Source organism: Candidatus Nitrospira nitrosa, from assembly GCF_001458735.1.
GTDB classification, from domain to species: Bacteria; Nitrospirota; Nitrospiria; order Nitrospirales; family Nitrospiraceae; genus Nitrospira_D; species Nitrospira_D nitrosa.
On record NZ_CZQA01000009.1, the window covers coordinates 288356 to 403698 of the forward strand.

Genomic DNA, 115343 nt, shown 5'->3' on the forward strand with positions numbered 1-115343 from the left:
TGTCCGCCAGACAACCGATCGGCACAGGAACGTGGAGCCCCTGTGGCTGATGGTTGTTTCACAAGAGCCTCATGGGTGGAACGCAGGGGCACCGGGACCAAACAGTTCCGGATGAATCGCCCGGACGAGCTGCTCCAGCCCCTCAATGACACGAGGCCCAGGACGATTCAGAAGACTTGACGAGACTTCATGAAATCTCTTTTGTTTGACCGCTGAGAGGGAATACCACCGCCGCCACTGCTGCTGCTCGCTTCGCGGTACCGTTTCGACCTCGCCGCTCGGGAAAATCAGCACCTCCGGATCCTCCTTGAGCACCGTCTCCATACTCAGTCGTGGATAGGCCACACCCGCCTGAGCAGCGATATTGACTCCCCCTGCGAGGCCGATCATCTGGTGGATGAAACTTCCCGGCCCAACGCTGATCAACGGTTGGCTATTTAAGACATACAAGACTCGCTTCACCGGGAGAGTCTCCACTTTGAGCTTGAGCTCGGCCATCCGCTGGCGCATGCGCTGAGTGACGTCGTTCGCGACCGAGGTTTTCTCAAACATCGTCCCCAAGGTGTGGATCTGAAGTGGGATATCCTCTAAGGTTTTGGCATCGAGCACGAACAGCGGAATTTTTAACTGTTCGAGTTTTGCGAGAACATCAGGACGGAGAAAGTCTTTGGGTGCGAGCACCATGTCCGACCGCAAGGCAATAATGGTTTCCACATTGGGATTCGCATAGCCCACCTTGGCCTTCGATTGTGCACCAGCCGGATAATCACAAAACTCCGTGACTCCGACGATCTGATCCGCCAAACCAAGCGAAAACAGCATCTCCGTGATACTCGGCGCCAGCGACACCACACGGGCCGGCGGCTTGGCCAGATAGATGCGTCGCCCGACATCATCGACAAATGCACGGGACGAGACGTGGGCCATGAACGGCATGCCGGTCAGGATGCCCTGTTGCCGTCGCTTCATCACACCAACATCTCCTTCGCCACTTTCACCGGACCATGAAACCACAAGCGTGAGTGCGGCCAGAATCAACGCCGTAAGAATCGGATGTGGTTGGCTCCATCGCGTCAATAGAAAAAATCCCCAAGGCCCGACCAGACCTTGAGGATTGCACCCGCGTCTTCATCCTCACCCGTTCCCCAGCCTCGAGGGAACGACGGTCATCTCTTCGAGCAGGTCTTCTGGCTCATGGTTCCCCCTACTCCCCGTGCCTTCCCAGCATGCACATGAAACATATCTCGTGAATCGTATCTCGCGTCATAACACGAGCGCTTCACGAAACAACGCTTCACAGCCACGCAAGTGGCATCAACGGGTTTCGTCCCCATTCACAGCGGCGGGACCGCGAGGGCTTCGACCCTCTTCCCTTACTCGAAGGCTCCTTCACCGAAGCAGGATAGGAGAGGGCTAAAGAGGTTGTCAAGATCGAGCCGCTTGTGCCTCCATCCCACGATGTATCATGAGAAGAATCAGACGCTTGTGAGCGTTCATCCGGCTATGGTACTATCCCAACGTTCAACTGAATTTCACTTCAGCGAGAAGGAGTACGATCGTGGCGCTTATGTGTGAACTGTGCCTCAAGAAGCCGGTCTCTGGGAATAACGTCAGCCATGCGAACAATAAGACCCGGCGGGTGTTCAACCCCAACATTCAAACTGTGCGAGCTGTGGTCGGCAAGAGCCACAAGCGAATCCGCGTCTGCACGCGCTGCTTACGTTCAGGATTAGTCAAGAAAGCCGTCTAGTTCTTTCCTAACGGTTTAGGGTGCACTCCACAGAATCCGGCCTCCTCGCTCGACTAACTTGATGATTAATGGATCGTCAGGCGACAGGGTGAGGGTCCGGCTTCCGTCCTTACTCCGAAGCACAAGTCCTATCTCACCGTTTGCATCCAAGCCAAGACCGGCGCGTGCCTTGCCTTTCGCATCCAGCAATAGAAATTCCTCCGCATGGACTCCGTTGGGATTCTGCGCTTCAACCAACTGCGGGAAGAACACCTGAGTGCTAAGCATGCCTCCGACTATTCCGCCAAGAAATGCCGCAGAGCCAAGCGCAAGCATCTGTTTGAGCATCATCATTATCCTTTCGTAATATCCAGAAAAACAGGCAGAGGCACGCAGCCAAGAATGAGCAGCATGCCATATTCTCCGCGGTATGTGATCCCTTCATCTCGTAACCACCTTACTCAACCGATCTGGTTTGCCGGACAGTCGCTGTATATCTCCATCGACTCTTATTCGTCCTCACCCGGACTCTACCGTTACTAATCTTGAATTTCCGGCTAGGATGTACTCAATGGGCGTATCAGCGACCGATGGATCCGAGGGAATTTGTGAAAGGGTGGAAAGCCATCCAACCCCCATAGCGACGTCTGCCTTGGTCGCGGATGTCACTCCCGGATGGAGTTGAAGAAATGTGAGTATCGGTTCAAGCTCTGCTTGCGGTCCTTCTTTGGTTACCTTTCGTCTTAATTATCTATGATGGTTATGAAGTGGAGAACGGATCCCTACCAAGCAAGCGTCATTCTGATACTCGGATTTGTGAGCGATAACTTAGCGGGAGGGCTCGAGCTCAGCCGCATATTGCACACCGTCCTCCATGATTCCGATAAAGCGCATCATGCGTGAACCATTCGATACAAACAAAGAGCCGGTGGCAGTGCCTCGTTCGGTTGTCACGGTCAGCTTCCCATCGGCCAACGTGAAGTGCCCTTGCCCGCTGAACACTCCTATGGTCCGATAGCTGGAAAACTCATAGCGTCCGTCATTATCGATCGACAAGCGAATCCAGTCGTCCTTGCGCACTTTTGGAGCCCGCACCAGAAGACCTGCCCACTTGCCGGCAACCAAACCGAATGAATCGATAGGTTCTGGGCTCCACTGTTGCGCGGGCGCGTGACCAACCGATTGACACCCCGGGGCCGCCAGAGTCAATAGGGGCAAGCAGATCAGCAGCGCCACCATTCGAAGAGTTCGACTCATACTCACTGGATCCTCCCTGAGTTGTCTTTGTGTTATACCTTGAGCACCTGGTTGAAACTCACCCGCCTGCGGAGGCCGACCAGTATAAGGTGGTGATGCAATGCGGCGACTGAGAGACTACAAGCCTCTTCCTCGTCACATCAATAACTGCAGCGGTCTGAAATCGCATCACAAAGAGTCTACTTGAATTTCACAGGAATCTTGTACTGTAACGCAGGCCATACGGCCACCCCGATGGCTTGTTGATGGGCACTCTCCATTCCGGCACCGGGTGTGAGTTCGCGAGCCTAGACTCCCAAAATCATCTCACCGCCGCCGGTAATCCCCGCAACATTTCCCGTGCCACTAAGAATCGTACATGGTCCACGATAGCTCTCAAAAATATCACCAGAGCAGAAATACCGTGCAAAGACTCGATTCCCATCTGCGTCTGTGATTGTGCAGCGGCGTTCTCCCCTTCTGCATCCCTTGGCAAGGTTCACATCGAGAGTTTCCTGGCAAACGACCGAAGCCGCTTCCAGTGAGCCTTTGCCTCCATTAACAAACATCACCCCTGCGTAGACGCCAACCATATAGGACTGATCCTCTAGGGAAGGAGTCGAGTTCGCGCAAGCCATTCCAGCGAGCAAACGACCAGCAGGAGAATTCCGCGAGCGAGAGAACGATCAAATCTCCAATCTTTCGTTACGGCAACAGCTGGCCGAACTCGTCGAACGTTGCACCTCCAGGCGTCGTCCGGCGGCAGTTGTTGCTCAGCCATCACCAACAAAAGTATACGTCATGAACTGGTTCGATAGCAAAAAGTTAGGTAGCGGCACGAGTGTACTGGTGAAACAGAGAGAGGTCATGGAATTTGGATAGTATGGCAAGTGAGAGCCTAGCTTCAACGATGCTACCGGGTCGTGGCGAACGAAATGAACAAGACCATGAAGAGAACGAGACTGAACCACGGAGCGACCTTCTCGGCCCAGGTGCCATTGCTCGCCGCTAAAGAGGATATGAAAAAGTTTCGGAGGAAGAAGCTGTGAAGAAATAGTAACGAGACTCGCGGTCCAGCTCCAGATCAAACCTTACCGAGAAAACTTATCTGGAGGCAAGGGCGAAGAGCGGCTGTGCTAAACGAAGCGACGAGTTACACGAAGTGTGATTTTGGTTTGGAGCGGGCGATGGGATTTGAACCCACGACAACTTGCTTGGGAAGCAAGGACTCTACCACTGAGCTACGCCCGCTCACTGGAGATCTTATACAGGAACACCGGCTGACTGTCCAGCCACAGATAGGGATTTGATTTTTCGAGACATCTTTCCATCCATCGCTATTCAACCCGTTCCACCGTCGCAAACTTTCGTCGCCCGATTTTCAAACGATGCTGTTTGCCCTGGACAACCTCAAGCGTGGCATTGGCATCACTCTGTTTCTGTCCGTCGAGTTCGAGGCCACCTTGAATGATCAACCGGCGGGCCTCGCTCTTGCTGGGGACCAGTCCTGTCTTGGCTACGAGATCAACCAACCCAATGGCCTTTCCATCTCGCAGATCGTTTGCAGTCAGCTGCACTCGCACATCCGGTTCATCGGGAAACTCTTGTTTCTGGAACTTCTGCGCAAACTCCCCTCTTGCCTGCTTCCCAGCCTCTGCTCCGTGATACTGCGCCACAATCAACTCGGCAAGCGTCTGTTTGGCTTCCATCGGATGCAGTGACCGGGCATGATTGAGATCTTCCGTTGTCAGCAGCTCATAATATCGATACATCAGGGTGTCGCTGATCGACATGACCTTGCCGAACATCTCACCCGGCTTGTCTTCGAGTGCAATGTAGTTCCCGACGCTCTTGCTCATCTTCTTCACGCCGTCCGTGCCTTCGAGCAACGGCATGGTAATGACGACCTGTGACTCCTGACCGTAGTCTCGCTGCAACTCGCGTCCGACCAGAAGATTGAACTTCTGATCTGTCCCGCCCAGTTCCACATCCGCTTTCAGGGCAACGGAGTCATATCCCTGCACGAGCGGGTAGAGAAACTCATGGACACTGATGGGCTTCTGCTCATGGTACCGTTTGTGAAAATCGTCGCGTTCCATCATTCTGGCAACGCGATAATGCGCGGCCAGTTGGATCAATCCATCGGCAGTCATCGTTCCCATCCAGCGGCTATTGAATTCAATAGTGGTCTTCTCAGGATCGAGAATCTTGAAGATCTGACGTTGATAGGTCTTGGCATTCTCCTGAACCTGCTCCTTGGTGAGCGCCTTACGCGTCTCGGAGACGCCGGTCGGATCACCGATCATCCCCGTGAAATCCCCGATCAGGAAGATCACGTTATGCCCAAGATCTTGAAAGTGTTTCAATTTATGGATGAGGACGGTGTGCCCCAGATGCAGATCGGGCGCCGTCGGATCGAAGCCCGCCTTAATGCGTAACGGTCGTTTCTCCGAGAGGGATCGCTTCAGCTTGGCCTCGAGCTCGGTCTGCTGAATGACCTCGACCGCACCACGGAGAATGAGGTCGAGTTGTTGGGCTACATCTTTCATGACGTGAATCGCTCCGTCTCTCGTTGCGTCTCCCTGGTGGAGACCGTGACCAATGACTTGAGGCGATCAAATTTCTTGGCGCCGATCCCTTTGACGCTACGAAGATCTTCGACAGTCCGAAATCGTCCTGCCGATTCTCGATACGCAATCACCCGCTGCGCCAGCACGGCACCAATACCTGGCAACGCTTCCAGCTCATCGGCAGTCGCTTGATTGAGGTCGACCACCATCCGATCGTGCTGGCTGACCACCTTGACCGCTGCTACACGCTTCTCGCCACCTGCATGGTGACTGGAACTGTTCACTAGCTCCGTAGTTCGCTCCTGCGTAGAGGCAGCAAGCGATTGAATAGGCACATGACGCACCCATCCCAGCCACAATACCACTCCAATCGTGACGGCCAACATTCCCAATTTGAGGAGGAGAGACTTGATCATCCCTTCCCTGTCTTTCTCAGTTGATGAATGGCGGCCCCATCAAGATCTTCCATTGATTCCATCACACCTTCAGCCAGCGTGGGGTGGGCGTGGATGAGACGAGCGACTTGCGTAGCCGTCGCCCCAACCTGCATCGCCAACGCCGGTTCATGAATGAGGTCTGCTGCATGGGCCCCAAGCATATGCATACCGAGAATCCGATCAGTCTCGGCATCAGCAATGACTTTGTAGAATCCGGTCGTCTCGCCTGTCGCTTGAGCCTTCCCCAGAGCCCCATACCGAAACCGTCCGACCTTCACCGCCTGATTCGGATCCTTTCCGTTTTCCTCCGCACGTGCTCTGGCCTGTTGCTCGGTCAATCCCACACGTCCAATCTCCGGAAGTGTGAAGATACCGGCTGGGATGACGCTATAATCGATCGCCCGTTGGTGCCCCAAGATATTCTCAACTGCCACCAGCCCCTGCGCTGACGCGACATGGGCCAACATCGCCTTGCCGGTCACATCACCGATCGCATAGATGCCGGGAACATTCGTCTGCATGAACTCATCAACCAGCACTTCGCCACGACGCCCAAGCGCGACACCGACCTGTTCCAATCCAATCCCTTGGGAGTTGAATCCGCGTCCGACCGAGACCAAGAGCTTTTCGGTTGCTATCGTCGTCCCGTCTTTCAACGACAGCGCCAGCGACTCCGATGATCGCGCTGCCTTCTCCACCGTCGTGCCAGTCATCACTGTCACGCCCCGCTTTTTCAACTCACGCTCGATCGTGGACGAAATCTCCTCATCCTCCAATGGCAAGAGTCGCGGCATGAGTTCAAGAATGGTGACCTCTGTACCAAGACCACTGTACAACGCGGCAAACTCGCAACCCTCCACCCCACCACCAAGAATGGCAAGGCTGGCCGGGACTTGTGTCAAGTCCAGCATCTGCTGGCTGGTCACGATCTGCCGTCCATCGATGGGAAATTGGGGAAGATTCGGCCAAGAAGACCCGGTGGCAATCACCAGCGCATCCGCGTGAATCTCACGCTGCGCTCCATCCGGTAGTGTCACGGCTAAGGTGCCTGCATCTTTGATAGCCCCCAGCCCGACAACCTGTTCGATCCCCCAGCCTTTGAACAGCGTCGCGATCCCCTTCACCAGCGTGGCCACGACTTTATCTTTCCGAGCCACCATACGGGCAAGATCATAGGCCGCCGGTGCCTGGAGCATCAGCCCCAGATCCTCCGCTTTTTTGAGCTTGTCACCGAGCTCCACGACAGAGAGGAGCGACTTGCTGGGAATACAGCCCCAGTTGAGGCAGACCCCGCCGAGTTTTTCTCGCTCAATGACCGTAACCCGTGCCCCGAGCTGAGCCGCACGGATGGCTGCGACATAGCCGCCAGGGCCGGCACCAAGAATCGCGATGTGGGGTGAGGAGGTCATGGGATCAGATGCTTATCGTTGAGTGAGGCATCCCGATCCGGTCGGTCACCGTGCGCACCGATCCAGTTAGAAAACGGAGAAGAATCTGCCACCACACGACTAGTCACCAATGAATCAATCACACAATGATGCGGCGATCAAACGGACCAGCGGGTCAATGCTTCTGGCTGGCGAGAAAAGCCTCGTATTGCGCGGCCGTCATCAGTTGTTCAACTTCTCCGGGATTGCTCAGCTCAATGACAGCCATCCATCCCTTGCCATAGGGGTCCGAATTCACCACCTCAGGACGATCTTTCAGGTCCTGGTTGATCTTGGTGACCGTCCCGCTCACCGGCGTGTAGATCGTTGAAGTCGTTTTGGTCGACTCCACTTCCCCAATCTGTTGCCCAACTTTCACGATCGCCCCGACCTTCGGAAGGTCCAGAAAGACGATGTCGCCCAAGGCATCCTGCGCAAAATGGCTGATCCCCACCGTCGCCTGTTTGCCGTCAACTCGAACCCATTCATGTTCTTGGTGATACCGCAAATCGGATGGAATCATGTCGGCTCCATTCTTGAGATTCAGTATGAGAGGCTGAGGTTCAGACGAGGATACGCAACCGACTACTCAACCTCAACCTTGGCCTGGTCAATTCTTCAGGATGGTAGTGGGAGCGGCTGGCATTGTCAAGAAACGGGCCAGCCGTTATTGTATGGCCGGCCCGATCGTGATCTCTACTATCCGAAAATCTCCATACCGGGGAAGAAATACCCAACCTCAAACTGAGCGGTTTCCGGTGAGTCGGAACCATGCACGGCGTTGAATTCGATATTCGCCCCATGGGCTTTGCGAATGGTGCCTGCCTCGGCCTTGGCCGGATCCGTCGCGCCCATCAGCTCCCGGTTCCTCTTAATGGCATTCTCACCTTGCAGCACGATCACCACAGCCGGACCAGAAGACATGAAGGCACAGAGACTGCCGAAAAACGGCCGCGCCTTGTGCACCGCATAAAACCCTTCCGCCACGGCCTGAGACATGTGAATCATCTTGATGGCGATCGGCTTCAACCCTGCTTGTTCGTATCGGTGAATGATATCTCCGATGACATTCTTCTTGACGGCATCCGGCTTGACAATGGCCAACGTTCGTTCGTTCATGTTCGCTCAGACTCCTCCAAATTGTTAACAGATCCAATGAAATAGCGGGCACATTATAGGTGGGGGCTCTTCCGGCTTGCAAGCATGTTGCGCCTCGCAGGATGCTGAAATAGTCTGTCAACGGCGATCTCGCATCGCTCAGAGGCTCACCATATGCGGAGGGGGTACTGGTCGTACCTCATCGCATTCTCATACGGACTTGAGGCGACCGAATCCGTAGACCACCATCTTGAGCAACAACCATCCCTGCGCCGCACGTCGGATCGTGGCACTGCCGAAGGTCCGCGCTTCATATCGAACGGGAATCTCCACAATCTGCAGATTGAGTTTCGATGCCCCGAACAAGAGATCAAAATCCCCGAGGGGGTCGAACTCACCGAAGTATGGCCGATTGGCAGCCAGGCGCTCGTAGTCGCGGAGGAACAACACCTTTGTCCCACAAAGTGTGTCCTTGATTCGCTGATTGAGCAGCCAAGAGAACGCCACGCCAAACATCTTGTTCCCGAACAGCGTCAACAGGCGCATCGCCTGCCCCTCCTGGGGATAGATCAGCCGACAGCCGACGATACACTCGCCTTTTCCACTGGCGATGGCTTCATAGAACTTCGGAAGCGCTTCCGGCGGCATCGTCGCGTCGGCGTCCAAGATCATCAGAATATCGCCCATCGCATGGGCAAACCCCTTGCGGATCGCATCCCCCTTCCCTTGCCCATCCTGTACCAAGAGCTTGATGCTCCGACCGGGATAAAACGCCGCGACACGTGCGATCTCATCTTTGGTCCCGTCGGTCGAATGCCCGTCGATAAACAGAATCTCTTGGCGGCCTCCGAACTGCGGAATCCGTCTGAGTACTGCATCGATGTTGCCTTGTTCATTCCGGCACGGAATGACGATGGTCGTCGAATAGGGCCGCTCCGGCCTCCGGAGCCTTGCGCGAGCGATCACATAGTGCGACAGACAGAGCCCGCGCAACCCTGGAAGATAGGCCAGCAATCGGTTGCATAAGGGAGCAAGGAACGGAATGCGCAGGGGCAGCAACAATCGTCGTTCGACCTTCACCACATCAAAGTCGGCGAGGTACAACAGATTCGTGAGATCCGCCGGCGAGAGCCAGCTGTATTCACGCTGCCGCATCTTGAGCCCGAGCTGCTCACACAACCGGAGTATTGGTTCCCACACATGGTTGTGAGAGGAGACCACCACCCGCGTCTGGGGAGTACAGAGACGGCGCAGCCGCTTGAACGCCGTCTGAACATCGAGGAGATGGCCAACCACATCCGCGAGAATGATGATATCGAAGGTCTCGTCGAGTTGCAGCGTTTCAACATCTCCGACCCGAAACTCCAAGGTCGGATGCCGCCTGCTCGCCTCGCTCACCATCGCAGGACTCAGGTCGATCCCAAGCCCACGTGATGGCTTCAACGCGGCAAGCAGATTGCCGATTCCTGACCCGATTTCTAAGACTCGTAATCCCTCAGGCACGAGAAATCTCAGATATCGAGTCTGATCCTCATAGTAGGCTCTAGCCTTCTGCTCCCACGACAGACGACGCGCGGCGCAGGCATCAAAGTAATCCCGAATGGCTTTTTTCTTGGCGGCAGTCTGGAATCGCCCCTCAGGGTGAAAGGGATCGGTCGATTGGTCGAGGTCTGTCTCGTCCCAATCCGGAGAGGGAAAGAGTTTGAAGAGTCTCGCTGGCCCCATGGAGATCCATGCACAGATGGCAGTGGATCCACAGTATCACCGGCAAGCTATTTTGGCACGAGTTCCGAGAGAATCAGCAGAACGCCCTGCGAATCAGACCTCAGGCGCGCAGGAGACTCAGGATAGCCTTGGTCATCGGTCACACTCCAGGCCATATTGCTTCTGAATCTTTTGGGCCACCTCTGGTGATTCTTTGGTCAAGAGCGCACAGGTGGTGAAGTTTCCAACGACCTTTTTTTTGCCCTTATCGACGTACGTCCAGTCGACGATCTCCGTCTTTGCGAACGAATAAGTCTGGCCCTTCTTCAACGATCGAACCACCGGCACATTCTCGATCCGTCCCGACCAGAGATCGCCTTGGCCTTTCAAGTCAGCAATCCAGAGATACTCAAGACTCTCGCCTTCGCTGACCCGCACCTTCACTGAATAGTGACCGGTATCGGACGGCGGCGATCCTGCTTTTTTCAGAAACCCGTCCAGTCCGGCACGCGCACGCGCCATGGCCTTTTGCATGGCCGGATCCTCATCGCTGACCTCGACCGTACTGTCGTTCTTCGCCTTGTCTGTAAATGATTCGGAGAATACCGGTGGCGACGTCAGCATCACGATGAGCCCAACAGTCAGAGCAACTAGTCGTCGCATAGATCTCCTCCAACAAACTTGCAGCACTTCCCCCCAACTTAGGCGGCCATCTTGAGCCTTCTCGCAACTGTAATGCAAGATTGTTGATCGGCTCCACATCTCCCACCATTGTCTCACGAAAACTCTCGGACGCCCCCGTTGACAGAACGAGTTCATCTGGTCATTGTTACCCCGACACCATGCCGCGTCGTCACGGTGCCCCTCACACCCCATCCCGCCACCCACGTTCGAAGCATCCCCTGATGCGCCTTGCTCGGGGGAGCTGGCATGTCCTGACCGCATTCCTGCGTGCCATTCGAAAGGCTCCGCCGACCATACAAGTATGGAGTACGGTGGCCATCCTGATTACCGCGGCCTTAACGACCAACTGGGTCTATCACGCCTACTATAAGCCAACGGAACTGTTCTTTCCCGTGGAACCGGCCTTTCACAAGAGCCCCCGTGAAACCTGGAGAGAGTATGGGAAACTGTTCGAAGTCCATTCGACGGCCATCATCACACCCGAGCTCCTGGCGGCCCTCGCCCAAGCCGAAGGCTCCGGCAATCCCGTCGCCCGCACCTATTGGAAATGGCGCGTGACCGCACAGAATCCGCTGGAGTGGTATCGACCGGCCTCATCGGCCGTCGGAATGTTTCAGATCACCGACGGGACGTTTCAAGAAGCGAAACGCTATTGCATCCACAACCATGTCGTCGTCGAACAGGGGCCATGGAATAATTTCAATTCCTGTTGGTTCAACAGCCTCTATAGCCGAGTTATTCCTGGTCATGCCATGGAGATGACCTCCGCGTTACTCGACCGATACGTCACTCGGCTGGCAGGGGATCGAGGGGCCACGTTCGAGCAGAAACAGGAGTTGGCCGCCGTCATTCATCTCTGCGGCGCCGGGGCCGGCCGTAATTATGTCATACGCAACTATCGCCTGACCCCGCACCAGCAGTGTGGCGCCCACGATCTCCGCAGCTACCTGCTCAAAATTTCGGCGTTAAAGCAGCAATTCACGTTGCTCAAGGGACAGTGAGAACACGGTCTGAGTGCCCGGTGCTGAGGGTTACACGCTGCAAAGGACCCAGGGAAGTAAGTACGAGCGGAAGAGTCAGCAGGGATTGACGGCTGCAAGCGTGATCAACGAAGACTCTATGTCCGTCAGAATCTGTGTCCGGCTGGGCTCTGCCGTCAGGTACCCGATGAAACTATGCCCACCGGAATACGCAGGAGAGAAGAGTAACGGACTGATTCCCCAATTTGTGTTGGCGTCTAACGTGGCGGGCAAGACAAAGCGAATCCCGCTGATCAAGACGTCCGTGCTTGACGTTCGATGGAGTCCCTTGCCCCCCACCCTATCCGCCGGTGTGGCGACTCCGACAATCTTCAGTGTGCCTAGCGGCGGCGGCAGTGCCTGGCTAAATACTGAGTCGAACGACGCGTTACTGTACAGATTCCCCTGAGAATGTGGGACGATGAGCACGCGGCGACAGGATGGGAAGGCAATCTGTTCCCGATAGGCCGTCGCATGACGAGTGATCGTGGCCTGATCGATTTGATCGGCACTACTGATGGGACGCTGCAACACCTGCGCAATCACACCCGATGTCGCCAGGCCAACCCCTTCCAATCCTTGCCAGAAGGTCGTCGACGTGAACCCGAGCCGTTGTTGACCTGCCTCAAGAAAATCTTTGACGGCTCCAGACGTCGGATTGATGTTCAGAAAGAACAGATGACACATCGCTTGGACGACCGGTGCCATGGTTGGAAGCTTGCTCAGAAACTCCAGCTCCAGCTTCCCGCCGTTCAACCTTGCTTCATCGAGCGTTGTCGTGACCCCATTCACAAAATAGATTGCCGTGCGAGGAGCCGTTGCACTCTGGCAAGCTGATTGAGGTTGCACTTGGGCGTCCGCATCCGGAAGCCATCCCGCTCCTAGGAGAACGCTGAACGAAAGCACAAGGAACCTTCCTGAGGTCAAGACTGACATGCCGTCATCCATTGATCTGCCGGCAACAAAGGGAGGTTCGCTGTCTTCACCTGATCATCGGCCTTCAGATAGGCCTCAGAACGGCTCGGCGTATTTAACAGTTGCGCGCGGACATCGACAAAAATTACATGGAACTCACGAGGTCGCCTCGCCATGAGGCACTCTAAGGCTCGAAAGCGTTCCGTCGCATGGGTGAGAGACTGTGTTTGACTGTCAGCATGAACCAGTGATGACTGAACGGCCCTCGCATACTGACGCACGGCCCTGTTGAGATCCTCGCTGGCCTGGTCGGCATAGGTCGTATCGATATATCGGTCGACATCATCACGCACCCCGTTCGCATCAGCATCCACTCCGACGAGACTCTCCGTCTGGTTCAGAGATGAGGATGGTGCATTCTCTCCACTACAGGACACCAACAGACCACTCAACACTGCCCCTCTCAGAAGGAGAGAACCGGTCTCTCTGCACCACCATCGCATCGCGTGTCCCTCATGATGAAGACAGGCACCCGGCTACTCTACTGATCGCGCCACTGAAAACACAACCCACGTACGAAATCAGCCTGTTCGTGGTATGGTGGGCACTCGACCACACCGTGATGAACGATTCCACCTCCAAAGTCCAAGACAGCCCCCGGACACTTCGCACAACCGTCCTAGCTGGTGCCATCGGCAATGTCCTTGAATGGTATGACTTTGCACTCTTCGGATACTTTGCCCCGATCTTATCCGTCCTGTTTTTCCCGGCTTCAGACCCTTCTCTGTCGCTGATCGCCACATTCAGCGTATTTGCCGTGGGCTTTCTGGCAAGACCGCTGGGTGCACTCTGCTTCGGCTATTGGGGGGATACGAGAGGACGCCGATCAGCCCTGTCGTGGTCGGTGATCTTGATGGCAATTCCCACTTGCCTGCTCGGCCTGCTGCCGACCTATGAGCAGATCGGTCTTGCCGCTCCGATAGCACTGACCCTGTTACGGTTTATTCAAGGTTTCTCAGTCGGTGGAGAGTTTACCGGATCGGTCACCTTCCTGATCGAACATGCCGCACGGAACGAGCGAGGCTATATCGGCAGTTGGGCCGGCTTCAGCGCACAAATCGGCGCGTTATTGGGATCCGGGGTCGGCGCCGTGGCCGGCGCGAGTTTCACGCAGGAGACTCTGCATGATTGGGGCTGGCGCATTCCGTTCTTGGCAGGAAGCGTCATCGCGGTGGTCGGCTGGTATCTCCGCCAACATCTTCCTGAGTCACCCGCCTTTCAACGACTCCAACAGCGCGGTGTGGTCTCATCGACGCCGATTCGTGACTTTGCACGTCAGAACCGGGCACCGCTGCTTCAAGTCATCGGGCTCGTCCTGCTGCATGGCGTGGGATTCTACATCTTCTTTGTCTATCTCCCCACCTATCTGACGAAGGTGAGCGATCTCCCGATGCGGACGGCCCTCACCATCAATACGGTCTGTATGGCGGTGATGGCGATACTGATCCCGATCATGGGCAAGTTAGCCGATCGAGTTGGGCCTCGATGGGTCCTCGCTGGCGGCGCGATGAGCCTTGCGCTCGGTACGGTCCCGTTCTTCTCCTGGTTCAGCAGCGGAGACGTCGTGTCTGTAGCCATGGCGCAATTGGCCGTGACCATCTTCGTCGCCGCCTACATGGGCCCCTTCTTTGCCATCGTCGCGATACTCTTTCCGGTTGCACACCGATATACGGGGCTGTCCATTTCATACAATATGGCATCGGCATTGTTCGGCGGAACAGCCCCATTGGTCGCCACCATGATCTTTGAACGGAGCGGAAGCCCCCTTGCACCGGGATGGTACGTTACGGGGTGCGCGGTCATCTCGTTGCTGGTCCTCATGACGATTCGTGACGAAGCGCAAGTCCCGGCTACGATTCATTCCAGTCTCCGTTGACAGTCATGCCCCTCCATGCTGTAGTTCCACGTGAGAGCTATTGCCCATGACTGATCAACACACTCCAAGTGCTCCGACTCCCGGACCGCCGGTCTCTCGCTGGTGGGGCTGCTCCCCTGAGCTCCGACGGGATACCCTCGGATTTCTGTTGCAGTGCCAAACCTATGGCGACGTCGTTAAGCTCCCCATGGGACTGGTCGTTGAACTGCTTTTGCAGAAACCCGATGCCGCCATGTATCTATTGAATCATCCGGCTGACGTGAAACATGTCTTGGTGACGAACCAAGACAATTATCGCAAGGGACCGGTTCCTCCTGTCGAATCCCGAATCTTTGGGCAAGGTGTCCTGCACACAGAAGGCGCCACCCATCACGCTCAACGGCGTCTGTTTCTGCCGTTTTTTCACGGAAACCATGTGACGGCCTACAGCAGCCTCATCACCGATACTGCTCGAGCCCGAGTGGCCCAGTGGCACGATGGCATGACGATCGACATCGGACAGGACATGGCGCATCTCACCCTCTCGGTCATTTGGCGCCTGCTCTTTGGAGAAGACCTGCGGTCTGATGCGGGTCTGATCCGTGCCTCCATTTCAGCGGGCCAGCGTCTCATCAAACTTCAGTATGATTCGCTCCTGGCAAGCCTGATCCCGCTTTGGGTTCCCATTTCCCGGCATCGCCGGTTCACCCGCGGCTTCAACCTGATCGAAGACACACTGATTCAATTGATTCGTGACCGGCGACGCAGTGCAGAGCACCGTGATGATGTGCTCTCACTCTTACTGGCCGCTCAGGATGACAATGGTCACCCACTGAAGGAGAGAGAGATTCGTGATGAGCTCGTGACATTCTTGCTGGCCGGTCATGAAACCACCGCCAATGCCCTGACCTGGACTTGGCTCCTGTTGTCACAGGATCAATCGGTTTGGGACCGGTTGGTCTACGAGTTGAATGAGGTGCTCGGCGATCGACCGCCTAACGCTGCCGATCTGCCTCGCCTCCGCTACCTGAAGATGATCTGGGACGAGTCGCTTCGCCTCTATCCTCCAGCCTGGAGCTTACACACCCGACTGGCACAGAGAGAGGATCGACTTCCATCTGGAGCGATGCTTCCGCCCGGTTCGTGGGCCTTCATCAGCCCATGGAATCTTCACCGCAATCCGCGCTGGTTTCCTGCCCCCTCGCGTTTTGACCCTGAGCGGTTTTCTGACGAAGCGACCAGGGCCCGTCCAACCTATACCTACATTCCCTTTGGCGCTGGTGGACGCCGCTGCTTGGGCGAGTCGTTCGCGGAGCTCGAAGGCCTCTTGATTCTGGCAACGATCGCGTCGACTGTTCGGCTCAGCCTCGTGAGTGGGCAGACCATTCACCCAAAGCCTGGTATGACCTTACACCCCACAGGTCCGGTCCAGATGACGGTCCATCAAGTCGGTCTCCGGAAGTCGCATCCCATCGTCACATAACTCGACTTCTTCCAGCTGCTACCCTTCTGCCTATTGATATGGTACAACTCGTATCTACGTATAGACGACGCTCGAATAGCCGACCACTGACGATGGACGACCGAATATCCGCTGTGCCTGGCATTGTCCTGACGTTCTTCGGTCTTTTGTTGCTCTCCGGCTGCCTCTCGCCGGTCACCTTGACTCGAGCTGTGATCGCTTACGACGACGCCATCACCGAATCGCAATCCAAGCAGCTGCTCGTCAATATCGCCAGAGCACAGCACCACCAGCCGATTCACTTCACCGGTGTCTCCAACGTCGCGGCAACATTCGATTTTCGTTTTACCGCCGGTGCCACACCGGCCTTGACCGGTGATGCGAGCCGAACGATTTTACCCGTCATCGGTGGAAGTGTGGCAGAGAACCCAACCATCAGTATCGCGCCGATTGAAGGAGAAGAATTTACGAAGCGCCTTCTCACGCCATTTCACGAATCCAAATTGACATTGCTCTTGCGACAGGGGGTCGATGTCGATCTACTCCTTCGATTGATGGCTCAAGAACTTCGGCTGAAACAGCAGGCTAAAACCGTTGCCTATTGGAACTATCCCACCAATACGGCTGGCTATGAAATGTTCCGGCGTGTGGTCCTCCATCTTTCAGCCATTCAAGATCACAATAGCCTCTACGTTGAACCGCTGAGCATCAAACGACACTGGACGATTCCGGCCGAGTCGGTCACGGCAGAAGGATTCAAAGCGCTCGAACAGGAATATCAGGTCACCTACAACCATCAAGATAAAACCATCACGTTGCGGAAGCAGGCCGAAGGGGGCATGCTGATTACAAACTATGATCTCGACACACTCTCGCAGGAAGAGCGGATCCGGCTAGTAGAGGAGTATGAACAGAGACGCTCGAACGACGTGACCTTTGATATTCGCCCTGGGTATTTTGGCGGAGACTGGCCGCTCACGGGGAACTTTCGTTTGCGAAGCTTCAACGCCATGCTGAACTTTCTTGGAGCTTCCATCGCTGAAGAGCCGGAGTACCATGTCGATAAAGACAGCCGTACCCCTGACGTGGTCGAAAATCCCGTCAAGACATTGGATCTTGTGGTATCGGAGTCGTCTCCATCCGGCCTAGACCTCGCCATGAAGTCTCATGGACGTTACTATGCCGTCAATACGACCGGGCCACAGGCTCGCTGGAACCGTGAAGCGTTCAAACTCTTGTCGCAGCTCTTTCAGATGACCGTCACAGAGGTCTCGCGAGCCGGCGTCCCAAGCATCACCATCGCGAAATAGCAGAATGTTTCAGCTGTCGCTATTCGTGTTCACTGAACAGTCACAGGGTGCACAACAAGACTGTCCGGCAAGACCATGGAAAGCGAAGAAGTGCGGGTGGACATACCAACCTTTACCTGACCCGCTCGCTTCGATCACATGCAAGCGGAGAGGAACTTTGCCTCCAGTAGGCTCTAATACGTTGAGTCTCTGAGGGACATAAGAGCACCGCTGTTGGTCTTCCTGCTACGCGTCGACTCGATCGAGATTGGGCTTCGGTGGGCGGCGACCAATCAGATAAATAATGCCAGGGAAGAGCATGGTCGTGCCAGGGAAAATAATCCGATTTCCCCACCAAGGTAGTTCCCACCCGGGGAATTTCATCCTCAGAAGTCCCAAGGCATAGGTGAGCGCGACCGACGCCAGGATTCCATAGACATAGGCAGGCACCAGCGTCGTCGACTGATCTTCACTTCGTTGTCGTGAAGCAGCAGTTACGCCTTTGAAGAGAAGATACATGGAAAGGATGAGACAGGCAGCCCCGTAATACGCCGCATATTCTTGCATAACACCGACCTCGTTTATGCCGTTGTACACCGCTCTACTGTTAATTTATAGCGTATCAGTGTCAAACTTGTCGAGCTAGGCCTACACCGTCTACAGACCTCAGTCCCTCGCTGATGCTATCGACGTCGCCGCTTCATCTTGTATTTTTGAATCGCTCCCACGACAATGACATCATCATAACGGATGACCGTGTCCTTCACCAACCCCTCGCCCATGCTCAGGAGTGGCTCGTATGAAAATGTTGGTCATCGTGTTCCGTGAATCGCTCATAGAACAGATACACGCGTTGCTGAATGATTACGACGTGGCCGCCTACAGCGAGCTACACAATGTCACTGGAAAGGGCGCAACAGGACTCACCAGTCAATTCTTCCTCGCCCCTGCCACCAACCGCATGATTTTGACAGCCGTCTCCGATCAGTTGGCCTACCGGCTGATCGAGGTGTTCGCGCGTTTCCGGTTGGAACAAGAAGCGGCGCAAGGTGACAACATCATCCCACTTCATGTGTTCGTCTTGGCTTGCGAGCAAGCGGTGTAACGCAATCCGATGCCGCGTACCATCGTCGAGGAAAAGCAGTCCCACGAGCTTCGGCGACAATAGACACGACGGCCTCCTGGAGCTGTGCTCCAGGAGGCCGTCTGAGAGAGCCTATTTCAACACCATGACGTTGAACCGGTTCGTCTAATAGGAGCTTGGCTGCAGTGATTCGACAGATTCCTCCGCATGCTTCTTAGCCTTAGATTTCTTGGCCTTTGCCGCTTTCTTCATCTCCTTCCTCTCGGCCTTCAACGCGTCTCTTTTCTCCTTCATTTCCGATCTCATCTGTTCTCGCTTGGCCTTCATGTCGGCTTGCATCTGCTCTCGTTTCGACTTGAGGCTCTCCTTCATCTGTTCCTGTTCGCCCTTCACCTCCCCCTTGGCTTCGCTGGCCACGGAGCCCATTTCACCCTTCAATTCAGAACCGAGATTCGTCAGCTCATCTGCCATCGCCAAGGCGCTGGACCCGGCGATTAATGCGGACAGGATCGTGGACATCATGATAACGCGCATGAACAGCCTCCTTTGAAATATCGGTTGTCTCAACAGGACCGGAGCCAGAATCCGGCACCCAGTCTAGGGCTATACTGAGACGAGATTTCTGGCAACTGATTTCAGGGTTTCCGACAAGCTCGTACCAGCCCGCATGATTCATGGCGATTCGACGAGAAATCGCCAAGCCCTGTCGTGAGACCGTCGCACGGAGCCCGGAGGAGCCGAGTTGCGAGCCCATAGGCCATCGGCCTGTCACAAGAGCGGATCGGCGATTGCAGCAGACCTGTTCATGAATCATGCGGGCTAGAGGAAAAACTGGAAAACCCGATTACGAAAGGACCACAATGACCACGGCCTCCAGCAGGTAATCCCCTGGAGGCCGTGAAAGAGCATGCCTTCAATCAAGCGCGCTCGCTGCTGTCACCTTAAAAGGCGCGCTACGGCCTGATCTGCCACAGCAAATACACTAATCCGACAACCAATGCCGACACCACGACGAGATGCATGAACGGCCTCCCTTACCAAAATGTTGGATTGTATCCGGCGCCGGAAACCAGCGCTTGGTCTAGGGGTATCGCGAGATGGGTTTTCAGGCAACGTATTTCAAGATTTTCGACGCTAGGTATACGAGGAAAGACAAATCCAGCGATCTCTTACAGACGGCTGGTGAGTATTACACGACGTGGGTGTTGCTATGCCTCCGACTGAAGACATCCCCGTCGAACTGTTTGGGTGTCACGGCATGACGCGGAATCGGTCGGATCGATCCCCGTCATGGTAGACCAAGGGACATCCGACCATGTCCTCGGGCCACTCAATTAGGCGGTCTGACACTTAGGCGCCAAGGAGAGGCCGACAAGAAACGGTATACAAATGATCAAAAGAACTTTCCGGGCAGATCAGGTGTTCCATACATTGGATGACTTAGCTTGCTATCCATAGTGCGTTGGGGCTAATGTTGAGCATACTCCGGTGATAAGGCTCCATGGGTCTATCAGCCATTCATGCATTACATGTATTACTGACCCCATGAGTTCCTTAAACCAATGCAGATTGGGCTGGTGAAGGATTCGCTGACGCTGAAATTAATTATGTTCATTCATGAAATACGCGAACAACGGAACAAAGAAATCACGAGCAGACAAGTTGCAGCGCTGGGCAGAAGAGCCAACAAGACGATTCCAAACTTCTGAGATGGGCAATAGAGCTTCTACAAACAGAATACGTGCTGTCCCTGCCGGTATGATTGGGCCATACGAAAAACGTGGCGGTGGTCAGGCCTCATCCTACTTTAGGCAAGTATTCGCTCTATTGTCGGTCAAAATACCTTACAGGGGCGGCTGAGAGCAGAGGCAGACTATGGTTGACTTTCGCTTTCTCTATTTAATTTATATCCCCGCAGGAATTGGATTCCTCATTATACTTGTTCTCTGGTGGCTGATTGAATCCTTCAGAGATTGAGATTCTGGGTCAATCCTCTATCGTATAAGGACGATATGCGTCGGACCGCGCTCCGTCTCATGATCATACTGATCACTGGCTTCCCAAGCCTACCGCTCGCAATGGGGGAAGAACCGCCTCAACAACCCAATGCGAAGGACCGGTTGCAGCAAGTGCTCGACGCAGAAGGTGGAACAACCGTCTACAAGGATGCCGCCGGCAATGTACATAGCACGACCGACCTCCCGAACGGTGATCGCATCGTGACCGTGCAGCCTCCACAAATTCCCGGGCTCAATCTCGGTCCACCGCTGCAATTAAATAACCGCCCCCTTCAACTTCCGCCGCCCCCTCCTGCGTCCGCCCAACCACCTCCACCAGAGTACCCACAGAGGGCTCGGTAGGATTCGGCTTGACGATCCGTTCGCCTGCACGGCATACTCAGCCGCTCATGAGTGCGATTACCGTCATCATCCTTCTGGCGACTCTTGTTCTCCCCGTTGGGTCGAGCATTGCCTTCCCACCGGCCGGCAGTAAAGATCTGTCTACGCTCCAGACTCAGGCTAATCAGGGAATCGCCGAGGCGCAGAACGGCCTCGGGGAGCTATATGCCAAAGGAAAAGGGATGCCACAGGACTATGCCCAAGCACGAACCTGGTACGAGAAAGCAGCGGCCCAGGGTCACCCGCATGCGCAAAACAACCTCGCGGAACTCTATTTCGCAGGGCTTGGCGTGCCACAAGACTTAGTGCGGGCCTACATGTGGGTAGACCTTGCGGCCGGACACATGAAGGGGGAAGACCACAAACAAGCGATAGAAAATCGAGACGACGTTGCCCAGCGCATGACGCCCGCCCAAATCGTAGAAGCCAAGCGCCTCTCGGAACAATGCCGGTCAAAGCAGTTCAAGGGCTGCTGAGATCGATTAGATCATCGTACCAGCTCCCGTAGCACCGCACAGCCGAGATCGAGTTCAAGCCCCACAACTATTCGTGAGACCGTAGAGCCTTTCGCTTCCCAACTCGCAGGCGGTTTCCGTCTGGATCTGTCAATTCCACCTCGTGAACCCAGGGGAGGTCCTTCACTGTGACGTTGAATTCGGCAGCAATTCGATCAATATCATCAACATAAAAATACACGAGCGTGTTCGGTCGCACATCACCCGTATCTTCAGACAAATGGAGCGCGAGTTGACCGCGACGAAGACATACATATTGCGGCACTCCAGGAGCAAAGCGGTACTCACCTTCTATAATGAAGCCGAGTCGGGCATACCACCGTATCGCCTTGATTCCATTTCTCACATAGAAGATTGGAACAAGTTCTTCAGCCATTGTACACTCCAAGACACATCGCACTCGACAATACGCTCGCGTTACGCCTATAGCGCTTACATAGAACCACGACGAAATATGCTCACGGACTGGGATGTCGTGGTTATTCTTAACCAGTTGCCCCCGCACCACCGCACAGCCGAGGGCGAATCCGAGCGCATCGTCAATCTAGGGTTCACTCTCATCGTTGAATTCCCCTGTTCGTAGTGCAAGAAGGAAAGCTGTGTAGTCTTTATATAATCCTCCGATACCACGCCAAATCACTTTTGGTTGCTGTCCTCCATTGCCAAGAGTTGCCACAAGGAGATGAAAGCTGTGGACGTATCCACCGCTCTCATAGTGAACAACATGATGTACACCAGAGATAGCGCCCCAAATTAGCCGTTTGCGTGGAAGCGTTTCATCTTTTATGCAGTCTGTGGCTTCCCACTTGGCCGCAGGCTCTGCTAACCCACCGGTCAAATCACCACACAGAGCAACAATTGCCTCAGGCAACGCTGTCACAGTACGAACTATGGTAAAGTGAGATGAATCCTCCAGAACCTTCCTTTGCTCCACAGGAAGATTCATCAAGCCTGCGATGCAAATTCCTTGAAATATGCCCACAAGAATAGGCGTAAAGACTATGTGCTTTGCCCACTCCATACGTATTCAATAGCTCCCGATTTAACTTGCAGGCCAATCTGGGTCGTACCGACGAGCAATTCTTGCGCCTGTTCAGCCGCTTGTCAACGCACTCTCAAATTCATCTCATCCCTCTGAAAGGATTCTCCCCCTCGCCCCATACCCTCCTGTGATGGCCGCTGCAAGACCACGGCAATCCCAAGGAGGATTTCATGGGTCAAGAGACCAGCTGGAACCAACCAAACAAACCGACCTTCTGCCGAGATCCACGCCTCTTTCAAATCGCTAGCCTATTGTCCTTGCTGTTTTATGGCCTATTTTTTCTCCACTTCGACATCCCCATCTGCCAGATCGTCATCACCCTCGGTACTGCCCAACTGACTCAATATGTCGGGACCCGCTATTTCTACCTGCCGTCGTTCGATCCAAAAAGCGCGCTGATTTCGTCCCTCTCGCTGTGCCTTCTCCTCCGCACCAATGATTTTGCTGTTGCAGCACTCGCCGCTATCATCGCGATCGGCAGCAAGTTCATCCTTCGCTGGAAGGACAAGCATGTGTTCAATCCGACGAATCTCGCCCTCGCCGTCATGCTTTCATTCGGTCTCGGGTGGATCTCACCAGGGCAATGGGGGCAAGTCGCTTGGTTCGGATTTCTGATCGCTTGCCTTGGCTTGCTTGTTGTAACCCGCGCGGCACGGGCTGATGTCACACTCGCCTTCTTGACGTTCTACGTCGGACTCCTCTTCGCCCGTGCCCTCTGGCTTGGTGATCCACTCGCCATTCCCCTGCATCAAATCGAAAGCGGGGCGCTTCTCATCTTTTCGTTCTTTATGATCTCGGATCCAAAGACGACACCAGATTCGAGAACGGGCCGAATCATCTTCGCACTGTTTGTCGCACTCACAGCGCTCTACGTGCAGCTCCATTTCTTCAAGCCCAATGGCCCACTCTGGGGACTCATCGCATGTTCACCGCTCGTTCCGCTCTTGGATCGCATGTTTCCTGGCACGCACTACGACTGGGCCAAGCCTACAAGCGGTAAATCGCCGGTGATGAATCCCCTGTTTGGTTCCCCTATTCCCGTTTTAACCAAGGAGGTCATATGAATCGGTCTACTGAGGCTTCTATGAGACGCCTGATCATGCCCATCTTCACATTTCTGATAAGCCTATTCCTCTGGAGTACCGACGCCTCGGCGTTTTGTGGCTTCTATGTCGGCAAGACTGACACGAAGCTGTTCAACAAGGCTTCCGAGGTTGTCATTGCCCGTCATGACAACAAGACCGTCATCACTATGGCGAATGACTTCAAGGGCGACGCAAAAGAGTTTGCGATGGTCGTGCCGGTACCCGCCGTGTTAGAGAAGGACCAGATTCATGTCGGGGATCCGGCTGTCCTGAAACACTTGGCCGACTATTCGGCTCCACGCCTAGTGGAATACTTCGACGAGAATCCCTGTGTCCGGTACGAGCTGATGGAACGTCGTAGCCTCGATATGGCGAAGAGCCTCGCGCCGGCAAGCGCCTCAACCAGAGCACGCGATACGGCACTCGGCGTGACTGTCGAGGCGCAGTATACCGTCGGTGAATACGATATCCTGATTCTCTCAGCCAAGGAAAGCCACGGGCTTGAAACCTGGTTAGCTGAGAACGGATACAAGATTCCGAATGGGACTTCCGCTGTGCTGCACAGTTATTTGAAGCAGCAGATGAAGTTCTTTGTGGCCAAGGTGAACCTGACTGAACAATCCAAGCTCGGCTTTACGCACCTGAGACCGATCCAGATCGCCTTCGAATCCCTAAAGTTCATGCTACCGATTCGGCTCGGGACAGTGAATGCCGAGGGTGCACAAGAACTCTTCATCTATACGCTGAGCAAACAAGGGCGCGTCGAAACGACGAACTACCAAACCATCCGGTTACCGGAAGCCCAAGAGATCCCGCTGTATGTGAAAGACAAGTTCGGTGACTTTTATCGCGACCTCTTCACACAACAAGTGACGCGCGAGAGCGAGCGAGGAGTATTCCTCGAATATGCCTGGGATATGAATTGGTGCGACCCCTGTGCCACAAACCCATTATCGGCTGAAGAGCTGCGAAGTCTGGGTGTCTTCTGGCAAAACGACCCTAGCTTCAAGCAACGTGGAGGCAGCATGCCACAGCCGAAGAACGTCTTTGTCACAAGACTGCACGTCCGCTATGATGCCGCCCACTTTCCTGAAGACTTGATGTTCCAAGAAACATCCGATCGCAACAATTTCCAAGCCCGCTACATTCTGCGCCACCCTTGGACCGGAACGGATGAATGCCCAGCCGCAACTGTCTACCGCCAGCAGTTACGCGAACGCTATGAGAGGGAAGCGCAGACACTGTCCAACCTCACTGGCTGGAACATCGGCGAGATCCGGAAAGCCATGAATCTGGTGTCACTGCCGGTTGGTGATGAGAAGAAGTGGTATCAGCGCTTATGGGCGAATTAAACTTGAAGAGACAGTGAGAGGGATGTCTCCTTGACCGATTGATAGGCAACCAATAGGCTACGACTATCGGTCGACGGTTCATCTGCAGGTAGGACGTCCTTGCCTGAACGGCCGCGAGCTTCTGTCTCCAACGGGGGCTCCCGGCGTAACTCCCTGGCAATTTCTTCGCGTACCCGATCGAGGAAGGCCGGTAAATGGTGACGAACCTTCTCCAGATCAACGCTGAGTTCATTCAGAGCGTCGAGGACTTGTTGAATCAAAGAGGCGAATTGTGTGCTGTTTACTAATGCCGCGAGACGCGTGGAGTCAGAAGAGTTAGGTGACAGGGTGGGCGCCGTGGTACCGTTGGACGGCTGCGGGATCGCCACCGCCGTCCCTGGCGCCCCACCCGGGGTTTCGCCTGAGGCCGACACAACCGTCACAGACCGGACGATCTCGACGCTGAGATCCAGACTGGAGAGATCTTCCAACTCATGAAACCCTTCTGCGAGTTGAAGGGTTTGAGCCTGGGCCTCATCATCTCGTCCCTGAACGAACCCACGAAAGATACTTGAAACCTTTTCAAACAATTTCTCCAAGTCCGTCACTTCGGCTTCATCAAGGTCTCCACTGACCGCGATGCCAACGTGGTGCGCACGTACACTCTGCGCAAACCCAGCGCTGACAGTCCCGTTTCCCTGAAGAGTCTGAACAACAGATTGGACGGCACCAGCGTCATACCGATCATCACGATCGGCCACCAGAGTAATCCGATCGCCATCAGCCGTGGTGACATTCAACCGTCCGGAAAATTCCTGGGCAATCGAGAGCCCGCTGATTCTCGTATCCAGTCGATGGGATCCTTCCTTAGGCCGTGACCCAAGATTGAACAACTGCTCTGGATTAAAAGTTGTCAGGGGCTGAACCGACATGGCCAATCCTCGGTATTGTCACGATAGGGGAACACCGTCCCGTCGTATTCCTATCGGCGCACAACCGATCACACTTGAGGGGCTGTATGTTATAGTGAGGCCATCGTCCCATATAGATATGGAGGTCCACGATGCGCACCCGTTTACAATGCGTCGCAGCACTGGGAGCAAGTCTGTTGCTTGGTCTAACCGGCTGCACAGTCAAAGGCACCATTAACCAAATCACCGACACCACGTCCAATGTCACCGGCACCACCTCCGGAGCGGCCTGGTGGAATGAAGACGGTCAGCTGAAGCCGGACTTCAAGGCCACCGCCTTTGTCTCTTTCAACTATGACAATCTGCAGCACGATCTCGCGGCGGGACAGGGAGAATACCTCGCATCAGTGAGCAAGCTCTTAGGGGTACCAACTGATCGAGAGCCGGCGTTTTTTTCCGAGGCTCAGGCAGGGTATGCCACGATGGGTAGCCAAGGCCCGACGGCGTTGCTGACCCTGCTCCGTGACCGAGCCCAGTTGTTCGTAAACTGACCAACGAGGATGAGGCAGACGGAAGCACTGTTGCCGAACGGCTTCGTTCGGCAACAGCTGTGCAACTTATTTCATCAGCGATGCAAAGAAACTGCGCGCCGCCTCGCCGCCTGAATTCCCGACGAAATCGCTCATCGTCTTTGTGATCCTGGGCACCATTTTTGGTCCCAAGCCCACCTTAGCAAATGCTGACTCCAGCCCAGCTTGGTCGACGATCGGACCGGTTACAGCCTTCACGTCGGTTGCCTCCTTCAGGTAGGTATCCAAAGCGGGCAGGGCATTGTTCAGCGTCGAAAAATCTCCGACGGGCATTTTCTCCCTTGCGTGATTAAGGATGGAGCCGAGCGCGGCCTTCCCTTGGCTAGGACCAATGCTATGTTGTTGGGCTACCAGGTTTGCGAGCGCATCTTGTACGACCGAAGTTGGCAGGTTGGCACAACCTGACACTCCGGACGCGATCAGAAGTACGGTGCCTGAAACAAATGATAGATACTTCACGATACAGCCTCCTTGAAGCTAAATGAGATACACACACCGCAGGGAGATCGCTACGCGACAACCTCCACGCAATGAACTTCCGGATGATGCAAACCAGTCGTGCACCATCTCGCTGTCTAAATTCCAAACACAATCCCTTAGGGTCTTTGTGGTGTTGAGCACCATACCACTCCCTTTGCCTGGTTTGCAAAATACCAACATCCAATTCGCTTTGGTGGATGGGTACAGACTGTCGGACTGTAGCCTAGCCACTCAACTCGGCAACAGAATATGCGCGCCTGAGGCGTACATTCAGGAGATAAATTCAACCACCCCAGCTTCACCGCAATACATCTCACCCGCGATCTTGATGTGCCCCTGATCCTCTAGCCTCTTGAGCACAGGACTTCCAGTATGGATGCCAGCCATGGTTAACTCCACATTTTTCCGCGCGACCGCGTTCAGAAAAGGAGAACTCTTTGCGGTACGCTCACCGTCGTACTGCGTGGCATCGATTACCGGCCGCATTTTACCCAGCAGGCCTGTCAGATTGCCGAATCGCACATTGTCGATCACGTCTTTGATGGCACCGCAGGCGGTGTGCCTCATCACGAGCACCAGTTTACTGCTGACCGCCGCACACGCATACTCCATGCTGCAAAGAATATCTTCGTTAGAGATGTTTCCTGCCACGCGAGGACTGAAGGTGTCCCCTACTATCTGCAGGAAATACTTAAAAAGAATGAGTCCTGAGCCTAGTGTCTTTCCTGCAGCCGAGTGGCCGGTCCCTACTTGTTGATTCGAGCTGCCGTCGCCTGCGCCGAGCCCATCCTTCTCCCTGGGCAAGCTACTGACGTGGTTAAGTTCTATAGGCTATCGGGCCATTACCGGGCTGGTACGGTCGACAATGGGAATTGCCGTGTCACCCTGCCGCCCAATCACAGTACGAACAAGCATCCCATCTTTCCACACCAGAAAGTTCGTCGGGACGGCAGGCACACGAGGGCCAGGGAGGATCACTCCTACGAGGTTCAATGGATCTGTGGCTGAAAGTCTGAGCTCGTGGTTTGAGGATACACTCGCCTTCCTGATCGCGCGCAACGCTTCCACGGCTTCCGGCAATGCAAACTGCTCGCCGGTAAATCCGCACACGAATCGTCCACCACGGACCTCCCCTGCCATTTCCATTCGTCTGTACTGAACGAGCAGATCCCTCCAAGAATGAGCCAGCGATTCACGCGCCAGGAGGTCTCGAAACACCACGCCGTAGCGGCGGAGAAGGTGTCGAGCCACTTTCTCAATGGCAAGTGCTGAGGACTCGCTTCGCTGTGTCGGCGAAGCGGACTGAGTCTCAAGTGCTGAGAGATGAGACGAAAGAGGCTTCAACAAAGACCACCGTCCTGCTGAGTGCCGCGGACGACGAGTCCGTTCTCGCCCTTCAGCACGACGCCGATGCGGATCCATGAGAGCACGGAGGTTATCGAACCCATCAGCCGTCACCAACCCGGCGGCCACCAGCTCCCACAATCCCTGCTCGACTTCAGCGGGAAGATGGTTGGTCATCCGCACGAGATCGGCGAAGAAGCTGGCACCCTGTTGCTGCAACGCACACCGGAGATCTTGGGCCACCGAACCTAACTGTGCAAACGGATCGAGACCTACGCCAACCACGTTCTGATGGAATGCGGCAAGCAACCAATCACGCTCATCACGTGGAAAGACACTGATGAGCGCGAGGCTTGTCGGAGTGATACGCCGCCCCTCCGTCTCTCTACCTGCTGCCAGTTTCGGATGCGGCGAGAGGCGCCCCCAACTGACCGCGCCGCTTAGACAAAGCCTATCTAGGAGATCCGGCTCATACTTGGCCATCCTCGTGCGCAAGAGCTGCGGTTCCCATGCAGAGGCCGCCGTCTCGAATCCCGCCAGCTGTTTGATGACCTCCATAAGGCCCGCTTCACCATGCTGTCGCGAACCTGGCACGACATGTTGCCATTGCATCAGGAAGCGCATGAAGTCCGTTGCCGAAACCGCCTCGATCTCTTTGCGCAAAATTCCGATCGTCAGCCGATGGATCCGAGCCAGCAAGCGGCGGTGACACCACTCGGGTGCAGTGTTTAATACTGAGGACTGAGAACCGAAGACTGAGTTAGACCGGAAGCGCCCACGAAGGACTTGGCCCTGCACCTCAAGCCGGACCATCGCCGCCTCAATCCCCTCAATCGGCAAAGAGAGACGGTCAGCCAATTCGTCTGTCATCGCCGGTCCGATGCTTTCCATCCATCCCAGTACCACGCCATCCAGAGTGGAATCAGAACCGACCGTGAATAGCTGCTCGACCTGCTCTCGATTCTCAGCCGCCACCCATCCCTCAACTCCTTGACACCTGGCACGGGAGGCGTGAAACGCAAGACGGACAGCCCGACCGGATTCAACCAGCGAAGGGAAATATGGGATCCATTGCCTTGCATCAGACTCGGGTACCCATACTAGGGTCAGCAGCGCGTCGTGCAACTCATCGGCATCACGGACAATCGGCCACGATTCACGCATGACTTCAGTAATCGCCATCGGATCAAGCGCCCCGATCTCTTCGAGCAACTGTGCTGGCAGCGTGCGCCGCATCTCCACTGCCCGAGACCGCCGCTCCTCCAGCGGTGCATCGTCAAGAAACGCATAGGGGTTGGCATTGAGGATCTCGTGCGAAAAGACGGACGGCGCAGGCGTATCGATCGCCACGCAACGGATTGCCCCAGACTCTATTCGGTGCAGAACTTCCGTCAGCCCCGCCAGATCCATCGCTTCACTCAGACAATCCCGGAGGGTTTCTTGCACAAGCGGGTGATCGGGTATCGTCCGTGCAGCCCTCACCCCAGTCAAGTTTTCCTGACAGGCGATGGCATCGGGAAACACGGCGGCCAAGAGATCTTCGGCCTTCATCCGTTGAATCTGTGGCGGCACCTTCTTGCCGTTTGAAAAGCGCAGCAATGCCAGCGCGCGCGACGCATTCCAGCGCCACCTGGTGGTGAACATCGGCGCGAGCAACACCGCTTGAATCAAAACCTCTCGCACGGTCGTGGAATGGAGATAGTTGAACACGGACTCCAGCGGGAAGCTATGTTTTTCGCCTAGCGAAATCACGAGGCCATTGTCCGTCGCTGCGGCTTGCAACTCAAAATCAAACGTGACGCAGAATCGTTTGCGCAGCGCGAGTCCCCAGGCCTTGTTGACCCGTCCGCCAAACGGCGCATGGATGACCAGCTGCATCCCGCCGCTTTCGTCGAAGAACCGTTCGGCCACGATCATGTCCTGGGTCGGCACGACTCCCAATACGGCTTTGCCGGTCAATACATACTCGATCGCTTGCTGAGCGCCGCGTGGATCGAGGGCGCATTCCCTCTTGATCCAGCTGATGGCTGAGAGCTGATGGGTATCTGCTTCCAGTGCTGAGTGTTGAGGACTGAGGACTGACTGTTCAGAGCCGACAGCTGATGAAGAGAGTCGATTTAAAATCTCCTGTCTCAGGCATGCGACCTCAGCGGAGAGTTCGGCAGTGCGCGAGGGAGCCTCTCCTCGCCAAAAGGGAATGCTGGGCGGCGCGCCCCGAGCATCTTCCACCCGCACTTTGCCCGCCTCCACCCCCTTGATGCGCCATGAAGTATTGCCGAGCAGCATGATGTCGCCCGCCAGACTCTCCACCGCGAAGTCTTCATCGACGGACCCGACCACCGTGCCGTCCGGTTCTGCCACCACCGCGTAGTTGGCGGTATCGGGAATTGCGCCGCCTGAGGTGATGGCCGCCAGCCGAGCCCCGCGCCGTCCTTTTAGTCGGTGGTTGATCCGATCGTGATAGAGATAGGCTAAGCCCCTCCCCCGATTCGTCGCGATCCCGTCGGCGAGCATCCGGACAACCTGGTCGAAGGTTGCCCGCTCCAACTCGCGATAGGGATATGCTCGCCGGACCAACTGATACAATTCCTCTTCGGTCCAGGTCTGTGTTGCTGCCGCAGCCACGAGCTGCTGCGCCAGAATGTCGAGCGGCGCCGGCGGCACAGTGATGTGATCCAGCGTGCCACCCTTGATGGCCCGAATGAGCGCGGCACATTCCAACAACTCGTCCCGCGTTGTAGCAAAGAGACGGCCTTTGGGGATCGCCTTGATCCAGTGACCAGCCCGACCGATCCGTTGCAGACCGGTGGCGATCGCACGTGGTGAGCCGATCTGACAGACGAGATCCACCGTGCCGACATCGATACCCAGTTCGAGCGAGGCCGTCGCCACAACCACACGCGTCTTCCCGCTCTTCAACCGTTCTTCCGCCGAGAGACGAATCTGCCGCGACAAACTGCCATGATGCGCGGCCACAACATCAGGACCAAGATCCTGGAGTCGATCTTCCAGATAATGCGACACCCGTTCAGCCAATCGACGGGTGTTCACAAATACTAAGGTCGTGCGATGTTCTCGCACCAGCTCGGCAACACGGTCATAGATATCCGACCAGATCGCATTCGTCGCAACGGCACTCAGTTCATCGTTTGGCACTTCGACTGCGAGATCGATTTGCCGTTTATGGCCCACGTCGATAATCGTACACAGGGCTGAGGACTGAGGACCGGGGGCTGAGTAAAGATCCGGTGATAGAACAGGGTTGCCGACAAGAAATTTTGCCACGAGTTCAATAGGCCGTTGCGTCGCAGAAAGACCAATCCGCTGTGGCTTAGTGAAGGTGAGTGCTTCCAACCGTTCTAACGATAGCGCTAGATGCGCGCCACGTTTATTGGGCGCCAGTGCATGGATTTCATCGACGATGACGGTACGGACGGTCTGGAGCAAACGGCGACTTTTCTCGGCGGTGAGCAGAATAAAGAGCGACTCCGGCGTCGTGACAAGAATGTGCGGCGGCCGCTTGAGCATCTGTTGCCGGTCCGCCATTGGCGTGTCACCCGTGCGGACCAGCACACGCAACTCCGGCATCATCAGCCCAGCCAGGAGCGCACGGTCCCCTATCTCGGTGAGCGGCTTCTGAAGATTCTTCTGGATGTCGTTACTCAACGACTTCAGCGGGGACACATACAGTACCTGGGTGTGATCATCAAGCTCACGGGCCAGGGCTTGTTTGAAGAGTTGATCGATACACGAAAGAAACGCCGCGAGGGTCTTCCCCGAACCAGTCGGCGCTGTAATCAGTGCATCCGCACCAGACTGAATTGCCGGCCAGGCTTGTTGTTGCACCTCAGTCGGCTGGCCAAGGCATGAAGCAAACCATTCACAGAGAATCGGATGGAATCGTGTGAGCGGCATGGGGGAGAATCGTACCACACCGCTCGAAGCGACTCTATCTGTGAAAAGGCGACAACTGCTGACCCATGCTCCTCCCTCAAGGCCTTCATGGCCTTGTGCAGCATCACCTCCGAGAACGGCTCGGATCCATACTGCCGTGCATCCAACCATCTTGAGTCCACATCACCATAGCATTCCTGTTGTCATCGCGCGCAGCCTGAGGACTATCCACAAAGTCAAGAATATCTCTCCCAATCACAAGAATGATGATCAGATATACCTGATCACGTTGCCACCCATTTCCCCTCAGCGTGCACTTGTGGCATGATGACCGTCCATGCACCTATCCATTGTCATCCCTGCGTTCAATGAAGCCCGACTGATTGAGCGTACACTGCTCTCCATCACCGACTCGTTGGAGGTCAACCACCAACCAGATTTCACCTCGGAAGTCATCGTCGTCGACAATAACTCCACAGACAACACGGCGGAATTGGCCAAGCAGGCTGGTGCGACTGTCGTCTTTGAGCCCATCAACCAAATAGGCCGGGCGCGCAATGCCGGTGCGGCCCATGCCACCGGCGAATGGTTGCTCTTCCTCGATGCCGACAGCCTCCTGAGTCCTAAACTGCTGGCGGATATCTTGCGCATCATTGATACGGGCAAGTACGTCGGCTGTGGGAGCACGTTACGGATGGAGGGGCTGCCTTGGTGGGCAAATCTGACGTTGCACCTCTGGACCAGTACCTCCGTACTCTGTCGGTGGGCCGCCGGCGCACTCGTTGTCTGCCGACGCGATGCGTTTCAGGAGGTCGGCGGATTCGATCAGGAACTCTATGCACTCGATGAGATCCGGCTCAGTAAGCAACTCAAACAATGGGGGCGGGGACGAAATCTGCGATTTACCATCTTAACCAAACACCCGCTTGAAACCTCCTCCCGCAAAATCTCCCTTTACTCGAGCCGCGAGATCGCATCCCAGATCTTCCGCATTTTTTTCCTACCAAAGAAGACGCTACAGGATAAAAAACACCTATCCGTCTGGTACGACGGACGACGCTAACTCCCCACCAGTCTTTTTCCTTCGGACACCGGCTGTTATGTATACACATGCTATTCTTGTCATGAACAGCACCTTACCGAAAGGAGCAGCTATGCGCTTCGTTAAAGTATTGGATGAAGAACGTGCAGGAGAAGTAGCCATTAATCTAGACCTTGTCCGAGAAGCACACTTTGGGAAAGGACTGCTGCACCTGTACTTTGAGCATAGTTCATCGGCGCAGGACGACATGACCTTTACCGGTGAGAACGCACTCAAGATCTGGGCTGCGATGGGCTAGGGAAGGATCATCGCGAAAAAACGATCCCTGCCGCCGGATCGCTCGTGGGGTTCATTCTTTACTTAGCAGTGCGTTGACAAACACTTTCACCAAGCTGAAAAGGCACAGCATTCAAAGTCTTCAACGGGAGCAGAGTGGCCCGCAGGCTGTTCAGCAAGGCCGCAGCGAACGAAGAGGCGAATCGTACTCTCTGTCGTTCGTTGAGCCTCTGAGTGATGCGAGATCGCCGCTGGCGGGCTTTGTCAGCAGCCTGTTAGATGCCCGCGTACCATTCATATCCCTGATCCTCCCAATAGCCTCCTTTTCCACCACCGATGCCGGCCAGGGACTCAACCAGCTCGATCTTCATGACATACTTCGCTTGCTTGTATCCGAGCTGCCTCTCAAATCGAAGACGAAGCGGAGCGCCATGCGGCACATCCAAGGCCTCATCATTCAGTTCATAGGCGAGAATCGTCTGGGGATGGTAGCAATCAGCTACCGCGATGCTCTCGTAGTAGGCGATGCCCTCGTCATCTACATCCGCACAATGAAAGACGGCATAGCGAGCGCTTGATAAAGGCTCCACCAGATGCATCAAATCTCCAACCGGCACGCCCGTCCATTTTCCGATCGCGCTCCAGCCTTCCACACAATCATGTCGAGTAATCTGTGTGCGCGACGGCAACTCTTTCAGAGCCACCAGCTTCCAAATTCCAGAATACAAGGTCCCTACTGGCTTTGATGTCGTCAACAGCGTGTGCTGCAACAGTCCAGAGTGTTCCCTTCTTTCGTGTAATGCGCTCGCCGACGAAATCCAGACCAACGCACACTGCCTATTACCCGAAGTAGAAATAGCGAAGTCACTTCTCTAAGCAGGACGTTTCAACAATGCAGAGCCTGGCCCCTACCGAATCTATGCGGCAGATACGGTTTAGAAATCTGAATGGAAATCTATGTTGCTATGCCCGGCGATCTTCGAACGAGCTTTGGGGTGAGCGAGCTATCAGGAAGGTGGAAGCGCTGTTTGATAGCAGTCACGACCAGTTTCGCTTCTGCTTCGTCCAGGCTTGCACCGAATCGAGCGGTTCTCCCTCCATAATCAAAGCTAATCACTCCGCCTCCAACTCCCCACAACTGAAAACTGGATGAGAGGTCCAACCGACTAGGTCCGACCGATCCGATCCGAAGGTCCCGCACTTGCACGAGGTTGTACTCCCTATCAAACCCGAATCCTCCGATATCGCGTCGTATATTAAACGTCTGTCCACGCACCGTGAGAATTTCCTTCCCCATCAGCTGCCACAGCCATGCATAGATGGCCACAACTCCGCCCACAGTCCAAACCCCAAGCCAGGCTAACATGAACAATTCTCCCTCGGGCGGGCCATCGCCCATCATCAACTGGTTTGCAACCATCACTTCTGCCACCACCCAACCCCAGAGCCAGAACGTGAGGAAACAGATGACGAACCAGCTTCGTCGACAAGGCATGACGATGCGCAGCCCCTCTGCAGTATCGGCAATTGTAATGCGAGAGTCAGATGGCTGGAGCTTAGCCACGGGATCAATTCTCCACGGTGGCCAACATTATTACATTCACGACTGGGAGAAACACAAACGAGAAAACAGGCAGGCGTGTTCTGCGTGATATGGCATGTGAGGAGACTATGCTCAGTGCGCGGGAATATTCGGGCCGATTTTTTCCAGGATGACTTGTTTTACCTGTTTCGCAAAGCGCTTGGAGACTTCAAGGTTTCGCTGGGCATGACCGGACTCCGACACGGTATAGGTTGCGGGTGGTGTCTGTGATGTAATCGTGGCTTCAAAGACGACCGCCAACATCCTCACGGGCTTTCCGGTTTTTCGATCGATTCCGTAGGCTTCCTTGAGTGATACCTTCGGCGACACCTCGACATCCACACCATCCGACAGATGAGGTTTCAATAACCCGGATCGTTCCTGATCTCGCTCGATGAGTTTAATCATGGGGTCTGCGACGAACTCACTCCGAATCTGTTCTGCCACTGCTCCCTTGGTGCGCTCGGCCTTCTGCATCTGTTCGTCTAATTCAGCTGGTGCAAGGTCCACATAGATGGGGTCGTTTGGCTGTCGTTTTGATCCACTGTTTGCCTGGTCAGACTGCCCATTTTTCTTTAGACTGAGTTCCCCAGCTACTTCTTGCGAGGCCACCTGCCGCTTCGCCATTGGATCATCGGCATCATAGATGGTGGTCTTGCCCTGCAGGTCGGTCTCGTACACCAGCGTCTTCCCGCCTTGTTCGTCCACCCGATAGACCTTCTGTTCACTGTTCACATTGGCCGTATAGTAGTTACTGGAACATCCCCCGATCATGTGCACGACAACGGCACACCATAGAAATCCAATCATCCGCAAACAGGGACGGATAACCATAAGGAGGACTCCTTGTTTCTTGCCCAGAATAGAACGGGCGGCTTCAATCCATCGAAGTAAGTGTAGCAGGATCACCCCTGAAGCCAAGACAGGGAGCCGTATCATCGATCGCGCTCAAGAAAGTACGAGTCCTGCCGATGAAGAGAGAGAAGACGCCTATGCCAGTCGTGGGACTTCGATTTCCCCGCTGTTTCGTCAGACAACCCAAGCAAGTCCCCTGATTCATCAAAGGATACGAACCGGTGGAAGAATCTGCCCGTTTCTCTCGCTCCATGACGCGAAAACGTGTCGTCATTATCGGAGGGGGGTTTGGCGGCATGACAGCCGCGCGCTGCTTGCGTGATGCCGATGTCATCTTGATCGACCGCACGAATCACCATGTCTTCCAGCCGCTGCTGTACCAGGTGGCCACAGCAGCGTTATCACCGAGCGATATTGCCTGGCCGCTGCGGACCTTGTTCCGCTCACAGCCGAACGTACGGATCTTCATGGATGAGGTCCTATCGATCGATCGGACTGCGCGCGTGGTTCACCTGCGTCACAGTGCGCCCATCGGGTTTGATGCTCTCATCGTCGCTCCAGGATCACGCCATGCCTATTTCGGACACGAGGAGTGGGAGACGAATGCCCCAGGGCTCAAGACGATGGCGGATGCCGTTCACTTACGAGAGCGGATTCTGCTCGCGTTTGAAGAAGGCGAACGGCAGCGGGCCGACACCGGCACGCAAAATCGCCTCAGCTTCGTGATCGTGGGAGGTGGGTCCACAGGCGTTGAGCTCGCCGGCTCACTGCTCGAAATCGGCAGAAAAGCCATGGGGCCGGATTATCCTCACCTACGCCTGGAGGATCTCTCGATCATTCTCGTCGAAGCCGGCTCACGTATCCTGCCTGGATTCACTCCCACAGTCTCCGCCAAAGCGCTGAGCGTATTGGAACAGATGGGGGTTACCGTCAAACTGAACAAATCAGTGACTGAAGTTCGTGCCGAGGGAGTCATGCTCGGTGATGAATGGATCGCGTCATCCAATGTGATCTGGGCGGCCGGCAATACGGCTTCACCTCTGCTGAAGACCCTCGGCGTCGATCTGGATCTCTATGGTCGGGTCAACGTTCAACCAGACCTGACGATCCCTGGCGACCCGTGGATCTTCGTCATTGGTGATGCGGCGCACTGTCTGGATCGTGACGGGACACCCCTACCGGGAATCGCTCCTGTTGCCATGAATGAAGGGCGGTATGTTGCCGAGTTGATCGATCAGGAGATCTCTCCCGCGCGGCGTGCACCATTTCTGTATCGAGACCGCGGCATGTTGGCCACGATCGGTCGAGGCCAAGCCGTAGCACAATTCGGCCCGATACGTGCTTCAGGCTTCCTGGCCTGGGCACTCTGGTGTATCGTCCACGTGTTCTTCCTCATCGGTCTCAGAAACCGAGTCCGTGTCATGACCGAATGGGCTTGGTACTACCTCACCTTCCAACCGGGGGCACGGCTACTCTGCGAACAACCCGCCCACCGTCGCCCTCCATCCATAAAACATCATGCTGCGAGACGCGCCGCAGAGGATCGGACTCCCAGCAAGCGCGCGGCCTGACCTACGATCTATACCATTGACTCTTCACTAACTGAATCGTAGCCTGTTCCACACCCACATCTCATCATCCGGATTCTTTAAACGATCATGAGGCCAAGGAGTGTTCCATGCCCGAAAACCAATGGACGGATATCGGATCGGTCGATGAACTCAGTCGGCGAGAGCTTCAAGAGGTACAATGTGGGAAAACTCGCATTGCTCTTTCCTGTAAAAATGGGACGTTCTCAGCAATCTCGGGTGTCTGTAATCACGTGGGTGGTCCGCTAGGGAAAGGCCGACTCGATGGCGACTATGTGGTCTGTCCCTGGCACTACTGGAAATTTCACCGCGAAACCGGTCAAGGAGAGCCTGGGTATGAAGCAGATCAAGTCCCGACCTATATAACCAAGATCGAGCAGGGTCGGCTGTACGTCGACCTCTCGTCCGTGACCAAGCGCAAGAAACAGCCGCACGCCCCCCACCCACTCGCCCGCCGTATCGTTCGCCAGCCAGGGCCAATTCGAGTTGTGGGAATTGCAACGACCGCCATGACGGTCGAACATCCTCGGTACAGTACATCTGATGACCTGTTGGAAGTTTCGCTCAACCATGCAAAGACGCAGCTTGGCCTGGAGACACAATTGATCAAGTTGCGCGAGCTGAACTTTCGAGCCTGCGAAGGGTTCTATTCAAAAGCCGCCCAGGCCTGCACTTGGCCCTGTTCCATCACTCAGATGGATCCTACGGATCAACTTGATCGGGTGTATGAAGCGATCGTCCATTGGGCCGACGTCATTCTCGTCTCGACTCCAATTCGGTGGGGAAACGCCAGCAGCCTCTACTTCAAGATGGTCGAACGGATGAACTGCATCCAGAATCAGGAGACCATCGCGAACAAACACCTGCTGAAGAACAAGGTGGCGGCCTTTATTATCATGGGTGGGCAGGACAACGTGCAGGGCGTGGCAGGCCAGCTCATGACCTTTTGGGCTGAGATCGGCTGCCAGTTTCCACAGTTTCCCTTCATTGCCCACTCACGCGGTTGGAGTGCGGAAGATATGGAACGAAATATCCACGAAGTACAGAACAGCCGTGAACTACGTGAAGCGGCACAAGAACTCGTAGCCCGTGCCGCCGACATGGCACAATTGATGGTAGAAGGACAGATCCCGGACTACCATCTGGTTTCTGGTGGGCGCAAAGCGCATAAGCTCGACAGCGAACCGACAGGCTAACTCCACACGGAGCAGAGCGTGATGGATCAGAAGCGGGTCGTCATTGTCGGCGGAGGATTCGGAGGCCTGACAGCTGCGCGCTCAATCCGCCACGCCGAGGAGGCCCCCTTGGGGTTAAACTCGCTGGTGCGCTGGCGGAGATCGGACGGAAGGCGATGGGACCGGACGATCCTCATCTCCGCAGGGAAGATCTTTCGATCATTCTCGTGGACGCCGGTCCACGCATTCTCCCTGGATTTGACCGTACACTGTCCGTCAAAGCTGCCGACGCACTTACTCACATGGGAGTGACGGTGAAACTGAACAGCCTGGTCACCGCAGTCACCCCCGATGGTGTCCAGATTGGCGCCGGATGGATTCCATCGACGCAGATTGCTTGGGCGGCAGGTAATCGAGCATCACCGTTGTTGGACACACTGTCGGCGCCGCAAGATTCCGCTGGTCGGGTCATAGTTCACCCGGATCTGACCATCCCTGATGACCCATGGATCTTCGTCATTGGCGATGCAGCCCATTGTCTCGGACGGAATGGGAGCCCGTTGCCCGGAGTAGCGCCTGTCGCCATACAGCAGGGACGCTACGTTGCCGATCTGATCAATCAAAAGCTGACTCCAGAACAACGACCCGCCTTTGCCTATGCAGATCGTGGCATGCTCGCGACCATCGGCCGGGCCAAGGCGGTCGCACAATTCGGTCCAATCCGCGCATCAGGGGTTCTGGCCTGGGTGTTCTGGTGCGTCGTCCATATTTTCTTTCTGATCGGATTTAGAAATCGAGTGCGGGTCATGTCGGAATGGGTTTGGTACTACCTCACGTTCAAACCAGGCGCAAGGGTACTGTATTGAAGCGCCATAGAACCCTACTAGATAAACGTTATACCGGGAGTCTGCCGTGAAGACTATCTCATTTCTCATCCTGAGCTGTTGGTCGTTGATCGTCACAGGTTGCGTTGCGCTCGAGTCGAAGCAGCCTCTTTCCACCGTCGCCTCAGTGGATCTGACCCGGTACGCCGGGACATGGTACGAGATCGCTCGACTCCCCATGTGGTTCCAACGACACTGCGTTGATTCAAAGGCGATCTATACCACTCGTCCGGACGGCAAGATTGGCGTACATAACGAATGCGTGACACAGAGTGGTCAAGTCGAACAGGCTGAGGGTGTGGCGACGGTCATAGACCGCACCACCAATGCGCGATTGGCCGTTACGTTCGATAACTTTTTTGCACGACTTGTAAGCCCCTCTCGAGAAGGGAACTATTGGATCTTCGACCTTGACCCGGATTACAGCACCGCCCTTGTCGGGACACCGGACCGTCGCTACCTCTGGATCTTATCTCGAACTCAGAAACTCGACGAAACAACCTATCAGCAGTTAGTCACGAAAGCTCAGCAGCTTGGCTTTCCTGTTTCAGACCTGATCAAGTCGAAGCCTATATCTGCGAGTTGACACTCGCCTCGCCGCCACGTAGGTTCTCCCTATTTTTCAACCTCAGGGCCAACTGAACCGAACACCTACTGACCTATGGACTGGCTGTTACTGATCGGCCTTCTGATCTTCATTATCGGAGCTGGAGTAGGGATCTTCTACTGGCGTGAATTTGTGACTCGGCTCTGGGACGACTTCCGCGCTGAGCAACCTACTCTCAGCATCACCAACCTCTCGGTCCTCAACGCGGGACGGATCGTGACACTCACCCCTGAGTTGGAGAACGTCGGACCTGGAATAGCCTACGATTGTCTTCTCCAGCTCAGTGGGTGGGAAGGCAATTTTTCTGTCAGAACGATGCACCCGCCAGGGTCCCGGCATCAAATCCATTCGATCCCTATCGTGCTGGGACCGGATGCCCCGATCCGCATGAAACCCGTGAGTCGATGTTACGTGAGGTTGGTCTGTCGGGATCGATGGGAACAACGCTATGAATGGTGGTATCCCGTGACCCAAGTGGAGAATCTGAGTACAGGCCTCTATGATGTACAGATCAACCTCTCGCAGCCGGAACGAACCGAGCCACATCCATCCAACTGGAAAGTCTGGCAGTTGCTTCGCAAAACCTCTCCCGATGAGTAACCGATACTCATCTCCTGTGAGGCGTTGATACCTCCTTGAGGAGACAACCGTTTCCTGGTTGATCGCCGCCTCTTGCATTCTGGATTCCCGATCCGTACCATTTTATGATCCCGTCACAGGGACGGGCGTGCCTTTGTGAAAACGCTGTAAGACTTCAGTTCCCTGTTCGACTGAGAAGCAGTAATTCCAGCCCAGGAAGGAGATACCCTATGCCACCGACTCTTCACATCGATCCCATTGTCAAAATCACAAAGACGGACGAGGAATGGAAACAGCAGCTTTCCACTACAGCCTATCGTGTCTTACGGCACGAAGATACGGAACGAGCGTTCGTCAATCCACTGCATGAGAATCACCAGGCCGGCACCTACTACTGCGCAGGGTGCGACCTCCCACTGTTTTCGTCTGTGCATAAGTTTGATAGCGGGACCGGCTGGCCGAGCTTTTGGCAGCCGATCGATCCTCGGGTCATAGAAACGCGGACGGATTTCGCACTCTTTATCCCTCGGACAGAGATCCACTGTGCCCGTTGCGAAGGCCACCAAGGGCATGTGTTTAAGGATGGTCCGAAACCCACGGGCCTCCGGTACTGCATCAACGGAGCGGCACTAAAATTCTTGGCCGACTGAGTGCCAACGGCTTTCACCCGTTCCGTTCACATGAAGAGGCGCTACGTAGGTCGCACAGGGAGAGGCGTCCCGTACCGCTGTCCACCCCCTGGCGCTTGGGATCCGGTTCAAGGTACAATTCCCCACCAACGATGATCGAGTTCATAGTGTAATGCTCCGCCCCAGACGATCCTACACGTGGCTTCTCGTTCCCCTCGTTCTACTTTCATGTGGAAAGGTTGGGAGTCTATTTGGCTCGAAAACCGATCCCTGCTCATTAGTCACCGTTGCAGAGGCGCAACAGGCACTCGGGGAGCCGGTAGAGGAAGGGGCACCGTCAGAACCAAAGACTTGCCTCTTCAAGGCCCATCGGAATGAAGGCAATACCGTCACGGTTCAACTTCATGACAGCGCCGGTCAGGACCGTAAGGCCTGGTTTAATAAAGAGCGCCTTCGGCGCGACAGTCAGCTCATTCCTGGCCTTGGCGAGGGAGCAGTCAGAATCAATTCTGCCTCTCTATCCCGCCTGACGTTTCTGCACGAGGATGAGCTGATCACCGTGATCGTCGCCTCGACCAAACAGAAGCATCTCGCTGACGCCGTCACACGGCTGAGTCGGACTGTTGCCGAGCGGTACGGCGCCACCTTGACCGCAACCATCCCCTCCACGCTCACCAGCTCCGTAGCTGATCTGAGTTCATCACGGGACGCTGGCTCTCGCACAGCACCCGTGACACTCACGCAAACACGCCCGGCTCACGAGACTCTTCAGGACGGGCCGAAGAAATCCACGCCTATTGATCCGACGAGTCTCATCGGGACCTGGCATACACGCATCTCACGTGGCACGACCCAGCATGACCTTCTGCTGGTCATCAAACCGAACTTGGAATGGTCCCTTTCTTCGATGATGGAATTTGATGGCATCTTGAATGCCGAATCCGGCTTGTGGTCCCTGGAACGAGCGAACACATTCAAGGGGCTCGGATGGAAGGGGACGTATCGAATCACTACGCCGAATTCATTCGCCACAACTGGAAGTGTTCAGGCCAATTGGAAACGGGTCGTGACTGATCAGCCCCCTTCACGTGTTCCAGCTGAGCTCTGGAACCTACGCCGAGAGGCAACCAGTGTGCCTGTTTTCCAACTAAAGACCGTTGACCCTGACTTAATCGGGCAATGGGAAGGTTCCGGGACCTATGCCGGCGGTCCCGCCACCTTTGTGTGGGCTATCCAACCATCGGCTGCAACAGACTTATTGATCGTGGACAGTCTCAAAGGAACAGTTCGATCGAAGGATGGTCTTCCTCAACTGCACCCAGCACAAAAAAAACAACCCCGTGTGAGCGTGATCGCCTTCAACGATCATGGGTTTACCACGACGGATGGGAAAACCAATCTCAAATGGAACAAACTGCAACAATCAGAATCCACAGAAACCCGTCAGCTCTAAAAATTCGGACTATTCGTCGAACCAGGATCACCTCATATGACTGAACCAGCCGAGAGTATTGGCTTCGTCGGAATCGGTCGGATGGGCGCCAACATGGCCCGTTGCCTCCATGAACGAGGACTCCATCTGACATCGGTCTACGATCTTGACCCCACAGCCGCTGTCGACTTGGCTACTGAACTCGATGTCCATCAGGCACTAACACCAGCCGACGTTGCCGACCACTCGTCCATTATCATCACCGTGGTGTCCGATGACACAGCGATGCGTTCTATCTTCTCTGCAACCGACAAGACTAGTCTTCTAGGCAGTGCTCAAGGCCGACTCTTTATCAATTGCGCCACCCTCTCTCCCAAAACCCATCAAGACATCGCTGGCTTGGTTGCCGACCAAGGAGGACTATGCCTTGAAGCCTGCATGGCGGGGAGCATCACCCAGGCCAGGCAAGGCACCCTATACCTCATGTGCGGTGGCAGCGCCGAAGCCTATATCCGCGCAAAGATCATACTCGACGTCCTTGGAACGACCGTGCGCTACATCGGTCAACCCGGCGAAGCCGCGAAGGTCAAAGCCCTGGTGAATATGGTGATGAACAGTAATACCGCTGCCTTGGCCGAGGGGTTAGGACTCGGAGCAGCGCTGGGAATCGATCTGGCGCTGTTGCGTGACGTATTCAGCCAAACAGGTGCCGCCTCTCGCGTGCTGGAGACAGACGGAGACGACATGCAGCAACGTGCGCACGACTGCTATTTTTCAGCAGCCCATGCAGCAAAAGATTCTGCCATCGCACTCGATTTGGCCGAACAGGCAGGGCTCTCGCTTCCTGTCGCCCAGGCGACCCTTGCGCAATACCAGCGGTTGATGGCACTAGGGAAAGGTGATCTCGATAAATCTGCAATTGCAGAGTTAACGTTCGTTGATCGTCTTGGATCCTCATCAGCGCGTGGCTGATCCCGAGAGCAAACGCGGAGAGCAACTTGAACGGATCACACAAACCAGGGAGAGATAGAAGGAATAGCCGACACTGACCATACCGAGGTCAGTGTATCCCTAGACTTGAAAGAACTGCCTCACGTGTTCGATCGGCACACAGCCGACGAGCAAATCGCCCTCTGGGGAGACCAGAAGGGGAACCCCATTTTGACCAGTCGCGTGCCACGCCGTTTCCCATTTCTGAGCAAGAACATGATTGTGTCCGTCACCGTCATCAACAACATGTCCCTCTGCCAACTCCTTCAAGACCTTCGGATCAGAAATGTCTTGCCCGTCGCACCAGAACGCGCGGTATGTCCGCCGAACAAAATCCATCCCCACCTTTGCTTCCTTTTGTAGAAGCGCAATTGCTTGTTCAATCGCCGGAAGCGTATTCGGTTTCCCTGGTGGCAACGCGATCGGCAACCCCGGTGCCAACCGCTGCACCATCGTCACTTCATGTCGCAACTCCGCACCTAATGAGCCGCTCCATGGCTTCATGGGACGTGGCAACTGCGGTGCGTGCTGGACTCCGCGCCACTCACAACGGTCGATCACACCCACATCATGCAGCCTTTCATGCAGGGCATAACAGAACGGACAATTAAAGTCGCCATAGAGGATGACACGCTCAGCTGTAGATTGAGGCTCCATAGACGCCACTCTACCGAACTGGCGAGCTAGAATCTACCTCATTTTGCTTGTCGCCGAACCAGACAGTTGGAGCGGTTTATGGGGAGGAGTGTCGTAACAGCTCCTGAAGACCTGCCCTTAGGGCGGGTAATGTCAACGGCTTCGTCACCACCTTGTCCATACCAGCCTGGCGACACTTTTGCGCATCTTCGTCAGACGCATGACCGGTGAGCGCCATGATCGGAAGATGATTGAGTGCCCCTTCCTCACGACGACGAATTTCGCGTGTCGCTTCATACCCATCCATTTCAGGCATCTCACAATCCATCAACACAATATCGTACGTCGTTCGGGTAATCGCCTCTACCGCTTCCCGTCCTGTGCGCGCCACTTCAACCTGACAGCCCAACTTTTGCAAGAACTTGCAGGCTACGACTTGATTGATTTCGTTGTCATCCGCGACCAACACTCTCTTCGGAAGCTTCCGCTCCCTGAAAACAGATTGCTCTGTTCCTACGGAAAGGGCCCTGGCCTCTCGAAGAATCGCTGGAAGTAGATTGGTGGTGTAGCTGAAGGTACTGCCCTCGCCGAACTGACTGGAGACCAAGATGGTTCCTCCCATCAATTCGACAAGCTGGCGACAAATCAGCAGACCAAGTCCGGTCCCGCCGAATCGCCTTGCAGTGGACGCCTCGGCCTGGGCATAGGCTTTAAACAGCTGATCCTGTTGTTCCGAAGTTAACCCGATACCTGTATCACGAACACTCCAGTGCAACACCACCGTGTCTGTGTTCTCCGACAACGTGGACTTCACAGCGACGGCGATCGTGACGCCTCCCTGTTGTGTAAACTTGATCGCATTCCCGACAAGATTGAACAGAATCTGCCTCAACCTGATTGGATCACCCCGAAACTCTTCTGGCACACCGGACGCAATCTCCACTGAGAGAGTCAGACCTTTATGAGCGGCCAACCCCTCCGTTAAGGTGGTGACATCGTGAATGAGTCCTCGCAGGTTGACGTTAGCCACCTCCAAGGTCATCTTCCCGGCCTCAATTTTTGAAAAGTCCAGAATGTCGTTGACTAAGGTCAGTAACGCTTCTGCGGAGCGATGCATCGTCTCGATAAGCTCCCGTTGTTGGTCGGTTAGGGAGGTGTCTTGAAGCAGTTGCGTGCAGCCCAACACCCCATTCATGGGAGTCCGCAACTCATGACTCATCGTTGCAAGAAAAATCCCCTTCGCCCGTGCTGACTCCTCTGCGGCTTCCTTTGCACGACGCAACGCAACATCCGAGGTAATATCGAGCCCATACGCACGGATCAGTTCAAGATCTCTGAGGGGAAAAAACGACCAGGCAATGACCCGATTCCCCACAACATGTTCAACTTGAGATAATGAGACATCCGTCGTGAGACACTCACGAAGCATCGCCGAAAGATCTGCAGGGAACATCACTTCAATCCCAGCCTCAAGTAGCCCACACCGTTCCATCAAGTTCAACATACCCGTATTGGCATAGAGCACGGCATCCGTTGCATCAAACTCCACAATAGGATTGGGCGCATCCTCGGCCAATCGTGCCGCACGTTGCACATCCCGCTGAACTTCCATCGCATCGGTCAAGTCCCGAACGATCACGACGGCCCCAACACATACCCCCTGCTGTAATCGAGGCCAGAATGAGAGTGACAACTCAAATTGAGTCCCATCCTCTCGAGTCCAGATATGAGAAGGAATCACGACGAGTTCGCCGGCACTTCTCATTCGATTGAACGGGCATTCTAACGTGGTGCTCTCCCCTACCGTCACACAACCCATTAGGTCGTGAAACCTTATCCCAGTCGCCGTGCGGGTTTGACCAACCAATTGCTGTGCGACTGCATTCAGCAGCACGATGCAATTGTCATGGTCCAAGAAGAAGATGGCCTCAGGGACTGCTTCCAACAAGAAGCCGGCATCATCACCTGTCAGGAGGCTGAGTGGTCTATTTCCGAAGTCCGGGTGAGCACTATTCATGGACGACGTCATACGGTATGAGTGAGAGACCTCAGAACCTCCACTCTATCGGCAGAACCAGAGATCGTCTAAAGTTTCAATCGCTGTCGTCTCTAGGTCATGGTGTTCGTTTCTGCTGATTGATATCGATTGCTGGGCCGCTTTCTCGTTTTAGTAAAGTTCTCCTTCTACCTTCCGATAAGGCACACGACGGGGCCTACTAGAATCTCCAAGGGAGGTGTCTATGATATCCGCCATACACACCGCACTCTCGGGCTTGGCTGCCTTCGGGAAACAGATCGAAGTCGTGGCGCACAATGTCGCCAACCTCAATACCGATGGATTCAAGAAATCAAGAACAGAGTTCGTCGAAGTCCAGACCGGAGGCGTCCTTCCCGTTGTTGGGAAAGACACAGCATCAGGTCCAACGGTTCTACGAGATACAGGCGGCACTCAATTCCAGGTTGAACTGTCGAATGTGGACATCGGTGAAGAGACCGTCCAACAGATGCTGGCCCAACGTAGCTTTGAAGCCAATCTTCAGACTCTCAAAACTGGCAATTCCTTACTCGGCAGCATCCTGGACATCAAGAAGTAGCGCACAGCACTCTTTTCTAGCGAGTGATGCAGCCGTATGGCGTAGTGCTCAGGCATCTCAGACCTCTTCCTCTCATGGCCATCTTCCTTCTGACGTAGCATTTTTCTTCGTTACTGTGCTATGTCGGGCTCATGACACCCCAACGTGTGCTGTTGGTCATCCCTCCCTTAACTCAGCTGAATACCCCCTATCCATCCATCACCTACCTGACCGGATTTCTGCAGTCCCAGGGGATCCAGGCAGAACAGGCTGACCTTGGTATTGAAATGGTGCTCCGTCTTTTCAGTGCTGACGGGCTACGATCCGTGTTCAAACAACTGCATCACAACAGGAACGCCTTACCAAAAGAAGCCCTCCGCATGATGCAGGCCGAGCATCGGTACGTGGAACTGATCGAACCGGTTATTAGGTTTTTGCAAGGCCAGAGTTCCGACCTCGCCGGTCGCTTGATGCAGCCTGGGGTTCTACCTCAAGGGCCACGGTTTCGTGGTCGGCGAACATTCCCTCGGTCGGTGTCAGTCACCGACCGAGCTAAACAGTGGGCCACGTTCTTTCTTGAAGATCTCGCCGATCTCGTGCAAGCCACCATCACTCCGCACTTCGGTTTGAGTCGGTATGCCGAGCATATTGGGCGCAGCGCCTCATCGTTCGATCAAATCGCCGCGTCGCTGGCGGAGCCGCAGAGCCTGATAGATGAGTGGGTACTGGATCTCTTCTGGAATCACTTCCAACGGACTCAGCCGACGCTCCTCGGCCTATCTATCCCTTTTCCAGGCAATCTGTATGGCGCATTCCTCATCGCGCAATCGATCAAAAGGCAGTGTCCGGACCTTCCTATCATCATTGGTGGTGGCTACGTGAACACTGAGCTTCGTCGAGTGACTGATCCCCGAGTGTTCGACTATGTGGACTTCATCACGCTGGACAATGGAGAACGGCCGATCTTGTCTTTGATTGAACATCTCTCAGGACTGCGTCAGCGCGGAGCGTTGTGCCGAACGCTGTATCGCGAACACAATCGTGTCATGTATGCAGATGATCCCTCTCTCACTGATTTCTCCATGGATGACATCGGGTGTCCGACCTACCGGGGATTGCCACTAGATCGCTATCTGACCATTCTCGATAGTACGAACCCCATGCATCGCCTGTGGTCGGAGGGTCATTGGAACAAACTCACCGTGGCACATGGGTGTTATTGGAAACAATGCACATTTTGCGACGTGGGGTTGAACTACATCAGTCGCTACGAAATGACGCCGACTGAACGGCTCATTCGGCAGATCGAGCAGCTCATGGCCGAAACAGGGTGCCGCGGCTTTCACTTCGTGGATGAGGCAGCCCCACCCGCGGCATTGAAATCATTAGCGTTGGGACTCTTGGAACGACGAATCACAATCCGCTGGTGGGGCAATATCCGGTTTGAACCAGCCTTCTCGCCCGACCTCTGCCGACTCCTGGCCGCATCCGGTTGTATCGCCGTGACGGCCGGACTCGAAGCCGCTTCGGACCGCCTGCTGGACGAAATGAAGAAAGGGATTACCGTCGATCAGACTGCACTGGTTGCCGCAGGATTTAGAAAAGCCGATATCCTGATCCACGCCTATCTGATGTATGGCTGTCCATCAGAAACCATGCAGGAAACCATCGACTCTCTTGAGCGTATCCGGCAACTCATCGCAGCCGACCTGATTCAATCGGCCTTTTGGCACCGCTTCACGGTGACCGCGCACAGCCCGGTCGGTCTGGATCCCGCCGCACATGGTCTCCGGATTCTTGGACCCAAGTTCCAGGGTTTTGCAGAAAACGATCTTGAGCACAATGATCGTACTGGAAATACCCCGAACTGGATCGGGGAAGGACTTCGACGCTCGCTCCTCAACTACCTCGAACGGCGTGGACTCGATCTCGATGTCCGTTTTTGGTTCGATGAAAAGGTTCCGCGTCCTACGGTCTCTTCCAGATGGCTCACAGGCCTGCTCAAGAAACAACGTATCGATGAGGGAACCGCAAGAGAAAGGCGGCTGGTTTGGTTGGGAGGGACCGTGACCAGTGAGCCCGTCGGGAAGCGTTCACGACTCATCCTCCGAGGGCCTCAGCATGATCAGATCCTCATGCTCCCGACTTCCCAAGCCCAATGGCTGACACAATTAATCTCGAATGCGACCCCACAACAGCCAGCTCAGACTTATCCACACATCCACGACATAGGTAAGGGGTTTCCTGGAACAGCATCAAGCTACAACCGATTTGTCACTTCTCTGACCTGGAAACAGATCAGAGCTACCGGATTGGTGTTCGTCTAGCAGCTTTGCAAGAAATACACGGCAGGCTCGATCATGAGGGAGAAAAAGCAAGGGCTGGAACCCATCATTTGGATTCCAGCCCTTCCCTCACACTAACGGTTCTAAGTTACGCTACAGTGACTAGTACTGCAGCTGCAATGCGACGTGGAACGAATCCACCTTATCTCCAGTCGTGCTCGGCGCGTACCCACCGGCGAAGCCCTTTGTATTGATATCGCCATACCGGTAAAACGCTGAAATCCTCGCATTATGACCGGAGATAATATAGTTCACACCGGTTTCCCACTCCTGCCGCATGGCACTGTACCGAGGATCGATGCTGGTGAATCGGACATAGGGCTGGAATCGTCCAATCCCCACTTCCTGGGGGATTAAGTACAAGCCGTACACCGTCCAGGAGTGGCCATTAAATGTACAGAAGCAGCTATTAAATCCACCAACGTTAGCAAACGCACCCGTTCCATAGTTGGCCCAGTGGCGCTTAAATTCTCCGTTGAACGTGAACACGCCCATGTTATTCGGAAGCACCTTTTCAAGCAATACATCGATAGAAGCACCAGTGAAATCAGACACATTCCCGGTAGCGGTGTTTCCAGCCCCATCTTTTTGGTGCTGCACGCTGGCACCAATCGCCGCTACATCTCCAGCCGTGCCATAATAGGTACCGGATGTGTAATAGCCAGGATTTGGCTCATCGTTCAGGAAATTCCACTGCAACCGTCCCGTGTACATCAGACTGCTGCCGGTATTAGGCCCCCCGCGCAATCCCTGCGAGACACTGACCACATACAAGAGATGCGTACCACCTGGATGAACTTTGCCCCAGAAGGTCGCCGCATTATCACGACCATAGAGACCGGCTCCACCACCCAGCGCACTCACCCCGTTGAAATTGGCGCTTGCGTCGGCTGGGAAAAACGGCGTTCTAAATCCGTCGAACGTTGCATGGTAGAACGGGCCGTTCAATTCACCACGTTCACTCGGCAGCAACATCCGCCCGACCCAGAGGTTGACCATCTCATTGAACTCAAACTTCCCGATGGCATCAAGCAGCCCGATCGAGGAGTTGCCTGAAAAATTCTGAGACGTACTGGTCAGAGCTGCATTGCCAAAGGCCCCGGCCCCTCCGCCAACCTGGCAGTTGAAGCAGTCGGTATTGAACTCAAACTTGATGTACTTGTGGATTTGCCCATTAACGTAAATACGAGCGTTGTTGATCGTAAAATCGTTCGTATAATGCCCGGCCGGCGATGCCCCTTCGATGGAATTGAAACTAGTCCTGATACCCATCCCGATCGAGATCCACTTGTCCTCATCAGCCTTGATCATGCCACCAGCAAAGGCACTGGGCAATGTGGATCCCATTCCAGCCACCAGTGCCGCCATGGCTCCAGCAACTACAAATTGTTTCCACCGCCTCACATTATGTCCCTTCATACTGATGCCCTCCCTTGTGAGTAATAAGAAACCACTGCTGCCCACCTGATACTCTTGAGTAGAACCTCTTGTCCCTAGGAAATTGGCGCCGACTATGCCTAAGTCCTCGAAATAAAGCAAGAAACTTTTCGTATGTAGCTCAGCTGTGTCGACTATACATCAGTATTTTTGCTTGTCCAAACACATAACGAAAATGAGCAGGTACGATACCGAATCTGGTATTCTCCGCACATCTCACCATGCTCCACAATACGTAAGAGGTTTCAGCTCGTTTCACCCAATGGCTGTTGCGTTCTAGAATTCGGCCTCCTGTAAAAGCAATCCTTGTACCCCGGCACGGGGTACATAAGAGAATCTACAGCTCGAGGCAAATGGCAACCTGATACGAGTATGATTTTCGTCTTCATCAGGGAGAAATTCTAGGAGGTAACTTATTGATAAATAAAATCCAGGTAGATGGATGTCCTCATCCATCTACCTGGATTTCTATGCGGAGATCAGCAACCGGCTAACGGTTCGGTTGGGGAGTATAGCGGAGGTATGGCTTGACCGTCGTGAAGCCTTTAGGAAACAACTGTTGCGCTTCTGCATCACCCACTGCGGGAGTAATGATGCAATCCTCGCCATCCCTCCAGTTTGCTGGAGTGGCGACTTTATATTTGGACGTGAGTTGCAATGAATCGATGACGCGCATTAGCTCATCGAAGTTCCGGCCACAGGAGGCCGGGTAGGTCAATGTCAGCTTCACCTTCTTATCCGGGCCAATGATGAAGACCGACCGCACCGTCATGTTATCGATCGCATTCGGGTGAATCATGTCATAGAGCGTCGCGACCTTCTTATCCGGGTCAGCGATGATAGGATAGTTCATCGTCGTCTTTTGCGTCTCGTTAATATCATTGATCCACCCCTTATGAGAATCCATTGGATCCACACTCACGGCGATCACCTTGACTCCTCGTTTTTTGAATTCCGGAGAGATCTTGGCGACCGTACCTAACTCCGTCGTACAGACTGGGGTGTAGTCCTTAGGATGAGAAAACAGAATGCCCCAGCCGTTCCCCAACCATTCATGGAAATTAATCGTCCCCTCTGTCGTCTCCGCCGTAAAATTCGGCGCGTCATCGCCCAATCGAATCGCCATATGACACCTCCTTAAAATCGTATCGTCATGAAATAGAACCTCACTCGACCGTAGCTTGTTACCATACTGTGTCGTAATAGACGAGTTCAAGGGGCTGCGAGAAGGAAGCAACACCCCTTCCTGCCACGACTCCCTTGCTTGCGGCATCAGATCGGGCCCCACACTCAAGTTTCTTGAATCCCAACCGATAGGACTCCTGTGCACCCTTGATGAAGGAGGAACATGGACTCGGATTCCTCGCGCACCAAGCTCCGGATTTCCAAAGACCCGATGTACTTGCTGCTCCGGGAAGGGTGCATCAAGGAATTCAATGTTAAGAAGGCTGCGGGAGACAAATGCGATCTCCGAGGATGCGACCTACGAGGGCTTGATCTTCGTGGACTGGATGCCGATGGGCTGGACTTCAGCGATTGCTATTTCCGACAATCCGACCTGCGCGGCGTGGACTTAAGTAAGGCCAATTTGGACGGCGCCAGCATCAACGCGTGCAAGATTTCAGGCGTCCTCTTTCCAGCAGAACTCAGCGCTCCAGAGATTGAGCTTTCTCTCCTCCATGGAACCCGCATGCGACTCAGATCGAAGTAGTTGCGGATACCCGAATATCGACCACGCGTGTTCAATCTGAAACATGGTTTTAGGAGCCGGCGGCGAGTGCCAATTGCGTGCGCACCTTCTCATGCCCGGACTCTGCCGCTCCCGGATCCAGTAGGACGACTCGTTCCTCAGTCAACCGTCCACTTTCCAGCAACACATTCCGAACGACCTCCGCGCGTTGTCGAGCTAATGCCTCTAACTCAGCATCAGAAATCACGATAGCTGCGGCCACTCGTTGTTTCATCTCCTCGGTGGTTGGTTGGGCAGACACCGTCGAGGTGGTGGCCGGATCAGGCGGAGGAAGCTTTGCATACAGTTTTTCCAGCAGTCGTTGCTCATCTTTGGGGGAAAGCGTGTCGCCCTCAGAACCTGTCATCCTTCTGGGCTTCCCGCTCATTTCAAAGAGTTGATCCTGGAGTTTCATCGCCTGAAGGGCCGCCCGGTCCACTGTCGTATCGAACGTTCCTTTGACATCCAATCGGAGTCCGGCTCGCTCCTCGAGCGCCGTCTCCAAAGCCTCAAGCTTCTTCATATCGTCGTCAGTCAACGAGGTGCTGCCTGGGTGGAACTCAATGAACTGCAGACCGTCCTCGTTCTCCCCTCCCCCAGGCACCAACTTGCCCATTAAGGAAAACGGCGACGCAACCACTTTGGTCAGGAGATTGAGCAATGTTGAAATCACGACCTTGCCGTACTTGAAATCCGGGTCGTTGAGGTTACCCCGAATCGGCATGTCGATCTCAATCTGGCCCTTGCGATCCTTCAGCAGTCCCACGACCAGCGGGACAGGCAGCGAGGTGGCATCCGGACTATTGGTCTTCTCCCCAAACGTGAGTTGATCGACATGAACCAGGTTTTCGGCTTCTAATATCTTTTCAGACACCTTGTACTTCAGGTCGAGCGACAACTTCCCTTTAGATAATCCGTATCCCACGTACTTGCCGCTGTATGGACCGCCCGGTCTCAGATCCATACCGGCCAGCGTGATGACCAAGTCCGTGAAGGCATCCTCGCTCAACGGGTTGATCTTTCCGATGATCTTAAACGGCGCGGTTCGTCCCACTTTCCCAGCCAGATTGACGTCGGCTTTCTTGATCTGCTTGGAGGATAATCCCTTGATGGTCCCGCCAAAATCCGTGAGACCGAACTTGACCTTAGGCTCAATCGACTGATCCTCAAACGTCGCGGCCAACCTCACCAGCTTGATCTGATCAATCCTGACAGGCACGGGCTCCGCCGGTTTGCCTTGCGACTTTTCCCCTCCGGGCTCTTTCTGAGGCGGCGCCTGCTCAGTCGGCGGAGATGAGGCGGCGAACCGCGAGAGATTCAGTTTCCCATCGCTACCGATGACAATCTGTGCATTTGGTTCTTGCCAGACGATTTCTTCGATTTTCACGGCCGTTGGCTCGACGTCCAGTGCAACCCGATTCAAGTTCAGCGCTTTCCACGTCACGGCATCAGTGAGAATGTTTCGCTCCCCGATCGCCAGCTGACTTACCCCTAGGTTCCCCTGAAACTGCAGCATGGGCCCGTTGTCATGTGCCTTGGAAAAATGCACCGCTCCATCAAGATCAACCGCACCGTCCCGCACTTCTGCATTGAGGAACTGATCGAGATAGGGTTGAAAAGGATGGATCTCGATGTGCTCCAACTTAAGATTTGCGTCAGCTTTCAACGGTTCGACCGTCACCGTTCCCTTCACCCCAATCGCACCCGTCTCATTCAGTTTCAGGGACAGATCGACCGGTAGCGGCTTCTTGAATGGAATCTGCACATCCTTCACGGTCAGATTCATCCTGTCGACATCCACATGGGCAGGCTTGGGGAGCGTCCGATCCTCATACGACGCACTGTAGTTCTTCAGACCGATTTCGTCGACCGTGATCGCCCAAGGTTTGGCTGGCTTCTCCGACGTGGCCTTCACAGGCGACGGTGGCTCCGTCTTTCCCTCTCCACCCACAGGCGAAAATAGTGTTTGATAATTAAGCACACCGTTTGGTGCCATCCAGGCATCAAACCGGGCATCGGCTGAATGGACCTTGGCGACCTCGACGGTCTGTTGCTGGAGATCCAGTTGAATCCCCTCCACATGAAACACCGGCACGGTTACAACGGGATCAATGCCACCCCGCTCCACGAGAGCTAAATCGTCAATCGAAACCTTTCCATTCTTCACCGTGGCCTGAGGAGCCTGGCCGCGAAGATCGAAATGATAAGAGGCTGAGAGGCCGAGGACACCCTCATTCACATCGAACTGAAACTGCTCCTGCACGGCTTGATATAACACCTTCAGCCTGATCCCTGATATATTCAGCTGGCCGTCGGATTCCACCGGCTCCAGAAATATATTCCCCCCCCAAGAAATCTTTCCATTTTTCCCGATCTCCGCCGTAAAGGCATGGGCATTCTCACTTCCCTCGACCTGAACCGTGCTGAAGTTTCGTAGCACGATCCCGAACGGCACGATATCGATCACCACCGGCCTCGGCTTCGAATCATCTCGGTACTCAATAATTCCTTTCCCGATATCCAACAGATCAATCTGCACCGGCATCAGTTTCTTGGGTTCACCGGCCGGTTGAGGAGATGGTTGGGCCTTTTCATCCACGGGTGGAACCAGCGACCTCAGATTCAGCTTGCCCTCCGAATTGACCCTGGCTGCCACGTACGGCATCGTGAGATGAATCTCATCGAACGCCACCTTTTGTAAGAACAGCGAGGCTGCACTCAGATTCACGAACAATTCCTCGAATCCGAGCATCGGCGTCCCGCTCGGCTCCTGTACTTCCAACCCACTGAGACGAAGTGACAGCACAAAAGGATTGAAACCAGCCTCCCGAAGCACAATAGGATGCTTGATTTGCTCCGAGACGGTGGGGACGACGTATGACTTAATGAGATAGGGAAGCAGCACGAATCCAACGAGGGTATAACACGCAATGAGACCAACTAACGTGCCGATAACCACACGTGGACGGAGCAACCGACGCATATCTGACCGATTCCTTGGTAATTGGAACTGAGAGTAAAACTATAGGGGACTAGCCCTTCGAATGTCTACTGGGGAAAGACCATCTTTCGTCTGGTATCTCTGTAGGGGGATCAACTCGTTGGCGATGTCCCAGATGAAGCGGACATCGTGCATCCAATCGGCAAACGGTTGGTCGAGGGCTCCAATTGGGGGTTGCTGCTTTTATGGTGCCTGTTGTGTTGCACCCGTTCTCACCAACCCCGCCAGAAATTTTGTGAATGGCTTGATGTCGCCCTCGACGCTGGCGCGTTCGAGCGCAGTTAGGTAGTCGGCGCGGCGCTCCAGCGGAATGACGGTCCAGGGATAGCCGCCGGAGGCCAGCATGAGATTCATCAGGAACCGGCCTATGCGCCCGTTCCCATCCATGTAGGGATGGATATAGACGAACATGAAATGTCCGAGGACCACACGAACGGAAGGCTCGTTCTCCTGTTGCAACAATTCAAAGAATGCGGGCATGAGTTGGCGCACGGCTTCGACGTTCGGCGGCGTATGCATGGAGCGCCGGATATAGACCGGCCCGTTGCGGTATCCGGCCAGATCGGCGGGGCGCAGAATGCCCGCCCTCACGCTGGGGCCGAACAATTCGCGGTACCACTTGACGTGGTCGTGGTCGGCGATGCGCCCGGCGTTTTCGCCGCGCAGGACCTGTTCGATACTCCGCTTGACCGCCTGGAACGTCTGCCAGTAGCCGCGTGCGGCCAGCGCATTGCGCTGATCCTGGTCTCCCTGGTCACTGTCAGGGTTCCAGTGACCGGTGCGGACTTTCTCGATAAGCGCCGCGCTGACTTTGTAGCCTTCGATGGACAGTGAATTGTAGGCATCGTTCACATAGATTTCCTCTACCCGTTTCAAGTACGCAGCGACATTCGCGGGACGCCCCGGCGCGTCCGGGAACAGGCGGCGCACGTCATCACGCATACGTGCCCAGTCCATGCGCATCCGGTTGACGTAGGGAGAACTCTCCCGCGTGCCGAATACAACGGGTGAGGGGGTCTCGAACGGATCGCTCTCGCTCACCGTATATCCGGCGGCCTGCATCGCACCCAGAATCTCATCGGCGATCCTGTCACGTCCGATATTGCGAAACGCCCCCGCCAGCCGCCCGGCGATAATACTGTGCCCGCCTTCCAGCAAGCGGCTGAGCAGGCCGGACGCATCCTCTACCATGGCCAGCGCCGCACGCATCTCGGTGGGGTGTGCGGCAAAGTGTGCTTGCGAGCAGCCCAGCAATGCGGCATGCAATTGATAGAGCCGCACCCCGTCTTTCACGGTCCGGTCGGCGGCAGGCGGCAATTCAAGGCGAACGTCAAACACCGACGTGTCGTGAAGCAGTTCGGTCGGCTTGTTGTTCCCACGCGGGGAACGCACCAGCAACTGGCGCGGCACCGTCCAGTTGCCCGTGTGCAGACTGATAGATTGCTCGGGGCTGACACACCAGTTTTTTGCAAACCGGGATTCCAAATAGGAGGTGCAAAACGCCCAGAACGAGGCGTACCAGGAGGTACTTTCTCCTGGTGGCTCGTCCGGTCGGCACGGGATGTACCAGCCCTTCATCACTTCCCGGATAAACCCGGCTTTGAGCAACCGCTCCCGGTACGTGCGAGTCATGTCGCGGGCCCGAAGCGCAACCCGGCCCTCATCCTGAAGCTTCTTCAGCACGGCTAGCGAAGCGGCGAGTTTGTCGGCGGGCGTGGCCATCGATAGATTCCTGATACTCGGTTTTTGTGCCGTACAACTTCTAGGCCATTAAGCCTTACAACATTTAGGTTTTTGCGTCAATTTATTTCTAGGCTATTCGGTCACGCTGGGCTCCTGCGCATCCAATCAGTGGAGGGTTGGTCACGGATGGGGTTCCAGAGGGGCGCTGGGCCCCTTGGTCGATGGAGGTGCAGGAGGAGCGCGAAGGCTCCTCTTGCGAGTAATAAAACGACGATACGTTTGACCGGTGCGACGGTGGGCTCAATGCCCCAGGAGCAACATAGCCTCGGGGGAATGCAACGGGGACGCGGCCAGCGGGTCCCCTTTGCCAAGATTGTGGTTGAAGGGGCAGATTCCTGTACTGGAGGGAAAGGTGGAAAGGCTCCTCCAGCGGCTGGTCGAAATTGACAACCCGGCCGCCATTCAAAATACGAAAATGAAATTGCTCGGCTGGAAGAAGAAAAAATCTCCTACGAGAAAAGATCAATCAAGGTGGTCGCCCGATGCAACCCTTCGAGGAATGTTTTCGAACCGCAACGATGTTTCTGGCAAACCCTTGTTATCTCTGGAGTTCTGACAGCCTGGAGGACAAAAGAATGGTCCTCAGAATGGTATTTGCCAAGAAGTTGCCCTACCACCTGACAGAGGGTTTTCGAACCGCCAAAAATGAGGAATTATCCTTGCCATTCAGATGGCTAAAAAATATGAACGGCGGCGAATATGAAATGGTGCGCCCGGTTGGAATCGAACCAACGACCCTCAGCTTAGAAGGCTGATGCTCTATCCGACTGAGCTACGGGCGCACTCAAATATTTCAACTACTTGGAGGAATGACCCTCAACGGCCATGTCGCTTGGTGTTATTAGGGTGTTAACGTCAAGGTACTTTTGCACCTTCACAGCAGCATCCGTCAAGTCTTTCTCTTCGATTGAGTTGTATCGCTTCCACATCTTCTCAGACTTGTGCCCCACGATCTTCATCGCGGTTGCTGTATCAACACCGGCGCGTCGTAGGTTTGTCGATGCACAATGACGGAGATCATGGAATCTAAAGTCAGTGATTCCGGCGTCTCTCAACGCGGTCCTGAAGGACCGGCTAATACGTTGAAGCGGTCGGCCCTTGTAGGTGAACACGTGGTTGTTCGTCAGACGGCGAATTTTGGCCAAGCGTTGGAGGGTTGATCGAACGTCTGCGGTCATGGGAACACGCCGTCCGGTTTTGGTCTTGGTGTCTTGACTTCGAAGGGTGATGAATCCCCGACGGAGATCAACACGGTCCCAGGTGAGAGACACAATCTCCCCGAACCGTTGGCCGAGTTGATAGGCCGTCAAAAGCACCGGGCGGAGGTGTGGCTTCGCGGCCTGATGTAATCGGCCCCATTCTTCTTCCGTGAGCACCCGATCCCGTTCGTTCTGGGGGTTGGGTATGGTTACCCGTGAAGCAGGGTTAGCCTGGAGCAGTCCTCGCTTGATCGCTACGTTCAAGCAATGCTTCAGGGCGATGTGATCATGGTTGATGGTCTGAGTGCTGGCCCTTTTTCCGTTTGGCTTCTTTCTTTGGCTGCGGAAGGCTTCTATGTCTTCCGGTCGGATCTCAGAGAGGATCCGATGACCGAAGAAGGGTATGAGATGGGTGTTGATGCTATGGGATCGGCCCGCGAACGAACGGAGGCCCTTAACGGTTTCCAGCTCCAGGTACGCCTTCGCCCATTCTTTAAAGAGGATCGGCTTGGCTTGTTCGGTCTTCTCGTGGCCGAGGAGGAGTCGTGTCCTGATGGTGGCTTCCATCTCCTTGGCAACAGTCTTATTGAGACACCCCACCTTCCAGCGTTTCCAACGGGCACCGGGTACACCACTCGCGAGAGCCAATGATTTTCCGTCCGCACTTTCGATCACCGGAAATTCCACATAGTAACTATCGTGCCGCTTAGTGAGTCCCATGGCTGTCTCTCCGTGGTGTGATCGTGTGTTGATCGATCCAGGCGTCCAGCTGAGCCTGCTTGAACTTTACCAGCCGCCCGATTTTGACATACCCAAGTTTTCTGGCGGAGACCCATCCGTACAGAGTCAATTTGGATATGCCTAAATACTTCGCGGCCTCATCCATTGTCAAAAGGTTATTCATAGCGCTTTTGGGTAAGCCTTTCCTTCATGGACTACCAATGAGGTCGAGTGCGCTGAGCGACCCTCTGCACACCTCTCGCGAGTGGCACTTATGAGAGGGTTCAGAATTATTCACCATACCGAAAAGGTAGGGGGCCGCAGAAAGGAAAGGACTTCTCCAAAGTGACCGTCACGGTCCATACTCATTGACTACTGACTACCCCTGAGCACGAAACATCTGCAGAATCTATAGAAGAAGTCACCGTAGCAGTACACTCCGATGACAAGCACGTGATGCAAGATTGTCAGTTACCGAGAAGGGAAACTTATGAGGACGAGATGATAACAAGAACACTGCCCGACGAGCTCATGGATGAAATTCGCACGTAAGAGGGAGCGTACCCGGTGACGGTTGGCGTCCATGACGTTCCGTTCACGAAATGTGACTGGACCACTGCGAGAGTGCTCGTGGTCCTGTCCTTCTCACTCTCAGAAACGGGCCGGGAGATCGTATCGAATGTTGGCTCAGATGTCTGGATCAAGATAAAGTCTGTGATAGAACATCTTCACCAGTCGGCAGGCTCTTACGACAGGCTGGATGTACAATTTACTCTACAAGTGAGCACTACGGCCTCGGTCAGCGTCGATGTGAACATACATAAAGTTTTTGCAACTCTGCCAACGCAAGTGTCATAACAGCTCACCTACCTCACAGAGGAAATCTTATCAGGCCGCCTGCAAGGTTCTTCGGTAACCCTTCTGCTTTGAAAGAATGGCATTGAGAAAGAAAGCTTTTCTGCGCCCTTCACGGTTCTGCCGTCCCCATGCCACTTGAAATGTCCGAAGAACCCGCGGAGACGTGATCGTCGCCTCTTTCCATTTCAGCTTGTCCTGAGGACATAAACTGGATTTCTCAGACCTAAAACTAGGGATCCATTACAAGACAAAGACTTACAATAGCCGACCAGGTATTGCACAGCACCAAAATGTGAAACGAGAAAACCAGCGTTTGACCAAGCATACGAAATCAACGGTACTCAGTTAGAGCAAGTTCCGAGGGTTCTTCTGCGTGACACTCCCAGAAGCTCCAAGAATAGTCCATGGAGATCACTTGATACTCGGTTCGTTTGATGAACCCCGCGTATTCCTCGAGCATCAATTCCTCTACTGGGCACGAATAGGCAATAAGGACACGATGTCCGCTGGCCGCTTGGAAGCGACGCAGATTCTCAGCGACGTGCTTGAATACTGGCCCCAGAAATGGCCGGTACATGTAAATGAGAAGGTTCGTGTTCGGAAACACGAAATCCGCCGCATTGACACAACATACCCGAATATTTCTGCAGAGCAGCTGCTGCATTCCATCGGACAAATACCGCTCCACGTTGGTTTCCGCCACATCACAATGCAATGGAGACAGCTCCACCCCGATCACTTCTTTAAAAGGGAGTTGAGCCGCCACAATCAGGGTGCGACCTTTCCCACAGCCCAGGTCTACAAACGAATAGGCATTGAGATCGAGCCCCTTCGTCGTGTTGTTCAAAATATGCCGAATGACAACCTCTCTCGTTGGGACATAGCCTACCGCCAGGCTCCGGGCCGTCTCATCTGCGATACCGGCATCGGACGACTCCGTGACACCGGACGTCACGACCCCATATTTTTTATCGAAGTCATCGTGAGGTTTTTGGCTCAAGAGATACAGAATAATCTCCTTGAGCGTCTCCCAGAATCCGAAGACTCGATACGTATTCATCACGATCTTGAACTTGCCCCCGGTGTCAGGGTTGTACTGCATATGACTCCTCCTGTGCGCGACCGCCTCGTAGCATAGACAGAATTTCACTGATGCGCTGATGAACCTGAATGCTCCGCACCACATCCGCATGCTCGCCGTGAACCGTTTCACTCACCGCGATTCCCCTTGTACACACACTCCAATCAACCGGAGCTTTCCCGTGCTTCCGAAGAGTCGCACTGGTCCACCAGGCATGAATCGGCGCCTGAAGGGGATTCTGTACGGCCGCGCGTAGCATTCCGGCCGACTCGCGATCCAGAGCATAGGCGACTTTTAGAGCGGCGATGGACGCCTCCGATTCCTCGCGGGACAGCAGCTTTCGGTCCTGAGCCCATCGAATCCCATATTCCACCCGATCCTCATCGCCCAACCGTTTCAGAGCATCGCTGAGAGCCTGCCGCTCGACCTCTGGCACAGCCAGGAAGGCCTCTCTACGGTCTCCCTGGATATAGTGGAGCAGTTCTTCCTCGACCGAATCCGTAGAATCCGACATGGTTTGAAATTGCGTGTCCAGAATGCCGAGGAAATTGACCGATTGTCCTTGTCGTTCCAGCTGTTGCGCAACAGCCAAAGCGATGGCTCCCCCATTAGACCATCCGAGCAAGAGATACGGCCCGTCTTTCTGCCTATCTCGAATGATCACGGCATAGCGTGCGGCAATCAGATCCATCGACAGACGATTCCAGGGTTCTGAGAAGATCCAGCCCAACGGTAATCCATACACCGGCTGCTCCTGGCCCAGCGAATAGGCAACCGATTGATACGCCGCGACGTGCGTCCCGGTCGGATCGAAACAAAAAAGCGGCGCGCCCTCTCGTCCGGCCTGAAGCACCACGAATGGAGAAGATGCCGCCTCGGCTTGGCCGGAGATCCGTTCCACCAAACCCGCCACCGTCGGGGCCTGAAAGAGGTCAAGCAGCGCGATCGGATTTCCGATTATCCTCTGGATGCGCGATACGAGCTGCACCGCCGTCAACGAATGACCTCCGAGATCGAAGAAGTTGTCGTGAATTCCTACTTGCGGCAGGCCAAGCACCTCCGCCCACTCGCGCGCCAACCTCGTTTCCATGTCCGTGCGGGGTGCAACGAACGTCTGTAGCGAACCCCGGAGGTCGGGTTCGGGTAATGATCGCCTGTCGACTTTACCGTTGGCATTGCGAGGCAACGACTCCAGCACGACGATAGTGGACGGCACCATATAATCGGGCACTCGCTCGCGCAGAAATTCGTGCAGCGTTTCATGAGAGGCGCCTCCCGCCACATACGCGACGAGCCGTTTATCCCCTCCGACATCTTCTTTGACCACGACGACAGCCTCGTGCACCTCCGGATGCTCGAGCAGCTGTGCCTCAACCTCTCCTAGCTCAATCCTGAAACCGCGAACCTTGACCTGATGATCCATGCGACCGAGAAACTGAATGTCTCCGTTCGGTAAGTACTTGGCCGTATCACCTGTTCGATACAGGCGCGCGCCTGGTTCGCAGGCGAACGGATGGGGAATGAAGGCCTCTGCCGTCTTGGCCGAATCGCACAAATACCCTCGCCCGACACCGACTCCGGCCACGCACAATTCCCCCACGACTCCGATCGGCAGAGGCTTCAATGACGGAGAGAGCACGTAGAGCTCGATGTTGGGTACCGGCCTGCCTACTGGCATGAAAGTTACATGTTCCTCCGGAATCTGCGTCACAGGATACAACGCGACATCATCCGCACATTCCGCCGGCCCATAGGCGTTGATCAGCGGAACTACTGGGTACCGGGCAAGCCAACGCCGGCAAAGCGATGCAGGTAGCGCCTCTCCGGTCGGTAATACCATCCGCAGCCGTACGAGCGCCGGTTCGCTCTCGCCGCTATTGGCTGCCATATCGAGCATGCCCTGCAGCATCGCCGGCACGGCCTCGAGGATTGTGACACCTGCCGCCTCCACATGATGAAGCAGCCGTCCCGGGTCATGCGCGATGTCGTCCGGAACGATGCAAACCCGTCCACCGCACAACAGCGGAGCCAGAAACTGCCAGATGGAAATATCGAAACACTGGGATGCGGTCTGGGCGATCACGTCGTCCGCGGTCAACTCAAGCGTCTGCAATTTCCCCCAGAGATGATTGAGCATCCCACGATGCTCGACGATCGCGCCCTTGGGAGTCCCGGTGGAGCCGGAGGTATAGATCACATAGGCGGCGCCCCGTGGATGAACAGAGGTGAAAGGATTCATCTCGTCGTTCACCGATGACTGGGTCTCTTCCATCGTGAGAAGAGTCGACGGCTCATGCTCCGACAGACCTTCCTGCAGCGGCATCACGCGTTGCCGAGAGGTCTCCGTGGTCAACAACACACGCGGTCGGCTTTCAGCGAGCATATGCCTCAGTCGGTGATCCGGATGCCCTGTATCGAGTGGCAGATACATACCGCCTGTCTTGACGATCCCCAGCAGCATCGCCAAGAAGTCGAGATTTCTGTCACCTAAGACCGCCACGACCATTTCCGGCTCCACGCCCTTGAGCCGCAACGCATGGGCGACTCGGTTCGCACGACGATTCAACTCCTGATAGGTCACCCGACGATCCATGCAGACAGCGGCCACGCGATCCGGCGTCGCCGATGCCTGCGCTTCGAACAGCTGCGCAAAAGACCGATCCGGCAATGATAGTCGTGGTCCCACGTTCCAGTCGGTCAGCAAACGTTGCTTCTCGTCGGTCAACAGCCGCAAATCCTCAATCGTGGTATCGGGCTGCACGGCCATGCCTTGAAGGATCAATTCATAGTGCCGGAGCATGCGCATGACACTGTCGGCGGAAAACAGATCGCTGTTGTATTCCATCGACGCCGTCAGCCCGGCTTCGTTTTCGCACAGAGACAACGTCAGATCGAACTTGGCCGTCAGCGGCTCCACATCCACCGTGGCAATCTGGAGTCCCGGAACGGCCAACTCGGAGGTGGGCGCATTTTGTAGTTCAAACATGACTTGAAAAATCGGCGAGTAACTGACGTCACGCACAGGCTGCAGCACCTCGACCAGTTTTTCAAACGGTACGTCCTGATGCGTGTATGCGCCCAGACAGACCTGTCGGACCAGCGCCAGGAGCTCGCGGATCGTCTGACTCCCCGACAAGTCGGCCCGCAGCGCCAGCGTATTCACGAAGAAACCGATCAGCCCTTCGATCTCGCTACGAGTGCGGTTGGCAATCGGAGATCCGACGACGAGGTCAGGCCGGCCGGTATATTTGAACAATAAGGCATAGAACCCGGCCAGCAAGGTCATGAACAACGTGACGCCCTCGCGTCGGCTGAGCTCGGTCATCGCTGAGGACAGTTCGGGCGACAACGACACAGTGAGCGAAGCCCCATGGGAGGTTTGGACCGGAGGTCGCGGATGATCCATCAAAAGGTTCAGCGGCTCGAGCGCATCTGCCAATCGCTTCTTCCAATAGTCGAGTTGGCGATCTAAGCGCGTACCCGACAGCCATTGTCGCTGCCAGATGGCGAAATCCGCGTATTGAACCGGGAGTTCCGGAAGTGCCGCCGGTCTGCTTTGGACCTGAGCGACATAGAGCTCGGTCATCTCCCGCACGAGAATATGTGAAGACCAGGCATCGGACACGATGTGGTGCATCGTCAACAATAGGACGTGTTCCTCCACGTCGAGTCTGAGCAGCGTGACGCGCAGCATGGGACCATAAGCCAACTCGAACGGACGCTGCGCTTCAGCCGTCGCAAGCCGTAAGACGGCCGCCTCCCGTTCGGATTTATCCACATGATGATCGAGCGTGACAACGGGAAGCGGCAGCGCCGTTGCCGGCGCCACGATTTGTATTGGTTGTCCGTCCGACAACGCCACCGTGGTGCGCAATACTTCGTGCCGCCGAACGAGCTCGTTGACGCTCCATTCAAGAGCCTTGACATCGAGTGTCCCCGACAATCGGAGCGCGATCGGAAGATTGTAGGAAGCACCATCCGGTTCCAGTTGCGTCAAGACCCACAGACGCTGCTGGGAAAAGGACAGCGGGACCGGCCCGTCATGCTGTACTCGCGAAACCGGCGGCATGTCCATGTCTCCGTCCTGCAAGCGGGCCGACTGTATGGCTTCCGCCAGTTGGGCCACCGTCGTCGCCTCGAAGAGAGTCCGCAGCGGTAGTTCCACACGAAAGACCGAGCGCACCCGTGCCATGACCTGCGTCGCCAACAATGAATGTCCGCCGAGATCAAAAAAATCGTCATGAATCCCGATCCGATCCCGCTTGAGGATGGTCGCCCAGATGCCTGTCAGCATCTCTTCCGAGGGATTACGAGGCGCCACATAACGGCGATTCGACGCCAGATATGCCTCCGGCTCCGGCAGGAGCGCCCGATCGACTTTCCCGTTCTGATTCAATGGGAGCGCCGGCAGACAGAGCAGGGCGGTAGGAATCATGTAGTCCGGCAGACATTCCTTTAAAAACTCACGCCATCCTGCCGGTTCACCGGCAGAGTCGCGGGCTACGATATACGCAGCCAGATATTTCTCGCCCGCTTGGCTTGCTCGCGCTGTCACGACCGCTTGTTGAATGCCGGGATGTTCGGTAAGACGCGCCTCGATTTCGCCCAATTCAATGCGGTACCCCCGGAGCTTGATCTGAAAATCGGTTCTGCCGAGGAATTCCACTGTACCGTCCGGCAGAATACGCGCCAGATCACCGGTCTTGTAGAGACGGCTTCCCGGTTGGGATGCAAAAGGATGAGGCACAAACCGTTGGGCCGTGAGATCGGGCCGTCCAAGATACCCACGCGCCAGTCCCGCCCCGCCGAGATAGAGTTCTCCGGGTATACCGACGGGTAACTGATCGAGCCGCTCGTCCAAAATATAGGCTTCTGCATTGTCGATCGGACGACCGATCGGCACGGTCGTAGAGAGTCGTACGTCTTCATGCTGCGCCTCGACCGGAAAAGTCAGGCACCCGATCGTCGTCTCCGTCGGCCCGTAATGATTCAGCAAACGACAGCGCCCGGACGCCGTTATGTGGTCGGCGAGCGCATGAGATAACACATCCCCTCCAAGGACGAGCTGCCCCCGTGGCAGCACCTCGTGGTCCTCCGCCGTCGCAAGCAACGATTGGAAATGGGCCGGCACTATCTTCAGCACGTCGATCGGATGATTGGCACAATACTCTCCGAACTTCCGTCCATCCGTGGCCGTGTCGTACCCAATCACATGCAGGCACCCGCCGGATACGAGCGACGCAAAGATCACGGTATTTCCGAGATCGGCGCTGAGGGTTGAGACGGTGGCATAACTCAGGCCGGCCTCGGCATGTACCGCTCGGCAGATGTAGCCCGTGTAGTTCACCACACCGAGATGAGTAACGGCGACGCCTTTCGGAACACCGGTCGATCCCGAGGTATAGATCACATAGGCCAGTTCCATCGGGTGAACCATCCGATCAGGATTGCCGGACGGCTCCTCCGCAAACGCCCAGTCCTGGAAATCCAGCCCGAGCGCCGTCGTCCCGGTGGCGGGTAGGCGCTGCCGCCATTTCGCCTGCGTCAGCACGACGGCGATCCCAGCCTGCGCAATCTCAAACGTCAGGCGCACCATAGAGTTCTCCGGATCGAGCGGCACATAGGCGGCGCCGGATTTAAGTACTCCCAACAATCCGGCCACCATTTCGACCGAGCGCTCGACACACAATCCCACGAGATCGCCTTGTCCCACTCCCCTCCTGTTCAGTCCATGCGCAACCTGGTTGGCTCTGGCATTCAATTCAGCGTAGGTGAGGCGGCAGTCGCCGCAGACGACGGCGGTCGCATCAGGCCGCGCTTCGGCTTGATGTTCGAACAGAGTCACGAGAGATTGTGCAGTCTGGAGTGGATGTGCGGTGCCGTGGCCTGTGTGCAGCAATCGGCTCCGCTTGGATTCGCTCAGCAAGGGCAGCAGCCCGACGCAGGTCTCCGGCTGCGCCGCCGCACCGGTGAGCACAGCAGTCATGGCTTCTCTCAGGATCGAAAGCGCCGCCGTATGAACCAGTTTCGAATCGGCCTGCAGTCGCAACTGGATCGACCGGCTTCGTCTCGTACAGGTCAAGGTCAGCTTGAGTGGCTCGAATCGGACAGCCGACGGCTCGAACGAGAAGACGATATCTCCGGTCTGCGCGAACGATCCCAGTGTTTGAAACTCAAATCCCACTAGTTCCGTCGTTGTAAAGTCGATTCCTTCGGCCCTGCCGTCCCACAGGAAGTACTCCTGCCACTCTCGTACCTGCTGCTGGTCGGACCAGACTGCAGCCGCCAGCTCCCGAAATGGTGTGTCCAGGTCGATCCGGCACCGCAGAGGCACCCACTTGGCGAAGAGTCCCATCCCCGACTCCAGCTCGTCGTATTTTCTCCCGTCGCTGAGCAGAGCCATGAGATATTCCGGACGGTCACCGACCCGGCCCAGCACGACCTGCCAGGCGGCCAACAGCAACGCTTCTACCGGCGTCTCATACCGTTCGGACAGAGCCAGCAACGATGCAACAACTTCTCCACTCAAGTTCCAGACAAGCGTCTCTGTCGGCCAGCCGCCGGTCTCTTGTCGTGTACACTCGAACGGTAACGTCATCGAAGCTTGGTCTACCAGCATGTCTCCCCAGAACCGCCGGCCATTGGCAGCATCCTGGTCCGCGAGCAACTCGTTCTGCCATTCGGCAAACTGGGTGTACTGCACCGGTTCCTCATGACCCTTATGCCCGGCGGCGCCGTAACCGGCGGCGATCTCACCGGCCAAGTTATGAAGCGTCCTGGCATCGGCGCACATGGCCGGTAGGCTGATCAGAAGCCAATGCTCGTGATCCGACAGTCGGCACAGAGTGCAGCGGACCGGCGGCCCCTGTTCCCAATCAATCGTCTGACGACGATGCTCCTCCAACAGCTCATCACGTGTTGTTGCGCGCATCGCCGCGTCGGTTGACTGAATATCGACGGTCTCCCAGACGGGCCTGCAGTCCTCAGCGATGACTTGTAAAGGTACCTTTACCCCTGGTTCCCTGCAGAATAGCGTTCGAAACGCTTCGTGTTTGTCCACCGCCGCATGCACAGCCCGTTCGAGGCGGACGCGGTCCAGTATGCCCTGGATGCTCAGTGTTCCCTGAGTCCAGACGGCTCCGAACGTTTGTTGAAGCACCCACAGACGCTTTTGTTGAGGAGAAAGCCGGAACCCTTGTACAGCTATAGTCGGTTGCATGACGCCTCTATACAGTCACTGCGAGAACATCTCGTTGATTGATCATCTCTCCCATCGCCACGACGATCTTCCGCGGTCCGACGAACGGCAATCGGGCGTGGGCTACCAGCATGTTGTCGAGCATAAGCAGGTCTCCGTTTTGCCAGGGAAACCGGACCGACGTCCGTTCATAGAGTTCACCGATTTCCGCCGCCACGTCATCCTCGATCGGAGAGCCGTCGCCGAAGTACACATTGCGCGGTACTCGCTCGATGCCCAGCACATCGACCAGAGAACTTCGGACCGCCGGCTCAAGGTACGAGATGTGATGCAGTTGAATCTGGTTGAAGAACACCCAGTCGCCGGTTCTTGGGTGCTTGATGATGGCCGGACAGATCTGTCTGGTGCGCAGCCCTCCGTCGGACGTCCAATCCCATTCGACACCGTGCTGTCGACAGATCTGTTCGACGACGGCCTTGTCATCGGCATGAAAGAAATCCTGCCAGCTGACGTCGAAACCGGGAGTGAAATTTCTCACATACATCAGCGCCAGTTCCTGAAATTTCTCACGCAACTCCGGTCGCAGGCGTTCACACATTTTTCGGCAATCCACGATGGGCGTCTCCCCACCCTGCTGCGCCGCTTGCACGCAGAAGAACGACTGTTTCAACGGCCATCGATGCAAATGTGAGCTTTCGTTGTGAAAGAGAATGGTCCGGTCGGCCGGATAGGGCGTGGATCCGTACAGATGCCGCCCGGCTTTCTCCCGCGGCAGATCCCCGTATTCGCCGAACAGCGTGGGGCATAGCGCCTGAGCGACCTGCTCGAAATCCTCAGCTCCCTTGAGCGAAAATCCTCGAAACAGGATGGCTCCGTGCGCGAGTAACTCCTGCTCAACCTTCTCCCGATTGTCTTGTCCCCACGCGGCCAGATCTACGTCCTCGACCGCCGGTTGTATGACCAGAGGCAGAGTCTGATCCGCCTCGAGATATCCACGCTCGACCAGCGTCCGCTGAGCGAGCGGCACCGCCTTCGGCTGAATGTTCTTGAACCGTTTGAACCTGCTTTCCTCACGTTGTTTGGCTTCGATCATGGCAGACTCCTTTTCCGTATGAGACAAGATCTCGATCGCGGACAGCCTGGCCTCCGGATGGGCGACGATGCTCCCGAGCAGTGTCACGAACCGATCCGACAAGACGGCGATCGTAGAGGCATCCAATAGGTCCGTGTTATATTGCCAGAGGCCTGTCAAACCATCCTCAGCGTCTTCCATAAACAAGGCGAGATCGAACCGTGCCACCTCGCTTTCGAACTCGAGCGCCCCGACTTCCAGTCCCGGCAGTTCCATGGAAGGCGGCGGCACGTTTTGCAGGACAAGGAGCGCCTGAACCAGTGGATTGCCTCCCAAATCGCGCTTGAGCTTCAGGGCTTCCACAATTTTTTCAAACGGCAGGTCCTGATGCGCATAGGCCTCCAACGCTGTCCGTCGTACCTGCCCCAGCAACTCCAGGAAGGTAGGATTACTGCCGAGGTCGGTACGGAGCGGCAGGAGGTTCACGAAAAAACCGATCAATCCTTCCGTCTCTTCACGGTTGCGGTTGGCCACGTCGGTGCCGACCAGAATATCTTCCTGTCCCGTCGTACGGAAAAGCAGAGTGTTGAATGCCGCCAGAAACGTCATGAACAGGGTCACGCCCTGCTTGCGGCTCAACGCGCGCAGCCGGTCGGCGTGCTCTGCGGGGATCGTGAAGAGGTGACGGGCGCCACGAAAAGTCTGCACGGCGGGACGCGGCCGGTCCGTCGGCAATTTCAAGACCGGCGGGTTGACGCCCAACCGTTGCTTCCAATAGGCGAGATGCCCGTCCAGCACCGATCCTTGCAGCCGCTGTCGCTGCCAGCGGGCGAAATCCGCGTACTGAATAGGCAATGTCGGCAGCACCTCGCCCAAGTTGCCCGCTTGCCCGACCAGAGCCTGATAGAAGACCGCCACCTCGTTGGCCAACAGCGTCATCGACCAAGCATCCGCAGCAATATGATGGAGTGTGACGAGCAAGACGTAGTGCCGCTCGGCCAAACGGAGCAGCCTGGCGCGAATGGGCCGGTCCTGATCCAACCGGAACGACCGCCGGACCTCCACTGAGGCGGCTTCGCGTACGGCCTCATCCCGCCGGTCGTCAGGCAGTCCGCTCAGATCATCAAGTGGCAGGACGAACTCATCCGCCGTGCCGATGAGCTGTACCGGTTCGCCGTTGACCTCGCGGAACGTCGTTCTCAGTGTTTCGTGTCTGGCGATCACTTGCTCGAAACTCTTCGACAAGGCATCGGCATCGAGCGTGCCAGTGAGTCGTAAAGCAAACGGGAGATTGTACGACCACCCGTCCGGCTCCAACTGTGACAGGAACCACAAGCGTTGCTGGGCAAAGGACAATGGGAGCGGCCCAAGTCGATCGAGAGATACAAGCGGTGCGGATGTGACCTTATCTTCACCAGAACATGCTTGCTCAATAACAGCACTCAGCGCCTCAACCGTCGGCGCCTCGAAAAGGTTTCGAAGCGGCAAGTCGATCTGGAACGAGGTCCGGATGCGAGAAACGACCTGCGTGGCGAGCAGCGAATGGCCGCCCAGTTCGAAGAAATTGTCGTGAATGCCGACATGCTTCACGCCGAGGATTTCGGCCCAGATCCCAGCCACAATTTCCTCAACCGCAGTGCGGGGAGCATCACCGCAGGGTGACAGGTCCGAATCCTCCGGCATGGGAAGAGCCTTTCGATCAATCTTGCCGTTAGGCGTCAACGGCAGGGAATCCAGGAACATCACCACGGCAGGGACCATGTAGTCCGGCAACGTTTCGGCCGTGAACGATCGAATCATCGAGGCATCGCGCGCGGTGCTTTCGCTCACAACATACGCCACCAGCCGCTTGTCTCCCGGCCGGTCTTCCCGGGCCATCACGACCGTCTCACGCACGGCAGGATGCTGACGCAGGCGCGATTCGATCTCCCCGAGTTCGATACGATGGCCACGAATTTTCACCTGATGATCGACACGGCCCAGAAACTCCAGTGTTCCGTCAAGCCTATACCGAGCCTGATCACCGGTTCGATAGAGCCGCTGTCCCGGTTTCGTCCCAAATGGATCGGGAGTGAATCGCTCAGCAGTCAAATCTGGCCGTTGCCAGTACCCTCTCGCTACCCCATCGCCGCCGATATATAGTTCTCCCGACACTCCTATCGGGACAAGATTGGCTTCTGCATCGAGCAGATAAATCTGCGTGCTCGCGATCGCTCGTCCCAACGGAACGGCCTCATCACACTCGCTCACACGAGCCATCATCGACCATACGGTCGTCTCGGTCGGTCCATAGAGATTCCATATCTCAAGGCCTTGAGCGAGAAACTTGTTCGCTAACTCACGTGACAAGGCTTCACCACCACACAGCACACGTACCGGAGGGACAGCCCCGGCATCGAGCAACAGGCGCCATCCTGAAGGCGTTGCCTGCATGACGGTGACGCCTCTCTGGACCAGTGCCTGTGCCAATCGAGGCCCATCGACAACGATGTCGCGGCTAAGCACGACCACTTTGGCCCCCACCACCAGTGGCAGGAACCATTCCAAGAGCGCGATGTCGAACGAGATGGAGGTCGTCGCCGCCAGCACATCCTGACTGGACAGCTGTAACGTATCCTGCATGGCTAAGAGAAAATTCACGGCACTGCCCTGTCGGACCATCACCCCCTTAGGTCGACCAGTTGATCCCGATGTGTAGATGACATAGGCCAGCTGATCGAGGCTGCGGGGAACAGGTGGTTTTTCCCTCGACTCACGGCCAATCAGTTCCCAGTCGTACAGATCGATCACCGCCCGTTGTTTGATCTCAAGGTTGACCGGTAGCGATCCCTGCGCCACCACTACCGAGACCTGGGCATCATGCAGCATGTAGCTTAGCCGTTCAGTCGGATATGTCGGATCTAGCGGAACGTAGGCGCCGCCAGCCTTGAGAACTCCCAGCATCGCGACCAACAGATTTCTCGATCGCTCCAGACAGATTCCCACTTTCACATCCGGCCCCACACCTCGCTTGCGCAAGTAGTGCGCCAACTGATTCGCTTTAGCATCGAGCTCCCGATAGGTCACGTCCACACCGTTGTCCGATAGGGCGATACGTTCAGGCGTCCGAGCCACTTGCGTTTCGAATAAATCAGGCAAACACTGGTCGCCCATGTTGAATCGTCGCTGGTCGCACCAGTCCTTCAAGAGCTGTTGGCGTTCTTGATCGGAGAGAATGGACAATTCGGACAACCGAGCGTCCGGCTTCCTGATCATCTCATCCAAGATGCCGGTCCAATGGCGGACGACCTGCCCAATCATCTCGTCACTCAGGCGACGACGATCGTAGGAAAAGATGGCTGTGAGTCGTTCTTCCGGCACCACGGTGATCGTGAGTGGATAGTTCGTCCACCCTTCGACATCGACGGACTCGATACCGAACGTACTGCCGTATTCCTGAACCGTCTTGTCGAGAAGATAGTTTTGAAACACGAGTACGCTGTCGAACAGGGATGTTCCCCGTTGGATATCACTCCATCCTTGAATCTGCACCAGCGGAGTCGCCTCATACTGGCGCAGCTCGACGTTGACCGCTTGCAGGGTTCGAAGCCAGTCTCCGAGCTGCTCGACCGGCACCATCCGCACCCGTAGCGGCATGGTATTGATGAACACACCAAGAACGGAATCGCTGCCCATCAACTCCTGAGGTCTGCCCGAAACCGTCACGCCGAACATGACATCGCCGGTATCGCAGTACCGACGGAGCAACAAGGCCCAGGCCCCTTGAATGACCGTGTTCAGCGTCACATGCTGAAATCGAGCCAACTGCTCCAGGCCTCGCAAGACTGAAGGGGGTAACTCCACACGCTGTTCACCGTAAGGCGCGGACTCGGCAGCAGAATCCGCTACCTGCTCTGGTAATCGAGTCGGCTGTTCGAAACCACGCAGATACTCCCGCCAAAACTGCTCGGCCGCTGAGAGGTCCTGCTGCAACGACCACCGGATGTATTCCCGATAAGAAGGCGCAGGGGTCACCGCCACGGCCTCGCCACGTCGAAGGCGTTCGTAAGTAGTCATGACCTCCTGCACCAACAACGCCTGGCACGATCCATCCAAAATCGCATGATGCAAACTCCAGACGATCCACCACGAGCGCTCCGTCCGTCGGATCAACGTCAGACGCATCAGCGGCGGTCGATCAAATGTGAATCCGCGAAGACGGTCGGCCGAGAGATAGTCCCGCAACACGTCTTGCCTGGCAGCCTCATGGGCGAGATGCCGCCAATCGAGATGTTCCACGGACAACTGAGCACGACGGACCACGGCCTGCAGCAGTTCGGGCGCAACGTCCCACACGAATCCCGTCCTGAGAATTGTGTGCCGATCCACTGCATGCTGCCAGGCATCCTCAAATACCTCCGGGTCCAGTCCTTGGGTGAACGCATAAACGACCTGATTGTGATAGGCCCCCGCGTCTTCACCATGGAGACTATGAAACAACATCCCCTGCTGGATCGGTGACGCGGGATAGAGATCCTCGAGTTCTGCTCCATGAAGAGCCAGGAGCGTGCGGACCTGTTCCTCATGACCCCCTGCGAATGCAAACGGTTTCGAGGTAACCGTCTCCGCACGCCCGATAGGCTCATCCACCACAGAACCGGCGGCTTCAAGAGCGGCTGCGATAGCCGCCACTGTATTATGTTGAAAGACTAGTTTCGGGCTCACCTTGAGAGCCGCCCGATGGGCCCTTGCCACCACCTGGAGACAGAGGATCGAATCGCCTCCGATTGTAAAGAAATTGTCATGGATGCCTACGCGATCCAGATGAAGGACCTCCCCCCAGATCTGCGCGAGCGTCGTTTCGACCTCGTTTCGGGGAGAGACATAGGAGTCATTCGGCTGCGCCCGCCCCTGTTCCGGATCCGGAAGCGCCGCTCGGTCGATCTTGCCGTTAGCGGTAAGAGGAAGTGCTTCCAGCACAGTGATGGTCGAAGGAATCATATAGTCCGGCAAAAGAACCGCCAGACAAGACCGAACCGCGTCCGGATCGAGATCGGCCGGCGCCGCCACATAGGCGGCAAGCTGCTTGGTCCCGTCGGCCGCTTCGCGCACGACTACAACGGCATCCTTGACTCGACTATCGCTCCGCAACTGCGCTTCGATCTCTCCCAACTCGACCCGGAACCCTCGGACCTTTACTTGATTGTCCACGCGGCCTTGGAATTCGACGGAACCGTCTGGTCGATATCGCGCCCGATCTCCGGTACGGTACAGACGAGCACCGGCCAGCCCGCCGAACGGATTCGGCACGAATCGCTCCGCGGTCAGGTCAGGCCGATCGAGATACCCCCTCGCCAACCCCCCACCTCCGATACACAACTCGCCGGAGACTCCCACCGGTGCGGGTTCACCATCCTGGTTCAAAATGAACACTTGGCTGTTGACCAAAGGCCGTCCGATAGGAATGCTGCCGTGCACGTCCCCTTCTAGGTCAATGTGATGGGTGAGTACTCCGATCGTCGTTTCCGTGGGGCCGTAGTGATTGATCATTCGGCAATCGGGTGCAAGGGTTCGGATCCGTTCGACCAGGCTGCGATGAACGGCTTCGCCGCCGAGGATCAAGCAACGCCGTGGAAGCACATGTTCAGGCCGTCCTGCTTCCAGTAGGCCTGCCAGATGGCTCGGTACGATTTTTAGGACGTCGATCCGGTGACCGGTCATGTAGTCCGCGACGGCGTCGGGATCGAATCCCCGATCTACCGACAGGACATGAAGAGTACGACCCGAACAGAGTGAACCGAAGATAGAGGTATTGCCGAGATCCGCCGCGACCGTGGATACGGTCGCGAAACTGGCCATCTCGTCGAGCGAGAGACGCTCCATGAGTCCTGACACGTAGTTGACAACCTGTCGATGCTCTACGGCGACGCCCTTCGGTCGTCCGGTGGACCCGGACGTATAGATGACGTAAGCCAAATTCTCCGGTCGTACGTCTCGCCTCAACGGTTGATCAGCTCCAGCCAAGATGGCCGGCCAGTCGCGGTCCAGATAAATTTGTCGCACAGTCGTGTCATGGGAGAGGTCCCCGGTTGCGACCTGCATGAGGACCACCCGTGCGTCGCTGTCCGACAGCATAAAAGCCAACCGTTCTTTCGGAAGCTTCGGGTCAAGCGCCACATAGGCACCACCCGATTTGAGCACGCCGAGCAATCCGACGATCAAGTCCAGCGATCGTTCCACACAGAGTCCCACCCGCACGTCAGGACCGACTCCGAGATTTTGCAAATACCGGGCAAGCTGATCCGCTTTGGCATTCAACTCTCCATAGGTCAAAGACCGTCCCTCATAGACGACGGCGGTGGTATCCGGCTGTTCCTGTGCCCGCTGCTCAATCCGTTCATGGATACATTCTTCGTCCACCGGAACCGTGGTGCGGTTCCAGTCCATCAAAAGGCGGATTCGCTCTCCATCGCCGAGCGGAGACAGTTCCGCCAACCGAGCCTCCGGCCGCTCCGCCATCGTCATCAACAAGGTGCGGTAGTACCCGATGAGCCGCTTGATGTCCTCGTGCGCAAACCGCTCACGCGCATAGGACAGAATCAACCGCACCTCTGCCGCCGGTTCGACCATCAGCGAGAGTGGATAGTTATTACGACCAGCCGTCAAAACATACTCGGCATCCTGTCGGGGTGGAGCCATGGGCGTGATTCTCAAGCCGAGCTGATCCTGGTCGCTCTCATCCTCCGGGTAACTTTCAAAAACCAGGATGCTCTCGAACAACGACCGCCCTCCCGACACGTCGCTCCAGCGCTGAATTCTCGACAGGGGTGTCCACTCATACTGCCGCAGCAGGCTGTTCTGTTCTTGGAGCGAGGCAAGCCAATCCCCCAGCTTGGCATCTGGAGAGATGGTGACTCGAACCGGCAACGTGTTGATGAACAGTCCAACCATGACGTCTGAGCCGGGGAGTTCCGCCGGCCGCCCCGAGACCGTCGCGCCGAACAGGACTTCGCGTTCTCCGGTGCAGCGGTGCAACAGGATCGACCACGCTCCTTGCGCTAATGTGTTGAAGGTGAGCCGCCGCCGTTTGGCGGAAGTGGTCAACGTTTCGACTTCTGCCTTCGACAGGCGCAGTTCCTGTTCCGCATATGGCAGAGATTTCAGTTCTTCCGAGGTCACTTGTTGCGGCGTCTGCAGCGGCAACGCCGTTGGTGTCTCAAATCCCGCCAGATTGGTCCGCCAAAACGTCTCGGCAGCCTGCAAGTCGCGGCTCCGCAACCAGTTGAGGTACTCGGCATAGGGTCTCACGGGCGGCAGCAACGGCTGCCGCCTCTGCACGAGCGCGTCGTAACAGATCAGCACCTCACGCAACAACAACGCGACACTCCAACCATCCAGTAAAATATGGTGGTGGCTGTTGATGAAATACCAGCGACTGTCCTCGATTCTGATCAGTGTGAGCCGCATCATGGGCGGCAGAAGCAGATCAAACGGCTTTCGACGATCCTCGCGCAGAAGGACCGCCAGCGATTCGTCCCAGGATTCACTGTGGTGGGCACGCCAATCGAGGATTTGAAGTGGAACCCGCACATCGCGCCGCGCGACCTGCATAGGCTGCTTGACGCCCTCCCAGACGAAACTGGTGCGCAGGATGGGATGACGCTCCATCACCGTGCGCCAGGCCTCCTCAAATGATTTGAGGTCCAGCTCTCCGTCAATGACGAAGCCGGTCTGCGTGAAATAAGGATCCGCGGCCGCGTCGGACACGGCATGGAAGAGCAATCCTTCCTGAAGAGGAGAAAGATAGTGAATTGATTCGATGTCTTTTTTCTTACTCATGTCAGTCCCAAGTACATTAGTTCATTTGTTCCAAGATCGCGTCCAGCGCGTCTTGCTCCAGTTCCACATTCGGAAAATCCGACGGTGTGTACCCGCCGGCGTCGGCAGACAAACAATGGGCGATCAACGTCTGCAGGGCTTTGAGGTACGCCGCCGCGAGAGACCTGATCGTGCCGGGACGGTAGCGCTCGCGACTGTATGTCCACATGACTTCCAGGCATCCGTTCACGACCGACGCATTGATATCGAGTTCGTATTCCATGGGATTGTCCGGATCATGCTCCTTGCCGACCGATTCGGAGGACAGAACGAAGGGCGACTCGTCCGTGGCGACGGCGTCGAACTGTCCGAGGTAGTTGAAACTCACCGGAACCCCTGCCTCGGTATGATCCTTGGCGGCCCCGAGACCATCCTTCGTCAAATACCGAGCGATGCCGTAGCCGATACCGCGGCTCGGAATCCGCCGCAGTTGTTCCTTCACAGTCTTGAGTGATTCTCCGGGAGATAGGGAAGGCGTCGCATCTAACGTGACGGGAAATACACAGGTGAACCATCCGACCGTGCGTGAGACATCCAGATCAGGGAACAGATCCTCTCGCCCATGCCCTTCCAGATCGATCGTCACCCGATCAAGACCGGTCCACTTGCCGAGGGTCTGCGCCAATGCCGTCAACAGCACATCATTGATCTGAGTTGCGTATGCGGCAGATACTCGATGTAACAACGCTTCCGTGTTCTCTTCGTCCAATGACAGGGTCAGTGTCTCTGCCGCCGCCTCTCGATCGCTGCCGGTTGGATTATCGACAGGCAACGCGATTGATTCTCGCTCTTGCACCGTCAGCCAAACGGCGGAAGACGAATCCTTCATCACTTCCGCTTCGGCATATCGCTGTAACCGTTCGGCCCACTGGCGGAACGAAGTCGTTTTAGGTGGTAGTTGTACCAGCCGGTTTTCAACCGCCTGCCGGTATACAGTTTGCAAATCCTCTAAGAGGATTCTCCAGGAAACCCCGTCCACCGCCAGATGATGCAGCACAATCAGCAGTCGATCAGGCAAACCTTTCCCCATTTCGAACCAGACTACCTGCAAGAGCGGCCCTTCCGAGATGTTCAAACTCCCTTGCCACCGCGTGGCCTGCGCTTCGAACGATGCCTGGCGTTCCGGATCGGATAGCGCCGCCAAATTCACCCGATGAACGAATGGGCCCGACGGAATCGGCGCATGCAATTGACGCCACCCCTCGTCCGTCTGTACGAATCGAAGCCGCAGCGCGTCATGATTGGCGATGAGCGCCGCCACAGCGGTCTCCAAAGCGGACTCCACGATCGGCTCTTTCGCTTCCAGCAGAACCGATTGATTCCAGTGATGTGGATTGACCAGCGGCAACTCGAAAAACGCGCATTGAATGGGTGTCAACGCCGCTTCACCAGTGATCGCTCCCTGCTCCGCCTCCAACGCGACCACCGCTTCTCGTCCGGCCACCGCCGCAAGCTCGGCCACCGTCTGGTGTTGGAAGATCTGACGGGGGCTCAGCATCAGCCCGATCTGTTTCGCTCGTGCAATCACTTGCAAACTCACGATAGAGTCGCCGCCAAGTTCAAAGAAGTTCTCCTGCGTGCCGACCTGCGGCAATCCCAACACTTCTTCCCAGATTTTCGCGAGTGCCGCCTCTGCCGGCGTGGCAGGAGGCCGGTAGGAATGTTCCGTCTGTCCCCCCATGTCAGGCGCGGGTAGTGCGCGACGGTCAATTTTTCCGTTCGAGCTCCGTGGTAATGCATTCAGAACAACGATGGAACTCGGAACCATATAGTCCGGCAACGCGTCTTGCAGCCGACACCGCACTTCCTGAACATCAAACGTTTCCGGAGCATCGGGCGTCACGTAGGCCACCAACCGTCGCTGCCCAGGCTGGTCTTCACGGGCCATCACCACGGCTTCCAGAATCCCTGGTTGCTCCAGCAGTCTGGCCTCGATTTCGCCCGGCTCGATGCGATAACCATGGATCTTTATCTGGTGATCCGTGCGCCCAACAAACTCGATGGTGCCGTCCGTCCGATAGCGAGCAAGGTCACCTGTGCGATACAGTCGTGCTCCGGCGTCCGGCCCAAAGGGATCCGGCACGAAGGCCGCCGCAGTCCGCTCGGGATCACGGAGATAGCCGCGGCCCACTCCTGTTCCTCCGATACAGAGTTCACCGGCTGTGCCGATGGGCACGGGAGTCAAATGGCGATTCAAAATGTAGAGGCGCAGACCCGGGATAGGTCGGCCGATCGGCACCGAACGATCCGGATCATCCGGAGAGCGACGCATCACATGGGTGGCCACGTCATCCGAACATTCGGCAGGACCATACGCATTCATAAGTGGAATAGCCGGGTAACGCGCAAACCATCGACGACAGAGGGACGACGGCAAGGCCTCGCCCGTCGGCAATACCCACCGCAGCTTGGACAGAGCGGGTACGCGGCTCTCGACGGCCAGAAGCCCCTGCAGCACCGCTGGAACCGGCTCAACGATAGTGATGCCGGCCTCGTCCAAATGGTGCAACAGTGCCGTTGGATCATGGGCCACATCGTCCGGAACGATGTGCACCGTCGCCCCGCACAACAGGGCCGCGAGAAACTGCCAGACGGAAATATCGAAACATTGTGAGGCGGTCTGCGCGACGACATCGCCGGTTGTCATGTTCAGACTATCGAGCTTGGACAGGATATTGTTCAGCATGCCGTTCTGCTCGACCATTACACCTTTTGGTGCGCCGGTCGAACCGGATGTATAGATCAGATAGGCCAAACGTCCTGGCGGATGGATCGGTTGGGGTCCGACGGGATCGATGTGCTGCTCCGTCACCTGTTCGATGATCAATACCCGCGGCTGCTTGTCAGGGGGAAGTATGCGCAATACGTCTGCAGCTCGAGCTTCCCATTCCCGCGTCACCAACAAAACGCAGGGGCGACTCAGCGCCATAATCTGCGCCATACGCTGTTGAGGATGCCGAGGATCCAACGGCAGATAGGCTCCGCCCGCTTCCAAGACGCCGAGCATCATCGCCAGCAGTTCGGGGCTCCGTTCTCCAAGCACAGCGACGACCGAGTCCGGACCGACTCCAGCTTCCGCTAACGCATCCGCCGTCTTGCTCGTCCGTCGATGAAGCTCCCGATAGGTCCAACTCCGCGCCCGACACACGACCGCCGGTGATTCGGGCGTGCGTTCCACCTGCTCCGTGAACCGTGTGACATAGTCAGGCGTCAAATGGGGACCAGGAACATTGTTCCACTCGACAAGTTGCCGATGACGCTCGCTTTCCGGCATGGAAAAGGTATCGTGTAGTCGTCTTTCCGGCTTGGCGACCATGGAGGCCAGAATGTTCAGAAAGCCGTCCGCGAACCGCCGAACCGTGCTCTCGTCGAAAAGGTCCCGGTTGTACTCGAATGACCCAGACAGCCTGTCGGTCTCAACCACCATGTCCAGCGACAAGTCGAACAGCGCCGTGCCCGGATCGATCTCGATGTTTTCCACCTGCAGTCCCGGTGTCTCCATTGATTGTTCCGCCGGCGTCTGCAAGGTGAACATGACTTGAAAGAGCGGAGAATGGCTCAAGTTTCGTTCCGGTTGAAGGGCCTCCACCAGATGCTCGAAGGGGAGATCTTGATGCGTCTGGGCGCCCAGGACTTCATGTCTCACCCGATCCAACAGATCAATCCAGCGCGGGTTGTCCGGAATATCCGTTCGCAACACCAGCGTATTGACGAACAATCCGATGATCTCTTCCACTTCGACCCGGAGCCGGTTTGCGACAGGGCTGCCGACCAGAATGCTGGTCCGGCCGCTGTAATGGTGGAGCAACGCCGTGAAGGCTGTGAGCAGCGTCATGTACAACGTGAGACTGTGCCGACGGCTGAAGGCCGTCGTTTCCATCAGTAACTCCTTGGGCACGATAAACTCGCAGCATGCGCCACGATAGGTCTGCACGGTCGGACGAGGCCGATCGGTCGGCAACTCCAATGAAGCCGGCGCATCTCCCAAACGGTCCTTCCAATAGGCAAGCTGATTCTCCAGAACAGCCCCCTGCATCCAGTCGCGCTGCCAGACTGCATAGTCGGCGTACTGTATGGGCAACGGAGGCAACGCGGCCGGTTGCCCTGAAAGACCGGCCTGGTAGTACGTCACCAATTCCCTAATCAAGACGTCCATCGCCCAACCGTCGGAGACGATGTGATGCAGGGTTATCAGCAGCACATACTCTTCTTCCTCCACGCGCCAGGCTCGCGCGCGTACCAGCGGGTCACGGGTCAGGTCGAAAATCCGCTGTACCTCGAATTCGCTCTGCTTGATCAACTCTGCCTGCTGCTTTTCCGCGGGGATCCCGCGAAGATCGACCAAGGGAATGTCGATCATCACAGACGGCAGCACGACCTGCGTCGGTTGCCCGTCGATTTCCTGGAATAGAGTCCGCAATGCTTCGTGCCTTTCGATCACCTGATTGAGACCGGTCGTCAAGAGATTCAGATCCAACTTGCCCCGCAGGCGGAACCCTGCGGGTAAATTGTAGAAGGGGCTGTCCGGCTCCAACTGCGCAAGAAACCAGAGACGCTGTTGGGCGAAGGACGCGGGCAGCGGACCGGTGCGGGCCACCGGTACCAACTGTGGCGCCTGAACTACCGCGCCGTTTTCCCTGGCGCGATCCACAGCTGCGGCCAGAGCCGAGATGGTGGTGGATTCGAACACGGTCCGCAGCGAAAGCTCGACGTGGAATGTGCCGCGGAGCCTTGACATGATCTGCGTCGCCAGCAACGAATGCCCTCCCAACTCGAAGAAATCATCGTGAACACCGACCCGCTCGACCCCCAACACGTCGGACCAGATGCCTGCCAGAATTTCCTCTGTCGCCGTGCGCGGCGCCGCATAGGACCTGGCGAACTGATCGCCTAGATCCCATGCCGCCAGAGCGAGGCGATCGATCTTACCGTTCGGCGTGCGCGGCAGCACGGGCAAGGGCACAAACGCCGTCGGCACCATGTACTCAGGAAGTTGCGTCTGCAACAGCTCACGCACTGCCGGCACGTCCAGGCCTCTCTCCTCGTGTCCGACGAGAAAGGCTGCCAATCGTTTTTCGCCCCGCGCGTCCGTATGCAGCAGCACGGCGGCTTCGCGGATGAGCGGACTCGACAATAGATGTGTTTCGATCTCGCCCAATTCGATCCGAAACCCGCGCAGCTTGATCTGTTGATCGATACGTCCGACGAATTCGATGGCACCGTCCCGCCGATAGCGGGCCAGATCACCGGTCTGATACATCCGCGCGCCCGGTTTGGACCCAAACCAGTCCGGCAAAAACACTTCGGCGGTGCGAGCCGGATCTTGCAAATAGCCACGGCCCACGCCGACTCCCGCTACATATAGTTCCCCGGCAACCCCTGGCGGTACCGGCTCCAGCCAAGCGTTCAGAACATGCAGCCGAATTCCTTCGATCGGACGGCCGATCGGCATGTTCGTCTGGTCGGTAGCAGGTGGCTCATGAATAGGATGAACGGCCACGTCGTCCGCACATTCCGCCGGTCCATAGGCATTCAACAGCGGGATTGCTGGATAGCGGGCCAGCCATTGTCGACATACCGGTGGCGGCAGGGCTTCTCCGGTCGGCAAGACCCATCTGAGCTTTTGCAGCCGTGGCACGGCACCGGATTCCGTTTCCGATGCGACATCCAACAGTCCTTGAAGAAGAGCCGGTACGGTTTCGAGAATGGTGATCTCCATTCGTTCAAGATGCGAGAGTAGAAGAAAAGGGTCGCGCGACATCTCATCGGGAACAATGCTGGTTCTGGCACCACACGTCATCGCCGTGAGGAACTGCCAGACAGAGATGTCAAAACATTGTGAAGCGGTCTGCGCAATCACGTCGGATGGTGCCAGCGCTAACCCCGATACCTTGCTCCGAATATTGTTGAGCATGCCGCGTCTCGTGACCATCGCCCCCTTCGGCACACCCGTGGAACCCGACGTATAGATGACGTAAGCCAGATGATCGGGGAGTCCACGATCGCCGGGATTATCTTCGCGGCCGGCTTCATCGAGAATCCGTTCGATCGGCATGATCCGCGGGCGTACAGCCTCGTCGATCGGCTCAACCGCTTCCCGCAGTCGTGCGAGATAATTCCGCGACGTGACAACGACCGGGGAGCGGCTCAGCGTGAGAATCTGCGTCAGTCGCAACACGGGATGATGGGGATCAAGCGGCAGATAGGCTCCACCTGCCTTGAATACTCCGATCATCATCGTCAACAGGTCGATGCTGCGATCATCCAGCAGCGCCACGACAGTGTCCGGTTGCACACCCACTTCAAGCAGTGCATGTGCGACACGATTGGCCCGCCGATTTAACTCGCCATAGGTAGCCCTCCTGTCCAGACATTCGACCGCCACTGCGTCCGGATTGTGCTGGACCTGCCGCTCAAACAGCCGCAGCAGGCTCTCCAACTCCTCCACACCGGCGGAATTCATGTGAGGATTCCATTTCGTCAGCAGTTGCCGCCGCTCGTCCTGCTTGAGTGGCGATAAGTCGGCGAGCCGTGCAGTCGGCCGTTCAGCCATCGCTTCGAGCAACACTTTGAGATGCCGGATCATACGTTCCGTCGTGTCGGCATCGAATAGCCGTTTGTCGTAAGAGATCTTGAGTCCCAATTCTTTGCCCGGCCATCCCATGACGGTCAGTGGATAGTTCGTGTGGACTCGATACTGTTCCTCTTCGCCCTTGAAAATGATCCGCCCCTCATAGAGCTCTCGATCCACCGGGGCGTTCTCAAACACGAACAGACTGTGGAACAATGCCTCTCCGCGCGGGATCTCACTACACCGCTGCATCTGGACGAGCGGAGCATAGTCGTACTGCCGCACTCGGACGTTCTCGGCCAGCAAATCTTTGAGCCAGTCCATCAGGAGACGGTCCGGTTGTATGGAAATTCGAAGCGGCAGGGTGTTGATGAATAGGCCCAGGATAGACTCGACTCCGGACAACTCGGTGGGTCGACCGGCAACCGTCACGCCGAACAGGACCTCCCGTTCACTGCTATAGTAACTGAGCAAGAGCGCCCAAGCGCCCTGAAAGAACGTATTCACCGTTAAACGATGCCGCTGTGCCAGATCCGTCAACATGGCCGATGTCTCGGCGCTCAGGTATAAACAGTGATCGGCTGCGTCTTCATTCTGGTCGGCAAGGCCTTCGGGCAATCGGTCGTACGGCAACGGTGTGGGCGTGGGAAATTCTTTGAGGTACCCACGCCAGAACGATTCCGCCGCCTTGATATCTTGTCTCTGCAACCAGGCGATGTAGTCGCGATAGGGGCGAGGTTTCTCCCACGTAAGCTGTTCGCCGCGCACGAGCGCCCCGTAATGACCGAGGAAATCCATCAAGAGGAGGGAAATACACCACTCATCGAGCAGGATATGATGGAAACTGTGTACGAACTGGTACCGGTCTTGCGCCAACCGGATCAGCCACAACCGCATGAGGGGTGCCTTGGCAAAATCAAATCCCTCGCGGAGTTCGGTGTCCAGTTCGGCGTCCAGCCGCATGATCTGTTCTCCACGTGTCTGCCCTCTCCAATCCAGCGACACGAGCGGAACGTCCACCTGCTTGTGCACCGCCTGTAAGGGACGTTTCTGACTTTTCCAGACGAAAGAGGTTCGCAGCACCGGATGCCGGTCGAATACCAGATCCCACGCGCGTACGAATGCCTCATAGTTCAAGTCACCCTCCAGCAAGTACCGGTTCTGCATCAGATAAATCCCAGTGCCGGGATTCATCAGTGTATGGAACAGCATTCCCTCCTGCATCGGCGAGAGCGGATAAATGGATTCGATATGATCAGGAATCTCGGGCTTTGCCACTCCGTCTCCTATTTCAATTCTTCCAGCAAATTGCTCATGTCCTCGTCGGACAACTCGATGTCCACGCGCGTTCCTACTTCCGTTTCCTCCGTTTGCGATGTTTCTTCGGCGACCACCTCGATCGGTACCGCAACCGCAGCAGCGGCCGCGACCGTGGGATGCTCGAATAATTGTTTTGGCGTCAATTTCACGCCCCGCTGATGGGCACGGGCCAATACTTGAAGGGTATTAATGGAATCACCGCCGAGTTCGAAGAAATTGTCGAGTCGACCCACTCGGGGCTGGCCGAGCACCTCGGCCCAGATGGCAGCCAGGATGTGCTCCGACTCCGTCACCGGCTCTTCATAGGACTGCGTCCGACTAGTCTCCGTATCCGGCAACGGCAGCGCCTTGCGATCGACTTTGCCGTGGGGCGTCAGCGGCAGAGCTTCCAGCGTTACCACAAGGTCGGGGACGAAGGCTTCCGGCAGCCGTACCGCCACCCATTGCCGGATCATCTCACCTGTAACGTCATGACCCATTCGGGGAACCACGTAGCCGACCAAACGTTTGCTCCCGGCTGCCGTGTCCTGATCCACCACAACTGCCTCGTGCACCGTTGGATGCTGAAGCAAGCAGCTTTCGATCTCGCCCAGTTCGATGCGTACTCCTCTGATCTTCACCTGATGATCCAATCGACCCAGATATTCGATGGCGCCGTCCGCCCGATATCTTGCGAGATCGCCCGTCCTGTACAAGCGTCGACCCGGCTCTGCGCTGAATGGATCCGGGACAAATTTCTCTGCCGTCAGCGCCGGTCGCTTATGATAGCCCCGCGCCACATTCACGCCGCCGATGTACAGCTCACCCGGGACACCGATCGGGACCGGCTCGTCTCGATGATCCACAAGATAGATCTGCGTATTAGCGATCGGCCGCCCGATCGGGACAGGATCGGCCGGAGCTTTCTGATCGCACGACCACACCGTGACGTCGATCGCGGCTTCCGTCGGCCCATAGAGATTGTGGAGCTCGACTCCCGGTAGCTTCGTCCAACACTGCTGCTGCACCGTCGCCGTCAGCGCTTCACCGCTGCAGATCACTCGCCGCAACGACCCGGCGCAGGCTTGCACACCCGGTGTTTCCAGAAATGCCTGCAACATCGGCGGCACGAAGTGCAGCGTCGTGATCTTCTGCTTGACGATCCGCTCTTTGAGCCGCAACCCGTCTTTGTGTTCATCCGGTTGGGCCAACACCAATTCCGCTCCCGTCATCAGGGGCCAGAACAACTCCCACACCGAAACGTCAAAACCAAACGGCGTTTTCTGCAACACACGGTCTGCCGGCGTCAGGCTGAAATATTCCTGCATCCATTGCAGCCGGTTGAGCAGTCCGCCGTGCGTGTTCCCCGCGCCTTTCGGCCGCCCCGTTGAGCCGGACGTATAGATCGTGTACGCCAGATGTTGGAGCCGTACCGGCGTTGGCGGGAGTACCGGTGTTTCAGCTACCGAAGCTGCGGCGTATAGTTCCAGATACAGGCCGGCGAACGGCGGAAGCTGTTCCCGCAGCGCCGGTTGCATCAGTAAGATCGGCGGAGCCGCATCGGCCAACATGTAGCCGATTCGATCGGCCGGATACCTGGGGTCGATCGGCACATAGGCGCCCCCTGCCTGCCAAATACCCAATAGACCGACGATTAATTCCAGAGACCGTTCGGTGCAGATCCCGACCAGTACATCGGGTCCCACCCCATGCCGGCGCAGTTCCGACGCCAATGCTTGGCTTCTGGTCCATAGTTCTCGATAACTCAGTGCCTGCTCGTCGAACCGCACTGCCGTCGCTTCCGGCGTGCGCATGACATTCTCGTAGATCAGTTCCGGCACCGTTGCGTCCATCGAATATTTCTGCCGAGTGGCGTTCCACCCCTCCAAAACCAGCCGTCGTTCATCCGCCCTCAGCACCCCAATCGTTGAGAGACGTGTCTCAGATGGCTCGACCAACTGACTCAACACCATGTCCAGATGTTCGGCTATACGCCCCACTTGCTCTGGAGAGAACTGTTTCTGTTGATAGGAGAGGAGAAAACAGAGCGAATCACCCGGTACGACGTTGACGGTCAACGGATAATTGGTTTGCCCCTGCAAAGAGACATCGTGAGCGGTCAAGCCGGCGCCCCCATCATCCAGCGTTTGGTCGGTGGGATGATTATCGAAGACCAGCAGGCTGTTGAAGAGCCGGCCGCCACGCGGCATCTGACTCCAGCTCTGGATCTGAGCCAGGGAGGTGTGTTCGTATTGGCGTAACTCAGCATTCTGCTGCAGCAATCCTCGTAACCAGGTCTGCAAAATGGCATCTCGCGGCACGGCAACCCGAAGCGGCAGCGTGTTGATAAAGAGTCCGAGCATCGTCTCGATGCCGGGGACATCAGCCGATCTTCCTGATACCGTCGTGCCGAACAACACATCGTCTTCACCACTGTAACGGCTCAGCAACAATGCCCAAGCTCCCTGTACCAAGGTATTGACCGTGATGCGTTCCTTGGAAGCATAAGCCTGAAGAGCAGAGGTCCTGGCGGCGGAGATCGCCAGTCGATGTATGCCGTACCCGGTTGCCGGCTGTACATCATTCTGAGCAAGGTCCGTCGGAAGCGGTGTGGGAGCAGTCATGCCCGCGAGAGTCTTGCGCCAGTACTGTTCCGCCGCCGTCTGATCTTGAGAGAGTATCCATTCGACATAATCCCGATAGGGCTGCGACTGCGGCTTGCGCGGATCCGGGCCGCCTGTGGAGCAGGCGTAGCATGCGAACAGATCACTCAGAATAATGGGTAGGCACCAGCCGTCGAGTACGATGTGATGATGCGTCCAAATTAAGTAGCGTGCGTCATCCGCAATGCGGATCAATGCAAGGCGCATGAGCGGTGGGCGCGTGAGATCAAAGTCAGTCAGTCGATCTTCTTGGAGAAATTCCTGGAGTCGTTGGCGCTGCTCGGATTCGGGCAGGTCACGCCAATCCAGCTCGATAATGGGGGGTGCCTCGCCCGGCAACACAACCTGCATGGGGCTGTTGAGTTTCTGCCACATGAAGGCGGTACGAAGCGGCGTCGAACGGCCGATCACCATCCGCCAAGCATCGATAAACGCGGCATGGTCCAAATAGCCGCGAAGCAGGCAGCTCAGCTGTTCGATATAGATGCCGGACTGCGGTTCGTACAGGCTGTGAAACAAGAGTCCCTGCTGCAAGGGTGTGAGCGGATAGACGTCTTCAGCTTCGGCATACAATCGGCGCGCCGTTTCGAGCCGGACCGAATCAGTCGGTCTCTGCGCTCGTATGCCGGGCTTCGACTGAGAATCGCCCGTTTCAATTCTGTTGCCTGTCGCTTCTGCTAATTCGGCGACCGTCTGATGTTGGAACAGATCCCTCGGCGTCAGCGGCAGACCCTGCGCCTTCGCGCGGGAAATCACCTGCAAGCTGAGGATCGAATCTCCACCCAGCTCGAAGAAATTGTCATGGACACCCACGCGTTCCAGACCCAGCACCTCGGCCCAAACCGCCGCCAATTGCGATTCGGTCGGCGTGCGAGGTGCTGTCCATTCTCTGGCGGCTACCCGATCCGGTTGGGGCAAAGCCTCCCGATCGATCTTGCCGTTGACGCTACGAGGGAGCATCTCAAGTCTGACGATCGCAGAAGGGACCATCGGCTCAGGCAATTGCTCCCGCAGCGATCGGATGAGGATGTCCGAATCATACGAGGCCCCGTCGCGCGGCACCACATAGGCAACCAACCGTTTCTGCCCCGGATGGTCCTGGCGTACCACGGCGGCCGCTTCGCGGACATCTGGAAAAGCCTGTAGGCGCAGTTCAATTTCACCCAACTCAATGCGTACGCCACGGATTTTGACTTGATGGTCGCGACGTCCGATAAATTCCACCGTGCCGTCCGAACGATGACGAACCCGGTCGCCGGTTCGATATAGACGAGAGCCCAATTCACCTGAAAATGGATCCGGCACAAACGCCTCGGCGGTTTTGGCCGGATCATACAGATAGCCGCGGCCCACGCCCGCTCCCGCCACGCATAGTTCGCCCACGGCTCCGATCGGCACCGGTTCCAACCAGTCGTCCACCACATACAGACGGAGATTGACGATGGGTTTGCCGATCGGAGAATGGGCATAGGTGTCATCCGGGGGTACCGTAATCGTCGCCATTGCCACATCGTCTGCGCATTCAGCCGGCCCATAGGCGTTGATCAACGGCACATGCCGGTATCGCTCAAACCATCGGCGAACGAGGGCAGGCGGCAGCGTTTCGCCGGTGGGCAATACCCACCGCAACCGAGCCAACCTGGGCGCCTCGTTTCCGGTCGCGGCCGCGCTGTCGAGCATGCCTCGCAGCAACGCCGGCACTGTTTCGAGGACGGTCACTTCTTGTGTGTCGGCATAGCGGAGCAATTGCTCCGGATCGCGAGCCGTTTCGTCGGGCACGATGAGCGTGCGGGCCCCGCAGAGCAGCGCCGCCGTGAGCTGCCAGACTGAAATATCGAATCCCTGGGAGGCGGTCTGCGCGACGACATCGCTCGGACCCAACCGGAGCATGGAAACCTTGCTCCGAAGATGATTGATCAGACCGCCCTCCGTCACCATTGCTCCCTTCGGAATACCGGTCGATCCGCTCGTATAGATGACATAAGCCAGTTTCGAGGACGGCCAAGCCGTTCCATCACCAGAAGGAGCCGGATTTTCGGAGAGACAGGCTTCGACTGTGAGTATTCCCGGTCGACCAGCTTCAGGCAGTCTGGCGATCGCGTCATTTGTCCTGGAGGCCCAGGCTTCCGTCGTCAAGACCATCGAAGCCTGGCTCGTTTCGAGGATGGACGTCCACCGTGACGGCGGATGTCCGGGGTCGAGCGGCAAGTAGACTCCGCCGCGTTTCCATAGAGCGATCATGAGGGCCACATAGTTGATGCTCCGCTCGCCGAGTACCGCAACGATGGACTCACAACCGACCCCGGCGATCGAAAGCGCGCGAGCGATCCGATCAGCGCGATCGTTCAAGTCACGATAACTGAGAGCTTCCTCGCCACAGGAGACCGCCACCGCTTGTGGAGACCTCGCCACCTGCTCTTCGAAGAGGCGAGCTACCTGACCCTCCGTGGTTCCGGCGGCGGTGTCGTTCCATTCGGTCAGAATCTTCCGTCGCTCCTTCTCCGTCAGCATCGGGAGTTCATGAAGACGATCCTGTGGGTTGTCGACAATACCTTCCAAGAGTCGCTTCAGTTGGCTTGCCATCCTGGCTACGGTCACCTGATCAAAAAGATCCTGGTTGTACTCGAACGCGCAATCCAATCCGGTCTCGTCTTCCGTCATGTCGAGGGACAGATCGAACTTGGCGCCACCTGCATCCAACTCCATCGCTCTCACTTCCAACGATGTGATTGTCAGGCTTCTAGCCAGCGAGGTCTGCAGCGCAAACATCACCTGGAACAGCGGTGTATGACTGAGCGTGCGGACCGGCTGCAGCGCGTCCACCAGTTGCTCGAACGGCAAATCTTGGTGAGCCTGCGCGCCCAGGACCGTTTCCTGCACCCGCGCCAGCAGATCGGTGAACGTCGGATTGCCCGAAAGATTCGCCCGCAGCACGAGCGTATTGGCGAAGAAGCCGATCAACGTCTCCGTTTCCCGCTTCGGCCGGTTTGCGACCGGAGTGCCGAGACAAAAATCGTCGAGTCCGCTGTACCGCATCAGCAACACTTGAAAGGCGGCCAGGAGCGTCATGAACAGTGTCGCTCCCTGAGTGCGGCTCAACGTCTGCAGCCGGTCAACCAAGTCGCGTGACACTGAAAATGGAAAACGCGCGCCCCGGTCGCTCTGGATGACCTGGCGCGGGCGGTCCGACGGCAGGTCGAGCACCGGTAATTTCCCTTTCAATTTCTCTTTCCAATAGGCCAGCCGTTCCTCGATCACCGATCCCTGCAACCACCCGCCCTGCCAGACCGCGTAATCCGCGTATTGAATCGGTAACGGAGGCAGCGGTGACGGCAATCCTGCATCGAACGCCTCGTAAAGCGCTCCGAATTCCTGCGCGAGAATCTGCGACGACCACCCGTCGCAGACGATATGGTGCAACGTGAGAACCAATATGTGCTCTTGCGGTCTCAGTTTGAGCAGACGCACCCGCATCACGGGCCCGCTGCGAAGGTCGAACGGCCGCCGTGCCTCAGCCTGCGCCGCAGCGGCTGCCGAAGCCTCGCGCTGGGACGGCGACTTGAGACTAAAATCCACCACCGGTACATCGATCGGGCGATCCTCGGCGATGACTTGAACCAACTCTCCTTCTACTTCATCGAAAGTGGTTCGGAGGACTTCGTGCCTCCGAACGATTTCGTTGAGGCTCAATACCGTCGCTTCCCGGTTGAGAGCACCCCGTAGTCGTACCGCCAGCGCCGTGTTATACGAAGCGCTGTCCGGCTCCAGCTGGGAGAGAAACCATAATCGCTTCTGCGCGAAGCTCGCGGGGAAGACATCCACGTTCGTCGGACTCGCGGCCGGCGCAGTAGGACCGGTGAATGTGCCGGGATGTGTCGGCTTCACTGTCGCCCCTTGCTTGATTCGGCCATCGCCACCAAAATTTTTCTCGGTCCCTTGAACGGCGTGCGCCCATGCGCCGCCAGCATATTGTCCAGCATCAATACATCTCCTTCGTGCCACGGAAACTGGACCGCAAGACAGCGGTAGACATCACGGATTTCGTCCAACACCGTCGTTTCGATCGGCGTTCCGTCTCCGTAGAAAGCTTGCCGAGGGAGATCCTCTTCGTTGACAAAGGACAGCAGTGCATCTCTCACCGCCGGTTCTAGATTCGACACATGGAACAAATGCGCCTGATTGAACCAGACCATTTGCAGAGTCAGCGGATGAACGGCAACGGCTTGGCAAACCTGGCGTGTGCGTAACTCTCCATCGGCCTTCCATTCATACCCGATGCCGGCTGACCGGCAATATTGTTCAACGGCCCTGCGATCCATCGTGTTGAACACCTTGTTCCACGGTACGTCCAGTCCGTTCCCGTAGTTGCGCACGTACATCACACCCTTCTCGATGAACCGTTCCCTGATGCGAGCCGGAATGTGTTGCAACACCTCACGGCTGTCCGCGATCGGAGTGTAACCCCCTTCCGAGGACGACTGGGAGCAATAGAACCAGATTTTCATCGGCCATTCGGTGGTATAGGCTTGTTCATTGTGCAACGGAATGTGCTGATGCGGCGGGTATTCCGTCGACGTATACACCTGGTTATGCACCTGGGAGCGAGGCGTCGATCCGAACTCATAGGACGCCAAGTCCGGCGAGATCATCCGGACAAACGTGTCGAAGTCGGCCACTGATTCGATCGGAAACCCCCTGAACAACACACCACCGACGGTGGAAAGATAGCTACTAATCATCCGGCCGACGACGTCCCGGTATTCAACCAACGATCGCATGTCTACAGGACTGATCACGACAGGAAGCAGCGTGTCCTGCGACAAGTAGTTCACACGACAAGACACCTGACTGTTTGTCCCTCCGCAGGTTTCTTCTATGGAAATGGGTGCAGCATGGTTATGATTGGCGTGCATGATAGACCTCCCCTTCTCCGCAGCTCGTGTCTGACCCCGCCGCCAAGACCTCTGCTGAATCCCACCCCCATTGGAAACAACGGATCCTTGCAGCATGACCTTCTGTCACCAGTGCTCCCGCATACTCGGACCACAAGGGAAGGGTCAGCATGGCCCAGCGAGGATCTCTGATATCACCGTCTGCCGGAGTCGGAACCTGCGCCCCACACCGACCGGCCACCTCGATTTGATTCAACGGCAGGGTCAGACCGACTCCGACAGCCTTGATGTAGGCTTCCTTGAGCGTCCACCAGGAATAAAACGTATCGACCTGCGCCGGCCCGACCAAAGAAGACAATATTGCCTGCTCCCGTTTCGAGCAGGTGTACTCGGCCACGTCGTGCCACGACAATTCACGGTCGCGCCATTCAACATCGATACCGACCTCTCGATCGCGAGCGAAAGCACAGAGCACAAGAGCCCGCGCATGTGAAAGGTTGAAATGCATCGTTTCATTCTCCGACCGCAAACACGGCTTGCCGTGGCACCCGATCATGAATTGGATTGACGCCGGCGAACGGCCGAGATACCGCCCAAGCAAAATCCTCAGCAGGCCGTGCGCGTGCACGTACCGTCGACGATCTTCCTCAAACGCAAAGCGCGATGCGCGAGTCCGCTCTTCTTCGCTGAGCAACTCGTACAGAACGGATTCCGGCCATCGTTCCCGCAAGTCGGCGCACCAGACATGTACGTCTCCGTCCATGAGAGACGCCGGCGTCGGCCTCGTCGAATTATCGGGCCGTTCTGCAGTTATGGCGTTCATCGTACACTCCCGTGGACCGCCAACTCAGAGAACAACGTTTGGAGCATGGTCTCTTGTGCACTCCTCAGGAAAAAGTGGTCTCCTTGAAACAGCCACAACTGAAATCGCTGGTCGGTATACTGCCGCCAAGCCCGCAACATCAGACTATCCACAAGTTGATCGCTCATTCCTCCAAAAGCCGTGATGGGACAGGTCAGCGGAGGCTCCTCTTTGTAGAGGTATCGATCACGAAGCGAGAAGTCCGCACGAAGCGCGGGAAGCATCAATTGCATCAGTTCCGGATGGTTGAGAACTTCAGGCGGGGTGCCGTTGAACCCATACAATCGTTCAAGGAATTCGTCGTCGGGCAGGTCACAGATCCGTTCTGAACCAGGAAGATGAGGAGCCGGACAACCGGACACGAAAAGATGACGTGGCTGGACTCCCACACTCCGGCGCAACTCGCGCGCCAGTTCGAAACTCACCAACGCCCCGATGCTATGACCCATAAAAGCGAAGGGCCGCTCCAGGTAGGGCTCCAATTCCTCGCGCAACGTCTTTACCAGCTGTCTGATATCACCGACAGGCGACTCGGTGATTCTGGCCTCTCGTCCCGGAAGTTGAACGGCACAGACTTCAATATCCGGTAAGGATTCACTGCCGGCCCAGCTTCGGAACATAGAAGCTCCTGCTCCTGCATATGGGAAGCAGATCAATCGCAACCCGGATTCGACCGACCGATGAGTCACGATCCATCGAGACGAACGTGAGACCGTCAGCATGAGGGCGTCGCCTTCTCTGCCTTGGCTTGTTCCTCCATCCATTTCCTCAAACTCAACGGACGCATGTCGGTCCATACTTTCGCGATATGGGCCAGACATTCGGCCTTGAGTCCAGTTTTCCCCTCGTCTCTCCATCCAAGCGGATTCTCACGATATGATGGCCAGATCGAGTATTGCTCCTCATGATTCACGACGACCTTATACACGGTTGTGTCTTCACGCTCTTCGCTGTTCATCATTCCTCCTCTTGTTTGTAGCGTTCGCCCAGTATTGGTTGTGCTCACGCGCCCTCTGTGCCGTTCGTGCAGGACGAACCAGCGTCAAAGTATGGACCGGCGTTCCGGCCAAGAATGGGAGCGCTATCCCATGACTCCAGTACGGATGCTGATCACGATAGTGCGGTGAAAATGGATGCCCGGACTGTCCACCCGGCATATGCTGAATGCCTTCGTCCTGATGGCCTGGAGACACCACGAGCCTTTGGCTCGCTCCGAGACCATCTTCCATCACCCGAACACATTGTCCGCATCCGGATGCAGGTTCATTCGGCATATTGAGGAGATAACCCAGTCCCGGAAGTACTCCGCTCAAGGGATGCTCTATCCGCACACGATTCAAATGCCCCCACATCATCTCGGTCAGGGAGACGGCGCCATACTCCGCTTCCACTTCCCGAACCGTCTGCTCTACCGCGTTCAAGAGAAACACCGACCATGTGGAATAGTGTTCAGGATCGGGGTTGAGCTCAGGGATCTGCGTCGTGAGAAGCTGGCGTAATGGAGTATCGAGATCACCGTCATAGCTGAACCGTGCGTCTCGCTCCTGACATGAGGACAAGAAAGGAACAAACACGGAGCGCGAGAGCATCTGGCGAAAACGGATCACCAGTGCAAAACCCCGGCTCTCGGCGTCGGCTTTCCCATTCCATCCCCGGAGCGCTTGTCGCGCGTTGACGAGCGACGTCTTGCCTTGAACGACTGCCTCCGTTAACGCCTCCAATGCCAGCCGCCGATAAAACTCGTAGAGCTGGGTCGTCGAATCTAATTGCAATTCAAACAGGTCGTTCTCGTGAATATTCTCCATCGCTCCGAGGCGCTGCGAGATTCTGAATGCGCGATATCCGTTGGCAAACGAATGTCCGACGACATACGGGGAGGTGGGAGCCAACATGCGATGGTTGGCACTGACGAGGAACCCCGACGGGGGATCGATAATTCTCGGTATCGCGCCCGGAGACACATACCCTGACCAACCCATACGGCCGTCCGCCCAGGACACACTGACCGAACCGTCAAACCCACGGCGCAGAGGAATCTTGCCGGTATACGTCCAGGCGATATGGCCGGCACGGTCGGTGAGAATGACGTTGTTTGCCGGCCCGCCGGCACGAGTCATGACTGTGATGGCCTCGTCCACCGACCGGACTCGATCCATCGCGAGTTGACCGAGATCAACCGCGTCGGGATCGAGGGCGGTCCAGCGAATAGCCACCGGCCCACTCAAGAGATCATCCTGTGAGACTGGTCCCCAAATCGTCTCTCGAACCTCTGCCACGAAATCCTGGACATCCTTTACCTTGATGACTTCCCGTCTCGTCGTGAACCGAGTCCAACCTTTCGGGGTCCTGTATTCATTGGTATTGGCGGGATTGATCTCCAGCCGTACGAGGTCTAGAAAATCTCCTTCGACATTCGTCACACCCCACGCGACAAGACCGTTCGTACCGGCGACAACAATCGGAATGCCTGGCACCGCAACGCCGGTCAGATCGACCTCTTCGTATCGGAGCTGGGTACGGTACCAGATGTTGGGAACGGTCAGATCCAGATGCATATCATTCGCGAGAATGGATCGGCCGTCGGCCGTTTTAACGCCCCGTACCGCCCATGCATTTGAGCCCAATCCGCTTTTGCCGAATCGAACCAGGCTCATCTTGCGCGCCTCCATCTGAGCCAAAGACTTCCGCAGGGGAGCCAAGCCTTGGACTGGAATCGCCGAGGAAGAGCGAGCAGGCCTACCCAACAAGGCATCCGTATAGGGATCCGTCTCCGGAACGAGAAACGCAACGACCTCGGAAGGCAATGTCTCCGTCATCACGGTCTTCATGCGCTCCTCTTCGTCGGTTCCGCTCAGCACATGAAACATTTCCAGGAGGACGAGCAGACTGTCTTCGGCCTTCCAGGGATCGGGCTCATACCCAAGCAGCAGAAATTCGAATGGAAGTGTGCTCTTGTGAAGGAGATAGTCGTTCACACCTTCGGCATAGGCATCGAGCACCTCTCGCTGATCGACGGGCAACCGTGCGGCAATGGCCCTCGCTGTGCTGTTGAGTCCGAACGTCCGCCGCCTGAGATCGTTGTCGCGCGCAGCCTCCCCGAAAATCTCGGCGAGCCGGCCGGCCGCGCTTCGCCGCAGACAATCCATTTGAAACAGCCGATCTTGCGCGGTGATATAGCCCAAGGCACGGATCGCGTCCGTTCGTGATCCGGCCGCAATGGTCGGAATACCATAGACATCCCGGGTGACAACGACCGGCTCTTGCAGGGAACTCACTTCCGACCTCCCGTCCAAGATCGGCAGCGAGGCGCGAAGGTTCATCACCGCATAGCCCATGCCGCATACCAAGACGAGTACAGCAACAATCACGACACGAACGATCCTGTTCATCAGTGGGCACCTTGCTCCGCTGTTCGAGCCGCCTCATAGAAAATGGAGGCGATCGTGTCGATCTCTTGCTCCGTCACAATCAGCGGCGACAAGAACCGCACCACGCATCCATTGCGTCCTCCCAGTTCGAGGATCAAACCACGACTGAGCGCCTGCGCCTGGATCTTCCGCGCAAGCTCAGGAGCCGCGGGATAAACGCCTCTGGCATCCGGACGCCCGTTGGTATCGACGATCTCAACCCCGAGCATCAATCCACGGCCACGTACGTCGCCGAAACTGTGCAAAGACGCCTGAGCCTGACGCAGATGTGACAGGAGGCGCTCTCCCATGATCTGCGCGTGCTGATCGAGTCGATGGGTCCTGACGAACTCTATCGTCGCGGCTCCTGCCGCCATGGCCATCTGATTGCCGCGAAAGGTGCCGGCATGCGCTCCCGGTTGCCATTGATCCAGCTCAGCTCGGTACACGACCACACTCAACGGCAATCCACCACCGATCGCCTTCGACAAGACCACCGCATCGGGAATGATCCCGGCCCGTTCGAACGCAAATAGTGACCCGGTTCGTCCCAATCCGGTCTGAATCTCATCTATGATCAACGGGATGTTGCGATCTTTGGTGATACGACGAATGTCCCGGAGCCAGGCATCCGGTGAAGGAATCACCCCCCCCTCTCCCTGAACGACTTCCAGAATGACAGCCGCCGGTGAGACGACTCCGCTGTTAGGATCGTCGAGCAACCGCTCGATATAGGTACTGGAGAGACGATGGCCCTCCTCGCCGCCCACACCGAACGGGCAACGATATTCGTACGGGTATGGAAGGAACTGGACATCCGGCATCAGACCGCTGACGGCGGCTTTCGGTGCGAGATGACCGGTAAGCGCCATCCCTCCGTGCGTCATCCCGTGGTATGCGCCGTGAAACGAGAGAATCGTTCGACGCCCAGTCGCCGTCTTCACCAGCTTGACGGCAGCCTCCACTGCGTCGGCTCCGGAGGGACCGCAGAACTGGATCCGCGCCTCTTCCGCGAACGCTTTCGGCAATGCACCGAACAGCGCATCGACAAAGCGATCCTTCACCGGCGTGGTCAGATCGAGCGTCTGAAAGGGAACGCCTTCCTCCAACAGCTGTTGGATGGCCTCCAGGACGACCGGATGATTGTGTCCCAACGTCAACGCGCCGGCACCGGCGAGACAATCGATGTAGGTTCGCCCTTCGGTATCCTGCACATAGATGCCTTTGGCTTTGCTGAGCGCCAAGGGTAACCGTCTCGGATAACTACGGGCATTCGACTCACGCTCTGCCTGTCGATTCAAATATGGATTGTGGTCTCTGTCCCCCACGACCGAATGCGGCTTCGTCGAGAACATCTTCCTCATCTCATCCACATGGACAGCCATCTTGCGCTCCTTCCTTCACAAAGACGGCAAGACGACTGCTGCGTGCCTGCCGCGTGTTATCCGTCATGCTGCTTACTGCAATGCGCCCACCGCTTCTGTCACAGAGGTGATCTTCCCAAGATCCATCCGGAGACATCGATCCGCGACCGCGAAGTATTGATCATCGTGGGTAATGACGAGCGCTGTTTTTCCGCGGGCCTTCAATTCCGGCAATAATTCCATGTAGAAGACTCTACGAAATACCGGATCTTGATCCGCTGCCCACTCGTCGAACACATAGAACGGACGGTCTTCGAGATAGGCGGTCAACAATGCGAGGCGCTTGCGTTGTCCTTGTGACAGGGATTGAGTAGAGAACTCTCCGCCTCTGATCTGCACTTTCTCTCGAAGCTGAAGACGATCCACATATTCGCGTGCGTGGCGATCTAGGCCGATCTGATTCAAGCCGAACAACGTGTCGAATAAGTGGTAGTCCGAAAACACGGCGGAGAAGAGCTGGCGATAGTTCTCACGGTTGACTTCGTCGATCGGAACACCGTCGAGACGAATCGCCCCAGATTCCGGGGCGTAGAGACCAAGCAGGAGCAAAGCCAGCGTCGTTTTCCCACTGCCGTTGCCGCCGACAAGGAATACCAGTTCACCCGGAGTGAAGCTGAGGTCGATCGGGCCAAGATGAAAACTGCCTTCTTCATCTTCCCTGTAGTAGCGATGCGTCACGCCTGCCAGCTCGATCCGATTCCATCCGGTGTTGAGGACCGGTCCACCGGCGGCATTTGCCACGATCCTTTCTCGTTTCTCGATCTGGTCCTGCGTGGAAGCCGTGGCCAGCGACAGTCCCAATGCCTCGACTTTTTCCAGCGCGACATCGGCACGGCCGACGTTCGGCAGGGTTTCAACGATCTGAGCGAAGGGCCCCATCATGTACAGGAGCACAAGCGTCGATCCGGCGATCGCCTGAGGAGTCAGCGCCAGCCATTCAGGAAAGACGAATAACACAAGCCCGATGACCGCATAGAACAGAAACATGCCCCAGTTGGTCGCGATGGCATACACCGTCATGCCTTCGACAAAGTCGCGCTTATAGGCGGTCACGGTCGGTCTAAGGGCCGTGGCGAGAAAGGCCTGCCGCCGTTCACGGTGAAGCTTGAGCTCTTTAATGCCCTCGAGGATCGATTGAAAATGACGAAAAAGAGTGTCGCTTGTTTCTCGAGCCTGCTTGAACGAGTGCAGAGCCCGTTTTTCCTGCGCGTGAAACGAGAGGGCGCCGAAAACCATGAAGCCGAGCACGACGGCCAGCATGGGCCATGAAAGCCAGCCGAGGTAGGCCAGGCACCCGACCACCGTCGCACCGTTGACGCAAATTAGCGGAATCTGCACATAGGCCTGTGCAATGACATCGGTGTCTTCGTTGAGTGCGGCCAGTAATCGATGTCGCCCGAGTTCCTGGACGTGCCGGAGAGGAGCACGAAGAATCTGTTCACTGAGATGCAGCCGCAATTGCGCGATGATGTCCTGGCCCAGTCGCGTCAGGACAACTTCCGAAAAGGCCTTCGTCACGACCGCGAGGACGACACCCGCGAGAAAACCTCCTCCGAGAGCTACCGTGCGCTCACTCTCCTCCAGAGCCGAGTTAATCAAGGCGATGATTCCCGCGCTTGCCAGCCCGCTGATCAGTCCGGCGACCATGGAGAGCATGACCAGTCGCCAGGAGTTACGGTATAAGAAGCGGATCAAACTCATTGTCGTGCATCCCTCATGGTTGCGATCTACCCAAGTCATCCGAGCGTAAGGAACTCATCTGAGAGCGAGTTTTTCGAGGAAGCGGAACAATGTCCGGTACCGTCGTAATGCCGCCCTCTTTTTGACGCTGAATCTGTTCGGAAAGTCCCGCAACCGTGGGACCTTCAAAAAACTTTTTAAGAGAGACCTCCATGCCGACAACTTCCTGTACGCGGTTCAAGATCTGTAGAGCTGCCAGTGACTCACCGCCCAACCTGAAAAAGTCGTCATGCAAACCGACGTGATCAACGCCGAGGATTTGCTTCCACACCAACGTTACCTTTTCCTCAATCGTCGCATCTCCCATCAGCTCGGCTTTGCCTCGGATCGACTCGTTGTCCGCATCTTGTCCATTGGTCAGACCAACGACCTGCGGCAATCCGGTTTTGGCGCTCTGCTCCACTATCGAGATGCAGTCACGAACGGACACGATGACCTGTGGAGACGTCCATCCATGCAATATCCGGCCGAATGCATCCTGCGCTTGCGACGCCGACATGCCGTCGAATGCCGAATCTTCGATCTGCAGGGCTTTCAGCCTGGCTTCGGCTTGTACCGCCATTCCCACTTGATTCCACCGATCGAAATTGATGGAGATGACATGCGATCCGCGCTTCGAGAACGCATGAGCCAGCGCGTCCAATGTGGCGTTGGCGGCACAATAGCCGCTTTGCCCTACTCCGCCGTTCAGCGCGTTCAAGGAGGAACAAAAACAAATAAAATCCAGGGAGACGTTCCGTAATACCTGGTCGAGGACGAAAGCTCCGACTACCTTGGGAGCGAACTCTGTCTCCACAGCCTCCATGGTTTTGAGGTCGATCAACCCCCCTCCGGCTATACCGGCTGCATGGATCACTCCGTGCAAGGCGTGGTAGCGTTCCAGAGTCTGCGCGAGCGCGAAACGCATGTGCCGCTCATCGGCCACATCCGCTTGGACGGTGAGAATTTCTCCGCCCAGCTCTTCGAGTGTCTTCAACCGCAGTGTTTGTTCTTCAGTCGGCTTGGACCGACCGATCAGGACGAGGCGTGCCTTGACGGTTCGGACGAGATACTCGGCGAGTTGAAGACCGACTCCTCCAAGCCCTCCGGTAATGAGATAGACACCATGAGTTCGAAGCAAAGCCGCCTGCCCCTTCGGATGTTCCAGCTTCACCGGCTGGAATGTTTGAACCCACCGATGCATTCCCCGATACGCAATGACAGGTTCATCCTTTCGAACGGTGTTTTCAGCCAAGAGTCTGTCGATCACGCTCGGCGACAACAGATTCTGTTCGTTCTTCGGTGCTTCGAGATCGACTACACGACAGGTGAGGTTGGTGTATTCCTGTGGAATGACCCGACAGACTCCGACGACCGGTGCCGGTTCCGGACGCAACGTTTCTTCACCGGTCACATCATGGAGTCCTGATGTCAGAATACAGATGTCTGTCGGGTCCATTGAAATTCTGCTTCCCAAAGCCTGCGAGAGGAACAGAAGACTGTGAAAGCCTCGGTCTTGCGCGTGACGAAACGTTTCGAGTGACAACGAACCGTGAATGGATTGCAGGTTCCAGCAATGCATCACTCGATTCGGCCGGAGGTCCTGCTCCCGCAAATCCTGAATCAGTTTGTGATAATCTTCACGAACCGCCGGTCGGATCGAATACGTTGACTTTGTCAGCCGTTCGTATCGCTCACCGGCCGACACCGTCACGACCGGCCTTCCTTCAGATTCCAATTTCCGGACAATTCCGGCCCCCTCATCTCGTTCACCGACAAAGACCAGCCACGTACCCTCCTGCGCAGCCTCGGCCTGTGAAACCGTCGTCGATCGTCTCCACGATGGTTCATAGAACCAATCGCTGATATTGGGTTTCTTGGTCAGCCCTGTGATCTGGTCCGGCTCGCCTGCCTGTTTGATGGGTCCTACCCAGAACCGTCTGCGTTCAAACGGATAGGTTGGGAGGGGAAGTCGCCGTGGACGTTCGCCTCGATACAATGCCGCCCAGTCGATTGCCGTGCCGGTTGCCCACAGATACCCGACTGCTTCGAGAAAGTTTGAGTGTTCGGATGTAGCCGATAATCCATTTGCCGGTTTGCTCAAAGAAGCCAGCGCCATCACCGGTCGTCGATCGATTTGTCGCTGAGCCAGCGTACGCAAGGTCTGTCCCGGACCTGTTTCGAGCAGAATCCGCTCGGGGTTCCTGCAGAGCGTCTCAATACCGTCGGCGAAGCGGACGGTCCGCCGCAAGTGATTGGTCCAGTAGGACGGATCCATGGCCTGAGCGGGGACAATCCAATCGCCGGTCAGGTTGGAAATCCAGGGAATGGTCGGCGTGTGGCGCGCGACGCCGGCAACCTGTGCGCTGAAGGATTCCAGGATGGGGTCCATCACGCGTGAATGGAACGCATGGGAAACTTGGAGTCGTACACTCTCTATGCCTTTTTTCGCCAATGTTTCTTGCAGATTCGTGATCGTGGGCTGAGCTCCCGACAGCACACACTGATTGGGCGCGTTGACTGCCGCCAGATCCACACCGGCGTCAAGGAGGGCTGTTGCATCAGCTTCCGATATCGACACCGCCAGCATCGAACCGGACGCCGTACTTTGCATGAGTCGACCACGAACCGCGACGAGTCGCAACGCATCCTCAAGCGAGAAGACCCCGGACAGACAAGCAGCAACGTATTCACCGACGCTATGTCCGATCATGCCGGAGGGATGCACATTGAGACTCATCCAGAGCTTGGCAAGGGCATACTCCATTACAAACAAGGCCGGTTGCGTGAAGGCGGTACGGTTGAGTCTGTCAGGATCCGCCGGGGACTCATCAAAGAGAATGGGCTTGATATCCAGCCCCATGTGGGGAGCGAGAGCGTCTGCGCATCGGTCCACCTGTTCACGAAAAACCGGTTCTTGCGCGTAGAGGTCGCGGCCCATCGTTCGATACTGGGCACCCTGCCCGGGGAACAGAAATATCACCGGCCTCGGTTCGCCGGCACGACTACTCGCTTTCACGAAATCCTGCCGACTCAACGCTCGGGCCGCAGCTTCGACAGTGTCGGCCACGACCCATCGCCGATGGAGAAATGCCTTTCGGCCGGTCTGCAAGGTATAGGCGACGTCTGCCAGCTCAGTCGCGGTGCATTGCTGAAGATGTGCCGCCAGTCTAACCGACATCTCATTCAACGCCGCTTCGGATTTAGCGGATAGCACGATCAGTCGCCGACGGTGATCGAACCGGTGATTGTCGTGCTCGGAGACAGGCGCTTCTTCCATGACCACATGGGCATTGGTGCCGCCGAGGCCGAACGAGCTGACACCGGCCCGACGAGGAGAGTCGTGCGAACTCCAGTCGGTCAGTTTCGTATTGACGTAAAACGGCGTCTCGGCAAAATCGATTTCCGGGTTCGGGGATGAGAAGTGCAGGCTGGGAGGAATTTGCTTGTGTGTGAGCGCGAGAGTCGTCTTGATCAGCCCTGCGATCCCTGCCGCCGCATCGAGGTGGCCGATGTTGGTCTTCACTGATCCGATGGCACAAAACCCTTTTTTGTCGGTCCCGTTACGAAATGCGTGTGTAAGAGCCGCCACTTCTATCGGATCACCCATGGGCGTCCCTGTTCCGTGAGCCTCGACGTAACATATCGACTCTGGCTCGATCCTGGACGCCACATGTGCCGCCCTGATCACCTTGGACTGTCCTTCAACGCGCGGCGCCGTGTACCCGACCTTTTGCGCACCGTCGTTATTGATCGCGGTGCCCTTAATGAGCGCTAAAATATGGTCGCCGTCGGCCTCCGCATCCTCGAATCGTTTCAACAACACGATACCAATACCGCTTCCGCCGACTGTTCCTCTCGCGTCCGCATCAAAGGCCCGGCAGTGACCGTCCGGGGAGGCAATGCCGCTCTTCTGATAGAGATAGCCGACTTTTTGTGGCACGTTGATGGACACTCCTCCGGCTAATGCCATGTCGCATTCGCCTGCGAGCAGGCCCTGACAAGCCAAGTGAACGGCGACCAGGGATGTGGAACAGGCGGTTTGCACCGCGATGCTCGGCCCTTCGAGGTTCAACTTGTAAGACACGCGAGTGGGGAGCGAATCTTTCTCCACGCCGAGAATACCCGCCATATCGGAAGCCGACTGCAACAGCACGCCCTGAGGGAAAAGATTGAACAGATAGCCGCTCGTGCTTGATCCCGCATAGACGCCGATCGATCCGCCAAACCGTTCCGGATCGTATCCCGCATGTTCGAATGTCTCCCATGCACATTCGAGAAACAGCCGATGTTGCGGATCCATGAGCTCGGCTTCCTTGGGTGTGACGCCGAAGAAATCGGCATCGAACAGATCAATCCCGTCGATGATGCCTCGCATGCGGACATAGTTGGAATCATGGCGCAGTCGTTCATGGACCCCAGCTGATTGCAGATCTTCCTCGCCGAGTCTCGTAATGGATTCCACTCCATCACGTAGGTTCCTCCAGAACGTCGCGCTGTCATGGGCTCCTGGAAAACGGCATGCCAATCCGATGACCGCCAGGTCCAATCCATCGTGATCGCTGATCTGATGTCCGCCGCTCCGATTCATCTTAGGTCCTATCCGTCGTCGTCTGACGTTGCTCTCGCTGCCGCTGCAGGCGTCGTAGGCCTGCCAGGCGCCGAGCCTTGGTCTGTTGCATCCCTTCAGCTTGAGCACACTCCCCATCCGCTTCCTTCGACGTTCGGTCATCGTTGAGATACGCGGCAAGATCCTGTACCGTCGGATATTGGAACAGATCCACCATGGTCAATGGTCGTGTGCCGATGGCACGCACTTGCGCCAGCACTTTGGTGAGAAGAAGGGAATGCCCTCCCAGATCGAAGAAATTGTCCTGTCGGCCCACTGACTCCACTCCAAGGACCGCCTTCCAAATCTCCGCGATGGTCCGCTCAATATCGGTCTGCAGGAGTGCCGACGGTGGCTCCGCTTTCTGAATCCGTCCCGCATGGGCTCTGAGGGCTTGGCGATCCACCTTCCCGCGCGGCGTCAGCGGCACGGCATCGAGAAAGATCCATTCGGCTGGAATCATGTATCCGGGAAGCCGTTCGGCGAGAAACGCTCGCAGATCTTGCCCCGTCGTGACGGTTTCACCTCGAGGCACGACATACCCGACCAATCTCGGCTCTTTCGCCCGGACACCCGCAGCCGAGCCCGAAACCTCCTGTAGGACGAGCGCATCTTTGACATCGGGATGTTGCTTGACCGAACACTCAATGTCGGCTGGTTCGACACGAAAACCCCGCACTTTGATCTGAGCATCGTATCGACCGAGAAATTCCACATTGCCATCAGCGCGCCGCCTAGCTCTATCACCCGTTCGATACAATCGTCGGCCAGGTTCACGGCTGAAGCAGTGCGGAACAAACTTCTCAGCCGTCCGATCCGTCTGGCGAGAGTATCCTCTCGCCAGACCGACTCCGCCGATGTACAGTTCGCCCGCCACGCCGATGGGCACCGGCCGGCACGCCGAGTCGAGAACATACAATTCGACATTGGCGATAGGCCGTCCGATCGGCACCGTGGATGCGGAGGTCCAATCCTCCGGCCGCTCAGGCATGAAAAAGCTCGCCGTGATGGTCGCTTCGGTCGGGCCATACGAATTGCACCAGGCGATGCGCTCACCGGCAAGTCGTTGCCACCGGGTCAAACTCTCCGGTAACGCCTTCTCACTTCCTACGATCACCAAACGGAGCGACTTCGGGAGAACCGTTCCGTCCTGTTCACAGGCTTCAATCCATTCAGCCCAGTAAGGAGTCGGTAAATTCAGCACCGAGAGACCGTGGTCATCGATAAACCGCCGCAAATCGGAAAACTCCGGCACCGGCTCGTTCGGACGCAACACCACCGATGCACCCGCCGACCACGTGGGAAAGTACTCCTCGGCCGCGACATCGAAACTGATCGATGCAAATTGCAGCACACGGTCGGTGGGCTGAAGCCCATAGTGCTTCGCCATAGCCGTGCTGTGATTGACGAGCGCGCGATGCGAAATCTCTATTCCCTTCGGTTGGCCGGTCGTCCCGGAGGTATACAACACGTACGCCACATTCTGAGGTGCCGTAGCCGGAGGCAAATCGTAATCGCGCAAGGACGCCAGCACCGGCCCTATCTCATCCAGCGAGATGACCGGAATCGCCACGTCGTGAAAGTGCGCGGCAAACCGCTTTTGGGTGAGCAGCAATCGCGCCCCGCTGTCCTCGATCATCACGCGTGATCGCTCATAAGGAACAGAAGGGTCCATCGGTACATAGGATGCCCCTGCTTTCAGCACGCCGAGCAGGGCCGTCCCCATCTCCAAGGAACGCTCCAGACACAGTGCGACGCGGCTTTCCGTCTCAACGCCCTGCCGCTTGAGATACCGGGCTAACTGGTTGGCTTGTGCATTGAGTGACCGATAGTTATACGACACACCGTTCCACACCATCGCGACGGCATCCGGTGTGAGCGTTGTCTGTTGTTCGAACAGCTGATGGAGACACAGTTCCTGCGGATAGTCCGCCGCTGTCGCATTGCAGCTCTGAAGCAGATACCTTCGTTCATCTTCGCCGAGCATGCCGAGTTCGCTCACACGGTCGTCAGGACTCAGCACGATCTGTCTGAGCAATGCCTGAAAATGTCCGGCCATGCGTGCGATGGTTTCACCGCTGAACAGATCCGTGCTGTACTCAAACACCGCTTCTAACCGGCCGTCTTTCATCGCCGTCAGTTCAAGCGTGAGATCGAACAGGGAGGTTCGGGTGCTCGTCTTCATCCGGCACACATCCAGACCATCCAGCCGGCAGAGCTCGGGTTGCTCTTCTTCCAAGGTCATCATCACCTGATACAGCGGCGTATGGCTGAGACTGCGCGGGACATGAAGTGCATCCACCAATCGTTCAAACGGAAGGTCTTGGTTGGCCTGCGCCTCAAGCACGGTCTTGCGCACCTGTGTCAGCAACTCGAGAAAAGAGGGATCACCCGTCAGATCCACGCGCAATGCGACCGTGTTGACGAAACAACCAATGAGGGAATCGCATTCCGGCTGAGAGCGGTTGGCCACCGGCGTACCGACGCAGAACTCCGACTGTCCGCTGTAGCGGGCCAACAATACGTCGAATGAAGCCAGCATCGTCATGAATAATGACGCCTGGTGCCTGCACCCAATCTCGTGAAGCCGTCTCCCGATGTCTTCAGGGATAGACCAGCCATACCGATCTCCCTTCTGCCCCTGTACCGCGGGCCGGGGACGATCGCTCGGTAATTCAAGCACGTTTGGGACGGTCCCCAGCTGGCGTCGCCAGTATGTTTCTTGACGCTTCCATACTTCACTGTCCACACATTGCCGCTGATACCGGATTAGGTCCCGGTACTGCCTTGGCAGTGGCGGGAGAAGAGCGTCCATCCCCTTCGTGAAGGCCTCATACAACCGCGTCAATTCGTGGCCGACAATTCTCATGGACCAGCCGTCAGCCACGATGTGATGGATCGTGAGCAGCAGAATCTGGTCCGTCTGAGTCAGACGAAGCAGTCGCACGCGAATCAACGGACCTGTCGTCAGATCAAACGCTTGGTGAGCTTCGTTCGACATCCACAGCGAGACGTGCTCCTCCTGAACTGCCCCGCACAAATTAGTCAGATCTTCGACCGGGAGTGGAAGTTCATACTGTGGATCGATCACCTGAGCCGGATGATCGTGATCGACGACGAAACGCGCGCGAAGAATCTCATGGCGTCGCACGATTTCCTTCAGAGCACGATGAAGCGCCGCCAAGTCGAGCACTCCTCTGATTCGCAAGGCAACCGGAATATTGTTGAATGAGCTGTCCGCAGACAGTTGATCGAGAAACCAGAACCGCTGTTGAGAGAAGGACAGGGGCGTGATATCTCCGGGAGTAGTCGGGTCTAAAAGGTGACGCGTCGGCGTCGATTGAGATGTTGATCGGACTTGCGCTGCCAGACCCACGGGCGTAGGAGCGTCGAACAGCAATTCAAGAGGAAGATCGACGCCATACACGTCGTGCAGTTTGGCCAGCACCTGTGTCCCACGCAACGAATCTCCGCCAAGCTCAAAAAAATTGTCCTGAGGCCCCACGTGAGGACGGCCAAGCACCTGAGTCCAGATTTCAGCCACTCGTGCAACCGTCTCATCATCGACATCAGCAGCAGCAACATCGGCCTCTCTTTCCACTTGCCCATCATGCAACGTGGTGTGAACGGCCTCCAGTTCATGGGCTAAAAACTTCGCGCGGCAGAGGTGCCGCTGAACTTTCCCGCTTGAGGTCTTAGGTAGCGTGCCGGGCTTGATCAGGACGACGGCATACACCTGAACTTCATGATGTTCCGTGACCGCTCGGCTGACTCCCGCGGCGACAGAGTCGAGAGCGACCGACGAATGACCGGCCACTTCCTGTACCACCACCAATCGTTCCTCATCATCGACCGGGATGGAGAACACCGCGCCGCAACCTGACCTGAGTGAAGAATGACTGTCCTGTACCGTCGCCTCGATATCGTGCGGATAATGGTTCCGGCCACGAATGATGACCAGATCCTTCAATCGGCCGACAATGAACAGTTCGTCATCGTGAATCACTCCGAGGTCGCCGGTTCGGAGAAATGGACCTTCTCCGGTATCCCCGAGCGTGGCGGCGAATGTCTGTGCCGTGGGTTCCTCGCGATTCCAGTATCCCTGCGCCACACTGGCGCCCTTGACCCAAATCTCTCCGACTTGACCCTGGAGACAGCGCAAGCAGGTATCCGGATTGACGATGATCATTTGCTGATCAACGGCGGTGCGCCCACACCCGACCAGTCGAGTCGCGGAGCTGTCGACCCGGGAGGCCGCGATCACTTCGCCCTTCTCCAGCGCAGCCTTTTCAGCAAGCTTGAGAATGGGCGCCGCCCGATGCTCACCACCTGACACAAACAATGTTGCCTCAGCCAATCCGTAACAAGGATAAAAGGCTTCACGCCTGAACCCGCAGGAACCGAACATGTCCGCGAAGCGATCCAACGTTCCCGCGTGAATGGGTTCAGCTCCGTTGAACGCTACCGACCAGGAGCTGAGATCCAATTGTTCTCGTTCCTCCACGGAAATCTGACGGACACAGAGGTCATAGGCGAAATTCGGTGCCCCGCTGGTGGTTGCGCGATACCGTGAGATCGCAGACAGCCATCGAAACGGCTTCTGCATGAAATGCACGGGCGACATCAACACGCAGGGCCGACCGAGATAGAGCGGCTGCAGGACGTTCCCGATCAGTCCCATATCGTGATAGAGGGGCAGCCACCCGAGGACGGTCGTGTGCTCGCCGTGACCGAACGCCTCTTGAATCATCCGCTGGTTATGCAACAGATTCTCATGACTCACCATGACGCCCTTCGGGGTACCGGTCGACCCCGATGTGTATTGAAGAAACGCGAGCGTCTCCCCGGCCACGGACGGCGTCCGCCAGATAGTTTCGATCCCTTCAGCCGGAACGTCGGTTTCAAGCCACTGCACGTCCCCGAACTCTGCCATTCCGGAATCCTGCCGACTCAGCCGCTCAACGCCGGCATGAACCTTCGCCGTTGCCAGCGCTAAGCTCGCTCCTGAGTCGGTGAGTACCGCCCGCAATCGTCCCAGCATTCGTTTTCGTTGCGGTGGATAGGCTGGTACGGCGACGACGCCCGCATAGAGGCAGCCGAAGAATGCGGCAATGTAGTCAAGCCCTGGTGGATAGAGAAGAATGGCCCGCTCACCTTGTGCGCACAATGATTGAAGCCGAGCCGCAATGGCCCGCGCGCGATGATCCAATTCACCGTACGTCAGCTCGCCGGCCTCCGTCTCACCGTCAGTTAAAAAGATGAACGCGGGTTGCTCCGCGAGATCGTCGGCTCTCCTACGAAGAAGCTCGACGAGTGTCGTGACGCCTGTACGCTCTTCGGATACCAATGCAATCCCCCTCTGCGCTTCAGACACACCAAGAGCGCGGGATGTCGGTTATGCTTTCATCCCGAACCACAGTGAACCTCTGTAGGGTTTCGCTCGTGTTCTCAGTCGGTGAGCTCGATGGCCATCTGCATTGAAGGGAACAGCTAGCGCGGTTTGGCAACCGCGCCCCTTCTCTGATGACTGAGTCGTTGTGTACTACTTAGACGGAATGCGAAATTATTTCCTCACCCCAGCTCCAAGATAGTCCTGGGCTGACAATTCCCAAGATTTCTACGAACAGATTGAGTCCCGCAATCCGAGAGACGCGCATGTCCTCGATTCTCACTAGAGAGGAGGCCTGCTGGAGAAACGCTGCTGCGCCCACACAACTTGGGTTAGTTCTGGTCGGACAACACCAAGCACTTTGTTTCTTTAACCAGATCGGCGAGTGCGCTGGCCTGCGCGGCCAGTTCGTCTCGTCCCATTTCCATTCCTGGGTTGAGTATGTAGCGTATCCTCTCGGATAGCCCTTGCGGTCTTAAGGAAAGCTTGTCCATCGCCAAGGCGAGCTGCTTCTCACCGGGAAAGTATTCTCGATTCAGAGCGAACAGCACTTGGATGAGTGCCTGTAGTGTATGCTGGACAATGGCAGAAGTGTAGATCAGATCCGCCCGTTCGATTGCACTCTGGCAATGGGGATTGCCCATCCAGAACTCAGCCCAGCGCATGAACCGATCCAGCAATGATCGACGCAAGGCTTCGGGATAGGAACTCACCTGTTTCTTCCACTGGGCTAGAATTCCTTGGGGGTCGACCACAATCTGCATCGAGCGAATATCCGCCAGCACCGCATGGTCGAAAAATCCCATGACCGCCCAGGGTGAATACTGTCGCGTGATCTCTCCCTTGAATGAGGCCTGCAGCTTCTCTTCCACGGAGGCTTCCTTGCGATGCCAGCATTCCACGCGAACGCCTTCAAGCTCAAAATCTGTTCCTCCCTCAAGAAACGGGTCATCACAACCCCATGAGGTCACGTTGCAGACATTCGGCAGCATGGTTGAGACCACAGTTTCTCGGTCTGCGCGTGGGATGACGGTCATCGAAAAGAGATAGACATCGAGATCAGACCACTGATCCGCTGATCCCTTGGTTCGCGATCCTCCGATGGCGATACTGACTTGCCCGTCGCACAACTTGTGCAACATGGGGAGCATCGCTGTCACGAGCAGGTCCGTGGTCATACGACAGACTTCCTCATAATCACGACTGCTCGGTTGCGATAGAGACACGACTCTACTGTTTGCCAACCATGCTTGGCATAGAGGGCTTGGCTGCTGTCGGTAAAGAGGAAGAGCGAATCAATGCCCACACGCTTGGCCTCTCTTACGGCAGCTTCTATCAATGCCGATCCGATACCACATCGCCGGTGGTCCGGTGCCACGTAGAGGCTTGCCAGCGAGGGCGACAAGTCAGGCCTCGTCTCCATGTCGCAAGGAATCAGGCTGACGGTGCCAATAGCGGCCCCAGCCTCCATCGCCACCAACGTCAGCGGCAGTTGATCACAATGGAGCCGTTCATGTAATCGGGCAACACCACCCTCGAAGGACGAACCGGGAAGAAATCGCCCCCATTCGTCGAATAACCAACGGGCAATGAGGGAAATCGCGTCCTTACAATCGACCAAATATCGGATGTCCATAATCGGGCCGGGATCGCATAACGCTTTGACGGACCATTTTGCATCAATGTCGAGGAGCGCAGTGGCACTTCATTTAGCAGGAGGATTTCTTGCGCATGATTGACACCACAACGTGCGGCGATACTTCACGAAAAACCGTCTGGGATAAGACTTGATACGCCCAGGTATAGTCAGGCAGCCTGAAACCGGGCTCAGCAAGAGATACCCCGATGCAACCATGCCGTGGCCCAAGAATTCCTGATGCAACCTCCACGATACCGGTGAATGCCGTTGGATTAAAGATGGCTCCAGTTTCCTTTGGTGTAAATCCATTCATAATGGGGAATGCCGTGGACTTATGATCTGATAGAAACTTTTGCCTTACAATTCTGTGATGAAGGGTGCCGTCACTATGAGAGCTGCCATGCAGGTTCACCGGCCTGTCCCTCATCGGCTTCAGAATACAATACTCTCCTTGTTGATTGCGCCGTACCCATAACACAAGGAACAGGTCTGTTCCCTCACGAACCCCGACCGCGAATTTACTCTCCCCTGGAACTGCTTTGAGATTCATCAGCCCAGCATCCGAACTCGCAGCACGCTGCTTTTGCGTCTCCTCGAAACAGCACTGCCAGGTCGCTAACTCCTCCGTGGTCATCATGGAAGTGTCAAGAGCCTGGTACCTTAACCATTCTTCAAACGTTTGCAGATCATCGTCACTGATAAACTCCTTCATTTTACCAATTCCCTCAAAGTCACCATCCGCACGCTCTCAAGCCTTGCTAAAGCGCTAAGTGCCAAACTCTGTTCGGGCTATATTATCTGAGGAAGGCTACTGTCACAGGAACAGCTCGGCTTGGCACCCACGGTTCCGTATCACATTCACGCTCGCTAGCCAAGGCGATACGTAGAGCCTGGTCTCCATCTCGCAATAGATTAAACAAACCCGACCTCCGCCACGACCATTCCTACCTCTTGAAGCGGGACCTGAGCGATGATGGCCCCCGTCGGATCAATCACGGCCGTTGGGCCATAAGATATACACTGGCCTCGTTCGCCGGTTACGTCGGATGAGAGGATCCACACGCCATGGGCTTTGGCATGGCGCGCTCTGATCTCGTTATGCCGACACTTCCATTCCTCCGCTGTCACACGCGGCAGCATGTTGTTGCATGGACATACAAGCACGGAGACACCAGAAGCCGCTGCAGACTCGATCGACTTGGAGACATTTAGGTCGTGACAGATGTTGATGCCCACCTTTTTCTCGCAGACATCGAATACCGGGAAACCATTTCCGCGCCCAAACACCTTTGCCTCTCCGTCAAGGAGATGCCTCTTTCTGTAATGAGCAATTACTTTGCCACCTTGTATGGCTAATGCCGAGTTATAAGCAAAGCCGTCTGCCTTTTCGATCATACCGAAAACCATGACAGGCAGAATCGAGACGAACGATCTAAGCACATCGTTAAACATTGGCGAGCTGAGCTCTACGGCGACACTGGCGATGTATTCCGGACGAATGTCGTATCCCTGAAGAAAGCACTCGGGGAAGCAAACCAGATCCGCACCTTGACGTTCAGCCTGGAATGCGTAGTCGCGCATCAGAGACGTGGCGCGCTCTATGTCGCCAAGAACTTCGGGCAGCTGGCACCTAGCGATTCTCATGGTTGCGTCAATCATCATCTCGAACGGGCGCACCTACGACAGGCGCCCGTTCGAACTATTTTGAGCTTGGGCAAGGTCAGAGGGGAACGTCGCAACAACGCCGAGCGTTCTCATTATTTATAGTCGCCTGTTGGGCCTTAAATTGAATTTGAGTCAGCAACCCCATGCGTCCGTAAAGGCGCGGACAAAGTTAGCACCAAGCACTTTCTCTGCAATACGGATCGGATACCCTCTCCTCAACAGTGCATCGGCTATTACCTCGCACTGAATTTGCCATTTAGGTGGTAGTTCTCAATATTGGAGCCTCCCATTTTCGAAGCTTACCAGAGACAGCGGCACCCCCGACCCCTCGCAAGTAGAACCCTGAACGCAACGGGTCGGGACCCTACATGTGCTCACACGATCTCTATGATGTCAAAATACACGCCTCTCGATTACATAAACTCGAACTTCAGGGATCCGATCACCGTAAATGGTGCCCCGGTATAAACAATCTCCCTGAAATTCTGTGTACCGCTAAAGTAGCGCTGGTCTAACAGATTGGTAAAATTAATGGAGGCGAGAAGATTCGTGCGCGTGAAAAACTCCGGCTTTCTATAGTACACAGCGGCATCCATACGTGCGTATCCAGGGAGCTCAAACGAAGCCTGGCAATTGGCGGGATCCGTACATTGGAACACGCCGTTTCGCTTGCCCTGTGCAAACATCCCGAGACCTACACCAAGCCCTTTCAATGGGCCATCCTGCACGAAATAGGTACTCCAGACTCTCCCTTGGTGGAGCGCTGAGTTGGGAACCCGGCTTCCAACAAGGAATACGTTGTCCTCGGTGACTCGCGCGTCGGTATAGGCATAGTTCGCGATGATGTCCCAGCCGGGCAGAATTCTTCCCGCCACGTCGAACTCGATTCCCTGGCTGCGTTGCTCACCGGTCGGGACAGAGAACACGAATCCGCTGAGTGGATCGCCGGTTAAGACATTTCGCTTCTTGATATGGAAGGCTGCAAGGGTCGCCCGCAACCGATTGTCCGGGCTCTGAAACTTCACACCTCCCTCAACGGCCTTTCCGCGCTCCGGCGCGAATGTCCCTCCAGTGGCGCTTCTGAGCCCTGGCTCTTGAGGGGCAAACGACTCTGTATAGTTGGCAAAGAGCGCGATCGGCTTCCATGGTTGATAGGTCAACCCAATCGACGGACTAAAGGCCAGTTCAGTTTGACTTGTATGGGTCGTATCCGGCGTGTCATCGGTCGGGCGATTCGTGAGATCCTGTTTGAAGTAATCGAACCGACCGCCTCCGTGCAAGTGGAGATTGTCCAGGAGGCTCACGTGATCCCCAAAGTAGAATCCCAAGATGTTATTGACCGTCTTGCTATTGCTGAATTTCGAGAGAGGCGTATCGAGGAAAAACCGGTTCCTAGTGTTGAAGATATTGATGAAACTAAAGGCTCCTGGCGTTGTCGTGTCACCGCCGAAATCACTGAACGCCGACTCGGATGCGACTTCTCGCCCCACTTCGACCCCGACAATCGTCTTATGTGCCAGTGGGCCGGTCGCGAATTTCCCGTGCAATTCATTTTGCAAGTAGTGGCTTTGGGTCACTGTGGGAATTACGAAGCGCGCCAGGTTCAGATTACCTTCGTTTTCGTCTCCGATCAGAAACCAGGATTCCATACTATTGTATCGGCTACGAGCCACGGCCGCTCTAAACGCCGTGCGCCATCTGAACATATCATTGAAGTCGTGCAGGAATGTCAGCGTGGCCTTTCCATGATTCGTCTCGAGTTTCCGGCTAGGATCGCCCAGGAAATTATTAATGGGAATCGATGCCACGCCGCCGCCGATTGCCACCAGCCCACGATCGATCGGTCTATTGTCATAGAGATACTCGGCCTCAAAGCGAAATGTCGTCCGCGGTCCTAGTTCCCAACCAAAAGTCGGCGCGAGAAAGATCCGTTCCGAGCGTACACCTTCTCGATA

The 115343-nt window shown here is 56.2% G+C and carries 76 protein-coding genes, 2 tRNA genes, 1 pseudogene and 1 riboswitch (2 of these 80 running past the window's edge); of the genes and pseudogenes, 25 read left to right on the forward strand and 54 right to left on the reverse strand.

All coding sequences use genetic code 11. The annotated features are described in order from the left end of the window. Nucleotides 1-62 carry the 5' end (the start) of a FecCD family ABC transporter permease gene (locus COMA1_RS13525; protein WP_090749395.1) on the reverse strand. The gene continues 1087 nt to the left of window position 1, outside the view, so only the first 62 of its 1149 coding nucleotides appear in the window; its start codon is at nucleotides 60-62; its stop codon lies beyond the left edge, outside the window. 7 nt (nucleotides 63-69) lie between these two features. Further along, nucleotides 70-1077: an ABC transporter substrate-binding protein gene (locus tag COMA1_RS13530; protein WP_245631087.1), complete on the reverse strand. Its 1008-nt coding sequence runs from the start codon at nucleotides 1075-1077 to the stop codon at nucleotides 70-72. A gap of 83 nt (nucleotides 1078-1160) precedes the next feature. Then, nucleotides 1161-1418, reverse strand: a riboswitch (cobalamin riboswitch). Between the two features lie 140 nt (nucleotides 1419-1558). On the opposite strand from COMA1_RS13530, the gene rpmB reads away from it, so the two are divergent. Then, nucleotides 1559-1750 (forward strand): 50S ribosomal protein L28, encoded by a 192-nt coding sequence (gene rpmB, locus COMA1_RS13535; RefSeq protein ID WP_090749397.1) that lies wholly within the window; start codon nucleotides 1559-1561, stop codon nucleotides 1748-1750. A gap of 15 nt (nucleotides 1751-1765) precedes the next feature. On the opposite strand, the gene COMA1_RS13540 is transcribed toward rpmB, so the two are convergent. From COMA1_RS13540 to COMA1_RS21125, 11 genes are all read right to left on the reverse strand, one after another. Beyond that, complete coding sequence (locus tag COMA1_RS13540) at nucleotides 1766-2083, reverse strand: hypothetical protein (protein WP_141654345.1); 318 nt, start codon at nucleotides 2081-2083, stop codon at nucleotides 1766-1768. 474 nt (nucleotides 2084-2557) lie between these two features. Beyond that, nucleotides 2558-2986 (reverse strand): hypothetical protein, encoded by a 429-nt coding sequence (locus COMA1_RS13545; RefSeq protein WP_090749401.1) that lies wholly within the window; start codon nucleotides 2984-2986, stop codon nucleotides 2558-2560. Nucleotides 2987-3273: 287 nt separating this feature from the next. Beyond that, nucleotides 3274-3558 (reverse strand): hypothetical protein, encoded by a 285-nt coding sequence (locus tag COMA1_RS13550; RefSeq protein ID WP_090749403.1) that lies wholly within the window; start codon nucleotides 3556-3558, stop codon nucleotides 3274-3276. Nucleotides 3559-4141: 583 nt separating this feature from the next. After that, nucleotides 4142-4216 (reverse strand) — tRNA-Gly (locus tag COMA1_RS13555). Between the two features lie 86 nt (nucleotides 4217-4302). Continuing rightward, a complete protein-coding gene (gene tyrS / locus COMA1_RS13560) occupies nucleotides 4303-5514 on the reverse strand; it encodes a tyrosine--tRNA ligase (protein ID WP_090749404.1) in 1212 nt (403 codons plus the stop codon). After that, nucleotides 5511-5951, reverse strand: a complete 441-nt coding sequence (locus COMA1_RS13565) for a ComEA family DNA-binding protein (protein ID WP_090749406.1) — start codon at nucleotides 5949-5951, stop codon at nucleotides 5511-5513. The genes tyrS and COMA1_RS13565 overlap by 4 nt, the downstream gene beginning before the upstream one ends. Further along, the gene (lpdA, locus tag COMA1_RS13570; RefSeq protein WP_090749407.1) at nucleotides 5948-7381 is read right to left on the reverse strand and encodes a dihydrolipoyl dehydrogenase; all 1434 of its coding nucleotides are present in this window, start codon (nucleotides 7379-7381) and stop codon (nucleotides 5948-5950) included. Before lpdA ends, COMA1_RS13565 begins: the two co-directional genes overlap by 4 nt. Before the next feature lie 154 nt (nucleotides 7382-7535). After that, nucleotides 7536-7922, reverse strand: a complete 387-nt coding sequence (gcvH, locus tag COMA1_RS13575) for a glycine cleavage system protein GcvH (RefSeq protein WP_090749409.1) — start codon at nucleotides 7920-7922, stop codon at nucleotides 7536-7538. Nucleotides 7923-8098: 176 nt separating this feature from the next. Next, nucleotides 8099-8518: a nucleoside-diphosphate kinase gene (ndk, locus tag COMA1_RS13580; RefSeq protein ID WP_090749411.1), complete on the reverse strand. Its 420-nt coding sequence runs from the start codon at nucleotides 8516-8518 to the stop codon at nucleotides 8099-8101. 189 nt (nucleotides 8519-8707) lie between these two features. Beyond that, nucleotides 8708-10222, reverse strand: a complete 1515-nt coding sequence (locus COMA1_RS13585; RefSeq protein WP_090749413.1) for a glycosyltransferase — start codon at nucleotides 10220-10222, stop codon at nucleotides 8708-8710. Nucleotides 10223-10354: 132 nt separating this feature from the next. Continuing rightward, nucleotides 10355-10864: a DUF2314 domain-containing protein gene (locus tag COMA1_RS21125; RefSeq protein WP_176698054.1), complete on the reverse strand. Its 510-nt coding sequence runs from the start codon at nucleotides 10862-10864 to the stop codon at nucleotides 10355-10357. A gap of 242 nt (nucleotides 10865-11106) precedes the next feature. Here COMA1_RS21125 and COMA1_RS13595 point away from each other — a divergent pair, with 242 nt between their 5' ends. Further along, nucleotides 11107-11886, forward strand: a complete 780-nt coding sequence (locus COMA1_RS13595) for a lysozyme family protein (RefSeq protein ID WP_141654346.1) — start codon at nucleotides 11107-11109, stop codon at nucleotides 11884-11886. 75 nt (nucleotides 11887-11961) lie between these two features. On the opposite strand, the gene COMA1_RS13600 is transcribed toward COMA1_RS13595, so the two are convergent. Together COMA1_RS13600 and COMA1_RS13605 are read right to left on the reverse strand one after the other, a co-directional pair. Continuing rightward, on the reverse strand, nucleotides 11962-12840 hold the full coding sequence (locus tag COMA1_RS13600) for a hypothetical protein (RefSeq protein ID WP_090749421.1): 879 nt from the start codon (nucleotides 12838-12840) through the stop codon (nucleotides 11962-11964). Further along, the gene (locus tag COMA1_RS13605) at nucleotides 12828-13322 is read right to left on the reverse strand and encodes a hypothetical protein (RefSeq protein ID WP_176698055.1); all 495 of its coding nucleotides are present in this window, start codon (nucleotides 13320-13322) and stop codon (nucleotides 12828-12830) included. The genes COMA1_RS13600 and COMA1_RS13605 overlap by 13 nt, the downstream gene beginning before the upstream one ends. A gap of 119 nt (nucleotides 13323-13441) precedes the next feature. On the opposite strand from COMA1_RS13605, the gene COMA1_RS13610 reads away from it, so the two are divergent. The 3 genes from COMA1_RS13610 to COMA1_RS13620 all read left to right on the forward strand — a co-directional run bounded on the left by COMA1_RS13610 (nucleotide 13442) and on the right by COMA1_RS13620 (nucleotide 17506). Continuing rightward, nucleotides 13442-14755 (forward strand): MFS transporter, encoded by a 1314-nt coding sequence (locus tag COMA1_RS13610; protein ID WP_176698056.1) that lies wholly within the window; start codon nucleotides 13442-13444, stop codon nucleotides 14753-14755. Between the two features lie 46 nt (nucleotides 14756-14801). After that, on the forward strand, nucleotides 14802-16217 hold the full coding sequence (locus tag COMA1_RS13615; RefSeq protein WP_090749426.1) for a cytochrome P450: 1416 nt from the start codon (nucleotides 14802-14804) through the stop codon (nucleotides 16215-16217). 92 nt (nucleotides 16218-16309) lie between these two features. Next, nucleotides 16310-17506, forward strand: a complete 1197-nt coding sequence (locus COMA1_RS13620; protein WP_176698057.1) for a hypothetical protein — start codon at nucleotides 16310-16312, stop codon at nucleotides 17504-17506. Nucleotides 17507-17731: 225 nt separating this feature from the next. Here the strand turns inward: COMA1_RS13620 and COMA1_RS13625 are convergent, their stop codons facing one another. Then, the gene (locus COMA1_RS13625) at nucleotides 17732-18052 is read right to left on the reverse strand and encodes a hypothetical protein (RefSeq protein ID WP_090749429.1); all 321 of its coding nucleotides are present in this window, start codon (nucleotides 18050-18052) and stop codon (nucleotides 17732-17734) included. Between the two features lie 232 nt (nucleotides 18053-18284). On the opposite strand from COMA1_RS13625, the gene COMA1_RS13630 reads away from it, so the two are divergent. Continuing rightward, on the forward strand, nucleotides 18285-18590 hold the full coding sequence (locus COMA1_RS13630; protein WP_090749431.1) for a P-II family nitrogen regulator: 306 nt from the start codon (nucleotides 18285-18287) through the stop codon (nucleotides 18588-18590). 144 nt (nucleotides 18591-18734) lie between these two features. On the opposite strand, the gene COMA1_RS13635 is transcribed toward COMA1_RS13630, so the two are convergent. Further along, nucleotides 18735-19103, reverse strand: a complete 369-nt coding sequence (locus COMA1_RS13635) for a hypothetical protein (protein WP_090749433.1) — start codon at nucleotides 19101-19103, stop codon at nucleotides 18735-18737. Nucleotides 19104-20581: 1478 nt separating this feature from the next. On the opposite strand from COMA1_RS13635, the gene COMA1_RS13640 reads away from it, so the two are divergent. Together COMA1_RS13640 and COMA1_RS13645 are read left to right on the forward strand one after the other, a co-directional pair. Beyond that, on the forward strand, nucleotides 20582-20929 hold the full coding sequence (locus tag COMA1_RS13640) for an RHS repeat protein (protein ID WP_090749435.1): 348 nt from the start codon (nucleotides 20582-20584) through the stop codon (nucleotides 20927-20929). An 8-nt stretch (nucleotides 20930-20937) separates the two neighbouring features. Next, nucleotides 20938-21444, forward strand: coding sequence for a tetratricopeptide repeat protein (locus COMA1_RS13645; protein WP_141654347.1), 507 nt, complete (start codon nucleotides 20938-20940; stop codon nucleotides 21442-21444). 67 nt (nucleotides 21445-21511) lie between these two features. Here the strand turns inward: COMA1_RS13645 and COMA1_RS13650 are convergent, their stop codons facing one another. Continuing rightward, complete coding sequence (locus COMA1_RS13650) at nucleotides 21512-21859, reverse strand: glyoxalase superfamily protein (protein WP_090749439.1); 348 nt, start codon at nucleotides 21857-21859, stop codon at nucleotides 21512-21514. A gap of 168 nt (nucleotides 21860-22027) precedes the next feature. Continuing rightward, a complete protein-coding gene (locus COMA1_RS13655; protein ID WP_090749440.1) occupies nucleotides 22028-22504 on the reverse strand; it encodes a hypothetical protein in 477 nt (158 codons plus the stop codon). A 191-nt stretch (nucleotides 22505-22695) separates the two neighbouring features. Here COMA1_RS13655 and COMA1_RS13660 point away from each other — a divergent pair, with 191 nt between their 5' ends. Together COMA1_RS13660 and COMA1_RS13665 are read left to right on the forward strand one after the other, a co-directional pair. After that, nucleotides 22696-23589 (forward strand): RnfABCDGE type electron transport complex subunit D, encoded by an 894-nt coding sequence (locus tag COMA1_RS13660; protein WP_090749442.1) that lies wholly within the window; start codon nucleotides 22696-22698, stop codon nucleotides 23587-23589. Beyond that, nucleotides 23586-24962, forward strand: a complete 1377-nt coding sequence (locus COMA1_RS13665) for a DUF2330 domain-containing protein (protein ID WP_218055386.1) — start codon at nucleotides 23586-23588, stop codon at nucleotides 24960-24962. The genes COMA1_RS13660 and COMA1_RS13665 overlap by 4 nt, the downstream gene beginning before the upstream one ends. Here the strand turns inward: COMA1_RS13665 and COMA1_RS13670 are convergent. Then, a complete protein-coding gene (locus tag COMA1_RS13670; RefSeq protein ID WP_090749444.1) occupies nucleotides 24959-25873 on the reverse strand; it encodes a hypothetical protein in 915 nt (304 codons plus the stop codon). The two genes, COMA1_RS13665 and COMA1_RS13670, sit on opposite strands and share 4 nt — an antisense overlap. 131 nt (nucleotides 25874-26004) lie before the next feature. Here COMA1_RS13670 and COMA1_RS13675 point away from each other — a divergent pair, with 131 nt between their 5' ends. Then, nucleotides 26005-26403 carry a DUF3015 family protein gene (locus COMA1_RS13675; protein WP_090749445.1) on the forward strand — a complete coding sequence of 133 codons (399 nt, stop codon included), beginning with the start codon at nucleotides 26005-26007 and terminating at the stop codon, nucleotides 26401-26403. A 66-nt stretch (nucleotides 26404-26469) separates the two neighbouring features. Here the strand turns inward: COMA1_RS13675 and COMA1_RS13680 are convergent, their stop codons facing one another. The 3 genes from COMA1_RS13680 to COMA1_RS13690 all read right to left on the reverse strand — a co-directional run bounded on the left by COMA1_RS13680 (nucleotide 26470) and on the right by COMA1_RS13690 (nucleotide 32181). Then, nucleotides 26470-26901, reverse strand: a complete 432-nt coding sequence (locus COMA1_RS13680; protein ID WP_176698058.1) for a DUF2780 domain-containing protein — start codon at nucleotides 26899-26901, stop codon at nucleotides 26470-26472. Between the two features lie 291 nt (nucleotides 26902-27192). Further along, nucleotides 27193-27726: a carbonic anhydrase gene (locus COMA1_RS13685; protein WP_218055387.1), complete on the reverse strand. Its 534-nt coding sequence runs from the start codon at nucleotides 27724-27726 to the stop codon at nucleotides 27193-27195. Nucleotides 27727-27753: 27 nt separating this feature from the next. Continuing rightward, a complete protein-coding gene (locus tag COMA1_RS13690; RefSeq protein WP_090749787.1) occupies nucleotides 27754-32181 on the reverse strand; it encodes a DEAD/DEAH box helicase in 4428 nt (1475 codons plus the stop codon). Between the two features lie 316 nt (nucleotides 32182-32497). Here COMA1_RS13690 and COMA1_RS13695 point away from each other — a divergent pair, with 316 nt between their 5' ends. Further along, entirely contained in the window at nucleotides 32498-33223 is a 726-nt protein-coding gene (locus COMA1_RS13695; RefSeq protein ID WP_090749451.1) for a glycosyltransferase, read from the forward strand. A 91-nt stretch (nucleotides 33224-33314) separates the two neighbouring features. Beyond that, nucleotides 33315-33500 carry a hypothetical protein gene (locus COMA1_RS13700; RefSeq protein WP_090749453.1) on the forward strand — a complete coding sequence of 62 codons (186 nt, stop codon included), beginning with the start codon at nucleotides 33315-33317 and terminating at the stop codon, nucleotides 33498-33500. A gap of 253 nt (nucleotides 33501-33753) precedes the next feature. Here COMA1_RS13700 and COMA1_RS13705 read toward each other — a convergent pair. From COMA1_RS13705 to COMA1_RS13715, 3 genes and pseudogenes are all read right to left on the reverse strand, one after another. Beyond that, nucleotides 33754-34185 (reverse strand): annotated as a pseudogene (locus COMA1_RS13705) (molybdopterin-dependent oxidoreductase); the annotation flags it as partial. Nucleotides 34186-34433: 248 nt separating this feature from the next. Beyond that, the gene (locus tag COMA1_RS13710) at nucleotides 34434-35042 is read right to left on the reverse strand and encodes a hypothetical protein (RefSeq protein ID WP_090749458.1); all 609 of its coding nucleotides are present in this window, start codon (nucleotides 35040-35042) and stop codon (nucleotides 34434-34436) included. Nucleotides 35043-35153: 111 nt separating this feature from the next. Further along, the gene (locus COMA1_RS13715; protein ID WP_176698059.1) at nucleotides 35154-35894 is read right to left on the reverse strand and encodes a hypothetical protein; all 741 of its coding nucleotides are present in this window, start codon (nucleotides 35892-35894) and stop codon (nucleotides 35154-35156) included. 242 nt (nucleotides 35895-36136) lie between these two features. Here COMA1_RS13715 and COMA1_RS13720 point away from each other — a divergent pair, with 242 nt between their 5' ends. The 8 genes from COMA1_RS13720 (at nucleotide 36137) to COMA1_RS13755 (ending at nucleotide 43782) form a co-directional block, all read left to right on the forward strand. Continuing rightward, nucleotides 36137-37486: an NAD(P)/FAD-dependent oxidoreductase gene (locus COMA1_RS13720; protein ID WP_218055389.1), complete on the forward strand. Its 1350-nt coding sequence runs from the start codon at nucleotides 36137-36139 to the stop codon at nucleotides 37484-37486. A gap of 107 nt (nucleotides 37487-37593) precedes the next feature. After that, complete coding sequence (locus COMA1_RS13725) at nucleotides 37594-38700, forward strand: Rieske 2Fe-2S domain-containing protein (protein WP_090749461.1); 1107 nt, start codon at nucleotides 37594-37596, stop codon at nucleotides 38698-38700. 56 nt (nucleotides 38701-38756) lie between these two features. Then, on the forward strand, nucleotides 38757-39545 hold the full coding sequence (locus COMA1_RS13730; protein WP_090749463.1) for an NAD(P)/FAD-dependent oxidoreductase: 789 nt from the start codon (nucleotides 38757-38759) through the stop codon (nucleotides 39543-39545). A 46-nt stretch (nucleotides 39546-39591) separates the two neighbouring features. Next, on the forward strand, nucleotides 39592-40149 hold the full coding sequence (locus COMA1_RS13735) for a lipocalin family protein (protein ID WP_090749465.1): 558 nt from the start codon (nucleotides 39592-39594) through the stop codon (nucleotides 40147-40149). 75 nt (nucleotides 40150-40224) lie between these two features. Further along, nucleotides 40225-40770: a hypothetical protein gene (locus COMA1_RS13740; protein WP_090749467.1), complete on the forward strand. Its 546-nt coding sequence runs from the start codon at nucleotides 40225-40227 to the stop codon at nucleotides 40768-40770. Nucleotides 40771-40979: 209 nt separating this feature from the next. Further along, complete coding sequence (msrB, locus tag COMA1_RS13745; protein ID WP_090749469.1) at nucleotides 40980-41399, forward strand: peptide-methionine (R)-S-oxide reductase MsrB; 420 nt, start codon at nucleotides 40980-40982, stop codon at nucleotides 41397-41399. A 151-nt stretch (nucleotides 41400-41550) separates the two neighbouring features. Further along, on the forward strand, nucleotides 41551-42831 hold the full coding sequence (locus COMA1_RS13750) for a hypothetical protein (RefSeq protein WP_090749471.1): 1281 nt from the start codon (nucleotides 41551-41553) through the stop codon (nucleotides 42829-42831). Nucleotides 42832-42867: 36 nt separating this feature from the next. After that, entirely contained in the window at nucleotides 42868-43782 is a 915-nt protein-coding gene (locus tag COMA1_RS13755; protein ID WP_090749473.1) for an NAD(P)-dependent oxidoreductase, read from the forward strand. Nucleotides 43783-43881: 99 nt separating this feature from the next. Here the strand turns inward: COMA1_RS13755 and COMA1_RS13760 are convergent, their stop codons facing one another. Continuing rightward, nucleotides 43882-44457, reverse strand: a complete 576-nt coding sequence (locus COMA1_RS13760; RefSeq protein ID WP_090749475.1) for a DsbA family oxidoreductase — start codon at nucleotides 44455-44457, stop codon at nucleotides 43882-43884. Between the two features lie 76 nt (nucleotides 44458-44533). Continuing rightward, nucleotides 44534-46453 carry a PAS domain-containing hybrid sensor histidine kinase/response regulator gene (locus COMA1_RS13765; RefSeq protein ID WP_176698060.1) on the reverse strand — a complete coding sequence of 640 codons (1920 nt, stop codon included), beginning with the start codon at nucleotides 46451-46453 and terminating at the stop codon, nucleotides 44534-44536. A 223-nt stretch (nucleotides 46454-46676) separates the two neighbouring features. On the opposite strand from COMA1_RS13765, the gene COMA1_RS13770 reads away from it, so the two are divergent. Then, the gene (locus COMA1_RS13770) at nucleotides 46677-47030 is read left to right on the forward strand and encodes a flagellar basal body rod protein FlgC (protein WP_090749791.1); all 354 of its coding nucleotides are present in this window, start codon (nucleotides 46677-46679) and stop codon (nucleotides 47028-47030) included. A gap of 131 nt (nucleotides 47031-47161) precedes the next feature. Further along, on the forward strand, nucleotides 47162-49336 hold the full coding sequence (locus tag COMA1_RS13775; protein ID WP_090749479.1) for a B12-binding domain-containing radical SAM protein: 2175 nt from the start codon (nucleotides 47162-47164) through the stop codon (nucleotides 49334-49336). A 120-nt stretch (nucleotides 49337-49456) separates the two neighbouring features. Here the strand turns inward: COMA1_RS13775 and COMA1_RS13780 are convergent, their stop codons facing one another. Both COMA1_RS13780 and COMA1_RS13785 read right to left on the reverse strand, forming a co-directional pair. After that, nucleotides 49457-50773, reverse strand: coding sequence for a hypothetical protein (locus COMA1_RS13780; RefSeq protein ID WP_090749481.1), 1317 nt, complete (start codon nucleotides 50771-50773; stop codon nucleotides 49457-49459). A gap of 508 nt (nucleotides 50774-51281) precedes the next feature. After that, complete coding sequence (locus COMA1_RS13785) at nucleotides 51282-51917, reverse strand: peroxiredoxin (RefSeq protein ID WP_090749483.1); 636 nt, start codon at nucleotides 51915-51917, stop codon at nucleotides 51282-51284. A gap of 222 nt (nucleotides 51918-52139) precedes the next feature. Between COMA1_RS13785 and COMA1_RS13790 the strand changes: the two genes are divergently transcribed. After that, complete coding sequence (locus tag COMA1_RS13790) at nucleotides 52140-52502, forward strand: pentapeptide repeat-containing protein (protein WP_218055390.1); 363 nt, start codon at nucleotides 52140-52142, stop codon at nucleotides 52500-52502. A gap of 49 nt (nucleotides 52503-52551) precedes the next feature. Here the strand turns inward: COMA1_RS13790 and COMA1_RS13795 are convergent, their stop codons facing one another. After that, complete coding sequence (locus tag COMA1_RS13795) at nucleotides 52552-55503, reverse strand: DUF748 domain-containing protein (protein ID WP_090749485.1); 2952 nt, start codon at nucleotides 55501-55503, stop codon at nucleotides 52552-52554. A gap of 201 nt (nucleotides 55504-55704) precedes the next feature. After that, nucleotides 55705-57243, reverse strand: coding sequence for a Fic family protein (locus COMA1_RS13800; protein WP_090749487.1), 1539 nt, complete (start codon nucleotides 57241-57243; stop codon nucleotides 55705-55707). A 340-nt stretch (nucleotides 57244-57583) separates the two neighbouring features. Between COMA1_RS13800 and COMA1_RS13805 the strand changes: the two genes are divergently transcribed. Further along, nucleotides 57584-57820, forward strand: coding sequence for a hypothetical protein (locus COMA1_RS13805; protein ID WP_141654348.1), 237 nt, complete (start codon nucleotides 57584-57586; stop codon nucleotides 57818-57820). A 149-nt stretch (nucleotides 57821-57969) separates the two neighbouring features. Here the strand turns inward: COMA1_RS13805 and COMA1_RS13810 are convergent. The 22 genes from COMA1_RS13810 to COMA1_RS13920 form a co-directional block, all read right to left on the reverse strand. Beyond that, nucleotides 57970-58046 (reverse strand) — tRNA-Arg (locus tag COMA1_RS13810). 15 nt (nucleotides 58047-58061) lie between these two features. Next, the gene (locus tag COMA1_RS13815) at nucleotides 58062-59183 is read right to left on the reverse strand and encodes a tyrosine-type recombinase/integrase (protein WP_090749491.1); all 1122 of its coding nucleotides are present in this window, start codon (nucleotides 59181-59183) and stop codon (nucleotides 58062-58064) included. After that, entirely contained in the window at nucleotides 59170-59367 is a 198-nt protein-coding gene (locus COMA1_RS22035) for a helix-turn-helix domain-containing protein (protein WP_062486848.1), read from the reverse strand. Before COMA1_RS22035 ends, COMA1_RS13815 begins: the two co-directional genes overlap by 14 nt. A 1005-nt stretch (nucleotides 59368-60372) precedes the next feature. Continuing rightward, complete coding sequence (locus COMA1_RS13830) at nucleotides 60373-61143, reverse strand: class I SAM-dependent methyltransferase (protein WP_176698061.1); 771 nt, start codon at nucleotides 61141-61143, stop codon at nucleotides 60373-60375. Beyond that, nucleotides 61127-68341 (reverse strand): non-ribosomal peptide synthetase, encoded by a 7215-nt coding sequence (locus tag COMA1_RS13835; RefSeq protein ID WP_090749498.1) that lies wholly within the window; start codon nucleotides 68339-68341, stop codon nucleotides 61127-61129. The genes COMA1_RS13830 and COMA1_RS13835 overlap by 17 nt, the downstream gene beginning before the upstream one ends. Nucleotides 68342-68348: 7 nt before the next feature. Continuing rightward, nucleotides 68349-77210 (reverse strand): non-ribosomal peptide synthetase, encoded by an 8862-nt coding sequence (locus COMA1_RS13840; RefSeq protein ID WP_090749500.1) that lies wholly within the window; start codon nucleotides 77208-77210, stop codon nucleotides 68349-68351. Nucleotides 77211-77226: 16 nt separating this feature from the next. Continuing rightward, nucleotides 77227-85098 (reverse strand): non-ribosomal peptide synthetase, encoded by a 7872-nt coding sequence (locus COMA1_RS13845; protein WP_090749502.1) that lies wholly within the window; start codon nucleotides 85096-85098, stop codon nucleotides 77227-77229. A gap of 8 nt (nucleotides 85099-85106) precedes the next feature. Continuing rightward, the gene (locus tag COMA1_RS13850; RefSeq protein WP_176698062.1) at nucleotides 85107-91667 is read right to left on the reverse strand and encodes a non-ribosomal peptide synthetase; all 6561 of its coding nucleotides are present in this window, start codon (nucleotides 91665-91667) and stop codon (nucleotides 85107-85109) included. Then, nucleotides 91664-92695 (reverse strand): TauD/TfdA family dioxygenase, encoded by a 1032-nt coding sequence (locus COMA1_RS13855; protein WP_218055391.1) that lies wholly within the window; start codon nucleotides 92693-92695, stop codon nucleotides 91664-91666. Before COMA1_RS13855 ends, COMA1_RS13850 begins: the two co-directional genes overlap by 4 nt. Next, on the reverse strand, nucleotides 92679-93497 hold the full coding sequence (locus tag COMA1_RS13860) for a 4'-phosphopantetheinyl transferase family protein (protein ID WP_090749506.1): 819 nt from the start codon (nucleotides 93495-93497) through the stop codon (nucleotides 92679-92681). The genes COMA1_RS13855 and COMA1_RS13860 overlap by 17 nt, the downstream gene beginning before the upstream one ends. Then, nucleotides 93494-94300 carry a thioesterase II family protein gene (locus COMA1_RS13865; RefSeq protein ID WP_342672697.1) on the reverse strand — a complete coding sequence of 269 codons (807 nt, stop codon included), beginning with the start codon at nucleotides 94298-94300 and terminating at the stop codon, nucleotides 93494-93496. Before COMA1_RS13865 ends, COMA1_RS13860 begins: the two co-directional genes overlap by 4 nt. Then, nucleotides 94252-94494: an MbtH family protein gene (locus COMA1_RS13870; RefSeq protein WP_090749510.1), complete on the reverse strand. Its 243-nt coding sequence runs from the start codon at nucleotides 94492-94494 to the stop codon at nucleotides 94252-94254. Before COMA1_RS13870 ends, COMA1_RS13865 begins: the two co-directional genes overlap by 49 nt. Next, nucleotides 94475-96925, reverse strand: coding sequence for a penicillin acylase family protein (locus COMA1_RS13875; protein WP_090749512.1), 2451 nt, complete (start codon nucleotides 96923-96925; stop codon nucleotides 94475-94477). The genes COMA1_RS13870 and COMA1_RS13875 overlap by 20 nt, the downstream gene beginning before the upstream one ends. Continuing rightward, nucleotides 96925-98328: an aspartate aminotransferase family protein gene (locus tag COMA1_RS13880; protein WP_090749514.1), complete on the reverse strand. Its 1404-nt coding sequence runs from the start codon at nucleotides 98326-98328 to the stop codon at nucleotides 96925-96927. The genes COMA1_RS13875 and COMA1_RS13880 overlap by 1 nt, the downstream gene beginning before the upstream one ends. A gap of 72 nt (nucleotides 98329-98400) precedes the next feature. Continuing rightward, nucleotides 98401-100068 (reverse strand): cyclic peptide export ABC transporter, encoded by a 1668-nt coding sequence (locus COMA1_RS13885; RefSeq protein ID WP_090749516.1) that lies wholly within the window; start codon nucleotides 100066-100068, stop codon nucleotides 98401-98403. A 13-nt stretch (nucleotides 100069-100081) separates the two neighbouring features. Continuing rightward, entirely contained in the window at nucleotides 100082-104794 is a 4713-nt protein-coding gene (locus COMA1_RS13890) for a type I polyketide synthase (RefSeq protein WP_245631099.1), read from the reverse strand. Beyond that, nucleotides 104679-110069, reverse strand: a complete 5391-nt coding sequence (locus tag COMA1_RS13895) for a non-ribosomal peptide synthetase (protein ID WP_090749520.1) — start codon at nucleotides 110067-110069, stop codon at nucleotides 104679-104681. Before COMA1_RS13895 ends, COMA1_RS13890 begins: the two co-directional genes overlap by 116 nt. Nucleotides 110070-110416: 347 nt before the next feature. Continuing rightward, nucleotides 110417-111262, reverse strand: a complete 846-nt coding sequence (locus COMA1_RS13900) for a DUF4037 domain-containing protein (RefSeq protein WP_090749522.1) — start codon at nucleotides 111260-111262, stop codon at nucleotides 110417-110419. After that, nucleotides 111259-111720, reverse strand: coding sequence for a GNAT family N-acetyltransferase (locus COMA1_RS13905; RefSeq protein WP_090749524.1), 462 nt, complete (start codon nucleotides 111718-111720; stop codon nucleotides 111259-111261). Before COMA1_RS13905 ends, COMA1_RS13900 begins: the two co-directional genes overlap by 4 nt. 73 nt (nucleotides 111721-111793) lie before the next feature. Next, nucleotides 111794-112360 (reverse strand): hypothetical protein, encoded by a 567-nt coding sequence (locus tag COMA1_RS13910; protein WP_141654349.1) that lies wholly within the window; start codon nucleotides 112358-112360, stop codon nucleotides 111794-111796. A gap of 275 nt (nucleotides 112361-112635) precedes the next feature. After that, nucleotides 112636-113367 (reverse strand): carbon-nitrogen hydrolase family protein, encoded by a 732-nt coding sequence (locus COMA1_RS13915; RefSeq protein WP_176698064.1) that lies wholly within the window; start codon nucleotides 113365-113367, stop codon nucleotides 112636-112638. Between the two features lie 434 nt (nucleotides 113368-113801). Further along, nucleotides 113802-115343, reverse strand: the 3' portion of a protein-coding gene (locus COMA1_RS13920; RefSeq protein ID WP_090749529.1) for a TonB-dependent siderophore receptor. It continues 1074 nt past the right edge of the window; the window shows 1542 of its 2616 coding nt (coding positions 1075-2616); the start codon falls outside the window, past its right edge; it ends in the stop codon at nucleotides 113802-113804.

Coding starts and splice junctions, on each gene's coding strand:
- COMA1_RS13540 (WP_141654345.1), bottom strand. CDS start 2,083: ATGATGATGCTCAAACAGATGCTTGCGCTTGGCTCTGCGGCATTTCTT.
- COMA1_RS13545 (WP_090749401.1), bottom strand. CDS start 2,986: ATGAGTCGAACTCTTCGAATGGTGGCGCTGCTGATCTGCTTGCCCCTA.
- COMA1_RS13550 (WP_090749403.1), bottom strand. CDS start 3,558: ATGGTTGGCGTCTACGCAGGGGTGATGTTTGTTAATGGAGGCAAAGGC.
- tyrS (WP_090749404.1), bottom strand. CDS start 5,514: ATGAAAGATGTAGCCCAACAACTCGACCTCATTCTCCGTGGTGCGGTC.
- COMA1_RS13565 (WP_090749406.1), bottom strand. CDS start 5,951: ATGATCAAGTCTCTCCTCCTCAAATTGGGAATGTTGGCCGTCACGATT.
- lpdA (WP_090749407.1), bottom strand. CDS start 7,381: ATGACCTCCTCACCCCACATCGCGATTCTTGGTGCCGGCCCTGGCGGC.
- gcvH (WP_090749409.1), bottom strand. CDS start 7,922: ATGATTCCATCCGATTTGCGGTATCACCAAGAACATGAATGGGTTCGA.
- ndk (WP_090749411.1), bottom strand. CDS start 8,518: ATGAACGAACGAACGTTGGCCATTGTCAAGCCGGATGCCGTCAAGAAG.
- COMA1_RS13585 (WP_090749413.1), bottom strand. CDS start 10,222: ATGGGGCCAGCGAGACTCTTCAAACTCTTTCCCTCTCCGGATTGGGAC.
- COMA1_RS21125 (WP_176698054.1), bottom strand. CDS start 10,864: ATGCGACGACTAGTTGCTCTGACTGTTGGGCTCATCGTGATGCTGACG.
- COMA1_RS13595 (WP_141654346.1), top strand. CDS start 11,107: ATGCGCCTTGCTCGGGGGAGCTGGCATGTCCTGACCGCATTCCTGCGT.
- COMA1_RS13600 (WP_090749421.1), bottom strand. CDS start 12,840: ATGTCAGTCTTGACCTCAGGAAGGTTCCTTGTGCTTTCGTTCAGCGTT.
- COMA1_RS13605 (WP_176698055.1), bottom strand. CDS start 13,322: ATGCGATGGTGGTGCAGAGAGACCGGTTCTCTCCTTCTGAGAGGGGCA.
- COMA1_RS13610 (WP_176698056.1), top strand. CDS start 13,442: ATGAACGATTCCACCTCCAAAGTCCAAGACAGCCCCCGGACACTTCGC.
- COMA1_RS13615 (WP_090749426.1), top strand. CDS start 14,802: ATGACTGATCAACACACTCCAAGTGCTCCGACTCCCGGACCGCCGGTC.
- COMA1_RS13620 (WP_176698057.1), top strand. CDS start 16,310: ATGGACGACCGAATATCCGCTGTGCCTGGCATTGTCCTGACGTTCTTC.
- COMA1_RS13625 (WP_090749429.1), bottom strand. CDS start 18,052: ATGCAAGAATATGCGGCGTATTACGGGGCTGCCTGTCTCATCCTTTCC.
- COMA1_RS13630 (WP_090749431.1), top strand. CDS start 18,285: ATGAAAATGTTGGTCATCGTGTTCCGTGAATCGCTCATAGAACAGATA.
- COMA1_RS13635 (WP_090749433.1), bottom strand. CDS start 19,103: ATGCGCGTTATCATGATGTCCACGATCCTGTCCGCATTAATCGCCGGG.
- COMA1_RS13640 (WP_090749435.1), top strand. CDS start 20,582: ATGCGTCGGACCGCGCTCCGTCTCATGATCATACTGATCACTGGCTTC.
- COMA1_RS13650 (WP_090749439.1), bottom strand. CDS start 21,859: ATGGCTGAAGAACTTGTTCCAATCTTCTATGTGAGAAATGGAATCAAG.
- COMA1_RS13655 (WP_090749440.1), bottom strand. CDS start 22,504: ATGGAGTGGGCAAAGCACATAGTCTTTACGCCTATTCTTGTGGGCATA.
- COMA1_RS13660 (WP_090749442.1), top strand. CDS start 22,696: ATGGGTCAAGAGACCAGCTGGAACCAACCAAACAAACCGACCTTCTGC.
- COMA1_RS13665 (WP_218055386.1), top strand. CDS start 23,586: ATGAATCGGTCTACTGAGGCTTCTATGAGACGCCTGATCATGCCCATC.
- COMA1_RS13670 (WP_090749444.1), bottom strand. CDS start 25,873: ATGTCGGTTCAGCCCCTGACAACTTTTAATCCAGAGCAGTTGTTCAAT.
- COMA1_RS13675 (WP_090749445.1), top strand. CDS start 26,005: ATGCGCACCCGTTTACAATGCGTCGCAGCACTGGGAGCAAGTCTGTTG.
- COMA1_RS13690 (WP_090749787.1), bottom strand. CDS start 32,181: ATGCCGCTCACACGATTCCATCCGATTCTCTGTGAATGGTTTGCTTCA.
- COMA1_RS13695 (WP_090749451.1), top strand. CDS start 32,498: ATGCACCTATCCATTGTCATCCCTGCGTTCAATGAAGCCCGACTGATT.
- COMA1_RS13700 (WP_090749453.1), top strand. CDS start 33,315: ATGCGCTTCGTTAAAGTATTGGATGAAGAACGTGCAGGAGAAGTAGCC.
- COMA1_RS13715 (WP_176698059.1), bottom strand. CDS start 35,894: ATGGTTATCCGTCCCTGTTTGCGGATGATTGGATTTCTATGGTGTGCC.
- COMA1_RS13725 (WP_090749461.1), top strand. CDS start 37,594: ATGCCCGAAAACCAATGGACGGATATCGGATCGGTCGATGAACTCAGT.
- COMA1_RS13740 (WP_090749467.1), top strand. CDS start 40,225: ATGGACTGGCTGTTACTGATCGGCCTTCTGATCTTCATTATCGGAGCT.
- msrB (WP_090749469.1), top strand. CDS start 40,980: ATGCCACCGACTCTTCACATCGATCCCATTGTCAAAATCACAAAGACG.
- COMA1_RS13750 (WP_090749471.1), top strand. CDS start 41,551: ATGCTCCGCCCCAGACGATCCTACACGTGGCTTCTCGTTCCCCTCGTT.
- COMA1_RS13755 (WP_090749473.1), top strand. CDS start 42,868: ATGACTGAACCAGCCGAGAGTATTGGCTTCGTCGGAATCGGTCGGATG.
- COMA1_RS13760 (WP_090749475.1), bottom strand. CDS start 44,457: ATGGAGCCTCAATCTACAGCTGAGCGTGTCATCCTCTATGGCGACTTT.
- COMA1_RS13765 (WP_176698060.1), bottom strand. CDS start 46,453: ATGAATAGTGCTCACCCGGACTTCGGAAATAGACCACTCAGCCTCCTG.
- COMA1_RS13770 (WP_090749791.1), top strand. CDS start 46,677: ATGATATCCGCCATACACACCGCACTCTCGGGCTTGGCTGCCTTCGGG.
- COMA1_RS13775 (WP_090749479.1), top strand. CDS start 47,162: ATGACACCCCAACGTGTGCTGTTGGTCATCCCTCCCTTAACTCAGCTG.
- COMA1_RS13780 (WP_090749481.1), bottom strand. CDS start 50,773: ATGAAGGGACATAATGTGAGGCGGTGGAAACAATTTGTAGTTGCTGGA.
- COMA1_RS13785 (WP_090749483.1), bottom strand. CDS start 51,917: ATGGCGATTCGATTGGGCGATGACGCGCCGAATTTTACGGCGGAGACG.
- COMA1_RS13790 (WP_218055390.1), top strand. CDS start 52,140: ATGGACTCGGATTCCTCGCGCACCAAGCTCCGGATTTCCAAAGACCCG.
- COMA1_RS13795 (WP_090749485.1), bottom strand. CDS start 55,503: ATGCGTCGGTTGCTCCGTCCACGTGTGGTTATCGGCACGTTAGTTGGT.
- COMA1_RS13800 (WP_090749487.1), bottom strand. CDS start 57,243: ATGGCCACGCCCGCCGACAAACTCGCCGCTTCGCTAGCCGTGCTGAAG.
- COMA1_RS13815 (WP_090749491.1), bottom strand. CDS start 59,183: ATGGGACTCACTAAGCGGCACGATAGTTACTATGTGGAATTTCCGGTG.
- COMA1_RS22035 (WP_062486848.1), bottom strand. CDS start 59,367: ATGAATAACCTTTTGACAATGGATGAGGCCGCGAAGTATTTAGGCATA.
- COMA1_RS13830 (WP_176698061.1), bottom strand. CDS start 61,143: ATGCAGTACAACCCTGACACCGGGGGCAAGTTCAAGATCGTGATGAAT.
- COMA1_RS13835 (WP_090749498.1), bottom strand. CDS start 68,341: ATGCAACCGACTATAGCTGTACAAGGGTTCCGGCTTTCTCCTCAACAA.
- COMA1_RS13840 (WP_090749500.1), bottom strand. CDS start 77,210: ATGAGTAAGAAAAAAGACATCGAATCAATTCACTATCTTTCTCCTCTT.
- COMA1_RS13855 (WP_218055391.1), bottom strand. CDS start 92,695: ATGCACGCCAATCATAACCATGCTGCACCCATTTCCATAGAAGAAACC.
- COMA1_RS13860 (WP_090749506.1), bottom strand. CDS start 93,497: ATGAACGCCATAACTGCAGAACGGCCCGATAATTCGACGAGGCCGACG.
- COMA1_RS13865 (WP_342672697.1), bottom strand. CDS start 94,300: ATGGATGGAGGAACAAGCCAAGGCAGAGAAGGCGACGCCCTCATGCTG.
- COMA1_RS13870 (WP_090749510.1), bottom strand. CDS start 94,494: ATGAACAGCGAAGAGCGTGAAGACACAACCGTGTATAAGGTCGTCGTG.
- COMA1_RS13875 (WP_090749512.1), bottom strand. CDS start 96,925: ATGAACAGGATCGTTCGTGTCGTGATTGTTGCTGTACTCGTCTTGGTA.
- COMA1_RS13880 (WP_090749514.1), bottom strand. CDS start 98,328: ATGGCTGTCCATGTGGATGAGATGAGGAAGATGTTCTCGACGAAGCCG.
- COMA1_RS13885 (WP_090749516.1), bottom strand. CDS start 100,068: ATGAGTTTGATCCGCTTCTTATACCGTAACTCCTGGCGACTGGTCATG.
- COMA1_RS13890 (WP_245631099.1), bottom strand. CDS start 104,794: ATGGGGAGTGTGCTCAAGCTGAAGGGATGCAACAGACCAAGGCTCGGC.
- COMA1_RS13900 (WP_090749522.1), bottom strand. CDS start 111,262: ATGACCACGGACCTGCTCGTGACAGCGATGCTCCCCATGTTGCACAAG.
- COMA1_RS13905 (WP_090749524.1), bottom strand. CDS start 111,720: ATGGACATCCGATATTTGGTCGATTGTAAGGACGCGATTTCCCTCATT.
- COMA1_RS13910 (WP_141654349.1), bottom strand. CDS start 112,360: ATGATGACCACGGAGGAGTTAGCGACCTGGCAGTGCTGTTTCGAGGAG.
- COMA1_RS13915 (WP_176698064.1), bottom strand. CDS start 113,367: ATGAGAATCGCTAGGTGCCAGCTGCCCGAAGTTCTTGGCGACATAGAG.